The sequence below is a fragment of the Streptomyces sp. genome (assembly GCF_019510245.1).
Lineage (GTDB): Bacteria > Actinomycetota > Actinomycetes > Streptomycetales > Streptomycetaceae > Streptomyces.
In genome coordinates this window covers 1-83,482 of record NZ_JAEKKT010000132.1, presented here as the reverse complement: position 1 = coordinate 83,482, position 83,482 = coordinate 1, and the positions used below count along the sequence as shown (strand labels likewise).

Sequence of the window (83,482 nt, the reverse complement as noted above, 5' to 3'; positions counted from 1 at the left end):
CAGCAGTACACGGCGATCAAGGTCACTGAGATCCCCGCGGCTGCGAAGTAAGGGACTGAGGAGAGATGGCACACAAGAAGGGCGCATCGTCCACCCGTAACGGTCGTGACTCCAACGCTCAGCGCCTCGGCGTGAAGCGCTTCGGCGGTCAGGTCGTCAACGCGGGCGAGATCCTGGTCCGTCAGCGCGGCACCCACTTCCACCCGGGTGCGGGCGTCGGCCGCGGCGGCGACGACACGCTGTTCGCGCTCCTGCCCGGTGCGGTGGAGTTCGGCACCCACCGTGGCCGCAAGGTCGTGAACATCGTTCCGGTCGCCTGAGCCTGATCCAGTTCCTGGATCCGGGGCTTCAGACCGAACGTCTCGCGAGGCGGACCTCACTTCCCGATCGGGAAGGCGGGTCCGCCTTTCGCGTGTTGACATTGGTATCACCCGTACGTATCTGGAGGCACTGCACCATGACCACCTTCGTGGACCGCGTCGAGCTGCACATCGCCGCGGGTAGCGGAGGCCACGGCTGCGCCTCCGTGCACCGGGAGAAGTTCAAGCCGCTCGGCGGCCCCGACGGCGGCAACGGCGGCCGGGGCGGCGACGTCATCCTGACCGTCGACCAGTCCGTGACCACTCTCCTCGACTACCACCACTCCCCGCACCGCAAGGCCACCAGCGGCAAGCCCGGCGAGGGCGGAAACCGGGCCGGCAAGGACGGCCAGGACCTGGTCCTGCCGGTGCCGGACGGCACCGTGGTGCTGGACAAGGCCGGCAATGTCCTCGCCGACCTCGTCGGCCACGGCACCTCCTACGTCGCCGCCCAGGGCGGCCGCGGCGGCCTCGGCAACGCGGCCCTCGCCAGCGCCCGCCGCAAGGCCCCCGGCTTCGCGCTGCTCGGCGAGCCCGGCGACCTCGACGACATCGTCCTCGAACTGAAGACCGTCGCCGACGTGGCGCTGGTCGGCTACCCGAGCGCCGGCAAGTCCTCGCTGATCTCCGTGCTGTCCGCCGCCAAACCGAAGATCGCCGACTACCCGTTCACCACCCTGGTCCCCAACCTCGGCGTGGTGACCGCCGGTTCCACCGTCTACACCATCGCCGACGTGCCCGGCCTCATCCCCGGCGCCAGCCAGGGCCGCGGCCTCGGCCTGGAGTTCCTGCGCCACGTCGAGCGGTGCAGCGTCCTCGTCCACGTCCTCGACACCGCGACCCTGGAGTCCGAGCGCGACCCGGTCTCCGACCTCGACGTCATCGAGGAGGAGCTCCAGCAGTACGGCGGCCTCGGCGACCGGCCCCGGATCGTCGTCCTCAACAAGATCGACGTCCCCGACGGCAAGGACCTCGCCGAGATGGTCCGCCCCGACCTGGAGGCCCGCGGCTACCGCGTCTTCGAGGTGTCCGCGGTCGCCCACCTCGGCCTGCGCGAGCTGACCTTCGCACTCGGCGACCTGGTCGCCAAGGCCCGCGCCGCCAAGCCGAAGGAGGAGGCGACCCGGATCGTCATCCGGCCCAAGGCCGTCGACGACGCCGGCTTCACCGTCAGCCAGGAGGACGACGGCCTCTTCCGGGTGCGCGGCGAGAAGCCCGAACGCTGGGTCCGCCAGACCGACTTCAACAACGACGAAGCCGTCGGCTACCTCGCCGGTGCAGCGCCGCCGCGACCGGCAGGCGGAACGGGACGAGTCCCTCCGGGAGTACGGCGACTTCGACCCGTTCGAGTAGGACCCCGGCCCCCCGTTCCCGGGGAGCCCCGGTCCACACCGTCAGACCCGTTGCGCCGGGACCCGTTCCGGCCGCAACGGGTCTTTCCGTTGTCCTCGGGTACGGGTCGTAAAGCCCGCGGACCGGGCGGCCGAAGGTCAAGACTGTGCAACAGGAGCCTGGGACTCATCTGTGTCCCAGGCTCCTCTCAGGTGAACCTCAGGCGAACGTCTTACCTTTCGTTAACCATGGAGACGGACTGCACGAGAGGCGAAGCCCCGGTGAACCACCCCACCACAGGCCCCGCAGGCCCCACCGGTCCCCTTGCCGCCCTGCCCGCCGGCACCCGCCTGCTGCACATCGGCCCGCACAAGACGGGCACCACGGCCATCCAGGGCGCCCTGTTCGCCGCGAAGGACAAGCTGCCCGAACACGGCGTGGAGTTCCCGGCGGCCACCCGGCACCCGATGGAGGCCGCCCTGGCCGCCTGCGCCCGGCCCGCGATGATGGGCGACACCGCGCCCACCGAGAAGCACTGGACCCGGCTGCTCAAGGAGGTCGAGGCCACCGGCACCCGCACCTCGGTGATCAGCAGCGAGTTCTTCGCCGACGCCCCCGACGACGAGACCGTCACCCGCATCGTCGAGCAGCTCGGCGGCGAACGCGTCCATGTCCTCGTCACCCTCCGTCCGCTCGCCAGGATCATGCCCTCCCAGTGGCAGCAGTACGTGCAGAACGGACTGCGCATGGGCTACGAGGACTGGCTGGACCACATGCTCCGCAAGGCCCCCTACGGGAAGCCCAACCCCAGCTTCTGGCGCCGCCACCGGCATGACCGGCTCGTCGAACGCTGGAGCCGCGCGGTCGGCGCCGACCGGATCACCGTCGTCGTGGTCGACGACCGGGACCGCGACGGCCTGATGCGCACCTTCGAAGCACTCCTCGGCCTCCCCGGAAAACTCCTCCAGCCCGTCCCGGACACGGCGAACCGCTCCCTCACCCTCGCCGAGACCGAAATGCTGCGTAACCTCAACGTGGAATTCCGCGGCAATGGACTCCCCGACGAGCTCTATTCCAAGCTCGTCCGCAACGGCGCCGTCATCCATATGAAGAACTCGTGCAACCCCACCGCCGCCGACGTGAAGATCTCCACCCCCGCCTGGGCCGTCGAGGCCGCCGGCCGCATCGGCGCCGAGATGGTGGAACGCATCGGCGCCATGGGAGTCCGCGTCGTCGGCGACCCGGCCCTGCTCTGCACCCTGCCCGCCATCCCCGCACAGCCGGGACCGCCCGCCGCCGAGGCCCGCATCGCCCCCGAGGTCGCCGCCCAGGCACTCTACGGCGCACTCGCCGCCGCGGCCGCGGCCCCCGTGCGCCACACCGCCGAGGCGAAGTCCCGCACCGTGCACCAGACCTCGTCGAAGGAGCTGATGCGGGTCCTGGGGCACCGATGTCTGAAGAAGCTGCGACGACGGTGAGCTGACCGCGCTGCACCGCTGAGACGTGCGTCGCGTCACGCACCGCAATCAAAACGGCCTGTGTAGTTACTCACAGCAAATTCACGGAACTCTTCCGGTGGTCCGGCGGGCGGCACCCATCACCAGCGACGCAAGGTGAATGAAAGGTTGCGGGCACATATGCAGCGAACGGCGCTCACCTTGCACAGCGGTTACCGGAAGTGGGACCATTTCCTGGTTCCCTGATGCCCCAAGGTAGGTCACCTGTGTCCCAGCACATAGCCAAGCCCCGAACCACCGCAGTGATCCTGGCCGGTGGCACCGGTCAGCGGGTGGGTCTGTCGATCCCCAAGCAGCTGCTGAAGATCGCCGGCAAGGCCGTCATCGAGCACACCCTGGCCACCTTCGAGAAGGCCGACTCGATCGACGACATCATCGTGCTGATGGCACCGGGCTACGTCGCGGACGTCGAGAAGATCGTCGCCAAGGCCGGGCTCGCGAAGGTCAAGAAGATCATCGAGGGCGGCAACACGCGGAACGAGACCACCGAACGCGCCATCGAGGCACTCGGCGAGGGCCTGGCCGAGGGCGAGGACCTCAACGTCCTCTTCCACGACGCCGTACGCCCCCTGCTGTCACGGCGCGTCATCGACGACTGCGTGACCGCGCTGGAGCGCTACCAGGCCGTCGACGTCGCCATCCCGTCCGCCGACACCATCATCGTCACGCGGACCCACGGCGGGGACGGCGAGTTCATCACCGAGATCCCGGACCGCTCCCGGCTGCGCCGCGGCCAGACCCCGCAGGCGTTCAAGCTGTCCACGATCAAGCGGGCCTACGAGGTCGCCGCCGGCGACCCCAACTTCCAGGCCACCGACGACTGCTCCGTAGTCCTCAAGTACCTGCCGGACGTGCCGATCCACGTCGTCGCCGGCGACGAGTACAACATGAAGGTCACCCAGCCCGTCGACGTCTTCATCGCCGACAAGCTCTTCCAGCTCGCCTCCACCGCCGCCCCCGAGCAGAACGGCGAGGACGCCTACCGCGAACTCCTCACCGGCAAGACCGTGGTGATCTTCGGCGGCTCGTACGGCATCGGCAAGGACATCGCCGAACTCGCCGAGTCCTACGGCGCGAGCGTCTACGCGCTGGGCCGCTCCACCACCGGCACCCACGTGGAGAACCCGGAGGAGGTCGACGACGCGCTCTCCAAGGCGTACGCCGAGACCGGACGCATCGACTACGTCGTCAACACCGCGGGCGTGCTGCGCATCGGCAAGCTCGCCGAGACCGACAACGCCACCATCGAGGAGGCGCTGAAGGTCAACTACCTGGCCCCGGTGCAGATCGCCCGCTCCAGCTACAAGTACCTCGCCGAGACCCAGGGCCAGCTGCTGCTCTACACCTCCAGCAGCTACACCCGCGGCCGGGCCGAGTACAGCCTCTACTCCTCGACCAAGGCCGCCATGGTGAACCTCACCCAGGCCCTGTCCGACGAGTGGGCCGGCGACGGCGTCCGCGTCAACTGCATCAACCCCGAGCGCACCGCCACCCCGATGCGCACCAAGGCGTTCGGCCAGGAGCCGACGGGCTCGCTGCTCTCCTCCGAGGCCGTCGCCCGCACCTCCCTCGACGTGCTGCTCTCCGAGCTCACCGGCCATGTCATCGACGTCCGCCAGCAGGACCCGACGGCGGCCGCCGGCCAGGCCACCGGCTTCGAGCAGGCCCTCGCCAGTGTCCTGGACCGACAGGACGGCGTGGCATAATCGACAGCCATTAGTCATCTGTAATTCAGGCCTCTGTGGTTGCGCGTTCGCGGAGCAATCGCAGGGGCCTGAACCCGTAGAACCCGGATCGACCACCTCCCAGATTGTCCGCAAGGTCGAATTCAGGCCTTTTTGTCAGCAAAAGGTTCTCCGTGATATCCACCGCTATTCGCGTCGCCCGAGTGGGCAGCGCGGCCGAGCTGGCCGCGGCGGCACTCATGATGCTGGGCTTCCCGGTCCTCATGGTCGCCGCGCTCGTCCCGAGCGTCTACGCTTTCGCGGCCGCGGCCGCCGTCACGTACCTGGCGGACCACTACCTGCACCGCAAGGGCAGCTACCTCGTCAACCGGCTCGGCAAGGTCCGGGCCGGTCTGTCGATCCGCTTCCTGATCCGACAGCTGCTGCTGATCCTGCTGCTGGCCAGGATGGACCTCTCCAACGGCCTGGTCTTCTACGGCGCGATCGCCTGCTTCATCGCCTTCTACGGCCTTCAGGCCCCGCACGGCGCCCTGGTCACCCTCATCCGCAACCGCCGCCGGATGCCGGTCGCCACCCGCAACGTCGACCTGAAGTCCCGCATCCGCATCCCGGACGCCCCGCCGCGCGGCCTGCTCGACCGCTCCGCCGAGAAGATGCTCCACCTCGACCTCGCGGCCGTCGTCGGCCTGCTGATCTCGGCGGCCACGGACAACGTGGTCGCCGGATTCGTCGGCATCGGCATCACCCTCGCCCTGGGCTGCCTGTACGTACTGGTGCTGACGCCCTACGTGCGCGGCCGCAAGACCCCGCCGGACGCCGACACCGTGCTGGCCGCAGTCGACGACTGGCTGGCCGACTACCGGCCCGGGACCGTGCTGTACTTCTCCGGCTCCAAGGACTCCGCCTACCAGGTCAACATGTGGCTGGAGACCATGGAACAGCTGGAGTCCCGCCCGCTGATCCTGCTGCGCGAGCGGGTCATCCTGCAGAACCTCGCCCCCACCACCGTCCCCGTCATCTGCGTGCCCGGCGGCGTGCACCTGATGAACATGGACCTCTCCACGGTCCGCGTCGCCCTCTACGCGGCCAACGTCGGCAAGAACATCCACCTGCTGCGCGTCCCCACGATGAAGCACGTCTTCATCGGCCACGGCGACAGCGACAAGCTGGCCAGCGTCAACCCGTTCAGCAAGGCGTACGACGAGGTGTGGACCGCGGGCCGCGCCGGCCGCGACCGCTACGCCATCGCCGACGTCGGTGTCCGCGACGACGACATCGTCGAGGTCGGCCGCCCCCAGCTGGCCCCCATCCAGAGCCTGCAGGGCGTCCCCGACGGCCGTATCCCCACCGTCCTCTACGCGCCCACCTGGGAGGGCTGGGACGGCAACCCCGGCAACACCTCCCTCGTGCTCGCCGGCGAGAACATCGTGAAGAAGCTGGTCAAGGCCGACCCGCCGGTCCGCGTCCTCTACAAGCCGCACCCCTTCACCGGCACCGTCAGCGCCGAGGCCGGCGCCGCCCACCGCCGCGTCATCGCCCTCGTCCAGAAGGCCGCCACCGCCCGCGCCGCCGACGCCCGCTTCGCCGCCGACCCGGCCGCCCAGGCGGCGGCACAGGCCGAACTCACCCGGATCGAGACCCGCCTGACCGAACTGGCCGGCACCGGCGACGACAAGCGCGACGAGGCCGAGGCCAGCCGGGACGACGTCGTCGACCTGAAGAAGCACGAAGAGATCGCCCGGCTGCGCGCCGCCTGGAACGACTCCTACTGGCAGGCCCTGCCGCCCTACCAGCACGCCGTCATCACGGGCGCCGAACCCCGCCTGTACGACTGCTTCAACGTCTCCGACGCCATGGTCTCCGACATCTCCAGCGTGGTCTCCGACTTCATCGCGAGCGGCAAGCCGTACGCCGTCACCGACTCGGCCGGCGTCGGCGTGGAGGAGTTCAAGCGGGCGAACACCGCCGTGCGCGCCGCCGTGATCCTCTCCAACAGCGCCAAGGAACTCGGCGGCCTGCTGGACGCCGTACGCGACCCGTCGGCCGATCCGCTGGCCGCGGACCGGGCCGAGCTCAAGCACTACCTGCTCGGGCCGGACGAGCCGACCTCCATCCAGCAGTTCAACGACGCGGTGGCCGCGCTCGCCCGCAAGGCCGAGGCCCGCAACCTGGGCCAGGAGGCCCGGATCGCGGCCGGCGACCCCGAGGCGGCCGAACTCGCCGAGGCGCTGCCCGGCGGCAAGCCGCGAACGGCCCCCGGCGAGGCCGAGGGCGCGACCGCCGGCTGACGCCTGCCGCAACGGCCAACGGCCAACGGGCTCGGTCCCGGGGACTCCTCCCCGGGACCGAGCCCGTTCCGCATGCCGCGTTCTCCTTCTCGTGCCCCGTTCTCTTACCACTGCTTAGGAATGAGACGTCTTCTTCTTACCCGTGCTTCGTCGTTCTTGTTGAGCAGCTCTTACCGCGCGTCCGTACTGTCCCGTGTAACCCGCTGTACACCACCCGGCAGTCCGTTCTTCATGTGAGCTGGGCCACTGTGCCCGTTCTCCTGAGCAACCTCTCGCGCCGGTCAGCCATCTAAGACATTGCGATCGGGGTGACGCAGGGGGAACGCACCATTGACTAGGGGGAAACGTGACCGTCGTTGCGCAGCCTGATGTGACCGTGATCATCGGGGCGTACGAAGCGATGCCGTACCTGGTCGAGTGCCTGGCCTCCGTCGAGCGCCAGACCCTCGACCCGGCCCGCATGGAGGTCATCGCCGTCGACGACGGATCGGCCGACGGCACGGGGGAGTACCTGGAGGAGTTCGCGGCCCGCGCCGCCATGCCGGTCACCGTGATCCGCCAGGAGAACTCCGGCGGCCCCAGCGGCCCGCGCAACGTCGGCCTCGCCAAGGCCGCCGGCCGCTACGTGTTCTTCCTGGACGCCGACGACCGGCTCGGTGACCAGGCCCTGGAGCGCATGGTCGCCATGGCCGACAAGAACGGCACCGACGTCGTCCTCGGCAAGGTCGAGGGAATCAACCGCAAACCCCCGCAGTCGATGTGGGGGACGTCGCTCGACCGGACCGACGTCTTCTCCTCCAACATCAAGTTCACGCTCAGCGCCCAGAAACTCTTCCGACGGGCCCTGCTGGAACGCCACGGCATGCGCTTCGACGAGTCCCTGTGGACCGGCGAGGACGCGCTGTTCACCATGGAGGCCTATCTCCGCGCCGACGGCGTCTCGGTCGTCGCCGACTACCCCTGCTACTACCTCGTCGGCCGCGAGGACGGCAAACACGTCACCAAGAGCGGCGGCTACACCCTCCGCTTCGACTCCGCGCGCGCCCTGATGAACCTGATCGCCGAGATGGTCCCGGCAGGCCCGCGGCGCGACAGCCTGATGGTCCGGCCGTTCAAGGTCACACTGCTTCCGCAGTTCGGCCCCCGGTTCCTCAAGGACACCGACGAGGTGCGGCGGCACAAACGGGAACTCGCCGAGCCGCTGATGGACGCCCACTGGAACTCCGAGGTGGCCCGCCGCCTCAAGGTCCACGAACGGCTCCAGCTGCACCTGGTCGCCGTCCGCCGCACCGAACTCCTCCCGGACGTCCTCGAGTTCGTACGGGCCGGCAAGCAGCCCACGCCGGTCCTGGAGGGGCGCGGCACCCGCGTCTACCTCGGCTACCCGCACTTCCGTTCCGAGGCGGCCGGCGTCCCGGACTGGATCTACCTCGCCGAACCCCGCGAAGCCCGCGCCGTCGAGGGCTACCGCGAGGACGCCGCCAACACCCTCCTGCGGCGCGCGCTGCGCAAGCTGCGGCGGTCCCTGCCCGCCCGGGACGTGAAGCCCGCGGCCGCCTGACCCGGCCCCCGTGCGCCTAACCGCCGGACCCCAGCGCCCGGCGGATCGGCCTGCCGACGGCCCGCCGGGCCCGCCGGTAGACCGAGGCCGGCTTCTGCGCGGCGTTCGCCTTCGCGGCGCGGGCCCCGGCGCGCGCCAGCTCCTTCTCCAACCGGGCGTTGTCCAGCGACAGTTCGTCGATACGGCTGTGCAGCCAGCCGAACCGCGAGGTCAGCGAGTCGAGGTCCGCGTCGTTCCAGGGACGGATCCCCGGCGGGAACGCCAGTGTGCGCATCCGCTCCTCGAAGGCCGCTCCGCCGTCGCCGTGCGTGAAGGTGTTCTCCAGCCCGTTCCTGTCGAGGAACCCGGTGAACCGCTCGAAACGCTCCCGGTGACCGCCGACCAGCCCGCCGAAGTCGGCCTCCGCGTACAGCTTCGCCGGATCCGCCGACTCGGGATCCTTCACCGCCCGGTCCAGCCGACGGTGCGGTATCTCGAAGTACCGGCACAGTTCCAGCGTCCGCGAGTCGCCGCACAGCACGGTGGCCGGCGTGCCCGCCAGCAGGGCCGCGATGTTGCCGTGGATACGCGATCCGAAGGAGAAGTCGAACGAGCGCAGATCGTCGATCCAGGTGACCGGGTCGACGTAGACCCGCACCTTGTCCTCGCGGAACATCGGATGGTCCGGATGGGTCGGCATCCCGGTCACCGCGGCGTTGGGGTCCGACAGGTCGCGCCAGTGCAGCTGCCGAGCGTCACTGAGGTTCTGGCCGACGAAACGCAGCCTCGGATAGCGCTCGTGGGTGCGCGTGATGATCCGGTCCAGGCCCTGCGCGCGTACGGCACTGTGCGAGCCGTTGATCGCGATCCGCGACTGCGGCGTCAACTCCAGTGCCTTCTTGTGCACCGGGAGCCGCTCACCGTACATGAACAGCGAAGGACAGCCGATGACCTCGACGTCCTTGAAGCCCATGTTCTTCAGGTACTGCTCGGTGAACTCGCCCCGCACGCCGATCGACGCACTGCGCTCCAGCACGGCCGCGCAGAACTCCCGCACGGTCGGCTCGATCCGCTTCAGGCGGTCCGGGTTGTAACTCACCCCGGTCTGCGCGCCGACGCCGAGCACGACCACCGGGATGTTCAGTTTCGAGATCAGCCGGGTCATCCGCTTCAGGGCGCTTTCGAAGGACGGCCTGAAGGCGTTGGCCAGCGGTACGACGAAGGCGTCGTACTCCTCGTTGATGCGGGCGGCGGCGGAGACGTCGGAGGGCATGCCGTTCGACACGACCTCGGTGCCCGGCGCCTCGAGGATCTTGTGGGCGGCGTCGCTGAAGATCAGGTTGCCCGAATTGGTGGCGATGACGTCCCGGTGCAGGGCCTCCTCGACGGTGACGACGTCGTAGGGACTCTTTCCCGACCTGAGGAGGATGCGCTTCACGCGGCGATCTTTAGATGACACAAACTTCAAGTTAACTTTGAGTTCGTTTCGATTTCTATAGAGAGTCAACACAACCTTTTTGCCGTGCGCAGCACGTGCACGAATCGTCACGTGCTGTTCCGGTCGTCACCGTTCCGCCGCCTGTCCGGAGGCTGGACGGTCCGGCCTGGCGCCGGTCCCCTTCGCGTAGATTGCTGCCACGCGCAAGGAAGTGGGGACAGGACGTGGCAAGGGCTAGGCAGGCCGTCGGCGAGGCCCGCAGGATCGTCGTCAAGGTGGGCTCCTCCTCGCTGACCACCGCCTCCGGCGGCCTGGACGCCGACCGCGTCGACGCGCTCGTCGACGTCCTCGCCAAGAGCCGCAGCGGCGGGGAGAAGGAGATCGTCCTCGTCTCCTCCGGCGCCATCGCCGCCGGACTCGCCCCGCTCGGCCTGCGTCGCCGCCCCCGGGACCTGGCCCGCCAGCAGGCCGCCGCCAGCGTCGGCCAGGGCCTGCTCGTCGCCCGCTACACCGCCTCCTTCGCCCGCTACGCCGTCCGCGTCGGCCAGGTCCTGCTCACCTCGGACGACATGAGCCGCCGCGCCCACCACCGCAACGCCTCCCGCACCCTCGACAAGCTCCTCGCGATGGGTGCCTTCCCGATCGTCAACGAGAACGACACCGTCGCCACCGACGAGATCCGCTTCGGCGACAACGACCGCCTCGCCGCCCTCGTCGCCCACCTCGTCCACGCCGACCTGCTGGTCCTCCTCTCCGACGTCGACGGCGTCTACGACGGCGACCCCGGCAGGCCCGGCACCTCGCGGATAGCGGAGGTGAAGGGGCCCGAGGACCTCGCCGGCGTCGACATCGGCAGCGCCGGCAAGGCGGGCGTCGGCACCGGCGGGATGGTCACCAAGGTGGAGGCCGCCCGGATCGCCGCCGCCGCAGGCATCCCGGTGGTCCTCACGAGCGCCGTGCACGCCGCCGACGCGCTCTCGGGCGGCGACACCGGCACCTACTTCCACCCCACCGGCAAACGGTCCGCAGACCGCCTCCTGTGGCTCCAGCACGCCTCCACCCCGCAGGGCTCGCTCACCCTCGACGACGGCGCCGTCCGTGCCGTCGTCGAGGGCCGCAAGTCGCTGCTGCCGGCCGGGATCGCCGCGGTGGAGGGCGAGTTCAGTGCGGGCGACCCGGTCGAACTGCGCGACACCGAAGGCCGCGCGGTGGCCCGGGGGCTCGTCAGCTTCGACGCCAAGGAGATCCCCCAGCTGATCGGGCGTTCGACCAGGGAGCTGGCACGCGAGCTGGGACGGGCGTACGAACGCGAGGTCGTACACAGGGACGACCTGGTGATCCTGCACCCGTAAAACGGGGCGTAACGACGGACCCCGGTGGGGGACGTTCCGTAAAACCGCCACACGAACCCTTGCGGCCTGCTCAACTTTTCTCAGGACCACGTTCCGCACGAGCACAGCTGAAGGAGGCCGTCGTGAGACGAGTGCGCCCTGGGGCTGCGGCGTCCCGCGGTGCTCTGACGAGCGTCGCGGCCGGGGACACCTACGAGGAGCCGAAGGACCTGCCCCGCCTGTGGCACGTCACCCTCAGCGTCTGCGGTGCCGAGGTCCCCCTGCCGGAACTGCGCCGCGGACTCGAACAACTGGCCCACGACCACCCCTTCCTCCTCACCAGCCGCTACGCCTGCGACCACGCCGAGATCCGCTACTGGGAAGAGGCCCGCGACCTCCACGACGCCGCCGCCGTCGCGCTGCGCCTGTGGGGCGAGCACCGCCAGACTGCCGGCCTGCCCGCCTGGGAGATCGTCGGTCTCGAGGTCATCGATCGCGCCACCTACCACCAGCGCGTCGCCGAGGGCTACGGCCCGCCGCCCGCGACTCCGGTCGGCATCCACCCCTTCTGACCCTCCCGGCCCTCCCGGCGCCGCCTCCGCCGCCGGCCGGTAATCGCCCGTTTTGAACCACGTCTCGCGGTGTGGGATGACGCGTGGACGGCCCGCCGGGGCGCACTACCCTTCCTTCATGACCACGCTCTCGCCGTACGACGCCATGTCCCCGGTCACCCAGGCCGCCTACCGTGCCAAGGCCGCCGCCGCCGACCTCGCGCCGCTGCCGCGGGCCGTGAAGGACGACGCGCTGCTCGCCGTCGCGGACGCCCTGGAGGTCCGGACCAGCGAGATCGTCGAGGCCAACGCCAAGGACATCGCCAAGGCCCGCGAGAACGGCACCAGCGAGGCGATCGTCGACCGCCTGACCCTCACCCCCGAGCGGGTCCGTGCCATCGCCTCCGACGTCCGCGACGTGGCGAAGCTGCCCGACCCGGTCGGCGAGGTCGTCCGCGGCTCCACCCTCCCCAACGGCATCGACCTGCGCCAGGTCCGCGTCCCCCTCGGCGTCGTCGGCATCATCTACGAGGCCCGCCCGAACGTCACCGTCGACGCCGCCGCCCTCTGCCTGAAGTCCGGCAACGCGGTCCTGCTGCGCGGTTCCGCCTCCGCCCACGCGTCCAACACCGCCCTCGTCCGCGTCCTGCGCGACGCCGTCGGCGGCGCCGGGCTGCCCGCCGACGCCGTCCAGCTCGTCCCCGGCGAGGGCCGCGAGTCCGTCCACGAGCTGATGCGCGCCCGCGGCCTCGTCGACGTCCTCATCCCGCGCGGCGGCGCCTCCCTCATCCAGACCGTCGTCATGGAGTCCAAGGTCCCGGTCATCGAGACCGGCACCGGCAACTGCCACGTCTACGTCGACGCCCACGCCGACATCGACATGGCCGTCGACATCCTGATCAACTCCAAGGCACACCGGGTCAGCGTCTGCAACGCCGCCGAGACCCTCCTCGTCCACCAGGACATCGCCCCCGAGTTCCTGCCGCGCGCCCTCGACGCCCTCGCCGAGGCCGGCGTCACCGTGCACGGCGACGAAAGGGTCCTCGCCTACGCCAAGGACTCCAAGGCGACCGTCGTCGAGGCGGTCCCGGAGGACTGGGAGACCGAGTACCTGTCGTACGACATCGCCGCCGCCGTCGTCGACTCCCTCGACCGGGCCGTCGAGCACATCCGGCTGTGGACCTCCGGGCACACCGAGGCCATCGTCACCACCTCCCAGCAGGCCGCCCGCCGTTTCACCCAGCTGGTCGACTCGACCACGGTCGCCGTGAACGCCTCCACCCGCTTCACCGACGGCGGCCAGTTCGGCTTCGGCGCCGAGATCGGCATCTCCACCCAGAAGCTGCACGCCCGCGGCCCCATGGGCCTGCCGGAGCTGACCAGCACCAAGTACATCGTCACCGGCGACGGCCACATCCGCCGCTGACACCCGTAGCCGGCGTGAGAGGCGTCTCACCGGACCTATGAATTTCCATACCGTCTGCCCAAATTGACCCCCCAGGTCTACTCTGGAACCGTGCCGGAGGACGTGGGGGGCACGCCGTTCCCTGACGGCTGGGAGCCCGACGACGACCATGACCACGGAATGTCGGACGAAGAATTCGACTCCGTGGTCTTCGACGAGGCCTTCGTGAAGGCGGCCGTGGTCCACGAGCCGACCGCCGTCGAACGCCTCCTTGCCGCCGCCCAGGCCAGAGCCGAGGCCTCCGAGGCCGAGGCCCGCCGTGCCCACGCCAGAGGCGAACGCTACGACGACCGCTACAGCCCGGACGGCACCGACCTCGGCGGCGAACTCGACGACCTGGACGACACCGACGTACTCGATGACCGGTACGCCGCCGCCGGGACGTACGGCAAGCACGTCCGCTGGCACCGTCCCGTCGCCTGGGTCCTCGCCCTCGTCATGGGCATCGGCATGGTCGCGCTCGCCTTCGCCGCGGTCTACCGCAGCGCCTCCTCGAGCGGCAGCCGCGACCAGGTGCCCAGGCCCCCCTCCACCGGCCAGGAACAGGGCACCGCGGCGGCGCCTTCCGTGTCCGCCGACTACTCCCAGCCCGCGAAGCCGGCGGCCTCCGTGGTCCCGCGCACGCCCTGAGCGATTGCGGCCGCCCTGGTGGCAGTCCTGGTGAGAACCTGTCAGAAGTTGTCGTGTAGCAGGGCGTTTACCCGAGGCTCCCGAGACCTACTCTGAGAGTATGGGCGGGCCAGGAGACCCACCTGAGGGGACACCCGAGGGCGGCCCCGTGGGTGGAGAGGACGAATACCGATCCGTCGTCTTCGACGAATCGTTCGTTCGCGCTGCCCGCCTCCAGGAGTCCTCCGCACGCGAACGCATGACCGACCACGCGCCCGCCGTACGCCGTCGCCCACCCCTGCGCCGGGGCTTCACCCGGCAGGCGCTGATCCTCGTCGTCCTGATTCTCGTCGCCTTCGGCACCGCGATCTACATGGGCGTCCGCCATCCCTACGGCACCGATGACGCGCAGCAGCCCGTCGAACCCCTGCGGATGACCGTCGTCCCGCTCTCCCCGCAGGGCAAGGTGCCCGGCGCCGCCGACGCCGAGACGCTGTTCGCGCACAGCCCGGCCGCGCAGTACGAGGTCGGTGCCGAGGGGATACCCCTGCCGGCCGCCCGGAGCACCGTGCACTTCTCCGACAGCCAGGTCGTCACCGCCCTGACCACGGCCAAGGACTACCTGGTGCGCTCCTCGCTCTACCCCGAGGTCCTCGACAGCAGCGAGGTGCGGCCCGCGCGGGCGCTGCTCGACCCCGCTCAGCTCGACCAGTTCGACCAGAGCGTCGACCACCCCGCGGCGGACGGCCGGCACGCCCCCACCGGATGGCTGGTCCGCTTCGACCCCACCCGCGCCGAACTCGCCGACCCGAGGATCCGAGTCCAGGGCAACCTGACGGCCGCCGAGACCGACCCGGCCACCCTGGAAGTCACCGCCGACCACACCTTCGTCTACGCGCTGCGCCCCACCGGCGCCCCGGCCGGTGCCCCGGCCTCCCTGTTCACCGTGCGCCGCCAGCTGACCTTCCGCTTCGACCGCGACGACCTGCGCCTGCACCAGGCCCAGCTGGTCGCCTCCTACGTCCAGGCGGGCCCCCTGTCCTGCGCCGAGGACGCCGCCGACCACCTGCACCCCCTGCTGGCCGGGCAGACGGCCAAAGCGGGCGGCCCCGCGGGCACGAATCCGTTCGCCACGGACAGCGCCACCGCCCTGTGCGGGACGCTGTCCACCGCGGCCGAACCGACAGTCTGAGCGGCCGGACCGAAGTTCTGAGCAGGCGAACCGAAGCACTGAGCGGCCGGACCGAAGCGCTGAGCGGGCGGACCGAAGCGCTGAGCGGGCGAACCCGGAACTCGACGAGGGCCGCGCGGACCCGCTAGGCCTCGCCGTCCTCCGGGGGAGTGTCCCGCGGCGGCGCGTCCTTCGGCGGGGGCGCGCTCGTGAACCCGTCGAAGCCGCGCTTCACCCGGCCGCCCAGGCCTCCGGCCCCGCCCGCGATGTCCGAGACCAGCTTCATCAGCGGGTCCTTGGACGTCTTCACGTCACTGGCGTAGCTCGCCGCGGACTCCTTGAACGAGTCGCCGACCGAGGTGTCCTTGTCCTCGGTGCGCCGCGGGTAGTGACCGTCCATGATCCGCTGGTAGTCACGGGACGCGGCCCACTTCTTCAGCTCGGCCGCGCGGACCGTGGTGAAGGGGTGCGAGCGCGGCAGCACGTTCAGGATCTTCAGGACCGAGTCGCGCAGGTCGCCGCCCGCCTCGTACTCCTCGGCCTGCTGCAGGAACGCGTCCACGTTCATCTCGTGCAGGTGGTTGCCGCCCGCGATCTTCATCAGCCCGCGCATCGAGGCCCGCAGATCCTGGCCCACCAGCAGCCCCGCCCGGTCGGCGGACAGCTCCGACTTGCGGAACCACTCCCGCAGGGCCGTCACGATCGCCAGGATCGCCAGGTTGCCCAGCGGGATCCAGGCGACCTTGAGCGCGAGGCTGGTCAGGAACAGCAGGATCGTCCGGTACACCGAGTGCCCGGACAGCGCGTGCCCCACCTCGTGGCCGACGACCGCGCGCATCTCCTCCTCGTCGAGGAGCTCCACCAGGCCCGTGGTCACCACGATGATCGGCTCGTCCAGGCCGATGCACATCGCGTTCGGCTGCGGATCCTGCGTCACGTACATCGGCGGGACCTTCTCCAGGTCCAGGATGTAGCAGGCGTCGCGCAGCATGTCGTTCAGGTGGACGAACTGCTGGTCGGACACCCGGACCGAGTCGGACAGGAACAGCAGCCTCAGGCTCCGCTCCGGAAGCAGCCCGCTGAGCGCCTTGAAGACCGCGTCGAATCCGCTGAGCCTGCGCAGCGCCACCAGTGCCGAACGGTCCGCCGGATGCTCGTACGCACGCGAGGAGATCCCCGGGAAGCGCCTGCGCTGCCTGCTCGGGACCCGCTCGTGCCCGTTCCGCTCGTGGCCGTCGTCGGACATGTCATCCCCCATGTGCGTGAGTGTCTGCCGTGCCCCCGGGGCAGGGCCCAGCCTAGGCGGCGATACCGTGGACGGGCAGTACAGCCGAAGGAGTCCTCATGGAGCACCACCCCCCGGCCGCCTGGCTCACCCAGGCCGCGAGCGCCGCCCAGCATCAGGGCTCGGGCGACCTGCTCCGGGTCGTCATCGTCGTCATGTTCGTCGGCTGCGCACTGACCGCCTGGTTCCTGCTGCGCGGGTACAAACAGAAGGACGACTGAGCCGCCGGGATCGTTCCCCAACGGAGGAGTCGGCGTGATCGCCGCCGGGTCGCCCGCATACGATGAGCCGACATCTTTATCCCGTCCACACGCGATAGGTCCTGCCGCAGATGATGAATCTCCACAGCGCCGCTGCCCAGTTGGTCACCCTCGCCGCAGAGGGCGAGGAGCACGGCGGCAACCACAACAGCCTCAACCCGGCCGTCACCGGCGGCAGCGCCCTCGTCATCCTGCTGCTCCTGCTGTGGATCACCACCCGCTTCAACCGCGACCGCTGAGCCGGACGCCGGGCCCGGCACCGGTCCTCCGGGCGGGGCCCACGGACCGGGCCGGTAGGGTCTGCACGCATGGGAGAGCAGGACATGCCTACCGGTCCGGCAGCTGACGAGGCCGACGACATGGCGACACGGCCGCGGTACACGCCGGCGGGCCCCGCGCACACCGGCAAACGCCGCCTCGGTGTCATGGGCGGAACGTTCGACCCGATCCACCACGGGCACCTCGTGGCGGCCAGCGAGGTCGCCGCGCAGTTCCACCTCGACGAGGTGGTCTTCGTGCCCACCGGGCAGCCGTGGCAGAAGACCTCCCGCGCCGTCTCACCGGCCGAGGACCGCTACCTGATGACGGTCATCGCGACCGCGGAGAACCCACAGTTCTCCGTCAGCCGCATCGACATCGACCGCGGCGGCCCCACCTACACCGTCGACACCCTGCGCGACCTGCGCGCCCTCAACCCCGACACCGACCTGTTCTTCATCACCGGCGCCGACGCGCTCGGCCAGATCCTCACCTGGCGGGACTCGGAGGAACTCTTCTCCCTGGCCCACTTCATCGGCTGCACCCGGCCCGGCCACCACCTGACCGACCGCGGTCTTCCCGAGGGCGGCGTCTCGCTGGTGGAGGTTCCCGCGCTCGCCATCTCCTCCACAGACTGCCGTGCGAGAGTCGCCAAGAGCGACCCCATCTGGTACATGGTGCCGGACGGAGTCGTGCGCTACATCGACAAGCGCGAGCTGTACCGCGGCGAGTGAGCCGAGAGGGGCACCGGTGAACGACCGATACGACGCGGGCTACGGAAACGACCAGTACGAACTCGTCGGCTACGACGAGTACGGGCAGCCGGTGTACCGCCAGATCCCTGCGCAACAGCAGCAGACGTACGACCCGTACGCGGGGCAGGGGCAGGGGCAGGTGCAGGGGCAGGTGCAGGGCTACGGGTACGACCCGTACGCCGGCGGCGGGCAGCAGGCCGCGCCGTCGTACGACACCGGGCAGCAGGCCCCTGTCCACGACACCGGCCGCCAGCCGGTCATGCCCGCGTACGACCCGTACGGCACCGGCGGTCACACCGCCTACGACCCCTACGGACAGGCGGCCGCCGGCGGCCGGCAGCCCCGGGTCGCCGAACAGACCGCGCACATCCCGCAGCAGGCCGGACCGGCCGACCACGAGACCGGTCCCCGGCAGGACGACGGCGAACGCGACTACCACACCGGCCAGTTCGCGTTCGTCGAACAGCCCGACGGCGACTCCGAGGACGTCATCGACTGGCTGAACTTCACCGAGAACCGCACCGAGCGCCGTGAGGAGGCCAAGCGCCGCGCCCGCAGCAGGATGACCGCCCTGGTCGTGGTCCTCGCCCTGGTCGCCGTCGGCGGCGTCGGCTACCTCTGGTACGCCGGAAAGATCCCCGGCCTGTCCTCCTCCGCCACCAAGGCCGGCACGACGACCTCCGTGGCCGCCCAGAAACGCGACGTGATCGTCGTCCACCTGCACAACACCGGTGGCGGCGGCACCTCGACCGTACTGCTCGTCGACAACACCACCACCAAGCAGGGCAGCACCGTCCTGCTGCCCAACTCCCTCGCCCTCACCGACGACGACGGCACCACCACGACCCTCGCCAAGTCCGTCGACGACGACGGCTCCTCCGGCACCCGCGACCAGCTCGACACCGTCCTGGGCACCAACATCGAGGGCACCTGGCGCCTCGACACCCCCTACCTGCAGAACCTCGTCGAACTCGTCGGCAACATCGACATCGACACCAACGCCGACGTCCCCGACCCGGGCGCCAAGAAGAAGGGCGAGGAGCCCCTGGTCCACCAGGGCAAGGACCAGACCCTCGGGGGCAAGGCCGCCGTCGCCTACGCCACCTACCGTGCCTCGGGCGAGGCCCAGAACGCCCAGCTGGAGCGGTTCGGGCAGGTCATGCAGGGTGTCCTGCGCAAGATGTCCTCCGACGCCTCCGCCGCGACGACCACCGTGCAGACCCTCGCGCAGATCCTTGACCCCTCCCTCACCGACAAGGACCTCGGCACCTTCCTCGCCAAGCTCGCCGACCTCGCCAAGGGCGGCGCCTACAAGACCGCCCTGCTGCCCGTCCAGAGCGACGGCACCCTCAGCGCCCAGACCAGCTCCAGCGTCGTCAAGGACATCCTCGGCGGCATCGCGAAGAGCCCGTCGGCGGGATCCGCGGTGCGCGTCTCCGTCCAGAACGCCACCGGCGTCAAGGACGACACCGACAAGGCCCGCGTGGTCCTCGTCAACGGCGGCTACACCTTCCTGGAAGGCGGCACCGCCTCCGGCACCCAGGCCACCTCCAAGGTGCTGTACTCCGACGCCGCCGACAAGGAGAACGCCACCGAGGTCGCCAAGACACTCGGCCTCGGCGCAGGTGCCGTCCAAAAGGGCACCGTGGGCTCGGGCGCCGACGTCTCGGTCGTCCTCGGCCAGGACTACAAGCCGTCCTCCTCCTGAGACGGCCGGCCGCACCCCACGTGACCCGGTAATCACGTGGGGTGCGCCCGGCGGTCCGTGAGACCCTTGAGGTCAAACGACCGCCGACGGAAAGCCACGCAGTGACCGCAACCGACCGTTCCCTCGAGCTCATCACCGCCGCCGCCCAGGCGGCCGCCGACAAGCTCGCCCACGACGTCATCGCCTACGACGTCAGCGACGTCCTGTCGATCACGGACGCCTTCCTGCTGGCCTCCGCGCCCAACGACCGCCAGGTCAAGTCGATCGTCGACGAGATCGAGGAACGCCTCCAGAAAGAACTCGGCGCCAAGCCGGTGCGCCGCGAGGGCGACCGGGAGTCCCGCTGGATCCTGCTCGACTACGTGGACATCGTCGTCCACGTCCAGCACAGCGAGGAGCGCGTCTTCTACGCCCTGGAACGGCTGTGGAAGGACTGCCCCGAGATCGAACTGCCCGCCGACGCCAAGGCCACCCGCGGCAAGGCCGCGGAGCACGCCCGACTGCAGGCCGCCGAGGACTCCGGCGAGCCGGGCGGGAACTGGTGATGAGCGCCACGGGCGAGGTGACCGACAGCAGGGGCCGCGGCCGCCGCATCATCCTGTGGCGGCACGGCCAGACCGCCTGGAACGTGGAGCGCCGCTTCCAGGGCTCCACCGACGTCGAGCTCACCGAGACCGGCATCGGCCAGGCCCGCCGCGCGGCCCGCCTGCTCGCCTCCCTCGGCCCGGACGCGATCGTCTCCTCCGACCTGCGGCGGGCCGCCGACACGGCCGCCCAGCTCGCCGCCCTCACCTCCCTCGACGTGATCCGCGACGAGGGGCTGCGGGAGACCTACGCGGGCGTGTGGCAGGGCCTCACCCACGAGGAGATCATCGCCCGCCACGGCGACGAGTACGCCGCCTGGAAGCGCGGCGAGCCGGTCCGCCGCGGTGGCGGCGAACTGGAGACCGAGGTCGCCGACCGGGCCGCCCCCGTCGTGCTCCGGCACGCCGAGAAGCTCCCCGAGGACGGCACCCTCGTGGTCGTCAGCCACGGCGGCACCATCCGCACCACCATCGGCCGCCTCCTCGGCCTGGAGTCCCGGCACTGGGAGAGCCTCGGCGGCCTCACCAACTGCTGCTGGTCCGTGCTCGGCGAAGGCGCCCGCGGCTGGCGGCTCCTGGAGCACAACGCCGGCACCCTCCCGGAGCCAGTCCTCGGCGACGACGACTGAGATCCGGCGGCCACCCCGCCCCGCCGGGACCCGGATTTCACTTTCCGGCAGGTCGCAGGCTAAAGTTCTTCTTGTTCGCCCCGCCGAGCGGAAAGACGGGAAGAGCGCAAGGGGCTATAGCTCAGTTGGTAGAGCGCCTGCATGGCATGCAGGAGGTCAGGAGTTCAATTCTCCTTAGCTCCACAGATCGGCACTCCACACACTGTCGAGTTGTCAAAGATCGGTGATGGGAATCCCGTCCTCTTTCAGAGGGCGGGATTTCTCGTGTCCCACTCCCGGAGGATCTCGGTGGCCTCCTCCTCCGTCACCGGCCACAGCCGCTGCCTGCGCTCCCGCAGCAACGCCACCCGCTCCCGCGTCCGTTCGTCCTCCGGCGTGTACACCACGATCCGCGCCTCCGGCATCCCGTCGATCGACAGCGACTGCGACGTCATCCGCAGCTCGCCCACCGCCTCATGACGGAACGTCTTCACCCGCGGCCCCGGCTGCGCCACCGCCCCGCTCTCCCACAACCGGGCGAAGTACCCACTGGCCTGGGACAGCGCCCGTATGAAGTCCTCCCAGGCCGGCTCGCCGACATGTCTGCCGTAGGAGGAACGCAGGGTCGCCACCATCACCGGCAGCTCACGCTGCAGGTGCACCACCGGGCTGCTCTCCACCGGGACCGTGAACAGCGTCCACAGCACGTTCGGCACACCGATCCGCACCGTCTCCGGCACCAGGAACAGGTCCCGGTAGGCGGCGTTGGTGGCCAGCACGTCGTAGCGTGACGTGTACACCACCGCCATCAGCGGGTCCAGCGCGTCGATGATGCCCTGCACCTCCGCGCCGACCGTTCGGGACAGCCTCTGCGGCACCGGGGCGAACGGCACCTCCGCCAGCCGGTACAGATGCTCCCGCTCCGGCAGGTCCAGCATCAGGGTCCGCGCCACCGCGTCCAGCACCTGCGCCGACGCGTTGATCGGCCGGCCCTGCTCCAGCCACGTGTACCAGGTCACGCCCACGCCCGGGAGCTGGGCGACCTCCTCCCGGCGCAGCCCGGGCGTACGCCGCCGCAGCCCCGGCGGCATCCCGACGTCCGCGGGCTGCACCCGGGCCCGCCTGCTGCGCAGGAACGCAGCCAGCTCGGGCCTGCGGCGGTGTGCTGTCGTCGCCATCGTCACGTCCCCCGTCGTCACGTCTCCGTCGTGGGCGCAGCCCCCGTCCCCTGCCAGGTGCTGCCAGTACCAGCATCGGCGGGCTCTCGGCACCCGTACCGGCCCGCCGCCACGCTCGGTCGCATGACGACGACATCCCGGAAGGGACCAGGTCCCGCAGCCGCTCCGACCCCTGCGAGAAGTGAAACACCCGGCACTGACAACCGGCCCCGGCTGCTCCTCGTGGTCGTCCTCGCGGCCCTGTTCATGGCCGTGCTGGACGTCTTCATCGTGAACGTCGCGGCCCCCACCATGGGTTCCGAACTCAACGCCACGGGCGCCGACTTGCAACTGGTCGTGGCCGGCTACGCCATCACGTACTCGGTGCTGCTGATCACCGGTGCCCGGCTCGGCGACCGGCTCGGCCACGGCCGGGTCCACCTCGCCGGCCTCGCCCTGTTCACCACGGCGTCGCTCGCCTGCGGCCTGGCCCAGGGAGCAACCGAGCTGATCGTGTTCCGGCTGGTGCAGGGCGCCGGATCGGCGGTGATGATCCCGCAGGTCCTCAGCATCATCCAGCACGCCTTCACCGGCGAGGCCCGCATACGGGCACTCGGCGCCTACTCCGCGGTCCTCGCGGTCGGCGCCGCCGCCGGCCAGATCATCGGCGGCGTCCTGGTCAGCGCCGACCTGTTCGGCACCGGCTGGCGGCCGGTCTTCCTCGTCAACGTGCCCGTCGGCGCCGTACTTCTCGTCCTCGGCCGACGTGTCCTGCCGCCCGGCGCCGGATCCGGTCCCGAGCGGGCACGCGGCCTGGACCTGCCCGGCCTGGTCCTGCTGGCGGCCGCCGTGTCGCTGCTGACCGTCCCCCTGGTCCTCGGCCAGGAGGAGGACTGGCCGCTGTGGTCCTGGCTGTCCCTGGCCGCCGCCGTGCTCCTGTTCGCGCTGTTCTGCGGGTACGAGGCAAGGCTGGCCCGGCGCGGGGGCGCCCCGATCGTCGCACCCCGGGTACTGCGCCACCCCGGCATGGGCCTGGCCGTCCTGCGGATCCTCGCCGTCATGGCCGTCAACGCCGGATTCCTCTTCACCCTCACCCTGCACGTCCAGCGCGGCCTCGGCTACAGCGCGCAGCGGGCCGGTCTCACCTTCGCGCCGACCGCCGTCGTCTTCGGCGCGGTCGCCCTCACCTGGCGCAGGTGGCCGGCGGTCTGGCAGCGGGCGCTGCCCCCGGCCGGGTTCGTGCTCACGGCGCTGGGCGTGGCCGGGGTCGGGCTGGCCTTCGACGGGGGCGGCGACGGGGGCGCGCGGCTCTATGTGGCGTACGCCGGCGTGGGCGCGGGGCTCGCGCTCGCTTTCAGTCCCACGCTCACCGGCGCGCTCGCAACCGTGCGCCCCGAGGACGCCGCGGACGCCAGCGGACTGCTCGCGACCGTCACCCAGCTCGGTCAGCTCATCGGCGTCGCCGCGTTCGGCACACTGTTCTTGAACCGGCTTGAGTCAGTTGGGGGCCCGCAGGCGTATACCTCTGCGGAGGCGCTGACAGCCTGCGCATGGGCGCTCGCCGCGACAGCGGCCGCGGGGGCCGTGTCCGGACTGGTACTGAGGCGTCGCTGACCGTATTGGTCCGGCCGTGGCAGAATCAAACGGCCGGAAGGGGACGCGGCCCGACGGGAGGAGTAGCGATGCCTGCGAGCATCCTTGAGGAGGGCGGCCACCTCCTCGGTGCGGCGTTGATACGGGACACGATCACCCGGCTGCTCTGCCCTTCCTGCGGTTCCGCGCATGTCGCCCAGGTGCTGGGCGACAACGGCGGGATCTCCTACGTGTGCACGGCCTGCGGCCACAGCTGGAGCTGATCGATGGGTGCACACAGGCGGAAGTGCGACTGGTGTGGGAGCGGCACCCCCATCGTCCGCGACATGGAGCCGCTCAACCCCGACTACCAGTACTGGTGCGAGGAATGCGCGCGGGCGCTGATCATAAAAGGCGACCCGATCGAGACCTACCGTGAGCTGGAGGGCGAGCCGATCTACGGCCGGCTCCTCGAGGAACACTGCACGCTCAAGCGCTTCTATTCGTTCGTCACGGCCTGACCGGGTCCCGGCTTCGGCAACGATGTCCGGGCGAGCGCCAGGAACACCACCCCGGTGACGGTGTAGAGCGCCGACAGGGTCAAGGCGGGGACGCCCTGGTGCAGTTCGGGCCGCCCGTGCCCGTGCGGCACCCACCACGGGGCGTACGAGCAGAAGACCAGCAGCGCGCCCGCGGCCGCCGTCCGGTGCCCGCGGGTCCACAGCAGCAGCACCACCGGCACGCACCACACCCAGTGGTGCGACCAGGACACCGGGCTGATCAGCAGTGCGGTCACCGCGCAGACGGCCACCGCCCAGGCCCGCCGGCCGCGCAACTCCGCCGTCACCGCCACCGCGAGCCCCAGGACGGCCGTCAGGGCCGCGGCGGCGGCCCACAGGGCTCCCGGGTCGGGAGTGTGCAGCAGACGCGCCAGAACGCCGCGCAGGGCCTGATTCGCGGTCTCCTCGGCCCGCCCCACCCGTCCTGTCCTGAACACCATCCCGGTCCAGAACCGCCACGAGTCGCCCGGGAGGACGGCCGCCGCCAGCAGGGTCGCCCCCGCGAAGACGGCGGCCGCCCCGCGCGCGTGCCGCAGCCACGGGCCACCGTCCCGTCCGGCCAGGCGCGCGGCCAGGCCGGTGGCGAGCAGGAACACCGCGAACAGGGCAGGGGTCAGCTTGACCGCCGCCGCGAGCCCCACGCCCACCCCCGCCCAGCGGTCCGGGCGTTCGGCGGGACGACGTGACAGATCCCACAGCACCAGGACGGCCAGCAGCAGGTTGACCTGCCCGTAGCGCACGGTCGTCCACACCGGCTCGCACCACACCGCCGCCGCCGCGACCCACAGGACGTGCTCCACGCGCGTGTGCCCGACGAGCCGCATCGACAGCCCGACGAACACCAGCAGCAGGAGCAGGTTCCCGGCCGTGGCCAGTGTGCGCATGCCCGTGACGTCCAGCAGTGTCAGCGGGACGAACAGCAGCGCCGCGAACGGCGGGTAGGTGGACGGCAGATGAGCCGCCGTCGTCCGCAGCGCGTAGAGGTCGCCGCCCGCGCGGACGGTCGCCCCCTCCGCCCGGTAGACCATCAGGTCGATCATCGACACGTGCGCGGCCCGCTGGGCCACCCAGAACGCCGTGAACGACAGGAGACACGACCCCAGGGCCACCGGCACCCGGCGCCGGGTCTCGGAGAACGCGATCACGGTCACGAAGCCCGACACTAGCGTCCGTATCCGTACAGAACGGAAACGATTTGGTGGTGCACCCCTTCGACCGTGTAATGTTGGCGTCGCCGCCAGGGAAGCCGGGCGGACCAAAACACGGGGCTATAGCTCAGTTGGTAGAGCGCCTGCATGGCATGCAGGAGGTCAGGAGTTCAATTCTCCTTAGCTCCACAGAAGTCGAAGGCGGACCATCCGAACGGATGGTCCGCCTTCGGCGTTGTTCCGGTCGGCGCTGCCCCCAAAACCCGCGGAAACCTCGCCCGTGGGAACCCCGCACGCGGACTCCTCTCGCACACGCGGGGCGGGCCACCTTGTTCAGGTGGCCCGCCCCACGTATCCGCGAGACGCGATCAGCGCCCCAGCGCCCGGCGGCCGCGGCCCTGCGAGAGAACCGGCAGGTTCTTGGCCGGCGCCTGCGAGCGCGTGTCCTCCTCCAGGCGCAGGGCGAGCGCCGGGCAGCGGCGCACCGCACGCAGTGCCTTGGCCTCCGCGAACCGGGGCACCTTCGCCTGCGCGACCGTCGGGAAACCGTCCGCGCCCAGCTCGAAGACCTCCGGGAGGATGTCCGCGCACAGACCGTGGCCCCGGCACAGCGTCCAGTCGACGTAGATCTTCTGCCGGCTGCCGCCGCCGTTGTCCTCGGGCTCCCCGCCACCCGGAATGCCCGAAGGCATCTTGCCGTCCTCGAAGAGCGGCAGCACGCCCTCCACGGGCCGTCCGCAGCCGTTTCCGAGAACGTGCGCGGCGAGGTCGTCGGTGAACGCCTTGATCGTCGACTCGAGGAACATCGCGGAGCCGTCCGGGTGCGAGCACGCCCCGCGCCGCTTCACGTTCTTCGCGACCTGCTTGAGCGCCTCCAGGGCGGCCGGGCCACCGCCGTTGAGGATGTCCTCCATGCCGCGCGCGGCCGCCGGCAGACCCAGATAGCAGGGACCGCACTGTCCCGCGCTCTCCTCCGCCAGCCACTGGGCGACCCGCAGCGACTCGCCCAGCGGACAGGTCTCCTGCGTGATCGGCAGGATGGCGCCGGCGCCCAGCGCACCGCCCACGGCGTCGAGCGAGTTGCGCGAGACGATCGCCTCGTTGACCGTGGCCGCGTCGATCCACTTGCCGTGGTAGCCGCCGGTCAGCACACCCTGCGGCACCGGCGGGGCGCCGGCCAGCTGCAGGACGTAGCGCAGCGGCACACCCGTGGGGACCTCGATCACCATGGGGCGGGCGACCGCGCCGGAGACCGTCAGCATGACGGTGCCCGGCTCGTCGTACAGACCGGTGTTGCCGTAGCGCTCCGGGCCGATCCGGGCGGCGATCGCCAGCTGGGCGAACGTCTCCGCGTTCGACAGCAGCGTCGGCGCGCCGCCGACACCGTTCTGCGAGGCACTGGTCTTGCGGCCGGGCGGGATCGCCGGGCCACCGTCGATCGAGCGGATCAGCGAGGCGGCGGCGCCGGTGACCATGCGGACCGGGTTGCGCTGGACGAACGCCTTCAGTGCCGAACGCCGGCCGTTGCTCAGCCCGCGCTCGGCGAGCGCCTGCTCCATCGAGCGCTGCGTGGACTCCCGGGTCACCCCCACCACGAGCGTGCGGGCACCCAGCGCCTCGGCGCACAGCAGCGCGCCGTCCAGGATCAGATGCGGGGCACGGTTGATCAGAACCGTGTCCTTGCGGCAGGCCGGCTCGTCCTCACTGCCGTTGACGACGACGACCGGCCGTACCCCGCGCTTGATCGCGGCCTCGGCGACCGAGCGCAGCTTCTTGTGGAAGGGGAAGCCCGCGCCGCCGCGGCCCTTCAGGTTGATGCGTTCGGAGAGCTGCGCGAGCTGCTCCCCGCCCAGGGGTTCGAGCGGCCCGTGCACCTTGAGGTGCATGGGCAGATCAAGTCTTTCGACAAGGTCGAAGCCCGACGTGAGCTGTGGAAGGCCGACCACGCGGACTTCTGGGACGTCGGGCAGGGCCTCGTTCACCTATAGCCTCCGGAAGGCGTGTTCCAAGGTTCGCCCGAACCCGGGGAGTCGAAGGACGCACCGGGCGGTGGTTCGTTGGCGGGACCGCTGTTGTACGTGTCATTCGAGTTGTACGTCCCGTACCGGGCATTCGTCTCACCCGTGTCGTACACATCACGTCCGCCCATGCCGTCGGCGCCCGGATTGCCATAGGCCGGGATGTTGTATCCGGTGTCCTGCATCGGGTCGTACGCCGACCGGGGCGCCTCACCGACCGGCGGCGGCGACGGGATCGGCCAGCTGCCCGAGGTGCTGGACGGACCGTCCATGCGCGGGTTGGCCTGCGTGGCCTGCATGTCCAGGCGTTCCATGCGTGCGGTCTGGCCGGCCGCGAACGGCGACTGGGCCTGGCCGGGCGTGGACGTCGCCCGGTAGGCGGCGGCGAAGCCGGACGCCGGCTCGGGTCCGGGGGCCGCGGCCGCCGCGGACGGGAACAGCGGGTTCGACTGCGAGGTCGCCGTGTCCGCGCGCGAGGGCCTCGGCTCGCGCTCACGGAGGACGTCGTAGCCCGGCAGCCCGGACTCGCTCACCCGGGCGCGGCTGGCGTCCAGATCATCCAGCTCCGGCCGCTCGGAACTGCCCAGGACGGAGACGAGACGGTCGGCCACCCTCCGCTTGAACGGGCGCGGGGCCGCGCGCAGTGCCAGCGCCGCCATCACGCCGATCAGGCACAGGTCGTACGAGATCATGAAGAACGGCTTCGCCGCGCGGCCCGCGTACAGGCCGTGGATGAGCGCGGCGCACCAGGCCGGGTAGGCCAGCATGTGCATGGCCCGCCAGCGGGCTGCGACGACGGCCGGGGCGGCGAAGTTGCTGCGCAGGGCGCCGGTGACACCCACGAAGATCATCAGCAGTCCGGCCAGCGAACCGAGTCCGATCAGGCCGGCGCTTCCGGTGATGCCGAGCGAGAACGGAATGATCGCGGCGATCACCACGGTGTGATCCAGCGCGATCTTCGTGACGATGTGCACCAGCAGGAACGCGATCGAGGCGACCGCGGTCGTCCGGTGCACGGCCTGGCCGACGATCCGCTGCCGGGTGTTGAGGAAGATGCGGTCCTGTGCGATCAGACCCCAGATCACCGAGCAGCTCAGCGAGACGAGCGAGAGGACGCCCGCGCCGAAGTTCAGGAACGATTGGAACTGGCTGCCTCCGGTCAGCACAACCACGGGTATGAGCAACAGGACGACAGCGGACGCCACCCCCCAGGCCGAACGGCCTGGCTTGGGAAGCGAGCTGTTACTACGACGAGGGTTCATGGGGGCAACTCCGAGCAGTTCGGGAAAGCGGTCCCGGTGCCGCAGCCTAAGTGGCGCCATACCGATCAGTACGAGGTTTGAGTTATTGCGTTGTTATCAAAGGGTGGTGCAACCCTTGTGGTGTCCCTTAGCGGACGTTACGCGAAGTAATTCTTGAACCTGGTTCAACTCTCGTCCCGATGGTCGCCTCAGACGCACGTGTCGACCATTGATACGCAACCGCGTCGCAGCTTGCTCAAGCCCTGCGGTACCCTGACGCCATGCGTGCCGTACGCCTTCTGCTTAGCGGGCCGCGCTGATCAGTCCCGACCGCCGGACGAAACGGCTGGTCGGCATCGGCGCGGCGTCCCCTCCTGTGCGAGGGGTTTTTTCGTTTCTAGAACGTTCGCAGCCGCTGGCAGAGACGACCGATGGAGCTTTGAGGATCATGAGCGAGACGAACCCCGCTGCCGCCGCCACGTCGGCGGAGGCCGCGCCGCACCGCTACACGGCAGCCCTGGCGGCCGAGATCGAGGCACGCTGGCAGGACTTCTGGGACGCCGACGGCACCTACGCGGCACCCAACCCCACGGGCGACCTGGCCGGCGACCCCGAGGCGGTCGCCCGGCCCAAGAAGTTCATCATGGACATGTTCCCGTACCCGTCCGGTGCGGGCCTGCACGTCGGCCACCCGCTGGGCTACATCGCCACCGACGTCTTCGCCCGCTTCCAGCGGATGACCGGCCACAACGTCCTGCACACCCTGGGCTTCGACGCCTTCGGCCTGCCCGCCGAGCAGTACGCCGTGCAGACCGGCACGCACCCGCGCGTGTCCACCGAGGCCAACATCGAGAACATGAAGGTCCAGCTGCGCCGGCTGGGCCTGGGCCACGACAAGCGCCGGTCGTTCGCCACGATCGACCCGGACTACTACAAGTGGACCCAGTGGATCTTCCTGCAGATCTTCAACTCCTGGTACGACGACGAGGCGGACAAGGCCCGCCCGATCTCCGAGCTGATCGCCCAGTTCGAGTCCGGTGAACGTGCCGTACCGGGCCACACGCGCGCGTGGAACGAGCTGACCGCGACCGAGCGCGGCGACGTCCTGGGCGAGTTCCGCCTGGCCTACGCCTCCGACGCGCCGGTCAACTGGTGCCCCGGTCTGGGCACCGTGCTGGCCAACGAGGAGGTCACCGCCGACGGCCGCTCCGAGCGCGGCAACTTCCCCGTCTTCAAGGCCAAGCTGCGCCAGTGGAACATGCGCATCACCGCCTACGCCGACCGGCTGCTGGACGACCTGAACGAGCTGGACTGGCCCGAGGCCATCAAGCTGCAGCAGCGCAACTGGATCGGCCGCAGCGAGGGCGCCCGCGTCGACTTCCCGATCGACGGCGAGAAGATCACTGTCTTCACCACGCGCCCGGACACCCTGTTCGGCGCGACCTACATGGTGCTGGCCCCCGAGCACCCGCTGGTCGACCGGTTCGTCCCGGACGCCTGGCCCGAGGGCACCCACGACGTGTGGACCGGCGGCCACGCCACCCCCGCCGACGCCGTCGCCGCGTACCGCGCGCAGGCCGGCGCCAAGTCCGACGTCGAGCGGCAGGCCGAGGCCAAGGACAAGACCGGCGTCTTCACCGGCGCGTACGCGACCAACCCGGTCAACGGCGACAAGATCCCCGTGTTCATCGCCGACTACGTGCTGATGGGCTACGGCACCGGCGCGATCATGGCCGTACCCGCGGGCGACCAGCGCGACTTCGAGTTCGCGCGCGCCTTCGAGCTGCCGATCGTGTGCATCGTCGAGCCGACCGACGGCCGGGGCACCGACACGTCGACGTGGGAGGACGCCTTCGCCTCGTACGACGCGAAGATCATCAACTCCTCCCGCGACGACATCAAGCTGGACGGCCTGCCGGTCGCCGAGGCCAAGGCCCGCATCACCGAGTGGCTGGCCCGCAAGGGCATCGGCGAGGGCACCGTCAACTTCCGTCTGCGCGACTGGCTGTTCAGCCGCCAGCGCTACTGGGGCGAGCCCTTCCCGATCGTCTACGACGAGGACGGCGTCGCTCACGCGCTGCCCGAGTCGATGCTGCCGCTGGAACTGCCGGAGGTCGACGACTACTCGCCGCGCACCTTCGACCCCGAGGACGCCGACACCCAGCCCGAGACGCCGCTGTCGCGCAACGAGGACTGGGTCAACGTCACCCTGGACCTGGGCGACGGACCGAAGAAGTACCGCCGCGAGACCAACACCATGCCCAACTGGGCCGGTTCCTGCTGGTACGAACTGCGCTACCTGGACCCGCACAACAGCGAGCAGCTGGTCGACCCGCAGATCGAGCAGTACTGGATGGGCCCGCGCGAGGGCATGCCGCACGGTGGTGTCGACCTGTACGTCGGCGGCGCCGAGCACGCCGTGCTGCACCTGCTGTACGCCCGGTTCTGGTCGAAGGTCCTGTACGACCTGGGGCACGTCTCGTCCGCCGAGCCGTTCCACAAGCTGTTCAACCAGGGCATGATCCAGGCCTACGTCTACCGCGACGGCCGCGGCTTCCCGGTGCCCGCCGCCGAGGTCGAGGAACTGGGCGGCGACTACTACTACCAGGGCGAGAAGGTCACCCGCCTGCTGGGCAAGATGGGCAAGTCCCTGAAGAACGCGGTGACTCCGGACGAGATCTGCGCCGAGTACGGCGCCGACACACTGCGCCTGTACGAGATGGCGATGGGCCCGCTGGACGTCTCCCGGCCGTGGGACACGCGCGCGGTGGTCGGCCAGTTCCGGCTGCTGCAGCGGCTGTGGCGCAACGTCGTCGACGAGGCCACCGGCGAGGTCACCGTGACCGACGCCGAGGCGGACGAGGAGACGCTGCGCGCCCTGCACAAGGCGATCGACGGCGTCCGCCAGGACCTGGAGGGCCTGCGCTTCAACACGGCCATCGCCAAGGTCACGGAGCTGAACAACCACCTGACGAAGGCCGGCGGCGCGGTACCGCGATCGGTGGCCGAGCCGCTGGTCCTGATGATCGCGCCGCTGGCCCCGCACATCGCCGAGGAGCTGTGGCGCAAGCTGGGCCACACCGACTCGGTAGTGCACCGGGACTTCCCGGCCGCCGACCCGGCCTACGTCGTCGACGAGACCGTGACCTGCGTCGTGCAGATCAAGGGCAAGGTCAAGGCCCGCCTGGAGGTGTCGCCGGCCATCTCCGACGAGGAGCTGGAGAAGGCGGCCCTGGCCGACGAGACGGTCGTGAAGGCGCTGGGCGGTGCCGGGATCCGCAAGGTGATCGTCCGCGCGCCGAAGCTGGTGAACATCGTCACGGCGTGACACTGCCGGCCACCTCCGGGTGGTCCCTTACGGGCAGGTTCGGGGTTCTTCCGGAACTCCGGGCCTGCCCTTTGCGTTTACCGTTGGGGAGCACGGCCACCCACGCCGTGCCCGCAGACGGCCGGGGCGGTGGGCAGCGAGGAGGAGCACCGTGGAAACAGTGATCGCCGTATTCGCCGTGCTCTTCCTGCTCTTCGTCGCCGGTGGGGCGTACGTGACCTTCAAGGCGGTCGGCGCCGCAAAGCGTGGCGTGGACCGCACGATCACCCAGGCCCGGCGCACCGTCGAGGAGCACACGCTGCGCGCCAGGTCCATGGTCCAGGTCGGCCCGGCGGGCGAGATCGCGCAGCTCCGGCTCGCTCTGCGCACCTCGATGCGGGCCACCCAGGACGCGTTGCACGCGGGTGCCGCCGAGGACGAGTCGCTGAGGGAGTCCCTGGGCCTCTTCCAGCGCCTCAGCGCGCACGGTTACGAACTGGACGGCGACCTCAGGCGCCTGGAGGCCGAACCGGACCGGGCCACGCTCGCCACCCGCCTGCCCGAGCTGCGCCGCCGTACCGAGCGGATCACCGAGTCCGCGGACGCGCTGCGCTGGGCGGCCCACGACCGGGCCCGCCGCTTCGCCGACGACGACTTGGACACCCTGAGCACCCAGATCGGCGTCGAGGCGGACGCCCTGCGGCACTGGACGCGGCCGGAGCCGGCCGCGCAGGCCCCGCCGTGGCCCCAGGCCGCCGCCGGCCACGGCGACCGCCAGACCTGGCCCGGCGAACCCCGGCCGGCCGCTGCCGAGGAGCCGGTGCCGCCCGCGATCACCCCGCCCGGCCGGCTCCGTGCGTACCCCTGGCAGAAGAAGCCCCGGCCGGAGAGCACCACTTGACAGGGCCGGTCCCGGTCCGGGCGGCCGGGGGTGGGCTGCCGCACCCGAGCTACGCCAGGTAACCTCCAGCTCATGTCCCGCCATGTCGCGATCGTCACCGATTCAACGGCCTACCTGCCGCCGCGGACGGTGGAGCGCCACGGCATCACCGCGGTACCCCTGACCGTGGTCCTCGGCGACCGGGCGCTCGAAGAGGGCACCGAGATCTCGACCCGTTCGCTGGCCCAGGCTTTGCAGAAGCGGCGGCCCGTCACCACGTCCCGGCCCGGCCCGGAGGTGTTCGCCGAGACCTACCGCAGGGTAGCCGGGTCCGGGGCCACCGGAATCGTCTCGCTCCACCTGTCCGCCGAGCTGTCGGGCACCTACGACGCGGCCGTCGTCGCCGCCCGTGAGGCACCCGTCCCGGTGCGGGTGGTCGACACCGGGATGGTCGCGATGGCCCTCGGTTTCTGCGCACTCGCCGCGGCCGAGGCCGCCGAGGCCGGCGGCACCGTCGACGAGGCGGTCACGGCGGCGGAGAAGCGGGCCGCCGGTACCTCCGCGTACTTCTACGTCGACACCCTCGACTACCTGCGCCGGGGCGGCCGCATCGGCACCGCCCAGGCCCTGTTCGGCTCCGCGCTGGCCGTGAAGCCCCTGCTCCAGCTGGACGGCGGCCGGATCGAGCTCCTGGAGAAGGTACGGACGGCGTCCCGGGCCATCGCCCGCCTGGAGGAGCTCGCGGCCGAGCGGGCGGGCGGCGCCGAGGTCGACGTCGCCGTCCACCATCTCGCCGCTCCCGACCGGGCCTCGGCCCTCGCCGACCGCCTGCGGACGCGGGTGCCCGGGCTGGCCGACCTGCATGTGAGCGAGGTCGGCGCGGTCATCGGGGCGCATACCGGCCCCGGCCTGCTCGGGGCGGTCGTCTCCCTGCGGTGAGCCCGCCACGCGAGGGGTGCGGGCCTTGGAGCCATCACTCGTGCGGGTGGTGGAGTTGTCCACAACCCGGGCGCGGTCCACCGAAACTAAACAAGATCATCGCGGATCGGCGGGAAGCCCGATCCTCGTCGCATGGCACTTCGATCACGCTCACACGAGACACATGCGACCAGTGGCCCGGGCCGGGGCGCCGGCTCCGACGGCCGCACCCGGCACCGGCGGTCCCCGGTCCGCGCCCGCATCCGCCACCGTCCCGCTCCGGCCGACGAACTGCGCCGCCGGGCGGAACTCCTCTTCGGTGAACGGGCCGTCGCCGGGCCGGGGCCGGGGCAAGGACCGCCCGCCGCGGAAACGGTGACGGGCACCGGTGCGGCGACCGGACTGACCGCGGCCGCGACCGCGGTGCGCACGGCCTCGGCCGGAGTGCGCACCGCCGCGGCGGCGCTGTCCACGGCGGCGGCCGTGATGTCGTCGGCCCGGGCGCTGGCCGGCGAAGCCGCGGCGCGGCGCGAGCCGGCGCTGCCCGGGCTGCGCTCCCGGGTCGGGCTCGCGGTGCGGGAGCGGATGCCGGTGTGGCTCCAGACGCGCTGCGGGCTGGAACGCCGGGGCGCGGTTGCCCTGGGGATGGTCCTCGTCGTGGCCGCGGCGCTGGCCGTGCAGCACTTCTGGACGGGCCGGACCGAGTCCGTGAGCGCGCCGGAGACGGTGCGTGCCCAGGCGCCGTACGAGAAGAGCGGGGAGCGGGCGGCCGCCGGAGCGGCCGCCGTCGGAGGAGGTCCCGCCGCGGCGCCCGGTGCGCTCGACGGTTCCGCCGCGACCGCCGCAACCGGCGGGTCCGCCCGGGAGATTGTGGTGGATGTCACCGGAAAGGTCCGGGATCCGGGAGTCCACACTCTGCCTGCCGGCTCCCGGGTGACCGACGCGCTGCGGGCGGCGGGCGGGGTGCGGCCCGGCACGGACACCGACGGACTCAATCGCGCCCGCTTCCTGACGGACGGTGAACAGATCGTCGTCGGGGGCCCCGCTCCGCCGGCCGCACCCGGCCAGGCCGTGGGCGGTGCCGCGACGGGAGCGGGGCCGTCCGCCCCCATCTCGCTGAACACCGCGACCGTCGAGCAGCTCGACGCGCTGCCCGGCGTCGGCCCGGTACTGGCCCAGCACATCCTCGACTTCCGCACCCAGCACGCCGGTTTCCGTTCGGTCGACGAACTCCGTCAGGTCAAGGGCATCGGCGACCGCCGCTACTCCGACCTGCGGGATCTGGTACGGCCATGAGCCACGGGACCGACGCAGCGGCCCCCGGACCCGCGGCCGTGAGCCGGTCGGTGCGCGACGGCCCGGGACGGCGGGGCCGCACCGCGCACGCCCGGCCGGACGCGCGGGCCGACCTGCGGCTGGTGCCGCCCGCGCTGGCCGTGTGGGCCACGGCGGCCCTGGCACTGGACGCGCCCGCGGGGTGGACGGCCGCGACCGCCGCCGTCTGCCTGGTGGCCGGGGTGATCCTGCTGTGGCTCGGACGGACGGGTCCCCGGCCGGGGACGGCGAGGGCCGGTGTCGGGTCCGCCCGGCCGGCCTGGCGGCGGGCCTCGGCCGGCGCGCTGCTCCTCTGCGTCGCAGGGGCGGCCGCCTCCGCGGGCCTGCACGGAGCGGACGTACGCCGCGGACCGGTTCCCGGTCTGGCCCGCGTGTACGCCACCGTGACCGCCGAGGTGGAGCTCACGGGCGACCCCTGGGCCACCCGGCCGCGCGTGCGGGGGGACCACGCCACTGCGGCCGCCGTACTGGTGCGCGGCGAGGTGCGCCGCGTGGAGAAGGGCGACGGGACCGCGGTGACGACGCGCTCACCGGTGCTGGTGGCCGTGGACACCGGGGTACCGGCACCCGGCGGTGGCGGCCGGGCACGCTGGCTCGGGCTGCTGCCCTCGACACGGCTGCGGGTGAGCGGGCGGCTGGCGCCGGCCACGGCGGGCGGGGACCGGGTCGCGGCGCTGCTGCGGGTACGGGACCGCCCCGCGCCCGCGGTGGTGGGGGAGCCGAGCGGGCCGCAGCGGCTGGCCGGGCGGTTGCGGGCAGGGCTGCGGGAGGCGACCGACGGCCTGCCCGAGGACGCCCGCGCTCTGCTGCCCGGGCTGGTCGTGGGGGACACCTCACGCATCAGCCCGGAGCTGGACGAGGCGTTCGAGGCGACCGACCTCGCGCACATCCTCGCGGTGTCGGGCAGCAATCTCACCATCCTGCTCGCCCTGCTCATCGGACCGCCGGGACTGGCCCAGCAGACCGAGCGCCGGGGGCTCGCTCCGCGCCTGGGGCTGTCGCTGCGGGCGACCGCGCTGTTCGCCTCGGCGCTCACCCTCGCCTTCGTCGTCGTGTGCCGGCCGGATCCCAGCGTGCTGCGGGCCGCGGCCTGCGGGGCGGTGGCCCTGCTCGCCCTGGCGACCGGCCGCCGCAGGTCCCTGGTCCCGGCGCTGGCCACGGCGGTGCTGCTGCTCGTGCTGTACGACCCGTGGCTGGCCCGCAGTTACGGCTTCCTGCTGTCGGTGCTGGCCACCGGTTCGCTGCTGTTGCTGGCGCCCGGGTGGAGCGAGGCGCTGCGGCGGCGTGGGGTGCCGGAGCGACTGGCCGAGGGGCTGGCGGCGGCCGCGGCCGCGCAGGCGGCGTGCGGGCCGGTGGTCGCGGTGCTGTCGGCCCGGGTGAGTCTGGTGGCGGTGCCCTGCAACCTGCTGGCGGAGATCGCGGTCGCGCCGGCCACGGTCCTGGGGTTCGGGGCGCTGGCGGTGGCCCCGGTGGCGATGCCGGTGGCCAAAATGCTGGCGTGGTGCGCCAGTTGGCCGGCCGGGTGGATCGCGGGAATCGCCCGGACCGGGGCCGGGCTGCCCGGTGCGGGCGTGGACTGGCCGGGGAGCTGGTCGGGGGCGCTGCTGCTGGCCGGGGTGACGGTGGCCGTCGTGCTGCTGGGGCGGCGGTTGCTGCGGCATCCGTGGTGGTGCGGGGTGCTGGGGGTGCTGCTCGTGCTGCTGGTGGTACGTCCGGCGCCACTGACCCGGGTGGTCACGGGCTGGCCGCCGCCCGGCTGGCGGCTGGCGATGTGCGACGTGGGGCAGGGGGACGCGACGGTGCTCGCGGCGGGCGCGGGCACGGGCGTGGTCGTGGACGCCGGACCCGATCCGAAGCTGGTCGACCACTGCCTGCGGGAACTCGGCATCACCCGGATCCCGCTCGTCGTCCTCACCCACTTCCACGCGGACCACGTCGCGGGGCTGCCCGGGGTGCTGCGTGGCCGTGAGGTGGCGCAGATCGAGACGACGGGGTTCGAGGAACCCGCGGACCAGGCCGAGTTCGTCAGAAGGGAGGCCGCCGAGCACCGGGTCCCGGTCACGCGGGCGGTCGCCGGTGAGCGGCGCAGGACCGGTCCGCTGGACTGGCGGGTGCTGTGGCCGCCCCCGGACCCGGCACCGGCGCCGGACGGGCCGAACGACGCCAGTGTCGCCTTGCTGGTCCGTTCGGCCGGGCTGCGGATGCTGCTGCTCGGGGACCTCGAACCCCCGGCCCAGCAGGAGTTGCTGAGATCACCGGACGCGGCCGCACTGGGCCGGGTGGACGTGCTGAAGGTGGCCCACCACGGGTCCGCGTACCAGGACCGGCAGCTGCTGCGGCTGGTCGCACCGCGGGTCGCGCTCATCTCCTGCGGGGCGGACAACCCGTACGGTCATCCGGCACCGGGCACGGTGGCCGAACTGCGCGCGGTGGGGGCGGTGGTGCTGCGGACCGACCGGGACGGGGCGCTCGCCGTGACCGGTGGTGGCCCGGGCGGGGAGGCGGGGGAGCTGCGCGTGGCGCGAGACTGAGGGCATGAACTCGGTGAACCCGGGGCACATCGACGCCTACCTCAGCCGGCTCGGAGCCGCCCGCCCGGCCCGGCCCAGCGCGGACGCCCTGCGCGAACTGCATCTGCGGCACCTGCGGACCGTGCCCTTCGAGAACCTGTCGATCCACCTCGGCGAGGAGATCGTACTGGCCGAGGAGCGGTTGCTGGAGAAGGTGGTGGGCGCGGGCCGGGGCGGGTTCTGCTACGAACTCAACGGCGCCTTTGCGGTGTTGCTGACCGCGCTCGGCTTCGAGGTGACACCTCTGGTGGGGCGGGTGTACGGGGCGGAGGGGCGGCTCGGGATCCCGTACGACCATCTCGCGCTGCGGGTCCGGACGGGGGACGGTGGCGAGTGGCTCGCCGACGTGGGGTTCGGGGCGCACAGTCACTACCCGCTGGCGTTCGCGGAGCGGGGCGAGCAGGCCGATCCCGGCGGGATGTTCCGGATCGCGCAGGCCGGTCCGGACGCGGCGGGGGCGGGGGCGGATGCGGGGGCCGGTGGCGAGGAGCGCGCGGGGGGCGGGGACCTGGACGTGTTGCGTGACGGGCAGCCGCAGTACCGGCTGGAGGCGCGGCCGCGGGTGCTCGGGGACTTCACGGCCGGGGCGTGGTGGCACAGCACCTCGCCGTCGTCGCACTTCACCCGGTCGCTGGTCTGTTCCCGGGTCACCGGCGGCGGCGGGCGGATCACGCTGAGCGGGCGGACGCTGACGGAGACGGCGGCCGACGGGACGCGTGCGGTACGGGAGTTGGAGCACGACGAGGAGGTGCTCGGGGTCTACCGGGAGCGGTTCGGGATCGGTCTGGACGCTGTGCCGACCGTGCGAAATCCGGGGAAAGACAACCGGAATGGCTAATTCGGGTCTCGCGGGAGAACGTGTCCCTACCGGCGCGTAGCATGCTACTCGTGCGTAGTTCCGGCGCATGCGCCGGATTCCCGTGATGTGGGCCCGTGTTGCCCCGAAAGCCGCATCAGTGATCGAATGTTTCTTCGGTAACGGACGACGGCGAGGCGTACAGGGGTGGCGAGGATGTTCGGCCGCTTGATGGGAAACCGAACGAACCGGGTGCAGCGGACGGGCCCCCTCGCGGCGGTGCAGACCCCGCCCGACGCCGGGGTGCTGAGCTGCCGGGTGCTCGACCCGGTCAACGAACCCGTGACGAACGCCGAGTTCGCGGTCAGCGACACCATGGGACGCACGGTGGTCAGCGGTGGCGCGGATCCCTACGGCTCGTTCGTGACGGCCGTGCCGGCCGGCGAGTACCGGCTGGCGGTGTCCGCCGAGGGGTTCACGCCGTACCGGGCCACCGCGCAGGTCGGCGAGAACTGCCTCGCCTCGCTCGGTGACGTGACCCTCCAGGTCGCCCAGCCGCCGGAACTGCCGGCGCCGGGTGACTGGGAGATCGAGCCGACGCATTCCTCGATCGGCTTCACTGCCCGGCACATCGGACTGGCCCGGATCCACGGGCGGTTCAACTCGTTCGCGGGCGCGGTGCGGATCGCCGACCGGATGGAGCGCTCCGCCATGCACGTCGTGATCGACGCCGCGACCATCGACACGGGCGTCCGGATGCGCGACGACCATCTGCGCTCCGCGGACTTCCTGGACGTGCAGCGCTTTCCGACCCTGGAGTTCTACAGCGACCGGTTCGTGCACCGGGGCGGCACCAGGTGGGGCGTCACCGGGGCGCTGTCCCTGCACGGCGTGACCCGCACGGTCACCCTCGACACCGAGTACCTCGGGCTCGGCAACGGCATGGAGGGCGAGGTGCGGGCCGCCTGCCGGGCCACCACCGAACTCCACCGCGACGACTTCACCGTGAGCTGGCAGACGATGCTGGCCCGCGGGATCGCGGTGGTCGGGCCGAGCATCCGCATCGAACTGGACGTGCAGATCGTCCCGAAGGGCTGAGCCCGCCGCTTGCGGCCCGCTCCCGTACCAGCGGCTCGTCACGGGTCCGGCGGTGCCCGAGAATGGGGCCGTGAGCGATGTGAGACATGTGCTGGTGCTGCCCGACCGGGACGCGGCCGAGGAGGCCTCCGAGGCCCTCGGCCGGCGGTTCGGGGTCGACGAGGAGCCCCGGCTGGTACGGGACGCGCTGGCGGGGGAGGGCGACGCCGAGGACGCACAGTGGCTGGTCCTGCTGAGGGACGAGCAGGGGCGGCTGGACCCGGCGGAGCTGGAGGAGTTCGCGGGCGAGTGGGACGGCTGGCGGGAGGAGCCGTAGGAACGCGGACGGCCCGGGGCGGGGCGGGCGCGGCCGGTCCCGTTGTCAGTGGGCCGTGGGATGCTTGGCGCGATGGCCAAGAAGACTGCTGATGACGATCCGCTCGCTCCGGTGACCCTGGCCGTGGGGCAGGAGGAGCTGCTGCTCGACCGTGCCGTGCAGCAGGTGGTGGCCGCGGCCCGGGCCGCCGACGCCGACACGGACGTACGGGACCTGAACCCCGACCAGTTGCAGCCCGGCACGCTCGCCGAGCTGACCAGCCCGTCGCTCTTCGCGGAGCGCAAGGTCGTGGTCGTGCGCAACGCGCAGGACCTGTCCGCCGACATGGTCAAGGACGTGAAGGCGTACCTCGGCTCGCCCGCCGAGGAGATCACGCTCGTGCTGCTGCACGCGGGCGGGGTCAAGGGCAAGGCGCTGCTCGACGCGGCGCGCAAGGCGGGCGCCCGGGAGGTCGCCTGCCCGAAGATGACCAAGCCGGCCGACCGGCTCGCGTTCGTGCGGAGTGAGTTCCGCGCCATCGGGCGCTCCGCCACGCCCGAGGCATGCCAGGCGCTCGTCGACGCCATCGGCAGCGATCTGCGGGAGCTGGCGTCGGCCGTCACCCAGCTCGCCGCGGACGTCGAGGGCACCGTCGACGAGGCCGTCGTCGGGCGGTACTACACCGGGCGGGCCGAGGCGTCCAGCTTCACCGTGGCCGACCGGGCCGTGGAGGGACGCACCGCGGAGGCGCTGGAGGCGCTGCGCTGGTCCCTGGCGACCGGGGTCGCCCCGGTGCTGATCACCAGCGCGCTCGCGCAGGGCGTGCGCGCGATCGGGAAGCTCGCGGGGGCGCGGGGCGGGCAGCGGCCCGCCGATCTCGCGCGGGAGCTCGGGATGCCGCCGTGGAAGATCGACCGGGTACGGCAGCAGATGCGGGGGTGGACGCCGGACGGGGTCGCGGTGGCGCTGCGGGCCGTCGCCGAGGCGGACGCGGGCGTGAAGGGTGCCGGCGACGATCCCGAGTACGCCCTGGAGAAGGCCGTGGTGACGATCGCGCGGGCGGCGCGGTCACGCGGCCGGGGGTAGCGAGCCGGAAGGGGTGCGGAGGCGCCCGGGCAGGCCGAAGGCCCCGGCGCCCGCCCTGGGGAAGGGCGAGGCACCGGGGCCTTCGGTTGGAGCTGTCGATCGACGCCCGCGTGGCGAACGCAGGCCGCGCGTCGATCCTCGGGTGCCGGTCGGGGGCGGATGAGAGAGGGCCCGCCCGGGTCCTTCCGGCGATCAGATCAAAGAAGGGGTTCAGCCCTGGAGGGACGTGACCTTCGAAGCGAGCGCCGACTTCTTGTTGGCGGCCTGGTTCTTGTGGATGACGCCCTTCGAGACGGCCTTGTCGAGCGCACGCGCGGCAGCGCGCTGCAGCTCGGTGGCCTTCTCGACGTCACCCGCGGCAGCGGCCTCGCGGGCCTTGCGGATCGCGGTCTTCAGGGAGGACTTGACGGCCTTGTTGCGCAGCCGGGCCTTCTCGTTGGTCTTGATCCGCTTGATCTGGGACTTGATGTTCGCCACGAATGAGCCTTTTCAGGTTCTGGTGCGGGGCCGCGAAGCTCCCGTACCGATGAATTTCTTGAAAGCGTGCCTCGCGCTGAGAGGGCATGAGACACAGCTGCCCACGTTACCAGCGAGCCGGACCATGGCCCAAACCGGTCCCCGGTCGCCCGTCATGGGACCATGGAGACTACGTATTGATCCGACCCGAGGCATAAGGCGCCTCAAGAGACAGGACCCTGCGTGCCCGCGACCCCTAACAATGTGCCCGAGCCGAGCCGTACCGACCCGGCTCTGATCCGCAATTTCTGCATCATCGCGCACATCGACCACGGCAAGTCCACGCTCGCCGACCGGATGCTCCAGCTGACCGGCGTGGTCGAGCAGCGGCAGATGCGTGCTCAGTACCTCGACCGGATGGACATCGAGCGCGAGCGCGGCATCACGATCAAGTCCCAGGCGGTGCGTCTGCCCTGGGCCCCGACCGAGGGCCCGGACCAGGGCAGTACGCACATCCTCAACATGATCGACACCCCGGGGCACGTCGACTTCACCTACGAGGTCTCGCGGTCGCTGGCGGCCTGCGAGGGGACCATCCTCCTCGTCGACGCCGCCCAGGGCATCGAGGCGCAGACCCTCGCCAACCTCTACCTGGCGATGGAGAACGACCTCACGATCATCCCCGTGCTCAACAAGATCGACCTGCCGGCCGCGCAGCCGGAGAAGTTCGCCGGGGAACTGGCGAACCTGGTCGGCTGCGAGCCGGACGACGTGCTGCGGGTCTCCGCCAAGACCGGTGTGGGCGTCGACGCGCTGCTCAACAAGGTCGTCCAGGAGATCCCGGCGCCCGTCGGCGTCGCCGACGCGCCCGCCCGCGCCATGATCTTCGACTCGGTCTACGACTCCTACCGGGGTGTCGTGACGTACGTCCGTGTCATCGACGGCCAGCTCAACAAGCGTGAGCGGATCAAGATGATGTCGACGGGCGCCACCCACGAACTGCTGGAGATCGGCACCAACTCGCCGGAGATGCTGTCCGCCGACGGACTCGGCGTCGGCGAGGTGGGTTATCTGATCACCGGCGTGAAGGACGTGCGGCAGTCCAAGGTCGGTGACACCGTCACCAGCCAGGCCAAGGGTGCCACCGAGGCCCTCGGCGGGTACAAGGACCCCAAGCCGATGGTCTTCTCCGGTCTGTATCCGCTGGACGGCTCCGACTACCCCGAGCTGCGCGAGGCCCTCGACAAGCTCCAGCTCAACGACGCCGCGCTCGTCTACGAGCCGGAGACCTCCGCCGCCCTCGGCTTCGGTTTCCGGGTCGGTTTCCTCGGTCTGCTGCACCTGGACGTGATCCGGGAGCGGCTGGAGCGCGAGTTCGGGCTCGACCTGATCGCCACCGCGCCGAACGTGGTCTACCGGGTGGTCATGGAGGACCGGACCGAGTACACGGTCACCAACCCGAGCGAATTCCCCGAGGGGAAGATCAACGAGGTGTACGAGCCCGTCGTACGGGCCACGATCCTCGCGCCGACCGAGTTCATCGGCTCGATCATGGAGCTGTGCCAGACCCGGCGCGGCACCCTGCTCGGCATGGACTACCTGTCCGAGGACCGGGTCGAGATCCGGTACACGCTGCCCCTCGCGGAGATCGTCTTCGACTTCTTCGACCAGCTGAAGTCGAAGACCCGCGGTTACGCCTCGCTGGACTACGAGCCCACCGGCGAGCAGACCTCAAGCCTGGTCAAGGTCGACATCCTGCTGCACGGTGACAAGGTCGACGCGTTCTCGGCGATCACCCACAAGGACGCGGCCTACGCGTACGGCGTGCGGCTCGTCGCCAAGCTGCGCGAGCTCATTCCACGGCAGGCCTTCGAGGTGCCCATCCAGGCGGCCATCGGCTCCCGGGTCATCGCCCGCGAGACTATCCGCGCCATCCGCAAGGACGTCCTCGCCAAGTGCTACGGCGGTGACATCTCCCGGAAGCGCAAGCTGCTGGAGAAGCAGAAGGAAGGCAAGAAGCGGATGAAGATGGTGGGTTCCGTGGAGGTTCCCCAGGAGGCCTTCATCGCGGTGCTCTCCAGCGATGACAGCGCGGGATCGGCCAAGAGCAAGAAGTAACCGCGGGTAACGATCGGTCGCGGCCACAAATCGGGTACAACAGGGGTTCGCCGTGCGAAAGTGCGGCGGACCCCTACGCGCGCGTAGCGTCGCTCTGCGTGGAACATGCGGCGAAACAGACAGGCCGATGCCCCTTACGTACAGGCCGGTCGCGGCTTACTCTGATCCCTGCTCGATAGTTACTCGCGAGTTAAACAGCGCGAACCCCACCGTGAGTAAACCCCAGCCGCACTGAGCCAGCCGCACCGTCGCGGGCCCCGGAGGATGTCGTGACCGACACACAGACACTGATCGAGAACCGACCGCCGTCCGTGGCGGCCCTCTTCCTGGATCGCGTGGCGGCCACACCGGACGCCGAGGCATACCGATACCCGGTGCCCGCGGCCTCCGGCCAGGGCCCGGACGACTGGAAGTCGCTCAGCTGGGCGCAGGCCGCCGAGCAGGTCTACGCGATCGCCGCCGGTCTCATCGAACTCGGCATCGAGCCCGAGCAGCGGGTCGCCCTGGCCGCCTCCACCCGTGTCGAGTGGATCCTCGCCGACCTCGGCATCCTGTGCGCCGGAGCGGCCACCACGACCGTCTACCCGCAGACCAACGCCGAGGAGTCGGCGTTCATCCTCTCCGACTCCGAGAGCCGGGTGCTGATCGCGGAGGACGCGGCACAGGTCGCCAAGGCCGTCGAGAAGCGTGCCGAACTGCCCGAGCTCACCCAGGTCGTCGTCATCGACCCGGCCGGCGTCGAGACCGGCGACTGGGTCATCACCCTCGCCGAACTGGAGCAGCGCGGCGCCAGGTACCTGGAGAAGCACCCCGAGCTCATCAAGGAGCGGGTCGGCGCGATCACCAAGGACCAGCTCGCCACCCTCATCTACACCTCCGGCACCACCGGCCGCCCCAAGGGCGTACGGCTGCCCCAGGACAACTGGTCGTACATGGCGAAGGCGATCGCCGCGACCGGCCTCATCAGTGCCGAGGACGTGCAGTACCTGTGGCTGCCGCTCGCGCACGTCTTCGGCAAGGTGCTCACCTCGGGGCAGATCGAGGTCGGTCACGTCACCGCCGTGGACGGCCGCGTCGACAAGATCATCGAGAATCTGCCGGTCGTGCAGCCGACGTACATGGCCGCCGTGCCGCGCATCTTCGAGAAGGTCTACAACGGCGTCGCCGCGAAGGCCCGCGCCGGCGGCGCCGCCAAGTACAAGATCTTCCAGTGGGCGGCCGACGTCGCCCGCGAGTACGCCAAGGTCACCCAGGACAACTTCCGGCGCACCGGCGCCGCGACCGCGCCCTTCGGGCTCGCCGCCAAGCACAAGGTCGCCGACGGCCTCGTCTACTCCAAGCTGCGCGAGGCCTTCGGCGGGCGGCTGCGCGCCTGCGTCTCCGGGTCGGCGGCGCTGGCGCCCGAGATCGGCTACTTCTTCGCCGGCGCCGGCGTGCACATCCTGGAGGGCTACGGCCTCACCGAGTCCTCCGCCGCGTCCTTCGTGAACCCCGGCGAGGCCTACCGCACCGGTACGGTCGGCAAGCCGCTGCCCGGCTGCGAGGTGCGGATCGCCGACGACGGCGAGATCCTGCTGCGCGGCCCCGGCATCATGCAGGGCTACCACGGGCTGCCCGAGAAGACCGCCGAGGTCCTGGAGAGCGACGGCTGGTTCCACACCGGTGACATCGGCGAGCTGTCCCCCGACGGCTACCTGCGGATCACCGACCGCAAGAAGGACCTCATCAAGACGTCCGGCGGCAAGTACATCGCGCCGGCCGAGGTCGAGGGACAGTTCAAGGCGGTCTGCCCGTACGTCTCCAACATCCTTGTGCACGGCGCCGACCGGAACTTCTGCACCGCCCTGATCGCCCTCGACGAGGCCGCGATCCTGGAGTGGGCCAAGGAGAACGGCCTGGAGGGCAGGTCCTACGCCGACGTGGTGGCCGCACCGGCGACCGTCGAGATGGTCGACGGGTACGTCAAGGAGCTCAACGAGGGGCTGCAGCGGTGGCAGACCATCAAGAAGTTCCGGCTGCTGCCCCGTGACCTCGATGTGGAGCACGGGGAGATCACGCCGAGCCTGAAGCTGAAGAGGCCGGTCGTGGAGCGGGAGTACAAGCACCTCATCGACGAGATGTACGCCGGGACACGGGAGGCCTAGGGGTTCGCCGGCTGGTGCGGGAGCGAGGGGGCTGGTCGCGCAGCTCCCGCCCCCCCTTCACGTCAGTTCGGCCTCGTTCTGTTCAGCAGTTGCCGTAGCTCCCTGGTCTCTTTTCGTAGCGCTGCTACGTCGAGTGGGTCCTCGGACAGCCGGTCCTCCAGCACGGCCAACCGCTTGCCCAGCTCGCCGAAGTCCGCCTTTTCCCGGCTCAACAGCTCCTGGAGCTGCTGGTTCTTCGGGTGCAGTTCCAGGAACACGTTGACCTTCGCCCGCAGCACCCACGGATCGAACGGTTTCGTCAGGTAGTCCGCCGCGCCCGTGGCGTAGCCGCGGAACGTGTACCCCGCGCCCTCGTCCGCTCCGGTCAGGAAGATGATCGGGACGTCCTTCGTCTGGTCGAGGCGTTTGATGTTCGCGGCCGTCTCGAAACCGTCCATGCCCGGCATGCGGATGTCGAGGAGGACGACGGCGAAGCGGCGGCGGAGCAGGGCCTTCATCGCCTCCTCGCCGGAGCGGGCCCGTACGATCGGCTCGTTCAGCGACCCCAGAACGGCTTCCAGTGCGATCAGGTTGTCCTCCATGTCGTCGACCAGGAGGATTCCGGCACGGTCGTCAGCGGTCATTGCTCCGTCCGTTCGTCGTCGGCGGTCTCGCCGTCCTGCGTGCTGTCGGGGTCCAGGAGTGCGCAGACGACGGTGAGCAGCCGGTCGACGTCCACCGGTTTGGGTACGTAGTCGTTGGCGCCGCGTGCGATGGACTTCTCGCGGTCGCCCGGCATCGCCTTCGCGGTGAGGGCGACGATCGGCAGGCCGGTCCAGCGCGGGGCGCGGCGGATGGCCGCGATGGTCTCGTGGCCGTCCATCTCGGGCATCATGATGTCCATCAGGACGAGTTCGACGTCAGGGTTGCGTTCGAGGGTCTCGATGCCCTCCCGGCCGTTCTCCGCGTACAGCACCGGCATGCCGACGCGGCCGAGGACGTGGGTGAGGGCGAAGACGTTGCGGATGTCGTCGTCGATGATCAGGACGCGGCGGCCGGGGAGCACGCGGCCCGCGCGGCCCGTCTGCCACGCCTCCAGCCGGATCGGGGCCGGCCAGGAGTCGTCGGGGTCGGGGGCGGCGGCCGTCGCCGGGCCGAGAGCCGGCGCGGTGTGGGTCTGCGGGGCCGGCCCGGGCGCAGCGTGGCCGGGGCTGACGACCGGGACGTACAACGTGAACGTCGAGCCCGCGCCCGGTTCGCTCGCGGCGACGATCCGGCCGCCCAGCAGGCCGGCGATCTCCCGGCTGATGGAGAGGCCGAGTCCGGTGCCGCCGTACTTGCGGTTCGTGGTGCCGTCGGCCTGCTGGAACGCCTCGAAGATGACCGGGAGTTTCTCGGCGGCGATCCCGATGCCGGTGTCCGACACCTCGAAGGCGATCACCTCGTCGCTGTCGGGGACGGAGTGGTGCTCGGGGTCCTTCACGCGGCGCACGCGCAGTTCCACGCGGCCCTTTGCGGTGAACTTGATCGCGTTGGAGAGCAGGTTGCGCAGGATCTGCTGGAGGCGCTGCTCGTCGGAGTACATCTCGCGCGGCACGTCCTCGCCGACGGTCACCTCGAAGGCCAGGCCCCGGTCCAGGGTGAGCGGGCGGAAGGTCGCGTGGACGTAGTCGAGGAGTTTGATCAGGGGGAGGCGTTTGGGGCGTACGTCCATCCGGCCGGCCTCGATCTTCGACAGGTCCAGGATGTCGTTGATGAGCTGGAGCAGGTCCGAGCCGGAGCGGTGGATCGTGGTGGCGAACTGGACCTCCTGGTCGGAGAGGCGGCCGTCCGGGTTGTCGGACAGCAGCCGGGCCAGGATCAGCAGGGAGTTCAGCGGGGTGCGCAGTTCGTGGGACATGTTCGCCAGGAACTCCGACTTGTACTGGGAAGAGGTCGCCAGGAGGGCGGCTTTCTCCTCCAGTTCCGCGTTCGAGCGCTGTAGTTCCGCCTGTTGTTTCTGAAGTTCGTCCGAGCGTTCCTGGAGTTGCATCGCCAGCCGTTGTGACTCGCCGAGCAGGGACTCCGTGCGGGAGTTGGCGATGATCGTGTTGATCGCCACGCCGATGGTGTTGACGAACTGGTCGAAGAACGCGAGGTGGACGTCGGAGAAGCGGGAGAAGGAGGCCAGTTCGATGATGCCGAGGAGTTTGTCCTCGAAGAGGATCGGGATGATGACGATCGTGGTGGGCGCGGCTTCGCCGAGACCGCTGTTGATCTTGATGTAGTCCGGCGGGGTCTCCTCGACGAGGATCCGCTTCTTCTCGCGGGCCGCCTGGCGGACCAGGCCGTGCACCGGCAGGCCGCCGGTCTCGACCGTCGCGCCCTGGGCGGAGCCGTAGCCGGCGATGAACGCGAGGCCCTTGGGCGGTACGGTCGTGCGCACGGCGGCGCCGTCCTCGTCCGGGTCGGCGAGGAAGAACGCGCCGTACTGGGCGTTCACCAGCGGGGTCAGCTCGCGCAGGATGAGGTCGGCGACCTCCATCAGGTCCCGGTGGCCCTGCATGAGGGAGGCGAGGCGGGCCAGGTTGGACTCCAGCCAGTCCTTGGCGCGGGTCGTCTCGCGCAGGTTGGCGACCATCAGGTTGATGTTGTCCTTGAGTTCGGCGACCTCGCCGCGGGTCTCGACGGTGATCGAGCGGGACATGTCGCCCTGTGCCACGGCCGAGGCGACCTCGGCGATCGCGCGGACCTGGGTGGTGAGGTTGAGCGCGAGCTCGTTCACGTTGGTCGTCAGGCGCTTCCAGGTGCCGTACACGCCCTCCACCCGGGCCTGGCCGCCCAGCCGGCCGTCGGAGCCCACCTCGCGGGCCACCCGTGTCACCTCGGAGGAGAACGAGGACAGGGTGTCGACCATCGTGTTGATGGTGGTCTTCAGTTCGAGGATCTCGCCGCGCGCGTCCACGTCGATCTTCCGGGACAGGTCGCCCTGGGCGACGGCGGTTGCCACCTGGGCGATGTTGCGGACCTGGGAGGTCAGGTTGTCGGCCATGTAGTTGACGTTGTCCGTCAGGTCCCGCCAGACCCCGGAGACGCCGAGCACCTGGGCGCGGCCGCCCAGCCGGCCGTCGGTGCCGACCTCGCGGGCGACGCGGGTGACCTCGTCGGCGAAGGCCCGCAGTTGTTCCACCATCGTGTTGACGGTGTCCTTGAGTTCGAGGATCTCGCCGCGTGCGTCGACGGTGATCTTCTTGGACAGGTCGCCGTTGGCGACGGCTGTCGTCACCTGGGCGATGTTGCGGACCTGGGAGGTCAGGTTCAGTGCCATGAAGTTGACGTTGTCCGTCAGCTCTTTCCAGACCCCGGAGACGCCTCTGACCGTGCCTGACCGCCGAGGTTTCCTTCGGTGCCGACTTCGCGGGCGACGCGGGTGACTTCGTCGGCGAACGCGGAGAGCTGGTCGACCATCGTGTTGATCGTCGATTTCAGTTCGAGGATCTCGCCCTGCGCGTCGACCATGATCTTCTGCGAGAGGTCGCCGTTGGCGACGGCCGTCGTCACCTGGGCGATGTTGCGGACCTGGGAGGTCAGGTTCGACGCCATGAAGTTGACGTTGTCGGTCAGGTCCTTCCAGACGCCCGAGACGCCCCGTACCTGGGCGCGGCCGCCCAGCCGGCCCTCCGTGCCGACTTCGCGGGCGATGCGGGTGACTTCGTCGGCGAACGCGGAGAGCTGGTCGACCATGGTGTTCACGGTGAGCTTCAGCTCCAGCAGCTCACCGGTCGCCTCGACGGTCACCGTGCGGGTCAGGTCGCCGCGTGCCACCGCCGTCGTCACCAGGGCGATGTCACGGACCTGCGCGGTCAGCCGGGACGCCATGGTGTTGACGGCCTCGGTGACGTCCCGCCAGCTGCCCGACAGGCCCTGCACCTTGGCCCGGCCGCCGAGCCGCCCCTCGGTGCCGACCTCGCGCGCGACCCGGGTCACCTCGCCGGTGAACAGGGAGAGCTGGTCGACCATCGTGTTCACCGCGCGGGCGAGCCTGCGCAGGTCACCGCGGAGCTGCCGGCTGCCGTCGTGCAGGTCGACCCGCTGGGTCAGGTCGCCGCCGGCCACCGCGTCGAGCACGCGCGTGGCGTTCGCCGCGGGCGCGACCAGGGCGTCGAGGACCTGGTTGACGTCGTTGACGCGTGACGTCCAGGCGCCCTGGCCGGGGCTCGCCGACAGCCGTTCGTCCAGCCGGCCGTGCCGCACCAGTTCCCGTTTCACGCGCCGTACGTCGGCGTTGAAGTGGATGCCGCGGTCCATGATTTGGTTGAAGACCGCGGTGAGTTCGGCGACGATCCCCTCGCCGGCGGTCCCGTCGGCCCCGGTCTCCGGAACCTTCGTGAAGTCGCCGTCGCGGGCGGCGGTCATCGCGGCGAGCAGAGGGCGCAGTGCGGATGCTCGGAGTTGTTCCGGTTTCTGTCCGTCTTCGAGCACACGCGTAGCACTGTTCTCACTCATGGCGGCCCACTTCGGTAACTCGGTGCTTATGGGCGCAGTCAGTCTGTCACTCTGTCCGCATCGATCGGGATGTATTCGTCCGAACTGCTCGGGGAGCTGGACATGGGGGCCATACCCACGCAACGGGAGACCGTCTCCCGGGTCCGTGAGGCGCCTGCGCACGACGCGGCGCCCGCGCACGACACCGCGGGCCCGCGTGCGCAGGGGCGCGCGGCCCTGCCTGGAGGCCCCCTCGCGCCGGGTTCGGCGCGCGCCCTGGTGCGCGCCTCCCTCGACGAGTGGACCGAGTGCGGGCTCCTCCGCCCGGAGCAGCAGCGGGTCGGCGAGGACGTCATGGTCGTCGTCAGCGAACTCGTCACCAACGCCGTCGTGCACGCCGGTACCGACGTCGAGGTCGACTGGTGGCTGGAGGAGGGGCGGGAGGAGACGGCGGCGTTCGTGGTCGAGGTGACCGACCGCCATCCCTCCCGTGCGCCGCGCGACCACCCGGGTGAGACGCCGTACGAGACACCGGAGTTCGGGCGCGGGCTGCGCCTGGTCGCCTCGCTCGCCGAGTCCTGGGGGGTGACGTACCGCACCGGCGCCAAGTCGGTGTGGGCGCGGCTGACCGGCCGCGGCGGCACGCTCCCCGACGAGCGGCAGCTGAAGGTCGCCGAGATCCTCGCCCCCGAGCCGCCCCCGCACGCGGCCGCACACACGCGCGCGCACGCACACGCGGCCGCGGAGGAGCGCGAAGGGTGCTCCCACCGCCCCGAGCGCGACCGGGACTGGCTCAACCGGGGCGCGCTGTCCTTCCTCGCCGAGGCCTCCGACCTGCTCGCCGGGCAGCTCGACGAGAACCTGGTGGCCGCGCTCACCGGCCAGCTGATCGTGCCGCGCCTCGCCGACTGGTGCGCGGTGTGGCTGGAGGACGAGGCGACCGTACGCGGCGGCGGCTGGGGCGCCCCCGGCGGTGCGGGCGGCGCGGGCGGCGCGGGCGGTGCGGGCGGCCCGCGGCTGGCCCGGGTCTGGCACGGCAGCGAGAACCGCATCGAGGAACTGCACCACGCCCTGGAGAAGGACCCGCCGAGCCCGAGCGGCGGCTTACGGTCCGGGCCCGAGCCGTATCCCTGGCCCGGCGCCGCGCTCGGCCCGCAGGGCGTGCAGGGCTCGGCGCTCGCCTACCGGCTGATCGCGGGCGGCCGCCCGCTCGGCACGCTCGTGATCGGACGCTCCGGCCCGGAGGGCATCCCCGACGAGATCACCGGCCTCGTGGAGGACTTCGGGCGCCGGGTCGCCCTCGCCATCGGCGCGGCCCGCCAGTACGCCCGCCAGGCCACCATCAGCGCCGTCCTGCAGCGCGGCCTGCTCCCCGGCGCGGTCGCCGAGATCCCGGGCGTGCGCAGCGCCCTCGTCTACGAACCCTGCGACAAGGGCGGCCCGAGCGGCGACTTCTACGACCTCTTCCCGGCCGGCGACGGCCGCTGGTGCTTCGCCGTCGGCGACGTCCAGGGCAAGGGCCCCGAGGCCGCCGTCGTCATCGGTCTCGCCCGGCCCTGGCTGCGGCTCCTCGCCCGCGAGGGCTACCGGGTCGCCGACGTCCTCGACCGCCTCAACCAGCTCCTCCTCGACGACGCCACCGAGGCCGCCGATGCCGCCGCCCGCGCCCTGGTCGCCGCCGGCGGCCGTGGCCTGCCGCCCGGCGACGGCCCGCAGACCCGTTTCCTCTCCCTCCTCTACGGCGAACTCACCCCCCTCGACGACGGCGGCGTCCGCTGCACCCTCGCCTCCGCCGGGCATCCGCTGCCGCTGCTCCTCGGCCCGGACGGCGAGGTCCGCACCGCCGCGCGCCCGCAGACGCTGCTCGGGGTCGTCGAGGACGAGACGTACAGCAGCGAGACCATCGAGCTCGCGCCCGGCGCCAGCCTGCTGTGCGTGACCGACGTGGTCACCGAGCGGCGCTCCGGCAGCCGCCAGTTCGACGACGGCGACGGGCTCGCGCGGGCGCTGGCCGGCTGCGCGGGGCTGAACGCCGACCTGATCGCCGAACGCATCAGACGGCTGGTCCACGAGTTCGGCGGCGGACAGCCGGAGGACGACCTGGCGCTGCTCGTCCTCCAGGCGGAGTGACCCGCGCCCTACGGGACACGTCGTACGGGACACGCCGCACGGGACACGCCGCACGGGACACGCCGCACGGGACAGGTGCGCAGAGGGGGCAAGTCGTACGGGACAGTCGTACGGGACTGTCGTACGGGACAATGGAGGACATGCCTTCCGCACTCCCCGACGGCGAGCCCGTCCCCGACGACGGCGCGCTCCCCGCGTCCGCGCTCGCCGGTGCCGCCGCCCGCCCCCTCGGGTTCTACCTGCACGTCCCCTACTGCGCGACCCGCTGCGGCTACTGCGACTTCAACACCTACACGGCGACCGAGCTGCGCGGCACCGGCGGTGTCCTCGCCTCCCGCGACAACTACGCGGACACCTTGATCGACGAGGTCAGGCTGGCCAGGAAGGTCCTCGGCGACGATCCGCGCCAGGTGCGGACCGTGTTCGTCGGCGGCGGTACGCCCACGTTGCTGGCCGCCGCCGATCTCGTACGGATGCTGGGCGCGATCCGTGACGAGTTCGGGCTCGCGGCGGACGCGGAGGTCACGACGGAGGCGAACCCGGAGTCCGTCGACCCGGCCTATCTGGCGGCCCTGCGGGAGGGCGGCTTCAACCGGATCTCCTTCGGCATGCAGAGCGCCCGGCAGCACGTGCTGCGGGTCCTCGACCGCACCCACACCCCCGGGCGCCCCGAGGCGTGCGTCGCGGAGGCCCGCGCGGCCGGCTTCGAGCACGTCAACCTCGACCTGATCTACGGCACCCCGGGCGAGTCCGACGACGACTGGCGGGCCTCGCTGGACGCGGCGATCGGCGCCGGGCCCGACCACGTGTCGGCGTACGCGCTGATCGTCGAGGAGGGCACCCGGCTGGCCCGCCGGATCCGCCGCGGCGAGGTCCCGATGACCGACGACGACGTCCACGCCGACCGCTACCTGATCGCCGACTCGGTGCTGGCGGGGGCCGGCTTCGACTGGTACGAGGTGTCCAACTGGGCCACCTCGGACGCGGGCCGCTGCCTGCACAACGAGCTGTACTGGCGGGGCGCCGACTGGTGGGGCGCCGGACCGGGGGCGCACTCGCACGTGGGGGGCGTGCGGTGGTGGAACGTGAAGCACCCGGGGGCGTACGCGGCGGCGCTGGCGTCCGGGCGGTCGCCGGGGGCCGGGCGGGAGGTCCTGTCGGACGAGGACCGGCGGGTGGAGCGGATCCTGCTGGAGCTGCGGCTGCGGGAGGGCGTCCCGCTGGCACTGCTGAAGGAGGACGGGCTGAAGGCCTCGCGGCGGGCGCTGGGGGAGGGCCTGCTGGAGGAGGGTCCCTACGACGAGGGGCGGGCCGTGCTGACGCTGCGGGGGCGGCTGCTGGCGGATGCGGTGGTCCGGGACCTGGTCGACTGATCACTCCGGCTGTACGAGACACACCGCTCCCCGCCCCGTACGAAAAAGGTCAGGCCCCGCCGCTGCCCGTGACGAAGTCGATCAGTTCCTCCACCCGGCCCAGCAGCTCCGGCTCCAGGTCCTTGTAGGAGCCCACGCGCGCGAGGATCGCCTGCCATACCGCGCCCGTGTTGTCCGTGGGCCAGCCCAGGGCCCGGCACACGCCCGTCTTCCAGTCCTGGCCGTGCGGGACGCGGGGCCAGGAATCGATGCCCAGGGAGGACGGCTTCACCGCCTCCCAGATGTCGATGTAGGGGTGGCCGACGACCAGGGCGTGGTCTCCGGTGACCGACTGGGCGATGCGCCACTCCTTGGTGCCGGGGAGCAGGTGGTCGACGAGGACGCCGAGTCGGGCGTCGGGGCCGGGGGCGAACTCGGCGACGACGGCGGGGAGGTCGTCGACGCCCTCCAGGTACTCCACCACCACGCCCTCGATGCGCAGGTCGTCGCCCCAGACCTTCTCGACCAGTTCCGCGTCGTGGCGGCCCTCCACGTAGATGCGGCCCGCGCGGGCGACACGCGCGCGTGCGCCGGGGACGGCGACCGAGCCGGAGGCGGTACGGGAGGGACGCACCGGCCCTCCGGACACGGGGCGTACGAGGGTGACGACCCGGCCCTCCAGGAGGAAGCCGCGCGGCTCCAGCGGGAAGACGCGGTGCTTGCCGAAGCGGTCCTCCAGGGTGACCGTGCCCGCCTCGCAGCGGATCACCGCGCCGCAGAAACCCGTACCCGGCTCCTCGACCACCAGACCGGGCTCGGCGGCCACCTCGGGCACCGGCTTCGGCTTCTTCCACGGCGGGGTCAGGTCGGCGGAGTACTGGCGCATTCGGATGACGATAGGAGAAGCGGAACGGGTGCGCCTACGACACGCCGAAACGGGCGGCCAGGGCGTCGCGCTGCGCCCGTACGAATGCCGCGTCGACCACCGCTCCGTGACCGGGGACGTACAGGGCGCGATCACCACCGAGCGAGAGCAGGCGGTCCAGGGCCGCGGGCCAGCGGGAGGGTACGGCGTCGGGGCCGGCCTGCGGATCGCCGGACTCCTCCACCAGGTCGCCGCAGAACACCACCTCCGGGTCGCCGGGGACCAGGACGGCGAGATCGTGGGGGGTGTGGCCGGGGCCCACGTTGGCCAGCAGGGCCTGGCGGCCGTCGCCCAGGTCGAGGGTCCACTCGCCGGAGACCAGGTGGCGCGGGAGCGGGAGCGCGTCGGCCGCCTCCTCGGCCTCCGCGGCCGGCAGGCCGTTGCGGACCGCGTCCAGGCGGAGTTCCTCGCGGTCGTGGGCGAGGACGGCATCCGTGCCCACCGCCGCGTACAGGTCGGCGCCCGCGAAGGCGGCCGCGCCGAGGACGTGGTCGAAGTGGGGATGGGTGAGCGCGAGATGGGTCACACGGCGGTCGGCCAGCGCCTGCGCCTCCGTACGCAACCGTGCGCCCTCCGCAAGGCTAGACCCGGCGTCCACCATCAGGGCCGTGCCCGCGCCCAGAACCAGACCCGCCGTGCAGTCCCAGCCCGGCAGCCGGCACCGGCCGACCCCTTCGGCCACCCGCTCCCAGCCCAGCTCTTCCCAAGTCACCGTCATGCCGCGACGCTAGCCGTAGAACGCCATGGGTCCCGACCGACCTTGCCCAGTCAGTACCCCACGGCCGTACACTGGGCCGGGGATGCTGGCACTCGCGTTCGCAGAGTGCCAGACGAAACGCCCGAAGGGACCGAAAGGCCGCGGGGACGACTTTCTGGAGGTGTGGCGCTGGATGCTGAGTGAACGCAGGCTTCAGGTATTGCGCGCCATCGTCCAGGACTATGTCGGCACCGAGGAACCGGTCGGCTCCAAGGCGCTGACCGAACGGCACAACCTCGGGGTCTCCCCGGCGACCGTGCGCAACGACATGGCCGCCCTGGAGGACGAGGGGTTCATCGCCCAGCCGCACACCAGCGCGGGGCGGATCCCCACCGACAAGGGGTACCGGCTGTTCGTCGACAAGCTGGCCGGCGTCAAGCCGATGAGCGCGCCCGAGCGGCGGGCCATCCAGAACTTCCTCGACGGGGCCGTCGACCTCGACGACGTGGTGGCGCGGACCGTCCGGCTGCTGGCCCAGCTGACCCGGCAGGTGGCGGTCGTGCAGTACCCGTCGCTGACGCGGTCGACCGTGCGGCACGTGGAGCTGCTCTCCCTCGCGCCGGCCCGGCTGATGCTGGTGCTGATCACCGACACCGGACGGGTCGAGCAGCGGATGGTCGACTGCCCGGCGCCCTTCGGGGAGACGTCTCTGGCGGACCTGCGGGCGCGGCTGAACAGCCGGGTCGCGGGACGCCGGTTCTCGGACGTGCCCCGGCTGGTGGAGGACCTGCCGGAAGCCTTCGAGGCCGAGGACCGCGGCACGGTCTCGGCGGTGCTCTCCACTTTGCTGGAGACGCTCGTCGAGGAGAACGAGGAGCGGCTGATGATCGGCGGCACCGCCAATCTCACCCGCTTCGGACATGACTTTCCCCTCACGATCCGGCCCGTCCTGGAGGCGCTGGAGGAGCATGTCGTGCTCCTCAAGCTCATGGGCGAGGCGGGGGATTCGGGCATGACCGTACGCATCGGTCACGAGAACGCCTACGAGGGACTCAACTCAACGTCCGTGGTGTCGGTCGGCTACGGTTCGGGCGGCGAGGCAGTCGCCAAACTCGGCGTGGTCGGACCGACCCGCATGGATTACCCGGGAACGATGGGAGCGGTACGAGCGGTGGCACGGTACGTCGGACAGATCCTGGCGGAGTCGTAAGTGGCCACGGACTACTACGCCGTTCTCGGCGTGCGCCGCGACGCGTCGCAGGAAGAGATCAAGAAGGCCTTCCGTCGGCTCGCGCGCGAGCTGCACCCGGACGTCAACCCGGACCCGAAGACCCAGGAGCGGTTCAAGGAGATCAACGCCGCCTACGAGGTGCTCTCCGACCCGCAGAAGAAGCAGGTCTACGACCTTGGCGGGGATCCGCTCTCGCAGAGCGGCGGCGCGGGCGCGGGCGGCTTCGGGGCCGGTGGCTTCGGGAACTTCTCGGACATCATGGACGCGTTCTTCGGTACGGCGTCCCAGCGCGGGCCGCGGTCGCGGACCCGGCGCGGCCAGGACGCGATGATCCGGATCGAGGTCGAGCTCGACGAGGCGGCCTTCGGCACGACCAAGGACATCCAGGTCGACACGGCGGTCGTCTGCAACACCTGCAACGGTGAGGGCGCGGCGCCGGGCACCTCCGCCCAGACGTGTGACATGTGCCGTGGCCGTGGCGAGGTCTCGCAGGTGACGCGGTCCTTCCTGGGCCAGGTCATGACCTCGCGGCCCTGCCCGCAGTGCCAGGGGTTCGGGACCGTCGTGCCGACGCCGTGCCCCGAGTGCGCGGGCGACGGGCGGGTGCGGTCGCGGCGGACGCTGACCGTGAAGATCCCGGCCGGTGTCGACAACGGCACGCGGATCCAGCTCGCCGGTGAGGGCGAGGTCGGGCCCGGCGGCGGTCCCGCCGGTGACCTGTACGTCGAGATCCACGAGCTGCCGCACTCGACGTTCCAGCGGCGCGGGGACGACCTGCACTGCACGGTGACGATCCCGATGACGGCGGCGTCGCTCGGTACGAAGGTGCCGCTGGAGACGCTGGACGGTCTCGAGGAGGTCGACATCCGGCCGGGCACGCAGTCCGGGCAGTCGATTCCGCTGCACGGGCGTGGGGTCACGCATCTGCGGGGCGGGGGGCGCGGCGACCTCATCGTCCACGTCGAGGTGACGACGCCGACCAAGCTCGATCCCGAGCAGGAGCGGTTGCTGCGGGAGCTGGCGAAGCTGCGCGGGGAGGAGCGGCCGCAGGGGCAGTTCCAGCCCGGTCAGCAAGGGCTGTTCAGCCGGCTGAAGGACGCGTTCAACGGGCGTTGACGGGTGCCGTGAAGGGGCTCCGCCCCTTCGACCCCGCCAGGGGGCTCCGCCCCCTGGACCCCCGGGAGCCATGCCCACCCACCACCCGACTCGGTCCGTCGAAAGGCGCGGTCGCCCCTCGGCTCGGCCGGCAGAAAGAGGCCAGGCCGATCGCCCGGCCGGCCGGTGGAGAGGCGAGGTCGATCGTCCGGCTCGGCAGGTGGAGAAGCGAGGTCGATCGCCCGGTTCGGCCGGTGGAGAGGCGAGGTCGATCGTCCGGCCCGGCCGGTGGAGAGGCGAGGTCGATCGCCCGGTTCGGCCGGTGGAGAGGCGCGGGCGCCCGGCTCGGTGAGGGGCGCGGTGGGGGGAGATTTCTGGCATGTGCCAAAGGGGCGGCCCGATTCGGTCTTGTTCGGAGGACGTGACAACATGCCGTCATGTCCTCCGCACTGACCGATCTCTTCCCTCTTCCGATCGTGCAGGCCCCCATGGCGGGCGGGGTCTCCGTCCCGCAGCTCGCCGCCGCCGTGTCCGAGGCGGGTGGGCTGGGGTTCCTCGCCGCCGGGTACAAGACCGCCGACGGGATGTACCAGGAGATCAAGCAGCTGCGCGGGCTGACCGGCCGGCCCTTCGGTGTGAACGTCTTCGTGCCGCAGCCCGAACACGCCGAGTCCGGCGCCGTGGAGGTCTACGCGCATCAGCTGGCCGGTGAGGCCGCCTGGTACGAGACCGAGCTCGGCGACCCGGACAGCGGCCGGGACGACGGGTACGACGCCAAGCTGGCCGTGCTGCTGGACAACCCGGTCGCCGCCGTCTCCTTCCACTTCGGTGTGCCGACGCCGGAGGTGCTGGACGCGCTGCGGCGGGCCGGGACGGTCACGCTGGTCACCGCCACCACCGCGGAGGAGGCCCTCGCCGTGCAGCGGGCCGGGGCGGACGCGGTGATCGCCCAGGGCGTGGAGGCCGGCGGGCACCAGGGCACCCACCGGGACGTGCCGGAGAACGACGGGTCCGGGATCGGGCTGCTGTCGCTGGTCACGCAGGTACGCGAGACCGTGGGGATTCCGGTCGTCGCCGCGGGCGGGATCATGCGCGGCGCCCAGATCGCGGCCGTACTGGCGGCGGGGGCGAGCGCCGCGCAGCTGGGAACGGCCTTCCTCGCCACCCCGGAGTCCGGCGCCGCCGCCCTGCACAAGCAGGCCCTCACCGACCCGCTCTTCACGCGGACCGCGCTGACCCGGGCGTTCTCCGGGCGGCCCGCCCGCGGCCTGGTCAACCGGTTCATGCGCGAGCACGGCCCGTACGCACCCGCCGCCTACCCGGAGGTCCACCACCTCACCTCCCCGCTGCGCAAGGCCGCGACCCGGTCCGGGGACGCGCAGGGCATGGCCCTGTGGGCCGGGCAGGGGCACCGGATGGCCCGCGAGCTGCCCGCCGGACAGCTGGTGGAGACCCTCGCGGCCGAACTCGCCGCCGCGTCGACAGCGTTGTCCACCGGCCCGGAGGGGGAGAAGCGATGACCGCCCCCGTCTTCGTCGTCGAGCACTTCCGTACGGACACCGGCGGACAGTACGTCCTCGACGGGCCCGAGGGGCGGCACGCGGTCTCCGTGAAGCGGCTCCAGCCCGGCGAGCAGGTCGTCCTCACCGACGGCGCCGGCCGCTACGCGGTCTGCGACGTGGTCGCCGTCGAGGGCAAGGACCGGCTGGTCGTCCACATGACGTCGGTCTCGGAGGAGCCGGAGCCGTCGCCCCGGATCACCGTCGTCCAGGCCCTCCCCAAGGGCGACCGCGGCGAGGTCGCCGTGGAGACCATGACCGAGGTCGGCGTCGACGTGATCGTGCCCTGGCAGGCCGCCCGCTGCATCACCCAGTGGAAGGGCGAGCGGGGCCTGAAGTCGCTGGCGAAGTGGCGGGGCGCCGCCCGCGAGGCCGGCAAACAGTCCCGCCGGGTGCGGTTCCCGGAGGTCGCCGACGCGGCGACGACCAAGCAGGTCGCGGCACTTCTGGCCAGGGCCGACCTCGCCGCCGTCCTGCACTCCGACTTCGAGCACGGCAGCGCGCCGCTCGCCGCGGCCGAACTGCCCGCCGACGGCGAGATCGTGCTGGTCGTCGGGCCCGAAGGGGGCGTCGCCCGGGACGAGGTGGCGCTGTTCGAGGAGGCGGGTGCGAGGACGTACACGCTGGGGCCTACCGTGATGCGCACGTCGACCGCCGGGACGGCGGCCACGGCCCTGCTGCTGGGCCGCACCGGCCGGTGGTCCTGAACCGACCGCACCACACCCTGGGGGACACGCCGTGGAACTCGCCCAAGTCCGGCTCCTGGTCACCGACTTCGCCGCCTGCTACCGCTTCTACGCCGAGGTGCTCGGGCTGAGGCCGCAGTCCGGGGCGAGCGAGGGGCCGTACGAGAAGTTCAGCCCGCACGCGGGTTCGGCGGGGATCGCCCTCCAGGACCGGACGATGATGGCCGCGATACTGGGCGAGCTGGCGGACGCGGCGACCGGGCACCGTTCGCTGGTGGTGCTGCGCGTCGACGACCTCGACGCCTACTGCGAGCAGATCGCCGATCGGGGCGCGGTCCTCCTGCACGGGCCGGCGGCGATGACGGAACGCATGCGGGTGGCCCATCTCAAGGACCCCGAGGGCAATGTGGTGGAACTGCAGGAGTGGCTGCTGCTGCGCACCTGAGGACGGCACCCCGGCACACCGGCACGGGTGACCTCTCCGAACACGTGAGTGGCCGTATGTCCCCTACCGCCACCGGCGGGACGGTGGCAGGCTGCCCTCCATGGGGGTATTGAGGCGGATTTGGGGCCGGCCGCGCGGGACCAGGGCGGCGGCCGTGGCAGGGCTGGTGGTGCTCGCCGTGGGCGGTGCGGTGGCGTGCCGGCCGAGCGACCTGAACACCGCGACGGTCGCCTACACCACCGACCGGACCGCCACCGCCGAGCTGAAACGCCAGCACGTCGACGTCGACTGGCTCACCTGCACCGGCAACTACGGGTCGGCGGCGAAGGGCACCGGGACCGCGAAGAGTTCGAAGACGCCTTCGGCCACCGCGACCACCGTCGTGTCCGTCGACTGCCGGGGCCGGACCAAGGACGGCCGGGACATCACCGTCACCGGCCGGGTCACCAAGGCCGTCAGCGGCGCCTGCGTGCGCGGGAACCTCGTCGCGAAGGTGGGCGGCAAGGAGTGGTTCCGGGTGAACGGGCTGGGCGACTGCGACGCCACACCCGGGCCGGTGTACAGCACCTACCGGCCGCCCACCTACGGGCAGCAGCCGGGCCCCACCGTGACCGTCACGAAGACCGTCTGGTGCCAGGGCGACCCCAAGTGCCGGCCGGTGCAGGGCAAGTGATCGAAATCGGCCACCGGGAACACGCCGCGGTGCATAGGCTGAGCGAGTGACTCAGGGTGCAGCGACAGGACCGCAGTCCTACCTCCGATTTCCGCACGTCCACGGCGATCTGGTCGCCTTCACCGCCGAGGACGACGTGTGGCTCGCGCCCCTGGACGGCGGCCGGGCCTGGCGGGTCAGCGCCGACAACGTCCCCGTGACGCTGCCGCGCATCTCGCCCGACGGGACCACGGTCGCCTGGACCTCCACCCGCGACGGCGCCCCCGAGATCCACCTCGCCCCCGTCGACGGCGGCCCGTCCACCCGCCTGACGCACTGGGGGAGTCCCCGTACCCAGGTACGCGGCTGGACCGCCGACGGCCAGGTCCTCGCGATCACCACCCACGGCCAGGCCAGCCTGCGGCGCAGCTGGGCCCACACCGTCCCGCTCGACGGCGGCCCCTCCACCGTCCTGCCGTACGGCCCCGTCGGCCATGTCGCCGCCGGCCCGCACACCGTGCTGCTGTCCGCGCCGATGGGGCGGGAGGCGGCCTGGTGGAAGCGGTACCGGGGCGGTACGGCGGGCAAGCTGTGGATCGACCGGGAAGGCGCCGGCGAGTTCGTACGGCTGCACGCGGAGCTGGACGGGAACCTGGAGTACCCCGTGTGGGCCGGCGACCGGATCGCGTTCCTCTCCGACCACGAGGACACGGGCGCCCTGTACTCCTCCCTCGCCGACGGCTCCGACCTGCGCCGGCACACCGCACTCGACGGCTTCTACGCCCGGCACGCGTCCGGCGACGGCACCCGCGTCGTCTACGCCTCGGCCGGTGAACTCTGGCTCCTCGACGACCTGGAGGGCGCCGAGCCGCGCCGTCTGGACATCCGGCTCGGCGGGCAGCGGGTGGACCGGCAGCCGTACCCGGTCAACGCGACCCGCTGGTTCAGCTCCGCCTCGCCCGACCACACCGCGCGCGGCAGCGCCGTCCTGGTGCGCGGCGGCGTGCACTGGGTGACCCACCGCTCCGGTCCGGCGCGTGCGCTCGTCGCCCAGCCGGGGGTGCGGGCCCGGCTGCCCGTCACCTTCCGCGTGGACGCCGAGGAATGGGTGGTGTGGGTGACGGACGCCGAGGGCGACGACGCCCTGGAGTTCGCCCCCGCCACCGGACTCGTGCCCGGCGCCACCCCGCGCCGGATCGCCGCCGGACAGCTCGGCCGGGTCCTCGACCTCGCCGTCGCCCCCGACGGCGGCCGGGTCGCCGTCGCCGCCCACGACGGACGCCTCCTCCTCGTCGAACGCGAGACGGGCGAGGTCCGCGAGGTCGACCGCAGCGAGGACGGCGACGTCTCCGGACTCGCCTTCTCACCCGACTCCGGCTGGCTCGCCTGGTCCCACCCCGGCGCCGGCGGCCTCTGCCAGCTCCGCATCGCCCACACCACCGACCTCACCGTCACCGAGGCCACCCCGCTGCGGTTCCGGGACTACGACCCCGCCTTCACCCGCGACGGCAAACACCTCGCCTTCCTCTCCACCCGCTCCTTCGACCCGGTCTACGACGAGCACGTCTTCGACCTCGCCTTCGTGGTCGGCGACCGCCCGCACCTGATCACCCTGGCGGCCACCACCCCCTCGCCGTTCGGCCCGCAGCGGCACGGCCGCCCCTTCGAGACCCCCGACAAGGACGAGACCCCGGACGCCGAGGGCACCCCCGCCACCCGCATCGACCTGGAGGGCCTCGCCGACCGGATCGTGCCCTTCCCCGTCGAGGCCGGCCGCTACTCCACGCTGCGCGCCGCCAAGGACGGCGTCCTCTGGCTGCGCCACCCGGTGCGCGGCGTCCTCGGCGCCTCCCGCGCCCACCCCGAGGACCCGGCGCCCAAGACCGAGCTGGAGCGCTACGACCTCGCCCAGCAGCGCATCGAGTACCTCGCCTCCGACGCCGACCACTTCGAGGTCAGCGGCGACGGCAAACGCGTCCTGCTCTGGGCCGACGGCAAGCTCAAGGTGGTACCCAGCGACCGCCGCGCCTCGAACGACGACGACAGCGACACCAACATCACCGTCGACCTCTCCCGGGTCCGGCAGACCGTCGACCCGGCCGCCGAGTGGCGGCAGATGTTCGACGAGACCGGCCGCATCATGCGCGACCAGTTCTGGCGGCCCGACCTCGGCGGCGTCGACTGGGACGGCGTCCTGGACCGCTACCGCCCGCTCGTCGACCGCTGCGCCACCCACGACGACCTCGTCGACCTGCTCTGGGAGGTCCAGGGCGAACTCGGCACCTCGCACGCCTACGTCACCCCGCGCGGCGGCCACGGCCACGGCGCCCGGCAGGGCCTGCTCGGCGCCGACGTCTCCCGGCACGACGACGGCAGCTGGCGCATCGACCGGATCCTGCCCGCCGAGACCTCCGACCCCGGCGCCCGCTCCCCGCTCGCCGCACCCGGCGCCGCGATACGCCCCGGCGACGCGATCGTGGCGGTCGCCGGCCGCCCCGTCGACCCGGTGACGGGCCCCGGCCCGCTGCTCGTCGGCACGGCCGGCAAGGCCGTCGAACTGACCGTGTCCCCGGCGGGCGGCGGTGAGTTGCGGCACCCGGTCGTCGTCCCGGTCGCCGACGAGGAGCCGCTGCGTTACCACGCGTGGGTGGCCGACCGCCGGGCCCACGTCCACGAGCTGTCCGGCGGCCGCCTCGGCTACCTCCACGTCCCCGACATGCAGGCGCCCGGCTGGGCCCAGATCCACCGCGACCTGAACGTGGAGATGGCCCGCGAGGGTATCGTCGTGGACGTCCGCGAGAACCGCGGCGGGCACACCTCCCAGCTCGTGGTGGAGAAGCTGGCCCGGCGGATCGTCGGCTGGGACCTGCCGCGCGGCATGCGCCCGCAGAGCTACCCGCGGGACGCGCCCCGCGGACCGGTCGTGGTCGTCGCCAACGAGTTCTCCGGCTCGGACGGCGACATCGTCAACGCGGCGATCAAGGCACTCGGCATCGGCCCGGTGGTCGGCACCCGCACCTGGGGCGGCGTGATCGGCATCGACAGCCGCTACCGCCTGGTCGACGACACGCTGGTCACCCAGCCGAAGTACGCGTTCTGGCTGGAGGGCTACGGCTGGGACGTGGAGAACCACGGCGTCGACCCGGACGTGGAGGTCGTACAGACCCCGCAGGACTGGGGCGCGGAGAGGGATCCCCAGCTGGACGAGGCCATCCGACTTGCACTGGAGGCATTGGAGAACAGTCCCGCGAAAACGCCGCCGGTGTTGCCGACCTAAGGGGCGCTGGGGGTACCCCCGGCCGAAGGCTGGGGGAGGAACCGCGCGACCAGCCCCCACCGGGCGCGCAACCGACGACGATACGATGCCCCCGAAACCGATCACGGGGCGAGGAGAAAACATGGCAGGGGAACCCCAGGACGACTGCCTGTTCTGCAAGATCGCCGCAGGCCACGTCCCCGCGACGATCGTCCGGGAGACGGACACCACCGTCGCCTTCCGGGACATCAACCCCCAGGCGCCCACCCACGTCCTGGTGATCCCCAAGGTCCACTACAGGAACGCGGCCGAGCTCGCCGCAGGCGAACCCGCCGTCGCCGCCGACATACTGCGTGAGGCGCAGGCCGTCGCCGACGAGGACAAGCTGGAGAGCTACCGCCTCGTCTTCAACACCGGCAGCGGCGCCGGCCAGACCGTCTGGCACGCGCACGCCCACGTCATCGGCGGCCGCGGCCTGCAGTGGCCGCCCGGATAGCCAGCCGTGTCCGTACGCGAACTGGTGGTCCTCGGCACCGCCAGCCAGGTCCCCACCCGGCACCGCAACCACAACGGCTACCTGCTGCGCTGGGACGGCGAGGGCATCCTCTTCGACCCCGGTGAGGGCACCCAGCGGCAGATGCTGCGGGCCGGGGTCGCCGCCCACGACCTGAACCGGATCTGCGTCACCCACTTCCACGGCGACCACTCCCTCGGCCTCGCCGGCGTCATCCAGCGCATCAACCTCGACCAGGTCCCGCACCCGGTCACCGCGCACTACCCGAGGTCCGGGCAGCGCTTCTTCGACCGGCTCCGGTACGCCACCGCCTACCGCGAGACCGTCGGCGTCACCGAGGCCCCGGTCGACGCGGACGGCGACCTCGCGGTCACCCCCGGCTACACGCTGGAGGCCCGCAGGCTCTCCCACCCCGTCGAGTCGTACGGCTACCGGCTCACCGAGCCCGACGGCCGCCGCATGCTGCCCGAACGGCTCGCCGCGCACGGCATCACCGGCCCCGACGTCGGCCGCATCCAGCGCGAGGGCGTGCTCGGGGGCGTCACGATCGACGAGGTCAGCGAGGTGCGGCGCGGCCAGCGGTTCGCGTTCGTCATGGACACCCGGCTGTGCGAGGGGGTGCACGCGCTCGCCGCGGGCTGCGACCTGCTCGTCATCGAGTCCACCTTCCTCGACGAGGACGCCCGACTCGCCGCGGACCACGGCCACCTGACGGCCGGACAGGCGGCGGCCGTCGCCCGCGACGCGGGCGTACGTCACCTGGTGCTGACCCATTTCAGCCAGCGCTACTCCGAACCGGAGAACCCCGAGAGCTTCGAACGGCAGGCGCGGGCCGCCGGCTACGCGGGCGAGTTGACCGTCGCCCACGACCTGCTCCGAGTGCCGGTCCCGAAGCGCAGGTGAAGCGGCCGTACGATGCTTTGATGCCCCTCCCGAAAGCAGAACTGCACCTCCACATCGAAGGCACCCTGGAGCCCGAGCTGGCGTTCATGCTGGCCGCGCGCAACGGCGTCGAGCTGCCCTACGCGGACACCGACGCGCTGAGCAAGGCCTACCGGTTCGAGGACCTGCAGTCCTTCCTGAACCTGTACTACGAGCTGATGACCGTCCTGCGCACCGAGCAGGACTTCGACGACCTCGCCGACGCGTACCTCTCGCGGGCCGCCGCGCAGGGCGTGCGGCACGCCGAGATCTTCTTCGACCCGCAGGCGCACCTCGCGCGGGGCGTGGACATGGGGACGGTCGTCGAGGGCCTGTGGCGGGCGCTCGGCCGGAGCGCCGAGAACCACGGGATCTCCACCCGCCTGATCATGTGCTTCCTGCGGGACGAGTCCGCCGAGTCGGCGATGGCGACGCTGGAGGCGGCGAAACCGTACCTCGACCGGATCACCGGTGTCGGGCTCGACTCCGCCGAGGTCGGGCATCCGCCGGCCAAGTTCCGCGAGGTGTACGAGGCGGCGGCCGGGCTGGGGCTGCGGCGAGTGGCCCACGCGGGTGAGGAGGGGCCGCCGGAGTACATCACCGAGGCGCTGGACGTGCTCGGCGTCGAGCGCGTCGACCACGGGCTGCGCTGCCTGGAGGACCCGGAGCTGGTGGCGCGTCTGGTGCGGGAGCGGATCCCGCTGACGCTGTGCCCGCTGTCGAACGTCCGGCTGCGTGCGGTCGACGTACTCGCCGACCACCCGCTTCCGGCCATGATCGACGCTGGGCTGCTGTGCACCGTCAACTCCGACGACCCGGCCTACTTCGGCGGCTACGTCGCCGACAACTACCACGCCGTGCGCGACACCCTGGGCCTGTCCAGGGAGCAGATGCGGGCACTGGCCCGCAACTCCTTCCTCGCGGCCTTCCTCGACGACGAGGAGGAACTGCGGGCGCGGTACCTCGCCGAGGTGGACGCCTACGAGTTCGGCGGGGCCCACGGCTGAGCGCTCGCTTCGCTTGAAGTGCCGCGATCTGCCGTCTGCGGCGCCGTCGTGGCTGGTCGCGCAGTTCCTGCCCCCAGCGCCCCTTTGGGGGCGCTGGGGGGTCACGCCGCGACGTCGAGCCGCACCGGCGTGCTGTCGGTGAGGGTCGCGCCGGTCGTGACGGTGGTGGTTGTGCGCCGCAGCGCCACCGCCGTCAGCGGCAGCGCGACGACCAGCAGGCCCACCGCGAGGATCGTCCCCATCGCCGGGAAGCCGGCCCGCGCCGCCAGCAGGCTGCCGGTCATCGGGCCGACGGCCGTCCCCAGCGACGACGCCGACCCGACCAGCACCGCCCAGCGGCCCCGCGGGTCGAGGGCGGCGGCGAGCCCGATGACGTACGACAGGACGACCGGGTAGAGCAGGTTCCAGGCGATCTCGCCGGACGCGAACGTCGTCAGGTCGGTCGCGGACGCGCTGAGCGCGATACAGCCCGCGATCAGCACGGTGCCCAGACCTATGGGCAGGGCCCTGCCGAGCCGCGGGCCGAGGGCGCCCGCGCCGACCACGCCGAGCAGGCCGGTGCCGAGCGCCACCGCGAACACCGCGCCGACGGTCGCCTCGCCGAGGTGCGCCTGCGTCAGGCCGATCCTGCCGCTGAGACCCCACAGCGAGTTCTGCGCGGCCGACCAGCACGGCATCGCGGCGGCCAGCAGCAGGCCCGAACGCAGGTGGGGGAGGCGGGAGCCGGAGGCGGCGCGGGGGAGGGCCGGGGCGGTGCGGGGGGACAGGCGGGCGGTGAGCGGCCAGACCGCGAGCGCGGTGAGCGCGATCGCCGCGAGGGGCTGCGCGTGGCCGGGGCCGAGGTGCGGGACCGTCAGGTAGACGGCGCCCGCGAGGGCGGAGACGCCGAGGAGGCCGAGGGTGGTGGTGCGGTGGGGGTCCCGCTGCGACGCGATGCCGGTGGCGGCGACCGCGGTGACCGTGCCGGAGCCGAAGCCGCCGACGACGGCGCCGGCGACGACCGCGGGGACGGCGGTGGTCAGGGCGGCGCCGCCGTAGCCGAGGACCGCGAGCAGGAGGCCGAGGCGGGCGAGCGTGCGGGGGCCGATGCGGTCGACCCGGGACGCGAGGAGGAAGCCGGCCGTCGCCGAACTGAGCAGCAGGGCACTGCCGACGGCGCCCGCCTGGGTCGCGGAGAGGGGGAGCCCCGATTCGAGCCGGCCGACGGTGGTCGGCAGGAGGTACGGGGCGAGGTACCCGGCCGTGAAGAGGGCGACGAGGGGCCAGGGGGTGGTGCGGGGGGCGGACACGGGCGTTCCCAGGGCATGCGAAAGAGGCGGCTCAAGAAGGGGGTTGGGCGCAGGCCGTCGAGAGACAGGAACGCGCGGGCAATTTGTATCAAGCGAGGGGGGCCCGAAGAAGCCCGGGGGGTGTGATGTGGGTCATGTTCGGTTTCGGGCGTAAGAAGGGGGGTAGAAGCGCCGCGCGCCGTGAGGGGAGCGGTGCGTTCGCGGGTGCGGCCTGGTGGGGGCTGGCCGCGCAGTTCCTCCCCCAGCCTTCGGCCGGGGGCACCCCCAGCGCCCCCTACGGGGCGCTGTTCAGCCCGCGGCTGAAGAAGAAGCGCCCACTGCAGCGCCCCATTAGGGCGCGGGGAACTGCGCGAGCAACCCCCACCAGGCCGCACCCGGCGACGAACCGGCCCCCCGCCTCAGCGCCAGTTGACCGTGCCGCCCGTCGTCGCTGACTCGATCCGTGTGCGGATCTCCTGCATCACCGCCACGATCCGCCCCTCGTGCTCCGGCGTGAGGCGGGCCACCGGTACCGAGCAGCTGATCGCGTCCTGGGCCGGTGTGTCGTAGCGCAGGGCGAAGCCGTAGCCGGTGATGCCCAGGACGCCTTCCTCGCGGTCGATCGAGTAGCCGCGGGCTCGCACCTGGGCGAGGTCGGCGGCCAGTGCGTCCCTGGTGGCGCGGGTGTTGGGGGTCAGGGCCTCGTACGGGCCCTCGGGGAGCTCGGCGTCCGGGCGTTCGGCCAGCAGCGCCTTGCCCAGGGCACCGGCGTGGGCCGGCAGGCGGCGGCCCACCCTGCTGATCGTGCGCAGGTACTCGTGGGACTCCCGGGTCGCCAGGTACGCCACGTCCGGGCCGTCGAGCCGGGCCAGGTGGATCGTCTCGCCGAGCGCCTCCGAGGCCTCGTCGAGGTAGGGGCGTACGAGGCGGACGCGCGGGTCGGAGTCGAGGTAGCTGGTGCCGGTCAGCAGGGTGCGGATGCCGATGCCGTAGAGGGAGCCGGTGGTGTCGGTGCGCACCCAGCCCCTGGCGATCAGCGTCTGGAGCAGGGCGTACATCGAGCTGCGCGGGACGCCGAGGCCGTCTGCCAGTTCCTGGAGGCGGGCCGGGCGGTCGCCGCGGGCGGCGAGGAGCTCCAGCAGCTCCACGGTGCGCGCCGCGGACTTCACCTCGCGGACCCCTGCTGTCTCGGACATGTGCAGATCGTAGGGGGGCGGCGGTGGTGCGTGCCGTTGACGGGGTGTGTTCGCATATCTAGTCTCTGTCTTCATACGTAGATGTCATCTGCATGGGGAGATCGAAAGATGAATGCGGTGGCCGGACGGCCTGAGCAGGTGGCGCGGAGGCTGCGGGAGGGGATGGCGGGCGGGGTGCTGTCGTTCCCGCTCACCTCGTTCCGCGCCGACGGCTCCCTCGACGTGGACGGGTTCCGGGAGTACGTGGCCGGGCAGCTGGCCGCCGGGCCCGGTGCCGTCTTCCCGGCCTGCGGGACCGGGGAGTTCTTCTCGCTGGACGAGGAGGAGTACCGGCAGGTCGTGGGCGTGACGGTCGAGGAGGCCGGCGGAAGGGTGCCCGTGGTCGCCGGGGTGGGGTACGGCTGGGCGCAGGCCGTCCGGTTCGCCCGCATCGCGGAGGAGGCCGGGGCCGACGCCCTGCTCGTGCTGCCGCACTACCTCGTCGCCGCGCCGCAGGACGGACTCGTCGCCCAGGTGGAGGAGATCGCGGCCCGCACCGGGCTGCCCCTCGTCGTCTACCAGCGCGGCCAGGTCACGTACACCGCCGGGTCGCTGGCGCGGATCGCCGCCGTCCCCGGCGTCATCGGCCTCAAGGACGGGCACAGCGACCTCGACCGGCTCCAGCGGCTCACCCTCGCCGCCCCCGACGGCTTCCTCTTCTTCAACGGCGCCGCCACCGCCGAGATCCAGGCCCGCGCCTACGCGACGGTCGGCGTCCCCGCCTACTCCTCCGCCGTGCACGCCTTCGCCCCGGAGATCGCCGACGCCTTCTTCGCCGCCCTCCGCGACGGTGACCAGGGCACCGTCGACAAGCTGCTGCGCGGCTTCTACGTGCCGCTCGTCGAACTGCGCGACCGGGTGCCCGGCTACGCGGTGTCACTGGTGAAGGCGGCGGCCCGGCTGCGCGGCCGGCCGGTGGGTCCCGTGCGCGCCCCGCTCACCGACCCCTCGGCCTCCGACCTCGCCGACCTCGAAGCCCTGCTCGGCACCGGCCTCGACCTCGTGGGAGCGTCCCGGTGAACCTCACCATCACCGACGTCCGCCTCACCCCGGTCCTCGTCGCGGACCCGCCGCTGCTGAACACGCAGGGCGTGCACCAGCCGTACACGCCCCGGCTGATCGTGGAGGTGGAGACCGCGGACGGGGTGGTCGGGGTCGGGGAGACCTACGGGGACACCAAGTACCTGGAGCTGGCCCGGCCGTTCGCGGAGAGACTGCGCGGGCGGCAGGCCGGTGACCTGAACGGGCTGTCCGGTGTCGCCGGCGAGGTCGCCGTGGACGCGGGCCGGGTGGCAGGCCGGGCCGACGTCGGCGGGCTGCGGGGCGTCCAGACCGCCGAGAAGCTGCGGCTGTCCGTCGTCTCCGGGTTCGAGGTCGCCTGCCTGGACGCCCTCGGCAAGGCGCTCGGACTGCCGGTGCACGCACTGCTCGGCGGGAAGGTGCGCGACTCCGTCGAGTACAGCGCGTACCTCTTCTACAAGTGGGCCGCGCACCCACCGGGCGTGCCCGCGGAACCCGACGACTGGGGAGCCGCGCTCGACCCGGCCGGGGTCGTGGCGCAGGCCCGCCGCTTCACCGAGCGGTACGGGTTCACCTCCTTCAAGCTCAAGGGCGGGGTCTTCCCGCCCGAGGAGGAGATCGCGGCCGTACGCGCGCTGGCCGAGGCGTTCCCCGGGCACCCGCTGCGGCTGGACCCGAACGGCGCCTGGTCGGTGGAGACCTCGCTGAGGGTGGCGAGGGAACTGGGCGACGTCCTCGAGTACCTGGAGGATCCGGCCCTCGGCACCCCGGCGATGGCGGACGTGGCGGCGGGCACGGACGTGCCGCTCGCGACCAACATGTGCGTGACGACCTTCGGCGAGATCGCGGAGGCGTTCACGCGCGGGGCCGTGCAGGTCGTCCTCTCCGACCACCACTACTGGGGCGGGCTGCGCAACACCCGGGAACTGGCCGCCGTCTGCCGGACCTTCGGCGTCGGCCTCTCCATGCACTCCAACACCCACCTCGGGATCAGCCTCGCCGCGATGACCCACGTGGCCGCGACCGTCCCGGACCTCCACCACGCCTGCGACACCCACTACCCCTGGCAGTCCGAGGACGTCCTCACCGAACGCCTCGCCTTCGACGGCGGCCGGATCACCGTCTCCGACACCCCCGGACTCGGCGTCGAACTGGACCGGGAGCAGCTACGACGGCTGCACCGGCGGTGGCTCGACGACGACGGGACGCTCCGCGACCGCGACGACGCGGCGGCGATGCGGGCGGCGGAGCCGGGCTGGACGGCACCGGCCGTGCCCCGCTGGTAGGCCCCGCCCGATCCGGCGGTCGTACGGCCGGAGCGGCCGCCGCTCCCGTGACATGGTGCACACTGGCCGGACCCGCACCACGTCAGGGAGCGCACCGTGACCGCGTCCAACGCGTTCGCCGGAGAGGAACCGGAGTACCTCGACGACGGCAGAGGAGCACCAACACCGCACTGCGCCGCGCAGGTCGACCCGCTGGCCGCCCTGCGCACGCCGGACGATCCGCCCTGGGACGTCTACCTCACCGGCACCGTCTTCCTCGACATCGTCTTCACCGGCCTCGACACCGCCCCGGTGCGCGGCACCGAGTCCTGGGCCCGGGGCATGGGCTCCAGCCCCGGCGGCGTCGCCAACATGGCCACCGCCCTCGCCCGCCTTGGCCTGAGAACCTCCCTCGCGGCCGCCTTCGGCGACGACCACTACGGCGAGTACTGCTGGGACGCGCTCGCCCAGGGCGAGGGCATCGACCTCTCCCCGTCCCGGACCGTGCGCGGCTGGCACTCGCCGGTCACCGTCTCGATGGCGTACGAGGGGGAGCGGACCATGGTCTCGCACGGGCACGAGCCGCCCGCGGACCTGCTGTTCCGCCAGCAGAACGCACCCGGCCACCCCGCCCGCGCGCGCGCCGCCGTCGCCTCCCTCACGCCCGGCAAACGCAACCCCTGGATCGCCAGGGCGGCCGCCGAGGGGACCCGGATCTTCGCCGACGTCGGCTGGGACGACACGGGCGCGTGGGACCTCGCCGGCCTCGCCGACCTGGAGCACTGCGAGGCGTTCCTGCCCAACGCGGAGGAGGCGCGACGGTACACCGGCGCGGACTGCCCGCGGGCCGCCGCGCACGCCCTCACCGAGTACGTGCCGCTCGCCGTCGTGACCCTCGGGGCGGAGGGCGCCTATGCGGTCGACGGACGTACCGGCGAGTCCGCGGAGGTGCCGGCGATCGCCGTGGAGGCCCTCGACCCGACCGGCGCCGGCGACGTCTTCGTCGCGGGCTTCGTCACCGGCACGCTCGCCGACTGGCCGCTCGCCGACCGCCTCGCCTTCGCGGGGCTGACCGCGGCACTCTCCGTCCAGGAGTTCGGCGGCTCCCTGTCCGCTCCCGGGTGGTCGGAGATCGGGGCGTGGTGGCGCAAGGTCCAGTCGGTGCCGGGGCAGGATCCGGCCGCGCTGCGGCGGTACGCGTTCCTGGAGGGCCTGGTACCGGAGGAGGACCAGGTACGGCCGTGGCCCCTGCGGCGGGCGGTACCGACGATCGGCTTCGGGCGCGCGGGGTAGGGGGGCGGGCCGGGGGTGGGGGCGCTTACCGGCGCTGGCAGGGTGCCTCCCCCAGCCTTCGGCCGGGGGACCTCCAGCGCCCACCCGTGCCGCCCTGCGGCACGCCTGCCCGCAGCTGGGTATGTAGGACGCGGCTGGGGGTACCCCCGGCCGAAGGCCGGGGGAGGAACTGCGCGACCAGCCCCCATCGGCCCGCAGCCGACGAACGGCCCTTACCCCCCGAGCACCCCGGCGACCTGCTGACGCACCAGCGACCGCCCCGCCTCCGACACCCCCGCCAACGCCCCGGCGAACAGCTCCTCCGCCCCGCCCCCCTCGGCGGTCACGCTTCCGCTGGTCACCTCGTAGCCCTCCCGTACCGCGACCCTCAGCACGCCCTCCGAGTCCACCGCCGCGGCGGCGACCGTGGGGACCTCCCCGCCCGCCGGGTCGGCCACCTTCGCGTACGCCGCCGTCACCGGCTCCCGCCAGCGCAGCGCCAGCACGACCGGGGACTTGGCCTGGACTTCCGCGAGGTCCACCCGGTGGACCCCGTCCGGCGTGAGCACGTCGGCCCACGCGTCCAGCGCGATCGCCGCCGGCAGCAGGTCCCGCAGGCTGGACCCGGCGACGTTCCCGCCGACCGTCGCCGCCCGGCGCACCGCCCCCGTTCCGACGCCCTTCGCCGCCTGCCGCAGCACCTGCGGAAGCCGGTCGTCCACCTGACCCAGCAGCACGGCGCCGCCCAGCACCCCGTTCCCCACCGCCGTCGCCTCCGGTACCTTCCGCAGGGACACCGCCTGTTCCGGGAAGCCGTCCCGCTGCCACGCGGCCCATATCAGGGTCGCTCCGCCGACGGGTACCGCGCCCTCGGCCAGGCAGTCGCGGGCCTCGGACACCGACGTGGGCAGACGCAGCAGCACGGCTACCTGCTTTCTGTGCGGACAGGTGGCGTGGAGCGAACGCGGCCCCGAGGCCACGTGAGGGCGGTGACGGCCCGATCCTGCCCCGGCGTGCGGGAGCGCATGCAGGGCTCACGGCCGCACCGGGGGCGCCTTTCCCGGGAAAAGCCCTACGGCGTTGTCAGCCCCGCGTCGTACGCTTGATATCGCGAGGCCGCCCTCAGCTACGCGGCCGTGACGAGGAGGAACCGCAGGCCTTAAGCGCCGGCCCATGACTCAGACACCCACAGCTCACACTCCCGCGCAGCAGCAGGCCCGAGCTCAGTTCGAGGTTCCCGCCCAGCACCCCATGGTCACCGTGCTGGGATCCGGCGACTCCCTGCTGCGCGTGATCGAGAAGGCCTTCCCGGCGGCCGACATCCACGTCCGGGGCAATGAGATCAGCGCGGTCGGCGATGCCCGTGAAGTCGCCCTCATACAGCGCCTGTTCGACGAGATGATGCTGGTGCTCCGCACCGGACAGCCGATGACGGAGGACGCAGTGGAACGCTCGATCGCCATGCTGCGGGCGAGCGAGAACGGGGAGGGCGCGGAGGAGACCCCGGCCCAGGTTCTTACCCAGAACATCCTGTCCTCGCGCGGCCGCACCATCCGCCCCAAGACCCTCAACCAGAAGCGGTACGTCGACGCGATCGACAAGCACACGATCGTCTTCGGCATCGGGCCCGCGGGCACCGGCAAGACCTACCTGGCCATGGCCAAGGCGGTGCAGGCCCTGCAGTCCAAGCAGGTCAACCGCATCATCCTGACCCGGCCGGCGGTCGAGGCGGGCGAGCGGCTCGGCTTCCTGCCGGGCACGCTCTACGAGAAGATCGACCCCTACCTGCGCCCGCTGTACGACGCGCTGCACGACATGCTCGACCCCGACTCGATCCCGAAGCTGATGGCTTCGGGGACCATCGAGGTGGCGCCGCTGGCATACATGCGTGGCCGGGCGCAGCCGCGGTTCACGAACCTCCTGACGCCGGACGGCTGGCGTCCCATCGGCGACCTTCAGGTCGGCGACCTGGTCATCGGCTCGGATGGCGAGCCGACACCTGTCCTCGGTGTCTACCCGCAAGGCGAGAAGGACATCTACCGCGTCACTGCCCAGGACGGCTCCTGGACACTGTGCTGTGGCGAGCACCTGTGGACGGTCCGCACGGCTTCGGACAAGCGCCGCAACAAGCCGTGGCGGGTCCTGGAGACCCGGGAGATGATCGGTGATCTGCGCGCGGCGCATGCCCGCCGGTACGAACTGCCGATGCTCACCGCACCGGTGTGCTTCCCGGAGCGGGAGGTCCCCATGGACCCGTACGCGCTGGGGCTTCTGCTGGGTGACGGCTGCCTGACCGGCACCACCACGCCCTCCTTCGCCACGGAAGACCCGGAACTGGCGGTAGCCCTGGAATCGGTGCTGCCCGGAATCCAGGTCCGGCACAAGGGCGGACCCGACTACGTCCTGAACCGGATCAAGTCCCCGGGCGATGTCGTCACGCTGGAGAACCCGGTCACCCGGGTCCTGCGCGAACTGGATCTGCTGCGCACTCGCTCGCACACCAAGTTCGTGCCGGACGACTACCTGTACAACTCGGCCGAGGTGCGTTTGGCCGTCCTCCAGGGCCTCCTCGACTCCGACGGCGGTCCCGTCGCCCAGAAGGACCGGACCTGCCGTATCCAGTACACGACGACATCGACCATGCTCCGCGACGACGTGATCGCACTCGTGCAGTCGCTGGGCGGGGTCGCGTGCACCCGCCGCCGGGTTGCCGAGGGCCGCAAGCCGGGCCTGGCGAACGGGCGCGAAGTCGCTTACCGCCGCGACGCCCACATCATCGACATCCGTCTCCCCGAAGGCATAGAGCCCTTCCGTCTCGCCCGCAAACGCGACAAGTACCAGGCGGCCGGAGGCGGTGGACGCCCGATGCGGTTCATCGACTCGATCGAGCCGGCGGGCCGGGAGGAAACCGTCTGCATCCAGGTGGCCGCCGAGGACTCTCTGTACGTCACCACGGACTACCTGCTGACGCACAACACCCTCAACGACGCTTTCATCATCCTGGACGAGGCCCAGAACACGAGCCCTGAGCAGATGAAGATGTTCCTCACCCGGCTCGGCTTCGATTCGAAGATCGTCATCACCGGTGACGTGACGCAGGTCGACCTGCCGAACGGCACCAAGTCCGGCCTGCGCCAGGTGCAGGACATCCTGGACGGCGTGGACGACGTGCACTTCTCGCGGCTGACGTCCCACGATGTCGTACGGCACAAGCTGGTGGGCCGTATCGTCGACGCGTACGAGAAGTACGACAGCACGCACGGCACGGAGAACGGCACGCACAAGGGCGGCCGCTCGAAGTCCGCGCACAAGGGGAAGTAGACAAGCACAGCGCCATGTCGATCGACGTCAACAACGAGTCCGGAACCGAGGTCGACGAGCAGGCGATCCTCGACATCGCCCGCTACGCGCTCGCACGGATGCGCATCCACCCGCTCTCCGAGCTCTCGGTGATCGTCGTGGACGCCGACGCCATGGAGCAGCTGCACATCCAGTGGATGGACCTGCCGGGTCCGACGGATGTCATGTCGTTCCCGATGGACGAACTGCGGCCGCCGTCCAAGGACGAGGACGAGCCGCCGCAGGGGCTGCTCGGCGACATCGTGCTCTGCCCGGAGGTCGCCGCCAAGCAGGGGGCCGAGGCCGAGACCCAGCACTCCATGGACGAGGAGCTCCAGCTGCTCACCGTCCACGGCGTGCTGCACCTGCTCGGCTACGACCACGAGGAGCCCGACGAGAAGGCCGAGATGTTCGGCCTCCAGGCGGCCATCGTGGACGGCTGGCGTGCGGAGCAGGGCCTGACCGGGCCCTCCCCGGCGCCGACGGTCTCGTAGGCGGGCGGGTCGTTCTCGAATGAGTCCGCAGATCGTCCTCGGTGCGATCGCGCTGGTGGTCGTCGCCTGGCTGGCCGCCTGCGCCGAGGCGGGTATCGCCCGTGTCTCCAGCTTCCGGGCCGAGGAGGCGGTCAAGTCCGGGCGGCGCGGCAGCGCCAGGCTCGCCGAACTCGCCGCCGACCCCACCCGCTACCTCAACGTGGCGCTGCTGGTCCGCGTCGCCTGCGAGATGGCGGCCGCGGCGCTGGTCACCTACGCCTGCCTCCAGGAGATCCCCGCCACCTGGCAGGCGCTGCTCGCCGCGATCGGCGTGATGGTGCTCGTGTCGTACGTCGCCGTCGGCGTCTCCCCGCGCACCATCGGCCGCCAGCACCCGCTGAACACGGCGACGGTCGCCGCGTACGTGCTGCTGCCGCTGGCCCGCGTCATGGGTCCGATCCCGTATCTCCTCATCCTCATCGGCAACGCCCTCACCCCCGGCAAGGGCTTCCGGCGCGGCCCGTTCGCCTCCGAGGCCGAACTGCGGGCGCTGGTCGACCTCGCCGAGAAGGAGTCGCTGATCGAGGACGAGGAGCGCCGCATGGTGCACTCGGTCTTCGAACTCGGCGACACCCTGGTCCGGGAGGTCATGGTCCCGCGCACCGACCTCGTCGTCATCGAGCGGTACAAGACGATCCGCCAGGCCCTCACCCTCGCGCTCCGCTCGGGCTTCTCCCGGATACCGGTCACCGGGGAGAGCGAGGACGACATCGTCGGGATCGTGTACCTGAAGGACCTGGTCCGCAAGACGCACATCAGCCGCGACGCCGAGTCCGACCTGGTCTCCACCGCCATGCGGCCCGCGTTCTTCGTGCCCGACACCAAGAACGCCGGCGACCTGCTGCGCGAGATGCAGAAGGAACGCAACCACGTCGCCGTCGTCATCGACGAGTACGGCGGCACGGCCGGGATCGTCACCATCGAGGACATCCTGGAGGAGATCGTCGGCGAGATCACCGACGAGTACGACCGTGAACTGCCGCCCGTCACCGACCTCGGCGACGGCCGCCACCGGGTCACCGCCCGCCTCGACATCACCGATCTCGGCGAGCTGTACGGCCTGGAGGAGTACGACGACGAGGACGTGGAGACCGTGGGCGGCCTGCTCGCGAAAGCCCTCGGCAGGGTGCCGATCGCCGGTGCCTCCGCCCAGGTCGAACTCCCCGACGGCCGCAGGCTGGCCCTCACCGCGGAGTCGGCCGCCGGCCGGCGCAACAAGATCGTGACGGTGCTGGTGGAGCCGGTTCCGGTGCCCGACGCCCCGGAGGACGACCCCGAGTGACCCCGGACCAGCTCCGTGCCTTCTGTCTCTCCTTCAACGCGGCGGACGAGGACTTCCCCTTCAGCCCGGACATCTCGGTCTTCAAGGTGCTCGGCAAGATGTTCGCGCTGAGCTGGATCGACGCGAAGCCGCTCAAGGTCAACCTCAAGTGCGACCCCGAGGACGCGGTGCGGCTCCGCGACGAGTACGAGGGGCTGATCGCGCCGGGGTACCACATGAACAAGCGGCACTGGAACACCGTGACGGTGGACGGCGGCCTGCCCGACCGGCTCGTGCGAGAGCTGATCGAGGACTCGTACGACCTTGTCGTCGCGGGTCTGCCGAGGGCGGAGCGGCTGCGGCTGGACCGGCCGTAGCCACGGCGGCCCGCGCCCGGGGCCGTACGGAGTCAGACCGTCCGGCACCTCGGCTGACTCCGTCCGGGGGGGCGGGGGAGGAGCGGGTGCCGGTCCGGGTTGTTCGTATGCTCGGGGCATGACCGACAGCAACGCGCTTGGCGCCGAGGACCGCAAGATCGTCACCCTGGCCCGCTCGGCCCGGGCCCGCAACGGGGTGCCCGAGGGGGCGGCCGTGCGGGACTCGACGGGCCGTACGTATGTGGCGGGGACCGTGGAGCTGGCCTCGCTGAAGCTGAGTGCGCTGCGGACGGCGGTGGCGATGGCGGTGGCCTCGGGGGCGGAGTCCTTGGAGGCCGCGGCGGTCGTGAGCGGGGCCGAGGGGGTCACGGCGGAGGATCTGGCCGCGGTGCGGGATCTTGGGGGGCCGGGGACGCCGGTGCTGCTGGCGGGGACGGACGGGGAGGTTCGGCTCACTGTCCCTGCCTAGTCCTCTTCCCACCCGCCCAAACCGACTCGCCCTGCTGAGAAGCGAGGTCTTGTCTGACTCCGTCGGGGGGGGCGAGGGTCGGTTGACCGGGGGTGGCTGGGGTGTGGGGCGGGTGACGGCGTGTGGGGGTTGCTCGCGCAGTTCGCCGCGCCCCTTTGGGGCGCCTGTGCTGGTCCCACCTGAAGGGGCGCGGGGAACTGCGCGATCAACCACACACCACCCGCACCCGCCCCACACCCCCGCCACCCCCTCGCCGTCACCCCCCTCCGCGCAGTCGGCCAAATTTCAACCTTGTAGGTCTGTGGCGCTCGCGCATCAATGGGGACCGTAAGTTCCGACGGACCGTCAGATTCGGCCCCGCGGTGTGTCCGCACCCACCCGGACCGGGGTCACCGTCCCACATGGCATTCCCACGCAACGGGAAGGGAACCGATCCCATGAAACGAATAGCCACCGGTGCGGCACTCGCGGCGGGGACCCTCGCCGTCACGGCGCTGGCCTTCGCGCCCACGGCCGCCGCCGTCACCCCGACCACCGCCACCGTCACCGCCAGCTGCGGCATCTTCGGCGGCGGCACGGCCACCCTCACCGCGACCCAGAGCGGCACGAGCGCGACCCTCACGCTCACCTCCAGCGCGATCACCACCCCGCTCGCGCTGTCGGCGAACTCCATCGCCTCCACGCTGACCATGGCCAACTCGACCGGCGCCAACCGGGTCTTCAGCGGTACCGTGAACCCGGCCATGGCCGCCGGCTCCCCGGTCACCGTCGGCCCGCTCCCGGGCACCGTGGCCGCCGGTGACAGCCTCGACTTCTACAAGGGCTCGCTGAAGATGGTCATCTTCGGCGTCACCGTCACGTGTACGTCCAGCGCCGCCCAGTCCCCCGGCCCGTTCGTCTTCTGAGCCGCGTGACGGGTTCGTTCCGGATGCCGCAGAAGCTGATGAACCGTCAGGTTTCTGCGGCATCTCCATTGACTTCTCACGCGGCCTCCACATCAATGGCCCCCTGTCGGCGCAGAGGAGCCGCTGCGCCCGCAACCCTCAGGAGGGGGCTTCCATGGGTTCACCCCCAAGATCACGAAGATCCCGACGGTGGCGCTGGATCTCACTGTTCGGGGCGACCGCGCTCGCGGTCACGGCGGGCGGTGCGCTGGCCTGTCCGGCCGGTGCCGCCGGGACGAACGTCGACTTCGCCACGCACTGCATCCCGCCCGCCGTCGCGGGCCTCCCGCCGATCGACGGCACCACCACCGCCAACGTCTCGGTGGACAACACCGCCCCGAAGGTCGGCGACACGGTCACCGTGACCTACACCGTGGTCACGCCCGCCGCCAACAACCCCACCGCGCTCGCCCTGCCGGCCGACATCATGACGCCGACCGGGAAGGTGACGCTGGGCGGCGCGCAGACCGGGGACGTGACGGTGACCGGGCCGAAGAAGAACGATCCGGTGCCGGGGTACGGGACCTTCCCGTCGTTCTCCATGACGGGCACGTTCACCGTCACCTCGCCGGGGGCCATCACCCTCTCGCCCGGTGACTACAACATCCACACCAGCTACATCCTGGAGCTGGACACCCCGTGCACGGTCACCAACCCGCCCGCCCCGGTGTCGGAGACCGTCACGGCGACCTCGACCACCCCGGTCAACACCCGCGCCATCAGCCTGGACAAGGCCTCCGGGAACCCCGGTGACAGCGTGACCGTCACCGGGAAGAACTTCACGCCGGGGGCCACCGTGACGCTGGCCGGGCGGTCCGGCAGCAGCCAGACCGCCGACACCGCCACGGCGACCGCGGGCTCCGACGGTTCCTTCAGCGCGCCCGTCGTCGTCAACGACAAGACGACGACCGGGATCGTGGCGTACGAGGGGAGCGCGTGGAGCGACGACCTGGGGGCCGGACCGGCCGCCTACACCGTCAACGACACCACGCCGGTGCCGCCCGGCAGCCAGAAGCTGACCACCACCGTCAAGGCGGGGACCCTGTCCATGTCCCAGGCCGGGGACTCCGTCGCGCTGTCGGCGGTCGACTTCGGGCAGGGCGGGGCGTCCACGGGCAACCTGCAGACCGTCACCGTCAAGGACTTCCGTGGCGGGCCGGCCGGCTGGTCGCTCACCGGCAAGGTCACCGACTTCACCGGTCCCGGCGCCAAGATCGACGCCGGGAAGCTGAGCTGGACGCCGGCCTGCGCGACCAAGGCGGGCAGCCCCAGCACCTGTGCGGCCGGTTCGGCGGGCACCGTCGGCAGCTCCGGGGCGACCCTCGCCTCGACGCCGGACGCCACGCTCACCGGCGGTGAGTTCACGGTCGACGCCGGACTCTCCCTGGACGTACCGGCGTTCACGCCTCCGGGGTCGTACTCCGGAGTCCTGACCCTGACCCTCACCTGAGCCAACTCCCCTGTGGCGACCGGGCTTCCGAGTGACGAGGAACCCGGTCGCCACCCGACCCGCTTCCGACCGGGGGTCCGCACCCATGCGTCGCGTCAAGCCGTATGTCCTCCTCCTGAGCCTGATCCTCGGCGTCCTCTGCACGGCGGGTCCCGCGCGCGCCGCCGACAACGGAAGCTGGTCCGTCTATCCGGTCGCCTCGAAGATCGCCGCGCGGCCGTACTTCTACCTCTCCCTCGACCCCGGGCAGACGATCACCGACAAGGTGGCCGTCGCCAACAAGACCGGCAAGCCGCTGACCTTCCGGCTGTACGCGGCCGACGCCTACAACACCCGGCGGGACGGCGGCTTCGCCGTCCGGACGGTGCAGGAGAAGATGCGGGGGGTGGGGGCCTGGGCGCAGCTCGGGAAGGCCCGGGTCACCGTGCCCCCGCACCGGACGGTCACCGTTCCGTTCGCCCTGCACGTACCGAAGGGTGCCGAGCCCGGTGACCACCCCGGGGCGATCGTCGCGCTGGACGAGAAGGTCGATCCGGGGTCCGGGTCCCTGGCGCTCGGCGTGCAGCGGGCGGTCGGCGCCCGGGTCTACCTGCGGGTGAGCGGGCCGACGCTCCCGGCCCTCGCCGTCGAGAACGTGCACGTCAGCCACCACCAGCCGCTCGTCCCCGGCCTCGGCGCCAGCACGGCGACGATCTCCTACACCCTGCACAACACCGGGAACGTGACGCTGGACCCGAAGGTGCGGCTCCGTGCGGAGGGCCTGTTCGGCCGCACGCTGCTCACCCGCGACCTCACCGGCGTCCCCTCCGAGCTGCTGCCGGGGGAGCGGGTCGCGCTCACGGCGCGCTGGCGGGACGCGCCCCAGCTCGACTGGGGGAAGGTGACGCTGACGGCCAGCGCGACCGGCACCAGGGAGTCGGCGAGCGCGTCGTTCCTCGCCCTGCCGTGGCTGGTGCTGGTGGTGGTGTTCGCCGCCGGGGCGGCGGGCGGCGCGCTGTTCGCCCGCACCCGCCGTGGCCGGGTCCGCGGGAACCCATTCGCCGGGCTGTTCAGAGGGCGTCGGGGCCGCGCTCGCCCGTCCGCACCCGTACGACCGTCTCCACCGGCAGCGCCCACACCTTCCCGTCCCCGATCTTCCCCGTCTGCGCGGCCTTGACGACCGCCTCGATCACGGGTTCGGCGTCGGCGTCCTCGACGACGACCTCGATGCGGACCTTGGGGACCAGGTCGACGCGGTACTCGGCGCCCCGGTAGACCTCGGTGTGGCCGTGCTGCCTGCCGTAGCCGCTGGCCTCGGTCACGGTCAGGCCATGCACGCCGAGCTCCTGGAGCGCGGTCTTCACCGCGTCGAGGCGGTAGGGCTTCACGATCGCGGTGATGAGCTTCATGGGTGGCTCTTGACCTTCTGGGCGGTGGGGACGACGGAGTGGGCGACCGGGGCACCGTGGCCCAGGACCCCGTGATCGTAAGCGGTCTCGGCATGCACCGTAAGGTCCAGGCCGGTGTGCTCCTGGTCCTCGGCCGCCCGGAAGCCCATCGCCTTGTCGAGCAGCTTGCCGATGCCGTACGTCACGGCGAACGCGTACGCGGCGACGGCCACCACCGCCACCGTCTGTTTGCCGAGCTGGGCGAGCCCGCCGCCGTAGAAGAGGCCCTCGGCGGAGCCGGTCATGGCCTTCTCGGCGAACAGGCCGATCAGGAGGGTGCCGATGATTCCGCCGACCAGGTGAACGCCGACGACGTCGAGGGAGTCGTCGTAGTTCAGCCTGAACTTCCAGCTCACGGCGTACGAGCAGACCACGCCCGCGGCGAGGCCGACGACGAGGGCGCCGAGCAGGGAGACCGAGCCGCAGGACGGGGTGATGGCGACCAGGCCGGCGACCGCGCCGGAGGCCGCGCCCAGCGTGGTGGGGTGGCCGTCGCGCTTCTGCTCGACGAAGAGCCAGCCGAGCAGGCCGGTGCAGCCGGCGGCGAGGGTGTTCAGGAAGACGGCGGCGGCCAGCCCGTTGGCGCCGAGCGCGCTGCCCGCGTTGAAGCCGAACCAGCCGAACCAGAGCAGGCCCGCGCCGAGGATCACCATCGGGAGGTTGTGCGGCCGCATGGCGTCCTTCTTGAAGCCGAGCCGGGGGCCGAGGACCAGGCAGAGGGCGAGGCCGGAGGCGCCGGAGGTGATCTCGACGGGCAGGCCGCCGGCGAAGTCGAGGGCGCCGAGGCGGTGTGCGACCCAGCCGCCCGGGCCCCACACCCAGTGCGCGACCGGAACGTATACGAGCAGTGCCCAGACGGGGACGAACACCAGCCACGCCCCGAACTTCGCCCGGTCCGCGATCGCACCGCTGATCAGCGCGGCCGTGACGATCGCGAAGGTGAGCTGGAAGGTGGCGAAGAGGAGGGTGGGGACGGTGCCCTGGACGCTGTCCGGGCCCAGGCCGCTCATCCCCGCGTGGGCGAGGTCGCCCAGCAGCCCGGCCCAGGCGTCGTCCCCGAAGGCGAGCGAATAGCCGCCCGCCAGCCACACCACCGTCACCAGGGCGATCGACACGAAGCTCATCATCAGCATGTTGAGGACGCTCTTCGTGCGGACCATGCCGCCGTAGAACAGGGCCAGACCCGGGGTCATCAGCAGGACCAGGGCGGTGGCGGCGAGCAGCCAGGCGGTGTCACCGGTGTCGGCGTGCGCGGCGGAGAGGAAC

At 71.6% G+C, this 83,482-nt stretch carries 68 protein-coding genes, 2 tRNA genes and 2 pseudogenes; 56 read left to right on the top strand and 16 right to left on the bottom strand.

All coding sequences use genetic code 11. The annotated features are described in order from the left end of the window. Positions 1–65 precede the first annotated feature (65 nt). The 6 genes and pseudogenes from rpmA (at position 66) to JF597_RS17805 (ending at position 8,742) form a co-directional block, all read left to right on the top strand. Positions 66–320, top strand: coding sequence for a 50S ribosomal protein L27 (rpmA, locus tag JF597_RS17830; RefSeq protein WP_030779398.1), 255 nt, complete (start codon positions 66–68; stop codon positions 318–320). 137 nt (positions 321–457) lie between these two features. Then, a pseudogene (gene obgE, locus JF597_RS17825) lies at positions 458–1,712 on the top strand (GTPase ObgE). Between the two features lie 260 nt (positions 1,713–1,972). Continuing rightward, on the top strand, positions 1,973–3,169 hold the full coding sequence (locus JF597_RS17820) for a hypothetical protein (RefSeq protein ID WP_293995685.1): 1,197 nt from the start codon (positions 1,973–1,975) through the stop codon (positions 3,167–3,169). A 245-nt stretch (positions 3,170–3,414) separates the two neighbouring features. Beyond that, positions 3,415–4,914, top strand: coding sequence for a bifunctional cytidylyltransferase/SDR family oxidoreductase (locus JF597_RS17815; protein WP_293995683.1), 1,500 nt, complete (start codon positions 3,415–3,417; stop codon positions 4,912–4,914). 182 nt (positions 4,915–5,096) lie between these two features. Beyond that, entirely contained in the window at positions 5,097–7,181 is a 2,085-nt protein-coding gene (locus JF597_RS17810; RefSeq protein WP_293995704.1) for a hypothetical protein, read from the top strand. Between the two features lie 400 nt (positions 7,182–7,581). Continuing rightward, entirely contained in the window at positions 7,582–8,742 is a 1,161-nt protein-coding gene (locus tag JF597_RS17805; protein WP_293995702.1) for a glycosyltransferase family 2 protein, read from the top strand. Between the two features lie 16 nt (positions 8,743–8,758). Here the strand turns inward: JF597_RS17805 and JF597_RS17800 are convergent, their stop codons facing one another. Next, on the bottom strand, positions 8,759–10,159 hold the full coding sequence (locus JF597_RS17800) for a polysaccharide pyruvyl transferase family protein (RefSeq protein WP_293995681.1): 1,401 nt from the start codon (positions 10,157–10,159) through the stop codon (positions 8,759–8,761). Positions 10,160–10,383: 224 nt separating this feature from the next. Between JF597_RS17800 and proB the strand changes: the two genes are divergently transcribed. From proB to JF597_RS17775, 5 genes are all read left to right on the top strand, one after another. Next, on the top strand, positions 10,384–11,511 hold the full coding sequence (gene proB, locus JF597_RS17795) for a glutamate 5-kinase (RefSeq protein WP_293995679.1): 1,128 nt from the start codon (positions 10,384–10,386) through the stop codon (positions 11,509–11,511). Positions 11,512–11,633: 122 nt separating this feature from the next. Continuing rightward, complete coding sequence (locus tag JF597_RS17790) at positions 11,634–12,062, top strand: hypothetical protein (RefSeq protein ID WP_293995677.1); 429 nt, start codon at positions 11,634–11,636, stop codon at positions 12,060–12,062. A gap of 118 nt (positions 12,063–12,180) precedes the next feature. After that, entirely contained in the window at positions 12,181–13,467 is a 1,287-nt protein-coding gene (locus tag JF597_RS17785) for a glutamate-5-semialdehyde dehydrogenase (protein ID WP_293995675.1), read from the top strand. Between the two features lie 90 nt (positions 13,468–13,557). After that, positions 13,558–14,136 (top strand): hypothetical protein, encoded by a 579-nt coding sequence (locus JF597_RS17780; RefSeq protein ID WP_293995674.1) that lies wholly within the window; start codon positions 13,558–13,560, stop codon positions 14,134–14,136. A 100-nt stretch (positions 14,137–14,236) separates the two neighbouring features. Continuing rightward, positions 14,237–15,307: a hypothetical protein gene (locus JF597_RS17775; RefSeq protein ID WP_293995672.1), complete on the top strand. Its 1,071-nt coding sequence runs from the start codon at positions 14,237–14,239 to the stop codon at positions 15,305–15,307. Positions 15,308–15,431: 124 nt separating this feature from the next. Here JF597_RS17775 and JF597_RS17770 read toward each other — a convergent pair whose 3' ends face one another. After that, positions 15,432–16,532 (bottom strand): M48 family metallopeptidase, encoded by a 1,101-nt coding sequence (locus tag JF597_RS17770; RefSeq protein ID WP_293995700.1) that lies wholly within the window; start codon positions 16,530–16,532, stop codon positions 15,432–15,434. 98 nt (positions 16,533–16,630) lie between these two features. Between JF597_RS17770 and JF597_RS17765 the strand changes: the two genes are divergently transcribed. The 7 genes from JF597_RS17765 (at position 16,631) to JF597_RS17735 (ending at position 20,948) form a co-directional block, all read left to right on the top strand. Continuing rightward, a complete protein-coding gene (locus tag JF597_RS17765) occupies positions 16,631–16,792 on the top strand; it encodes a hypothetical protein (RefSeq protein WP_217549548.1) in 162 nt (53 codons plus the stop codon). 110 nt (positions 16,793–16,902) lie between these two features. Continuing rightward, complete coding sequence (locus JF597_RS17760; RefSeq protein ID WP_177232770.1) at positions 16,903–17,070, top strand: hypothetical protein; 168 nt, start codon at positions 16,903–16,905, stop codon at positions 17,068–17,070. A 69-nt stretch (positions 17,071–17,139) separates the two neighbouring features. Continuing rightward, positions 17,140–17,823, top strand: a complete 684-nt coding sequence (gene nadD / locus JF597_RS17755; RefSeq protein WP_093503106.1) for a nicotinate-nucleotide adenylyltransferase — start codon at positions 17,140–17,142, stop codon at positions 17,821–17,823. A gap of 16 nt (positions 17,824–17,839) precedes the next feature. Beyond that, complete coding sequence (locus JF597_RS17750) at positions 17,840–19,552, top strand: LCP family protein (RefSeq protein WP_293995666.1); 1,713 nt, start codon at positions 17,840–17,842, stop codon at positions 19,550–19,552. A gap of 101 nt (positions 19,553–19,653) precedes the next feature. Then, entirely contained in the window at positions 19,654–20,097 is a 444-nt protein-coding gene (gene rsfS / locus JF597_RS17745; RefSeq protein WP_293995664.1) for a ribosome silencing factor, read from the top strand. Then, positions 20,097–20,765 (top strand): histidine phosphatase family protein, encoded by a 669-nt coding sequence (locus JF597_RS17740; protein ID WP_293995662.1) that lies wholly within the window; start codon positions 20,097–20,099, stop codon positions 20,763–20,765. Before rsfS ends, JF597_RS17740 begins: the two co-directional genes overlap by 1 nt. Positions 20,766–20,875: 110 nt before the next feature. Then, positions 20,876–20,948 (top strand) — tRNA-Ala (locus tag JF597_RS17735). Positions 20,949–21,010: 62 nt separating this feature from the next. Here JF597_RS17735 and JF597_RS17730 read toward each other — a convergent pair. Then, on the bottom strand, positions 21,011–21,922 hold the full coding sequence (locus tag JF597_RS17730; RefSeq protein ID WP_293995660.1) for a helix-turn-helix transcriptional regulator: 912 nt from the start codon (positions 21,920–21,922) through the stop codon (positions 21,011–21,013). A gap of 123 nt (positions 21,923–22,045) precedes the next feature. On the opposite strand from JF597_RS17730, the gene JF597_RS17725 reads away from it, so the two are divergent. The 3 genes from JF597_RS17725 (at position 22,046) to JF597_RS17715 (ending at position 23,994) form a co-directional block, all read left to right on the top strand. Continuing rightward, positions 22,046–23,515 (top strand): MFS transporter, encoded by a 1,470-nt coding sequence (locus JF597_RS17725; RefSeq protein ID WP_293995658.1) that lies wholly within the window; start codon positions 22,046–22,048, stop codon positions 23,513–23,515. Positions 23,516–23,583: 68 nt separating this feature from the next. Further along, positions 23,584–23,757: a hypothetical protein gene (locus JF597_RS17720; protein WP_107408581.1), complete on the top strand. Its 174-nt coding sequence runs from the start codon at positions 23,584–23,586 to the stop codon at positions 23,755–23,757. A 3-nt stretch (positions 23,758–23,760) separates the two neighbouring features. Further along, on the top strand, positions 23,761–23,994 hold the full coding sequence (locus JF597_RS17715) for a hypothetical protein (RefSeq protein ID WP_019523121.1): 234 nt from the start codon (positions 23,761–23,763) through the stop codon (positions 23,992–23,994). Here the strand turns inward: JF597_RS17715 and JF597_RS17710 are convergent. Further along, positions 23,973–25,184 (bottom strand): glycosyltransferase 87 family protein, encoded by a 1,212-nt coding sequence (locus tag JF597_RS17710; RefSeq protein ID WP_293995628.1) that lies wholly within the window; start codon positions 25,182–25,184, stop codon positions 23,973–23,975. The genes JF597_RS17715 and JF597_RS17710 overlap by 22 nt on opposite strands. Before the next feature lie 113 nt (positions 25,185–25,297). On the opposite strand from JF597_RS17710, the gene JF597_RS17705 reads away from it, so the two are divergent. Beyond that, a tRNA-Ala gene (locus tag JF597_RS17705) sits at positions 25,298–25,370 on the top strand. 179 nt (positions 25,371–25,549) lie between these two features. Here JF597_RS17705 and JF597_RS17700 read toward each other — a convergent pair. After that, a complete protein-coding gene (locus JF597_RS17700; RefSeq protein WP_293995625.1) occupies positions 25,550–27,163 on the bottom strand; it encodes an NADH-quinone oxidoreductase subunit NuoF family protein in 1,614 nt (537 codons plus the stop codon). After that, positions 27,160–28,461: a cytochrome b/b6 domain-containing protein gene (locus tag JF597_RS17695; RefSeq protein ID WP_293995698.1), complete on the bottom strand. Its 1,302-nt coding sequence runs from the start codon at positions 28,459–28,461 to the stop codon at positions 27,160–27,162. Before JF597_RS17695 ends, JF597_RS17700 begins: the two co-directional genes overlap by 4 nt. A 427-nt stretch (positions 28,462–28,888) precedes the next feature. Here JF597_RS17695 and leuS point away from each other — a divergent pair, with 427 nt between their 5' ends. The 9 genes from leuS to holA all read left to right on the top strand — a co-directional run bounded on the left by leuS (position 28,889) and on the right by holA (position 40,725). Then, a complete protein-coding gene (gene leuS / locus JF597_RS17690) occupies positions 28,889–31,768 on the top strand; it encodes a leucine--tRNA ligase (protein ID WP_293995622.1) in 2,880 nt (959 codons plus the stop codon). A gap of 151 nt (positions 31,769–31,919) precedes the next feature. Then, the gene (locus JF597_RS17685; protein ID WP_293995619.1) at positions 31,920–32,648 is read left to right on the top strand and encodes a hypothetical protein; all 729 of its coding nucleotides are present in this window, start codon (positions 31,920–31,922) and stop codon (positions 32,646–32,648) included. A gap of 72 nt (positions 32,649–32,720) precedes the next feature. Continuing rightward, entirely contained in the window at positions 32,721–33,566 is an 846-nt protein-coding gene (locus tag JF597_RS17680; RefSeq protein ID WP_293995616.1) for a DegV family protein, read from the top strand. A 132-nt stretch (positions 33,567–33,698) separates the two neighbouring features. Beyond that, positions 33,699–34,841, top strand: a complete 1,143-nt coding sequence (locus JF597_RS17675) for a ComEA family DNA-binding protein (protein WP_293995613.1) — start codon at positions 33,699–33,701, stop codon at positions 34,839–34,841. Further along, a complete protein-coding gene (locus JF597_RS17670; protein WP_293995610.1) occupies positions 34,838–37,411 on the top strand; it encodes a ComEC/Rec2 family competence protein in 2,574 nt (857 codons plus the stop codon). The genes JF597_RS17675 and JF597_RS17670 overlap by 4 nt, the downstream gene beginning before the upstream one ends. Before the next feature lie 13 nt (positions 37,412–37,424). Beyond that, entirely contained in the window at positions 37,425–38,288 is an 864-nt protein-coding gene (locus tag JF597_RS17665; protein ID WP_293995696.1) for an arylamine N-acetyltransferase, read from the top strand. 174 nt (positions 38,289–38,462) lie between these two features. Then, entirely contained in the window at positions 38,463–39,344 is an 882-nt protein-coding gene (locus JF597_RS17660) for a YceI family protein (protein ID WP_293995607.1), read from the top strand. Between the two features lie 70 nt (positions 39,345–39,414). Continuing rightward, complete coding sequence (locus tag JF597_RS17655) at positions 39,415–39,660, top strand: hypothetical protein (protein ID WP_293995604.1); 246 nt, start codon at positions 39,415–39,417, stop codon at positions 39,658–39,660. Between the two features lie 72 nt (positions 39,661–39,732). Continuing rightward, positions 39,733–40,725, top strand: a complete 993-nt coding sequence (holA, locus tag JF597_RS17650; RefSeq protein ID WP_293995601.1) for a DNA polymerase III subunit delta — start codon at positions 39,733–39,735, stop codon at positions 40,723–40,725. 210 nt (positions 40,726–40,935) lie between these two features. Here holA and rpsT read toward each other — a convergent pair whose 3' ends face one another. Continuing rightward, the gene (rpsT, locus tag JF597_RS17645) at positions 40,936–41,202 is read right to left on the bottom strand and encodes a 30S ribosomal protein S20 (protein WP_225100940.1); all 267 of its coding nucleotides are present in this window, start codon (positions 41,200–41,202) and stop codon (positions 40,936–40,938) included. Between the two features lie 222 nt (positions 41,203–41,424). Here rpsT and lepA point away from each other — a divergent pair, with 222 nt between their 5' ends. Then, positions 41,425–43,299, top strand: coding sequence for a translation elongation factor 4 (lepA, locus tag JF597_RS17640; protein ID WP_293995594.1), 1,875 nt, complete (start codon positions 41,425–41,427; stop codon positions 43,297–43,299). A gap of 269 nt (positions 43,300–43,568) precedes the next feature. Next, positions 43,569–45,443, top strand: a complete 1,875-nt coding sequence (locus tag JF597_RS17635) for a long-chain fatty acid--CoA ligase (RefSeq protein WP_293995591.1) — start codon at positions 43,569–43,571, stop codon at positions 45,441–45,443. Between the two features lie 62 nt (positions 45,444–45,505). On the opposite strand, the gene JF597_RS17630 is transcribed toward JF597_RS17635, so the two are convergent. Together JF597_RS17630 and JF597_RS17625 are read right to left on the bottom strand one after the other, a co-directional pair. Continuing rightward, positions 45,506–46,066, bottom strand: coding sequence for a response regulator (locus JF597_RS17630; RefSeq protein ID WP_293995588.1), 561 nt, complete (start codon positions 46,064–46,066; stop codon positions 45,506–45,508). Further along, positions 46,063–49,907 (bottom strand): annotated as a pseudogene (locus tag JF597_RS17625) (HAMP domain-containing protein). The gene JF597_RS17630 and the pseudogene JF597_RS17625 overlap by 4 nt, the downstream one beginning before the upstream one ends. Positions 49,908–50,009: 102 nt before the next feature. Here JF597_RS17625 and JF597_RS17620 point away from each other — a divergent pair. Together JF597_RS17620 and hemW are read left to right on the top strand one after the other, a co-directional pair. After that, positions 50,010–52,016: a SpoIIE family protein phosphatase gene (locus JF597_RS17620; RefSeq protein WP_293995585.1), complete on the top strand. Its 2,007-nt coding sequence runs from the start codon at positions 50,010–50,012 to the stop codon at positions 52,014–52,016. 140 nt (positions 52,017–52,156) lie between these two features. Next, positions 52,157–53,389, top strand: a complete 1,233-nt coding sequence (gene hemW / locus JF597_RS17615; protein ID WP_293995582.1) for a radical SAM family heme chaperone HemW — start codon at positions 52,157–52,159, stop codon at positions 53,387–53,389. A gap of 49 nt (positions 53,390–53,438) precedes the next feature. Here hemW and JF597_RS17610 read toward each other — a convergent pair whose 3' ends face one another. Beyond that, complete coding sequence (locus JF597_RS17610) at positions 53,439–54,254, bottom strand: DUF3097 domain-containing protein (RefSeq protein ID WP_293995579.1); 816 nt, start codon at positions 54,252–54,254, stop codon at positions 53,439–53,441. A 34-nt stretch (positions 54,255–54,288) separates the two neighbouring features. Next, positions 54,289–55,011: an MBL fold metallo-hydrolase gene (locus JF597_RS17605; RefSeq protein WP_293995576.1), complete on the bottom strand. Its 723-nt coding sequence runs from the start codon at positions 55,009–55,011 to the stop codon at positions 54,289–54,291. A 172-nt stretch (positions 55,012–55,183) separates the two neighbouring features. On the opposite strand from JF597_RS17605, the gene hrcA reads away from it, so the two are divergent. From hrcA to JF597_RS17555, 10 genes are all read left to right on the top strand, one after another. Next, a complete protein-coding gene (gene hrcA, locus JF597_RS17600; protein WP_293995574.1) occupies positions 55,184–56,200 on the top strand; it encodes a heat-inducible transcriptional repressor HrcA in 1,017 nt (338 codons plus the stop codon). Then, positions 56,201–57,337: a molecular chaperone DnaJ gene (dnaJ, locus tag JF597_RS17595; RefSeq protein WP_293995571.1), complete on the top strand. Its 1,137-nt coding sequence runs from the start codon at positions 56,201–56,203 to the stop codon at positions 57,335–57,337. Between the two features lie 416 nt (positions 57,338–57,753). Next, positions 57,754–58,836, top strand: coding sequence for a nitronate monooxygenase (locus JF597_RS17590; RefSeq protein ID WP_293995568.1), 1,083 nt, complete (start codon positions 57,754–57,756; stop codon positions 58,834–58,836). Continuing rightward, positions 58,833–59,582 (top strand): 16S rRNA (uracil(1498)-N(3))-methyltransferase, encoded by a 750-nt coding sequence (locus tag JF597_RS17585; RefSeq protein WP_293995565.1) that lies wholly within the window; start codon positions 58,833–58,835, stop codon positions 59,580–59,582. Before JF597_RS17590 ends, JF597_RS17585 begins: the two co-directional genes overlap by 4 nt. Positions 59,583–59,613: 31 nt before the next feature. After that, complete coding sequence (locus JF597_RS17580) at positions 59,614–60,006, top strand: VOC family protein (RefSeq protein ID WP_293995562.1); 393 nt, start codon at positions 59,614–59,616, stop codon at positions 60,004–60,006. A 154-nt stretch (positions 60,007–60,160) separates the two neighbouring features. Next, a complete protein-coding gene (locus JF597_RS17575) occupies positions 60,161–60,679 on the top strand; it encodes a hypothetical protein (protein ID WP_293995559.1) in 519 nt (172 codons plus the stop codon). Between the two features lie 46 nt (positions 60,680–60,725). Next, complete coding sequence (locus tag JF597_RS17570; RefSeq protein WP_293995557.1) at positions 60,726–63,935, top strand: S41 family peptidase; 3,210 nt, start codon at positions 60,726–60,728, stop codon at positions 63,933–63,935. Between the two features lie 121 nt (positions 63,936–64,056). Further along, positions 64,057–64,410, top strand: a complete 354-nt coding sequence (locus JF597_RS17565; protein ID WP_293995554.1) for a histidine triad nucleotide-binding protein — start codon at positions 64,057–64,059, stop codon at positions 64,408–64,410. Positions 64,411–64,416: 6 nt separating this feature from the next. Continuing rightward, on the top strand, positions 64,417–65,331 hold the full coding sequence (locus JF597_RS17560; RefSeq protein WP_293995551.1) for a ribonuclease Z: 915 nt from the start codon (positions 64,417–64,419) through the stop codon (positions 65,329–65,331). 20 nt (positions 65,332–65,351) lie between these two features. Beyond that, positions 65,352–66,356, top strand: coding sequence for an adenosine deaminase (locus JF597_RS17555; protein WP_293995549.1), 1,005 nt, complete (start codon positions 65,352–65,354; stop codon positions 66,354–66,356). Positions 66,357–66,457: 101 nt separating this feature from the next. Here the strand turns inward: JF597_RS17555 and JF597_RS17550 are convergent, their stop codons facing one another. Both JF597_RS17550 and JF597_RS17545 read right to left on the bottom strand, forming a co-directional pair. Then, positions 66,458–67,645: an MFS transporter gene (locus JF597_RS17550; RefSeq protein WP_293995546.1), complete on the bottom strand. Its 1,188-nt coding sequence runs from the start codon at positions 67,643–67,645 to the stop codon at positions 66,458–66,460. A gap of 398 nt (positions 67,646–68,043) precedes the next feature. Continuing rightward, positions 68,044–68,820, bottom strand: a complete 777-nt coding sequence (locus JF597_RS17545) for an IclR family transcriptional regulator (protein ID WP_293995543.1) — start codon at positions 68,818–68,820, stop codon at positions 68,044–68,046. 108 nt (positions 68,821–68,928) lie between these two features. Here JF597_RS17545 and JF597_RS17540 point away from each other — a divergent pair, with 108 nt between their 5' ends. From JF597_RS17540 to JF597_RS17530, 3 genes are all read left to right on the top strand, one after another. Continuing rightward, positions 68,929–69,879 carry a 5-dehydro-4-deoxyglucarate dehydratase gene (locus JF597_RS17540; protein WP_293995540.1) on the top strand — a complete coding sequence of 317 codons (951 nt, stop codon included), beginning with the start codon at positions 68,929–68,931 and terminating at the stop codon, positions 69,877–69,879. Beyond that, positions 69,876–71,165: a glucarate dehydratase family protein gene (locus tag JF597_RS17535; RefSeq protein ID WP_293995537.1), complete on the top strand. Its 1,290-nt coding sequence runs from the start codon at positions 69,876–69,878 to the stop codon at positions 71,163–71,165. The genes JF597_RS17540 and JF597_RS17535 overlap by 4 nt, the downstream gene beginning before the upstream one ends. 96 nt (positions 71,166–71,261) lie before the next feature. Next, positions 71,262–72,437 (top strand): PfkB family carbohydrate kinase, encoded by a 1,176-nt coding sequence (locus JF597_RS17530; protein ID WP_293995534.1) that lies wholly within the window; start codon positions 71,262–71,264, stop codon positions 72,435–72,437. 212 nt (positions 72,438–72,649) lie between these two features. Here JF597_RS17530 and JF597_RS17525 read toward each other — a convergent pair whose 3' ends face one another. Beyond that, entirely contained in the window at positions 72,650–73,339 is a 690-nt protein-coding gene (locus JF597_RS17525) for an FAD binding domain-containing protein (RefSeq protein WP_293995531.1), read from the bottom strand. Between the two features lie 250 nt (positions 73,340–73,589). Here JF597_RS17525 and JF597_RS17520 point away from each other — a divergent pair, with 250 nt between their 5' ends. The 8 genes from JF597_RS17520 (at position 73,590) to JF597_RS17485 (ending at position 81,945) form a co-directional block, all read left to right on the top strand. After that, entirely contained in the window at positions 73,590–75,737 is a 2,148-nt protein-coding gene (locus JF597_RS17520) for a PhoH family protein (protein WP_293995529.1), read from the top strand. 14 nt (positions 75,738–75,751) lie between these two features. Beyond that, positions 75,752–76,249, top strand: coding sequence for an rRNA maturation RNase YbeY (gene ybeY, locus JF597_RS17515; RefSeq protein WP_234539372.1), 498 nt, complete (start codon positions 75,752–75,754; stop codon positions 76,247–76,249). A 19-nt stretch (positions 76,250–76,268) separates the two neighbouring features. Beyond that, positions 76,269–77,570, top strand: a complete 1,302-nt coding sequence (locus JF597_RS17510; protein WP_293995524.1) for a hemolysin family protein — start codon at positions 76,269–76,271, stop codon at positions 77,568–77,570. Continuing rightward, on the top strand, positions 77,567–77,926 hold the full coding sequence (locus JF597_RS17505; protein WP_293995522.1) for an MmcQ/YjbR family DNA-binding protein: 360 nt from the start codon (positions 77,567–77,569) through the stop codon (positions 77,924–77,926). The genes JF597_RS17510 and JF597_RS17505 overlap by 4 nt, the downstream gene beginning before the upstream one ends. A gap of 118 nt (positions 77,927–78,044) precedes the next feature. Then, positions 78,045–78,395 carry a cytidine deaminase gene (locus JF597_RS17500; RefSeq protein ID WP_293995520.1) on the top strand — a complete coding sequence of 117 codons (351 nt, stop codon included), beginning with the start codon at positions 78,045–78,047 and terminating at the stop codon, positions 78,393–78,395. A gap of 437 nt (positions 78,396–78,832) precedes the next feature. Continuing rightward, entirely contained in the window at positions 78,833–79,300 is a 468-nt protein-coding gene (locus JF597_RS17495) for a hypothetical protein (protein WP_293995518.1), read from the top strand. Between the two features lie 154 nt (positions 79,301–79,454). Continuing rightward, positions 79,455–80,789 (top strand): beta-xylosidase, encoded by a 1,335-nt coding sequence (locus JF597_RS17490; protein ID WP_293995516.1) that lies wholly within the window; start codon positions 79,455–79,457, stop codon positions 80,787–80,789. 85 nt (positions 80,790–80,874) lie between these two features. Next, on the top strand, positions 80,875–81,945 hold the full coding sequence (locus JF597_RS17485) for a DUF916 domain-containing protein (RefSeq protein ID WP_293995513.1): 1,071 nt from the start codon (positions 80,875–80,877) through the stop codon (positions 81,943–81,945). Here the strand turns inward: JF597_RS17485 and JF597_RS17480 are convergent. After that, positions 81,839–82,177, bottom strand: coding sequence for a P-II family nitrogen regulator (locus JF597_RS17480; protein ID WP_293995510.1), 339 nt, complete (start codon positions 82,175–82,177; stop codon positions 81,839–81,841). The two genes, JF597_RS17485 and JF597_RS17480, sit on opposite strands and share 107 nt — an antisense overlap. Continuing rightward, positions 82,174–83,482, bottom strand: a 1,309-nt coding sequence (locus JF597_RS17475) for an ammonium transporter (RefSeq protein WP_293995508.1), incomplete at its 5' end; no start/stop codon positions are given. The genes JF597_RS17480 and JF597_RS17475, both read right to left, overlap by 4 nt.

Excerpts from the sequence above, each read along its gene's own strand:
- JF597_RS17540 (WP_293995540.1), top strand. The coding sequence starts at position 68,929 with ATGAATGCGGTGGCCGGACGGCCTGAGCAGGTGGCGCGGAGGCTGCGG.
- JF597_RS17715 (WP_019523121.1), top strand. The coding sequence starts at position 23,761 with ATGGGTGCACACAGGCGGAAGTGCGACTGGTGTGGGAGCGGCACCCCC.
- leuS (WP_293995622.1), top strand. The coding sequence starts at position 28,889 with ATGAGCGAGACGAACCCCGCTGCCGCCGCCACGTCGGCGGAGGCCGCG.
- holA (WP_293995601.1), top strand. The coding sequence starts at position 39,733 with ATGGCCAAGAAGACTGCTGATGACGATCCGCTCGCTCCGGTGACCCTG.
- JF597_RS17500 (WP_293995520.1), top strand. The coding sequence starts at position 78,045 with ATGACCGACAGCAACGCGCTTGGCGCCGAGGACCGCAAGATCGTCACC.
- hemW (WP_293995582.1), top strand. The coding sequence starts at position 52,157 with ATGCCTTCCGCACTCCCCGACGGCGAGCCCGTCCCCGACGACGGCGCG.
- JF597_RS17490 (WP_293995516.1), top strand. The coding sequence starts at position 79,455 with ATGGGTTCACCCCCAAGATCACGAAGATCCCGACGGTGGCGCTGGATC.
- JF597_RS17785 (WP_293995675.1), top strand. The coding sequence starts at position 12,181 with ATGACCACGCTCTCGCCGTACGACGCCATGTCCCCGGTCACCCAGGCC.
- hrcA (WP_293995574.1), top strand. The coding sequence starts at position 55,184 with ATGCTGAGTGAACGCAGGCTTCAGGTATTGCGCGCCATCGTCCAGGAC.
- JF597_RS17680 (WP_293995616.1), top strand. The coding sequence starts at position 32,721 with ATGTCCCGCCATGTCGCGATCGTCACCGATTCAACGGCCTACCTGCCG.
- JF597_RS17555 (WP_293995549.1), top strand. The coding sequence starts at position 65,352 with ATGCCCCTCCCGAAAGCAGAACTGCACCTCCACATCGAAGGCACCCTG.
- ybeY (WP_234539372.1), top strand. The coding sequence starts at position 75,752 with ATGTCGATCGACGTCAACAACGAGTCCGGAACCGAGGTCGACGAGCAG.
- JF597_RS17605 (WP_293995576.1), bottom strand. The coding sequence starts at position 55,011 with ATGACGGTGACTTGGGAAGAGCTGGGCTGGGAGCGGGTGGCCGAAGGG.
- JF597_RS17610 (WP_293995579.1), bottom strand. The coding sequence starts at position 54,254 with ATGCGCCAGTACTCCGCCGACCTGACCCCGCCGTGGAAGAAGCCGAAG.
- JF597_RS17675 (WP_293995613.1), top strand. The coding sequence starts at position 33,699 with ATGGCACTTCGATCACGCTCACACGAGACACATGCGACCAGTGGCCCG.
- JF597_RS17630 (WP_293995588.1), bottom strand. The coding sequence starts at position 46,066 with ATGACCGCTGACGACCGTGCCGGAATCCTCCTGGTCGACGACATGGAG.
- JF597_RS17670 (WP_293995610.1), top strand. The coding sequence starts at position 34,838 with ATGAGCCACGGGACCGACGCAGCGGCCCCCGGACCCGCGGCCGTGAGC.
- JF597_RS17760 (WP_177232770.1), top strand. The coding sequence starts at position 16,903 with ATGATGAATCTCCACAGCGCCGCTGCCCAGTTGGTCACCCTCGCCGCA.
- JF597_RS17565 (WP_293995554.1), top strand. The coding sequence starts at position 64,057 with ATGGCAGGGGAACCCCAGGACGACTGCCTGTTCTGCAAGATCGCCGCA.
- JF597_RS17725 (WP_293995658.1), top strand. The coding sequence starts at position 22,046 with ATGACGACGACATCCCGGAAGGGACCAGGTCCCGCAGCCGCTCCGACC.
- JF597_RS17740 (WP_293995662.1), top strand. The coding sequence starts at position 20,097 with ATGAGCGCCACGGGCGAGGTGACCGACAGCAGGGGCCGCGGCCGCCGC.
- JF597_RS17590 (WP_293995568.1), top strand. The coding sequence starts at position 57,754 with ATGTCCTCCGCACTGACCGATCTCTTCCCTCTTCCGATCGTGCAGGCC.
- JF597_RS17585 (WP_293995565.1), top strand. The coding sequence starts at position 58,833 with ATGACCGCCCCCGTCTTCGTCGTCGAGCACTTCCGTACGGACACCGGC.
- JF597_RS17720 (WP_107408581.1), top strand. The coding sequence starts at position 23,584 with ATGCCTGCGAGCATCCTTGAGGAGGGCGGCCACCTCCTCGGTGCGGCG.
- nadD (WP_093503106.1), top strand. The coding sequence starts at position 17,140 with ATGGGAGAGCAGGACATGCCTACCGGTCCGGCAGCTGACGAGGCCGAC.
- JF597_RS17510 (WP_293995524.1), top strand. The coding sequence starts at position 76,269 with ATGAGTCCGCAGATCGTCCTCGGTGCGATCGCGCTGGTGGTCGTCGCC.
- JF597_RS17520 (WP_293995529.1), top strand. The coding sequence starts at position 73,590 with ATGACTCAGACACCCACAGCTCACACTCCCGCGCAGCAGCAGGCCCGA.
- JF597_RS17695 (WP_293995698.1), bottom strand. The coding sequence starts at position 28,461 with ATGAACCCTCGTCGTAGTAACAGCTCGCTTCCCAAGCCAGGCCGTTCG.
- JF597_RS17660 (WP_293995607.1), top strand. The coding sequence starts at position 38,463 with ATGTTCGGCCGCTTGATGGGAAACCGAACGAACCGGGTGCAGCGGACG.
- JF597_RS17770 (WP_293995700.1), bottom strand. The coding sequence starts at position 16,532 with ATGTCCGACGACGGCCACGAGCGGAACGGGCACGAGCGGGTCCCGAGC.
- JF597_RS17480 (WP_293995510.1), bottom strand. The coding sequence starts at position 82,177 with ATGAAGCTCATCACCGCGATCGTGAAGCCCTACCGCCTCGACGCGGTG.
- JF597_RS17485 (WP_293995513.1), top strand. The coding sequence starts at position 80,875 with ATGCGTCGCGTCAAGCCGTATGTCCTCCTCCTGAGCCTGATCCTCGGC.
- JF597_RS17495 (WP_293995518.1), top strand. The coding sequence starts at position 78,833 with ATGAAACGAATAGCCACCGGTGCGGCACTCGCGGCGGGGACCCTCGCC.
- rpmA (WP_030779398.1), top strand. The coding sequence starts at position 66 with ATGGCACACAAGAAGGGCGCATCGTCCACCCGTAACGGTCGTGACTCC.
- JF597_RS17620 (WP_293995585.1), top strand. The coding sequence starts at position 50,010 with ATGGGGGCCATACCCACGCAACGGGAGACCGTCTCCCGGGTCCGTGAG.
- JF597_RS17730 (WP_293995660.1), bottom strand. The coding sequence starts at position 21,922 with ATGGCGACGACAGCACACCGCCGCAGGCCCGAGCTGGCTGCGTTCCTG.
- JF597_RS17805 (WP_293995702.1), top strand. The coding sequence starts at position 7,582 with ATGCCGTACCTGGTCGAGTGCCTGGCCTCCGTCGAGCGCCAGACCCTC.
- JF597_RS17765 (WP_217549548.1), top strand. The coding sequence starts at position 16,631 with ATGGAGCACCACCCCCCGGCCGCCTGGCTCACCCAGGCCGCGAGCGCC.
- JF597_RS17775 (WP_293995672.1), top strand. The coding sequence starts at position 14,237 with ATGGGCGGGCCAGGAGACCCACCTGAGGGGACACCCGAGGGCGGCCCC.
- JF597_RS17545 (WP_293995543.1), bottom strand. The coding sequence starts at position 68,820 with ATGTCCGAGACAGCAGGGGTCCGCGAGGTGAAGTCCGCGGCGCGCACC.